Source organism: Streptomyces sp. NPDC107498, from assembly GCF_055582805.1.
In genome coordinates this window covers 1-113,844 of the sequence record NZ_JBVJPE010000020.1, presented here as the reverse complement: position 1 = coordinate 113,844, position 113,844 = coordinate 1, and the positions used below count along the sequence as shown (strand labels likewise).

Below are 113,844 nucleotides of genomic sequence, written 5' to 3'. Positions count from 1 at the left end.
AGACCTACGACCAGCTGATGGTCGACCGCAAGTCCGTCGGCGACGCCGCCAACTTCCTCATCGAGGGCTTCACCGCCTCCGTCGCCCAGCACGAGGGCGAGGTGCTCTACGTCGAGCTCCCGGCCGCCGTCGAGCTGACGATCAAGCACACCGACCCGGGCGTCCAGGGCGACCGCTCCACCGGTGGCACCAAGCCCGCCACCCTGGAGACCGGCCACGAGATCCAGGTCCCGCTCTTCGTCACCACCGGTGAGAAGGTCAAGGTCGACACCCGCACCAGCGACTACCTCGGCCGGGTGAACAAGTAACCGTGGCCGCTCGGAGCAAGGCCCGCAAGCGCGCCTTCCAGATCCTCTTCGAGGCGGACCAGCGCGGTGCCTCCGTCCAGGAGGTTCTCGCGGACCAGGTCCGGCTCGCGCGGTCGGACGACCGCCAGCCGCCGGTCAACGACTTCACCATGCAGCTGGTCGAGGGGTACGCGGCCCACGAGGCGCGGATCGACGATCTCATCGCGACCTACGCGGTGGACTGGGACCTCGACCGGATGCCCGTCGCCGACCGGAACATCGTGCGCCTCGGCGCGTACGAGCTGCTCTGGGAGGACGGCACGCCCGACGCGGTCGCGATCGACGAGGCGGTGCAGCTCGCCAAGGAGTTCTCCACCGACGAGTCCCCGACCTTCGTCAACGGCCTGCTGGGGCGCTTCAAGGACTTGAAGCCGCGCCTGCGCCGGGACGCGGACGTCTAGTCCCGCACGGCACGCGAAGGGGCCCGCAGCACGCGATGCTGCGGGCCCCTTCGCGCGGGCGGACGCCGACGGGGAAAAGCGTCGGGCCCGTGAACGTCGGATGACGTCCACGGGCCCGGCGGTACGTTTCTGCTGTGCCCTCGTAAGGGGTCAGTTCTCCTCGTGGGCGACCGCGCGGCGCGCGTCCGCGTCCAGGACGCCCCAGCTGATCAGCTGCTCGGTGAGGACGGAAGGGGACTGGTCGTAGATGACGGCGAGCGTGCGCAGGTCGTCCTGGCGGATCGACAGCACCTTGCCGTTGTAGTCGCCGCGCTGCGACTGGATCGTCGCCGCGTAGCGCTGGAGCGGGCCCGCCTTCTCCTGCGGGACGTGGGCCAGGCGCTCCAGGTCGAGGACCAGCTTCGGCGGCGGCTCGGCGGCGCCGCCCGGGGTCGTGCCCGGCAGGAGCTCCTGCACCGGCACCCCGTAGAAGTCCGCCAGCTCGGCAAGGCGCTGCACGGTCACCGCGCGGTCCCCGCGCTCGTACGAGCCGACCACGACCGCCTTCCAGCGGCCCTGGGACTTCTCCTCCACCCCGTGGAGGGAGAGACCCTGCTGGGTGCGGATGGCGCGGAGTTTGGCCCCGAGCTGCTTTGCGTATTCGCTGGACATAACGCTCCCGGACGCTGTGACGACATGCGGCTGCGCCGCGCGGCTGGTAACTCACTGTGAGGTTACGCAGCGTTACACCCACCCGTCAAGCCGAATGGTCCGTACCGGCCCCTCCCGGGGGACGGGGTCCGGAAGGACTTCGGGGGTGCGCGGGAACCGGTCTCCTTCCCCTGGTAGAGTGAACGGCGCAAATCCGACGTCCTTTAAGAGCCGTCCCGTGAGGCGGAGAAGGAGGTCCGTTCTCCATGGACACCCAGCAGCAGTACGGCGACGACGCGCGGCCCGTTCTCGAGGCCCCGGACATCGCGCGGGTCCTCACCCGCATCGCCCACGAGATCGTCGAGCGCGCCAAGGGCGCCGACGACGTGGTCCTCCTCGGCATTCCCACCCGCGGCGTCTTCCTCGCCGGCCGGCTCGCCGAGAAGCTCGAATCGATCACCGGCACCAAGATCCCGGTCGGTTCCCTCGACATCACCATGTACCGGGACGACCTGCGGATGAAGCCCGCCCGCGCCATCGGCCGCACCGAGATCCCCGGTGACGGCATCGACGGGCGCCTCGTCGTCCTCGTCGACGACGTCCTCTTCTCCGGCCGCACCATCCGCGCCGCCCTCGACGCCCTCGGCGACATCGGCCGCCCGCGCGCCGTCCAGCTCGCGGTCCTCGTCGACCGCGGCCACCGCGAGCTCCCGATCCGCGCCGACTACGTCGGAAAGAACCTCCCCACGTCGCTGCGGGAGACGGTCAAGGTCCAGCTCGCCGAGGAGGACGGTCGCGACACCGTCCTGCTCGGCAGCAAGCCCGCCTCCTAGCCGGACCGGCGCCCCCGACGGGCCCGGGGCACAGCCCTGCGCGCCCGCACGCCCTCACCCTCCCACCACGGAGACGAACACCGATGATGCGTCACCTCATCTCGGCCGCCGACCTCACCCGCGACGACGCCGTCCAGATCCTCGACACCGCCGAGGAGATGGCCCGGGTGGCCGACCGGCCCATCAAGAAACTGCCGACCCTGCGCGGCCGGACCGTCTGCAACCTCTTCTTCGAGGACTCCACCCGCACCCGGATCTCCTTCGAGGCCGCCGAGAAGCGCCTCTCCGCCGACGTGATCAACTTCGCGGCCAAGGGCTCCAGCGTCTCCAAGGGCGAGTCCCTCAAGGACACCGCGCAGACCCTGGAGGCCATGGGCGTCGACGCGGTCGTCATCCGGCACGGCGCCTCCGGCGCCCCGTACCGGCTCGCCACCTCCGGCTGGATCGACGCCCCCGTCATCAACGCCGGCGACGGCACCCACCAGCACCCCACCCAGGCCCTCCTCGACGCCTTCACCATGCGCCGCCGCCTCGTCGGCCGCGACGCCGGCCTCGGCCAGGACCTCGCCGGCAAGCGCATCACCCTCGTGGGCGACGTCCTGCACAGCCGGGTCGCCCGCTCCAACGTCGACCTGCTCCACACCCTCGGCGCCGAGGTCACCCTGGTGGCCCCGCCCACCCTGGTCCCCGTCGGCGTCGAGACCTGGCCCTGCGAGGTCTCGTACGAGCTCGACGGAGTGCTGCCGAAGTCCGACGCGGTGATGATGCTGCGTGTGCAGCGCGAGCGGATGAACGCCGCCTTCTTCCCGACCGAGCGCGAGTACTCGCGCCGCTACGGGCTCGACGGCGAGCGGATGGCGAAGATGCCCGAGCACGCCATCGTCATGCACCCCGGCCCCATGGTCCGCGGCATGGAGATCACCGCCGAGGTCGCCGACTCCGACCGCTGCACGGTCGTCGAGCAGGTCGCCAACGGCGTCTCGATCCGGATGGCCGTCCTCTACCTGCTGCTCGGGGGCAACGACTCCGCCGCCCCCGCCACCCCCGCCCGTACCGAGGAGAGCAAGTGACCACGAGCAAGACCCTGATCCGCGGTGCGAAGGTCCTCGGCGGCGACGTCCAGGACGTCCTCGTCGACGGCGACACCATCGCGGAGGTCGGCACCGGGCTCTCCGCCGAGGGCGCGACCGTGATCGAGGCCGACGGCCAGATCCTGCTGCCCGGCCTGGTCGACCTCCACACCCACCTGCGCGAGCCCGGCCGCGAGGACTCCGAGACCGTCCTCACCGGCACCCGCGCCGCCGCCTCGGGCGGCTACACCGCCGTCTTCGCCATGGCCAACACCCACCCGGTCGCCGACACCGCCGGCGTCGTCGAGCAGGTCTACCGGCTCGGCAAGGAGTCCGGCTACTGCGACGTCCAGCCCATCGGCGCCGTCACCGTCGGCCTGGAGGGCAAGAAGCTCGCCGAGCTCGGTGCCATGCACGACTCCGCCGCCGGCGTCACCGTCTTCTCCGACGACGGCAAGTGCGTCGACGACGCGGTGATCATGCGCCGCGCCCTGGAGTACGTGAAGGCCTTCGGCGGCGTCGTCGCCCAGCACGCCCAGGAGCCCCGCCTCACCGAGGGCGCCCAGATGAACGAGGGCGTCGTCTCCGCCGAGCTCGGCCTCGGCGGCTGGCCCGCCGTCGCCGAGGAGTCGATCATCGCCCGCGACGTCCTCCTCGCCGAGCACGTCGGCTCCCGCGTCCACATCTGCCACCTCTCCACCGCCGGCTCCGTCGAGATCGTCCGCTGGGCCAAGTCCCGCGGCATCGACGTCACCGCCGAGGTCACCCCGCACCACCTCCTCCTCACGGACGAGCTGGTCCGCTCGTACGACCCGGTCTACAAGGTCAACCCGCCGCTGCGCACCGAGAAGGACGTCCTCGCCCTGCGCGAGGCGCTGGCCGACGGCACGATCGACATCGTCGCCACCGACCACGCCCCGCACCCGCACGAGGACAAGGACTGCGAGTGGGCCGCGGCCGCCATGGGCATGGTCGGCCTGGAGACCGCCCTCTCCGTCGTCCAGCAGACGATGGTCGAGACCGGGCTCCTCGACTGGGCCGGCGTCGCCGACCGGATGTCCTTCGCGCCCGCCCGCATCGGACGGGCCGCGGGCCACGGCCGCCCCGTCTCGGCAGGTGAGCCCGCGAACCTGACGCTGGTCGATCCGGCTTACCGTGGTGTCGTGGACCCCGCGGACTTCGCCTCCCGCAGCCGCAACACCCCCTACGAGGGCCGCGAGCTGCCGGGACGCGTCACCCACACCTTCCTGCGGGGCCGGGCAACGGTCGTGGACGGGAAGCTGGCGTGACACCACTCATCGCAATCGCCGCAGAGGCCGCCGAGCAGAAGTCGGCGGAGGTGACCGACTGGGCCGGGCGGCTCGGCTGGGTCGCCGGGCTGCTGCTCTTCGTCGCCTTCGTGTACTGGCTCATGCGCCAGGGATGGAAGTGGCGCGGCAGCCTCCAGTCGGACCTGCCCGCGCTCCCCGCCGCGCCCCCGGCGCCCGGTGAGGCGAGACTGACCCTCAGCGGGCGCTACCACGGGTCCACGACCGCCGGGCAGTGGCTCGACCGGATCGTCGCCCACGGCCTCGGCACCCGCAGCCGCGTCGAGCTCACGCTCACCGACGCCGGGATCGAGGTCGTCCGCCCCGGGGCGAACGACTTCTTCGTACCGGCCGGGGCCCTGCGCGAGGCACGCCTCGACAAGGGCATCGCCGGCAAGGTCCTCGCCGAGGGCGGGCTCCTGATCGTCACCTGGGAGCACGGCGGCAAGCTGCTCGACTCCGGCTTCCGCTCCGACCGGGCGGCCGAGCACACCGCCTGGGTCGAGGCCCTCAACTCCATGAACGCCGTATCCACCACGACGGAAGGCATCGCACGATGACGACCTCCATCCAGGGAGTCGCCTCTCAGAGGCAGAAGGCTGCTCCCGCCGTACTCGTCCTGGAGGACGGCCGCATCTTCCGCGGCCGCGCCTACGGGGCCGTGGGGGAGACCTTCGGCGAGGCCGTGTTCTCCACCGGCATGACCGGCTACCAGGAGACCCTCACCGACCCGTCGTACCACCGGCAGGTCGTGGTCATGACGGCTCCCCACGTCGGCAACACCGGCGTCAACGACGAGGACCCCGAGTCCGGCCGCATCTGGGTCTCCGGCTACGTCGTCCGCGACCCCGCCCGCGTCTCGTCCAACTGGCGCTCCCGGCGCTCGCTGGACGAGGAGCTGCGCAGCCAGGGCGTCGTCGGCATCCAGGGCATCGACACCCGCGCCCTCACCCGCCACCTGCGCGAGAGCGGCGCCATGCGCGTCGGCATCTTCTCCGGCAGCGCGCTCGCCGACGAGGGCACCATGCTCGCCGAGGTCCGCCGCCAGCCCGAGATGAAGGGCGCGGACCTCTCCGCGGAGGTCGCCACCCAGGAGACGTACGTCGTCCCCGCGGTCGGCGAGAAGAAGTTCACCGTCGCCGCCGTCGACCTCGGCATCAAGGGCATGACCCCGCACCGGATGGCCGAGCGCGGCATCGAGGTCCACGTCCTCCCCGCCACCGCCACCGCCGAGGACGTCTACGCCGTGCGACCCGACGGCGTGTTCTTCTCCAACGGCCCGGGCGACCCGGCCACCGCCGACGGACCCGTCTCCGTCATGCAGGCCGTCCTGGAGCGCAAGACGCCCCTGTTCGGCATCTGCTTCGGCAACCAGATCCTCGGCCGCGCCCTCGGCTTCGGCACCTACAAGCTGAAGTACGGCCACCGCGGCATCAACCAGCCGGTCCAGGACCGCACCACCGGCAAGGTCGAGGTCACCGCGCACAACCACGGCTTCGCCGTCGACGCGCCCCTCGACGAGGTCTCCGAGACCCCCTTCGGGCGGGTCGAGGTCTCCCACGTCTGCCTGAACGACAACGTCGTGGAAGGCCTCCAGCTGCTCGACCAGCCGGCCTTCTCCGTCCAGTACCACCCCGAGGCGGCCGCGGGCCCGCACGACGCCGCGTACCTCTTCGACCGCTTCGTAACCCTGATGGAGGCCGAGCGTGCCTAAGCGCACCGATATCCAGTCCGTCCTGGTCATCGGCTCCGGCCCGATCGTCATCGGACAGGCCGCCGAGTTCGACTACTCCGGCACCCAGGCCTGCCGCATCCTCAAGGCCGAGGGCCTGCGGGTGATCCTGGTCAACTCCAACCCGGCCACGATCATGACCGACCCGGAGATCGCCGACGCCACCTACGTCGAGCCGATCACCCCCGAGTTCGTCGAGAAGATCATCGCCAAGGAGCGCCCCGACGCCCTCCTGCCCACCCTCGGCGGCCAGACCGCGCTCAACACCGCGATCTCCATGCACGAGCAGGGCGTCCTCGAGAAGTACGGCGTCGAGCTCATCGGCGCCAACGTCGAGGCCATCCACAAGGGCGAGGACCGCGACCTCTTCAAGGGCGTCGTCGAGGCCGTCAAGGCCAAGATCGGGTACGGCGAGTCCGCCCGCTCCGTCATCTGCCACTCCATGGACGACGTCCTCAAGGGCGTCGAGACGCTCGGCGGCTACCCCGTCGTCGTCCGCCCCTCCTTCACCATGGGCGGCGCCGGCTCCGGCTTCGCCCACGACGAGGAGGAGCTGCGCCGCATCGCCGGCCAGGGCCTGACGCTCTCCCCGACCACCGAGGTGCTCCTGGAGGAGTCCATCCTCGGCTGGAAGGAGTACGAGCTGGAGCTCATGCGCGACAAGAACGACAACGTCGTGGTCGTCTGCTCCATCGAGAACTTCGACCCGATGGGCGTCCACACCGGCGACTCGATCACCGTCGCCCCGGCGATGACGCTCACCGACCGCGAGTACCAGCGCCTGCGCGACATCGGCATCGCGATCATCCGCGAGGTCGGCGTCGACACCGGCGGCTGCAACATCCAGTTCGCGGTCAACCCGGACGACGGCCGGATCATCGTCATCGAGATGAACCCGCGCGTCTCCCGGTCCTCGGCGCTCGCCTCCAAGGCGACCGGCTTCCCGATCGCCAAGATCGCGGCCCGCCTCGCCGTCGGCTACACGCTGGACGAGATCCCGAACGACATCACGGAGAAGACCCCGGCGTCCTTCGAGCCCACGCTCGACTACGTCGTCGTCAAGGCCCCGCGCTTCGCCTTCGAGAAGTTCCCGCAGGCCGACTCCACCCTCACCACCACCATGAAGTCGGTCGGCGAGGCCATGGCCATCGGCCGCAACTTCACCGAGGCCCTCCAGAAGGCCCTGCGCTCCCTGGAGAAGAAGGGCTCGCAGTTCGCCTTCACCGGCGAGCCCGGCGACAAGGCCGAGCTGCTCCGCGAGTCGGTCCGTCCGACCGACGGCCGCATCAACACGGTCATGCAGGCCATCCGCGCCGGCGCCACCCCGCAGGAGGTCTTCGACGCCACGAAGATCGACCCGTGGTTCGTCGACCAGCTCTTCCTGATCAAGGAGATCGCCGACGACCTGGCCGCCGCCGAGAAGCTCGACCCCGAGCTGCTCGCCGAGGCCAAGCGGCACGGCTTCTCCGACGCCCAGATCGCCGAGATCCGCGGCCTGCGCGAGGATGTCGTCCGCGAGGTCCGCCACGCCCTCGGCGTCCGCCCGGTCTACAAGACGGTCGACACCTGTGCCGCCGAGTTCGCCGCCAAGACCCCGTACTTCTACTCGTCCTACGACGAGGAGTCCGAGGTCGCCCCGCGCGAGAAGCCCGCGGTGATCATCCTGGGCTCCGGCCCGAACCGCATCGGCCAGGGCATCGAGTTCGACTACTCCTGCGTCCACGCCTCCTTCGCCCTGAGCGAGGCCGGCTTCGAGACCGTGATGGTCAACTGCAACCCGGAGACCGTCTCGACGGACTACGACACCTCCGACCGCCTGTACTTCGAGCCGCTGACGCTGGAAGACGTGCTGGAGATCGTCCACGCCGAGACCCTCGCCGGCCCCGTCGCCGGCGTCGTCGTCCAGCTCGGCGGCCAGACCCCGCTGGGCCTGTCGCAGGCGCTCAAGGACAACGGCGTGCCGGTCGTCGGCACCTCCCCGGAGGCCATCCACGCCGCCGAGGACCGCGGAGCCTTCGGCCGCGTCCTCGCCGAGGCCGGACTCCCCGCGCCGAAGCACGGCACCGCGACCACCTTCGCCGGCGCCAAGGCCATCGCCGACGAGATCGGCTACCCCGTCCTCGTACGCCCCTCGTACGTGCTCGGCGGCCGCGGCATGGAGATCGTGTACGACGAGGCCCGCCTGGAGTCGTACATCGCCGAGTCCACCGAGATCAGCCCCACCCGGCCGGTCCTGGTCGACCGCTTCCTCGACGACGCCATCGAGATCGACGTCGACGCGCTCTACGACGGCGAGGAGCTCTACCTCGGCGGCGTCATGGAGCACATCGAGGAGGCCGGCATCCACTCCGGCGACTCGGCCTGCGCGCTGCCCCCGATCACCCTCGGCGGCTTCGACATCAAGCGCCTGCGCGCCTCCACCGAGGCCATCGCCAAGGGCGTCGGCGTCCGCGGACTGATCAACATCCAGTTCGCCATGGCCGGCGACATCCTGTACGTGCTGGAGGCGAACCCGCGCGCCTCCCGGACCGTCCCCTTCACCTCGAAGGCGACCGCCGTGCCGCTCGCGAAGGCCGCCGCCCGCATCTCGCTCGGCGCCACCATCGCCGAGCTGCGCGCCGAGGGCCTGCTGCCGAGGAACGGCGACGGCGGCACCCTGCCGCTCGACGCGCCGATCTCCGTCAAGGAGGCCGTGATGCCGTGGTCGCGCTTCCGCGACGTGCACGGCCGCGGCGTCGACACCGTCCTCGGCCCGGAGATGCGCTCCACCGGCGAGGTCATGGGCATCGACGCGGTCTTCGGCACGGCCTACGCCAAGTCGCAGGCCGGCGCCTACGGCCCGCTGCCCACCAAGGGCCGCGCGTTCATCTCGGTCGCCAACCGCGACAAGCGCTCGATGATCTTCCCGGCCCGCGAGCTCGTCGCCCACGGCTTCGAGCTGCTCGCCACCTCCGGCACCGCCGAGGTCCTCAAGCGCAACGGCATCAACGCCACGGTCGTCCGCAAGCTCAGCGAGGGCGAGGGCCCCAACGGCGAGAAGACCATCGTCCAGCTCATCCACGACGGCCAGGTCGACCTGATCGTCAACACCCCGTACGGCACCGGCGGCCGCCTCGACGGCTACGAGATCCGTACGGCCGCGGTGGCGCGCAGCGTCCCCTGCCTCACCACGGTCCAGGCGCTCGCCGCGGCCGTCCAGGGCATCGAGGCGCTGGGCCACGGCGACGTCGGCGTCCGCTCGCTCCAGGAGCACGCGGAGCACCTGACCGCGGCCCGCGACTAGCAGCCCGTACGAGGAGGGGGACACCGGCAGGACCTGCGGTGTCCCCCTCGTCATGACCTGGACTGGACCGACACATGTACAAGTTCTTCTTCAACCTGGTCTTCAAGCGCATGGACCCCGAGAAGGCCCACTACACGGCCTTCCGCTGGATCCGGCTCGCCGCCGGCACCCCGGTCCTGCGCACCTTCGTGGCCGCCGTCCTCGCGCCCCGGTACGAGGAACTGCGCACCGAGGCCCTGGGCCTCCGCATGCACGGCCCCTTCGGACTCGCCGCCGGCTTCGACAAGAACGCCGTCGCCATCGACGGCATGGCGATGCTCGGCTTCGACCACGTCGAGATCGGCACCGTCACCGGCGAGGCCCAGCCCGGCAACCCCAAGAAGCGCCTCTTCCGGCTCGTCCCGGACCGCGCCCTGATCAACCGCATGGGCTTCAACAACGAGGGCTCCGCCGCCGTCGCCGCCCGCCTGGCCGCCCGCAACCCCGTCTTCAGGACGGTCGTCGGCGTCAACATCGGCAAGACCAAGGTCGTCCCCGAGGCCGAGGCCGCCGCCGACTACGTGAAGTCCACCGAGCGCCTCGCCGCCCACGCCGACTACCTCGTCGTCAACGTCTCCTCCCCGAACACCCCCGGGCTGCGCAACCTCCAGGCCACCGAGTCCCTGCGCCCGCTGCTCACCGCCGTCCGCGAGGCCGCCGACCGCACGGTCACCGACCGCCGGGTCCCCCTCCTGGTCAAGATCGCCCCCGACCTGGCCGACGAGGACGTCGACGCGGTCGCCGACCTCGCCCTGGAACTCGGCCTCGACGGCATCATCGCCACCAACACCACCATCGCGCGCGAGGGCCTCGGCCTGAAGTCCGACCCCGCGCTGATCAAGGAGACCGGCGGCCTGTCCGGCGCGCCCGTCAAGGAGCGCTCCCTCGCCGTCCTGCGCCGCCTCCACGCGCGCGTGGGCGACCGGCTGGTCCTGGTGGGCGTCGGCGGGGTCGAGAACGCCGAGGACGCCTGGCAGCGCATCCTCGCCGGGGCCACCCTCGTCCAGGGCTACAGCGCCTTCGTCTACGAGGGCCCCTTCTACGCCCGCGCGATCCACAAGGGCCTCGCGGCGCGCCTCGCGGCCTCCCCGTACGCCACCCTCGCCGAGGCCGTCGGCGCCGACAACCGAAAGGCCGCGAAGTGACCCCCTCCTTCGGCACCCGCCTGCGCTCCGCCATGGACGAGCGCGGCCCGCTCTGCGTCGGCATCGACCCGCACGCCGCCCTGCTCGACTCCTGGGGCCTGACCGACGACATCGCCGGCCTGGAGCGCTTCGCCTTCACCGTCGTCGAGGCCCTCGCCGAGACCGTGGCCGTCTTCAAGCCGCAGTCCGCCTTCTTCGAGCGCTTCGGCTCGCGCGGCATCGCCGTCCTGGAGCGCGCCACCGCCGATCTGCGCGCGGCGGGCGGCCTGGTCGTCATGGACGCCAAGCGCGGCGACATCGGCTCCACCATGGCCGCGTACGCGGAGACCTTCCTGCGCAAGGACTCCCCGCTCTTCTCCGACGCGCTGACGGTCTCCCCGTACCTCGGCTACGGCGCCCTGAAGCCCGCCGTCGACCTGGCCCGGGAGTCCGGCGCCGGCCTCTTCGTGCTGGCCCTCACCTCCAACCCGGAGGGCGCCGAGGTCCAGCGGGCGGTCCGCGAGGACGGCCGCACCGTCGGCGCGACCATGCTCGCCCACCTCGCCGAGGAGAACGCGGGGGAGACCCCGATGGGCTCCTTCGGCGCGGTCGTCGGCGCCACCCTCGGCGACCTGTCCTCCTTCGACCTGGACATCAACGGGCCGCTCCTCGCCCCCGGCATCGGCGCCCAGGGCGCGACCCCCGCCGACCTCCCGGCCGTCTTCGGCGCGGCGGTCGGCAACGTCGTCCCGAACGTCAGCCGCGGGGTCCTGCGCAACGGTCCGGACACGGCCGCCCTGCGGGACTCGGCGCACCGCTACGCGGACGAGATCCGCGCCGCCGTCGCCGGCTGACGCGCCTCCCGGACAATCCGCAGGTCGGAGGGGCGGGGCCGGCCGGAGGTGAGCCGTCTCACCACTTGACGAAATCTTGGCTCAAAACCGGGTCGTTATGCCGGAAAAGTCCTGGTCGGTCGATGCTGACCAGGACTTTTCCGCTGTTCTCGCTGACTGGAGCGGTCTCGGCCGCTAGTCTCCGGGGCAGAGCAGGCGTTCAACGGCCACTCCGTTGAGCGTTGCTCCACTGGTGTGGGGCGTCCAGGTTCCTCACCGGTCCGTATCCGACAGATCGACATCCGAGGTGACGTAGGCGTGGCTCTTCCGCCCCTTACCCCTGAACAGCGCGCAGCCGCGCTCGAAAAGGCCGCCGCGGCTCGCCGGGAGCGGGCCGAGGTCAAGAATCGACTCAAGCACTCCGGCGCCTCCCTCCACGAGGTCATCAAGAGCGGCCAGGAGAACGACGTCATCGGCAAGATGAAGGTCTCCGCGCTGCTCGAGTCGCTGCCCGGCGTCGGCAAGGTCCGCGCCAAGCAGATCATGGAGCGTCTCGGCATCTCCGAGAGCCGTCGCGTCCGTGGTCTCGGCTCCAACCAGATCGCCTCCCTGGAGCGCGAGTTCGGCAGCACCGGCGCCTGATCGGGCGGCCGGTCCGGCCTCCGATCCGGGGCGTGCGTCCCGGGCATGCCGGTGAAGCTGGAATAATCGCTGCATGGCAGCAGAGGTACGTCCGCGGCTGACCGTGCTCTCCGGCCCCTCAGGGGTCGGCAAGAGCACGGTCGTCGCTCATATGCGCAAGGTCCACCCCGAGGTCTGGCTCTCGGTGTCGGCGACGACCCGGAAGCCCCGCCCCGGCGAGAAGCACGGCGTCCACTACTTCTTCGTCGCGGACGACGAGTTCGACAAGCTGATCGCCAACGGTGAGCTCCTCGAGTGGGCCGAGTTCGCGGGCAACCGCTACGGCACCCCGCGCGGCGCCGTCCTCGAGCGCCTCGGCGCCGGCGAGCCCGTGCTCCTGGAGATCGACCTCCAGGGCGCCCGCCAGGTGAAGGACTCCATGTCCGAGTCCCAGCTGGTCTTCCTGGCCCCGCCGAGCTGGGAGGAGCTGGTCCGCCGGCTCACCGGCCGCGGCACGGAGTCGCCCGAGGTCATCGAGCGCCGGCTCGAGGCCGCGAAGGTCGAGCTGGCCGCCGAGTCGGAGTTCGACACCACCCTCGTCAACACCTCCGTCGAGGACGTCGCACGCGAGCTGCTAACGTTGATGCACGTTGTCTGATCTTTTTTCCATCTTCGGAAGGTAGAGCGTGTCCTCTTCCATCACCGCGCCCGAGGGCATCATCAACCCGCCGATCGACGAGCTGCTCGAGGCCACCGACTCGAAGTACAGCCTCGTGATCTACGCGGCCAAGCGCGCGCGTCAGATCAACGCGTACTACTCCCAGCTCGGCGAGGGCCTGCTGGAGTACGTGGGTCCGCTCGTCGACACCCACGTCCACGAGAAGCCGCTCTCGATCGCCCTGCGCGAGATCAACGCGGGTCTGCTGACGTCCGAGGCCATCGAGGGCCCCGCGCAGTAAGCACGTAGCGCTTGTAACGCTTGTCACCACAGGCCCGGCGGAACATCCGCCGGGCCTGTGGTGTCTCATGGAGTCGTACGCATCCGAGTGCGGGGAGCAACAGTGAGCGTGGTGGCCGAGCCGAAGGTCGTCCTGGGCGTGAGCGGCGGCATCGCCGCCTACAAGGCGTGCGAGCTGCTGCGCCGGCTGACCGAGTCGGGCCACGACGTGCGCGTCGTGCCCACCGACTCCGCCCTCCACTTCGTCGGCGCCGCCACCTGGTCCGCGCTCTCCGGCAACCCGGTCTCCACCGAGGTGTGGGAGTCCGTCCACGAGGTCCCGCACGTGCGGATCGGCCAGGCCGCCGACCTCGTCGTCGTCGCCCCCGCCACCGCCGACATGCTCGCCAAGGCCGCCCACGGCCTCGCGGACGACCTGCTCACCAACACGCTGCTCACCGCGCGCTGTCCGGTCGTCTTCGCCCCCGCCATGCACACCGAGATGTGGGAGCACCCGGCGACCCAGGAGAACGTCGCCACCCTGCGCCGCCGCGGCGCCGTCGTCATCGAGCCCGCCGTCGGCCGCCTCACCGGCGTCGACACCGGCAAGGGCCGGCTCCCCGAGCCGGGGGAGATCTTCGAGGTCTGCCGCCGGATCCTCGCCCGCGGCACCGCGGCGCCCGACCTCGCCGGACGCCACGTCGTGGTCAGCGCGGGCGGCACCCGCGAACCCCTCGACCCCGTCCGCTACCTCGGCAACCGCTCCTCGGGGAAGCAGGGCTACGCCCTCGCGAAGGCCGCCGCCGCCCGGGGCGCCCGGGTCACCCTCGTCGAGGCGAACACCGGCATCGCCGACCCCGCCGGGGTCGACGTGGTCCACGTCGGCACCGCCGTCCAGCTCCGCGAGGCCGTCCTCAAGGCCGCCGCCGACGCCGACGCGGTCGTGATGGCCGCCGCCGTCGCCGACTTCCGCCCGGCCGCCTACGCCCCCGGGAAGATCAAGAAGACGGACGACGGGGGCGCGCCCACGATCGAACTCGTCCGCAACCCCGACGTCCTCGCCGAGCTGTCCGCCGACCGCGCCCTGCCCGGCCAGGTGGTCGTCGGTTTCGCCGCCGAGACCGACGACGTCCTCGCCAACGGGCGCGCGAAGCTCCGCCGCAAGGGCTGCGACCTCCTCGTCGTCAACGAGGTCGGGGAGCGGAAGACCTTCGGCTCCGAGGAGAACGAGGCCGTCGTCCTCGCGTCGGACGGCGCCGAGACCCCCGTGCCGTACGGGCCGAAGGAAGCGCTCGCCGAGACGGTCTGGGACCTGGTCCTGCCGCGGCTGCGCCCCGCGACCTGACGCATCCTGGCCGCCCTCGCGGCGGACCCCGGCACCGGCGCGCCCCCGCCCCGGGGGGCGCGAACCGGTCCCCGGGAGGCGCGAAACACCGCCTGACGAGTGATTTGCGCCCCACCCGGCTGGGCAGGTCTGCCTTGCCGGAGGCCGGTTCCGCCCGTCCAGCGGCATTCGCCAGGCGAGACACCTGGTCCATTGCCCGACCACGACCGATAGACTGTTCGTGGAACGTCGCGGGGCGCAGCCCCCTGCCGGTCCGCGTCACGAGTAGCCAGCAGCCGCTGCAACCCCAGGGAGCGTTGTGTCCCGTCGTCTGTTCACCTCGGAGTCCGTCACCGAGGGCCACCCCGACAAGATCGCTGACCAGATCAGCGACACCATTCTCGACGCGCTGCTGCGCGAGGACCCCACCTCGCGCGTCGCCGTCGAGACGCTGATCACCACGGGCCTGGTGCACGTCGCCGGTGAGGTGACCACCAAGGCGTGGGCGGACATCCCGACCCTCGTCCGGAACAAGATCCTCGAGATCGGTTACGACTCCTCGAAGAAGGGCTTCGACGGCGCCTCCTGCGGCGTGTCGGTGTCCATCGGATCCCAGTCCCCGGACATCGCCCAGGGCGTGGACACCGCGTACGAGAAGCGGGTCGAGGGCGACGAGGACGAGCTCGACAAGCAGGGCGCCGGCGACCAGGGCCTGATGTTCGGCTACGCGTCGGACGAGACCCCCGAGCTGATGCCGCTGCCGATCCACATCGCGCACCGGCTCTCCCGCCGCCTCACCGAAGTCCGCAAGAACGGGACCATCCCGTACCTGCGCCCCGACGGCAAGACCCAGGTCACCATCGAGTACGACGGCGACAAGGCCGTCCGCCTCGACACGGTCGTCGTCTCCTCGCAGCACGCCTCGGACATCGACCTCGAGTCGCTGCTCGCGCCCGACATCCGCGAGTTCGTCGTCGAGCACGTGCTGGCGCAGCTCGTCGAGGACGGCATCAAGCTCGACACCGAGGGCTACCGCCTGCTCGTGAACCCGACCGGCCGCTTCGAGATCGGCGGCCCGATGGGCGACGCCGGCCTCACCGGTCGCAAGATCATCATCGACACCTACGGCGGCATGGCCCGCCACGGCGGCGGCGCCTTCTCCGGCAAGGACCCGTCCAAGGTCGACCGCTCGGCCGCCTACGCCATGCGCTGGGTCGCCAAGAACGTCGTCGCCGCGGGCCTCGCCTCGCGCTGCGAGGTCCAGGTCGCCTACGCGATCGGCAAGGCCGAGCCCGTCGGCCTCTTCGTCGAGACCTTCGGCACCAACACCGTCGAGAACGAGAAGATCGAGAACGCCATCGCCGAGGTCTTCGACCTCCGCCCGGCCGCGATCATCCGCGACCTCGACCTGCTCCGCCCGATCTACTCCCAGACCGCCGCCTACGGCCACTTCGGCCGTGAGCTGCCGGACTTCACCTGGGAGCGCACGGACCGCGTGGACGCCCTGCGGCAGGCCACCGGCCTGTAGCCCGGACCACGGACGCCCGAAGCCCGGTACCCCCTCGCGGGGTGCCGGGCTTCGGCCATGTCCCGCTGTCGGTGACGTCTGGTAGGTATGGGGCTGTGAGCAGCGAGAACGAGAAGTCCGACGAGCACGAGCAGCTCGCGCTCATCCGGGAGACCGTCCGGAAGGCGAAGGTGCCGCGGGCCAAGCCGCGGACGTGGCGGGGGGCCGCGCTGGCCAAGGAGCTGCCGGTCGCGAGGGTCGTCGTGAACAAGGGGGCGCTCCACCTCGACCAGTTCTTCGACTACGCGGTCCCCGAGGAGCTGGACGGGGCCGCCCGGCCCGGGGTGCGGGTACGGGTGCGGTTCGGGGCGGGGGCCCACCAGGTCAAGAACGGGCGGCGCGAGGGCGGACGGCTCATCGACGGGTTCCTCGTCGAGCGGCGGGCCACCTCGGACTACTCCGGGCCGCTGGCCGCGCTCGCCGACGTCGTCTCGCCCGAGCCGGTGCTCGGACCCGAGCTGCTCGGCCTCGCCCGGGCCGTCGCCGACCGGTACGCGGGCAGCCTCGCCGACGTCCTCCAGCTCGCCGTGCCGCCGCGCAGCGCCAAGGCGGAGGGCCGGCCCTCGCCCGCGCCGCTGCCGCCGCCGGGTCCACCGGAGCCGGGCAGCTGGACGCGGTACGAGCAGGGGCCGGCGTTCCTGGACTCCCTCGCGTGCGGCGGGGCGCCCCGGGCCGTGTGGAACGCGCTGCCGGGGCCGTACTGGGCCCAGGAGATCGCCCGCGCCGTCGCCGCGACCCTCGCCTCCGGGCGGGGGGCGCTCGTCGTCGTCCCCGACGGACGGGCCGCGGGCCGGGTCGACGCGGCCCTGACCGAGGTCCTGGGGGAGGGGCGGCACGCGCTGCTCACCGCCGAGGCGGGCCCCGAGAAGCGGTACGCGCAGTGGCTCGCCGTCCGGCGCGGCGCCGTGCGGGCCGCCGTCGGCACCCGCGCGGCCATGTTCGCGCCCGTACGGGACCTCGGACTCGTCGTCATCTGGGACGACGGCGACGGCAGCCACAGCGAACCGCACGCCCCGCAGCCCCACGCCCGCGAGGTGCTGCTGCTGCGCGCCGCCCAGGACCGGTGCGCCTTCCTGCTCGGCTCGACCAGCTGCACCGTCGAGGCCGCGCAGCTCGTCGAGTCCGGCTGGGCGCGCCCGCTGGCCGCCGGCCGGGACCAGGTGCGGACCGCCGCGCCGCTGGTGCGGACCGTCGGCGACACCGACCTCGCCCGCGACGAGGCCGCGCGGGCCGCCCGACTGCCCACGCTCGCCTGGCAGGTGGTCCGGGAGGGGCTCAGGAGCGGGCCGGTGCTCGTCCAGGTCCCCCGCCGGGGCTACGTGCCGAGGCTGGCCTGCGAGCGCTGCCGCACGCCCGCCCGCTGCCGGCACTGCGCCGGGCCGCTGGAAGCCCCCGAGCAGCAGGAGCTGCGGTGCGGCTGGTGCGGTCTCGGCGCCCCCGACTGGCACTGCGCGGAGTGCGGCGCGACCCGGCTGCGGGCCCAGGTGGTCGGGGCCCGGCGGACCGCGGAGGAGCTCGGCCGGGCGTTCCCCGCCGTTCCCGTACGGACCTCCGGACGCGACCACGTCCTGGACAGCGTGCCCGGGCGCCCCGCGCTCGTCGTCTCCACTCCCGGAGCCGAGCCCGTCGCCGAGGGCGGCTACGCGGCCGCGCTGCTCCTCGACGGCTGGGCCATGCTCGGCCGGCCCGATCTGCGTGCGGGCGAGGAGGCGCTGCGCCGCTGGATCGACGCGGCCTCGCTGGTCCGGGGGCAGGCCGAGGGCGGCACCGTCGTCGTGGTCGCCGAACCGACCCTCCGGCCCGTCCAGGCCCTCGTCCGCTGGGACCCGGCCGGGCACGCCCGGCGGGAGCTGGCCGAGCGGGCCGAGCTGGGTTTCCCGCCGGTCTCCCGGATGGCCGCCGTGACCGGGCCGCCGGAGGTCGTCGAGGGCTTCCTGGCGTCGGCCGGGCTCCCCGCCGACGCCGAGGTCCTCGGGCCCGTGCCGCTGCCCGTCGTCCGCCCCGGCGGGCCCCGCAGACCCGGCGACCCGCCGCCGGGCGAGCAGTGGGACCGGGCCCTGGTCCGGGTCCCGCCGGGCAGCGGCGCGGCCCTCGCGACCTCGCTCAAGCAGGCCCGGGCCGGGCGCCTCGCGCGGGGCGGCGGGGATCCGGTGCGGATCCGCGTGGACCCGCCGGACATCGGTTGACGGGACGCCCCCGGAAACGCCACGGCCGCCCGTCCCCGGTGGGGCGGGCGGCCGTGCGGAGCTCGGCGGTCAGGCGTTGCGCGGGCCGGGGAAGGCCGACGGGCGCGGGTCCTCGCGGAGGGCGGAGCTGCCCGAGGTGGGCTGCGGCGGCATCGAACGGGCGGCGGGGACCGACGGGAGCGCGCGGGCCACGCCCGGCTCCACCGCGTGGTCCTGCTCCACGGCCGCACCCGGCTGGGGCGCGCGCCGGGCGCCGTAGCGGCGGTGGACGGCCTGCTTGGTGACGCCGAGGGCGGAACCCACCGCGTCCCAGGAGAACCCGAGCGAGCGGTCGAAGTCGACCGCCGCGGTCACCAGGGTCTCGACGCTGTCCCGCAGCTCCTGGGCGAGGCGTACGGTGGGGGCGGGCGCGCGCCCGTAGACGACGAAGCCCGTCGACGGGCCGGAGCGGCGAGGGCGGTAGACGTTGCCCAACTGGGCCGTGAGCGTGCGCAGTGCGTCCACCTGCCGCCGGACCCGCTCGATGTCCCGCACCAACAGGTGCAGACTTGCCCGGGCTTGGGCGTCGTGGGTTGCGTGGTCGGCCATGTGAAAGCCTCTCGAACCGGCGTTTAAGGGAGCGGGCCGCGGAGGGGGGAACAGCGGCCCGATTCGGTCAATCTCTCTTGACCAACGCGCCACCGGGAGTTGGGTCACGCTGCGGGGGCGTACACGCATATGCGCGGGGCGCTCGCCCTTCCGTACGCCCCCTCCGCCCCCCGGCCCTAGACTGGTGCGCTGCTCACAACGCCCCCGGAGAGACAGGCAGTCGCCACCCATGAAGCTCGTCTTCGCAGGCACCCCCGAGGTCGCCGTTCCCGCCCTGGACGCCCTGCTCGCCTCCGGGCGGCACGAGGTGGCCGCCGTGGTCACCCGGCCGGACGCCCCGGCGGGACGCGGCCGGCGGCTCGTCGCCAGCCCGGTGGCCCAGCGGGCGGAGGAGGCCGGGATCGAGGTCCTGAAGCCGGCCAGGCCGCGCGACGAGGAGTTCCTCGCCCGGCTGCGGGAGATCGCGCCGGACTGCTGCCCGGTCGTCGCGTACGGCGCGCTGCTGCCCAAGGTCGCGCTCGACGTCCCCGCCCGCGGCTGGGTCAACCTGCACTTCTCGCTGCTGCCCGCCTGGCGGGGCGCGGCGCCCGTCCAGCACTCCCTGATGGCCGGCGACCAGGTGACGGGCGCCTCCACCTTCCTCATCGAGGAGGGCCTCGACTCCGGGCCGGTCTACGGCGTCGTCACCGAGGACATCCGCCCGACCGACACCAGCGGCGACCTGCTCACCCGGCTCGCCTTCGCGGGCGCCGGACTGCTCGCCGCGACCATGGACGGCATCGAGGACGGCACGCTCCGGGCCGTCCCGCAGCCCGTCGAGGGCGTCACCCTCGCCCCGAAGATCCAGGTCGAGGACGCCCACGTCGACTTCGCCGCCCCCGCGCTCCGGGTGGACCGGGTGGTCCGCGGCTGCACCCCGGCCCCCGGCGCCTGGACCGTCTTCCGCGGCGAACGCCTCAAGCTGATCCAGGTCGCCCCCCTCCCGGACCGCACCGACCTCGCCCCGGGCGAGCTCGCGGTGGGCAAGAACAACGTGTACGCGGGCACCGGCTCGTACGGCGTGGAACTGCTCTGGGTCCAGCCCCAGGGCAAGAAGCCCATGAAGGCCGCCGACTGGGCCCGTGGCGTCCGGATCGCCCCCGGCGAGCGGCTCGGGGCGTAGGACGCGGGCGGCTCCGCGGGCGACGTAGGCTGGGAGCGTTCGACCCCTCATTTCGTCACGCGGAGCACCTTTGAGCGAGCAGGCACGTCGCCGTCCCCACAAGCCCTACCGGCGGCCCCAGAAGGACCCCGTCCGGATGCTCGCCTTCGAGGCGCTGAGGGCGGTGGACGAGCGGGACGCCTACGCGAACCTGGTGCTGCCGCCGCTGCTCAGGAAGGCCCGCGAGAAGGAGGGGCCCGAGAAGTTCGACGGGCGGGACGCGGCGCTCGCGACCGAGCTCGTCTACGGGACGCTGCGCAGGCAGGGCACGTACGACGCGATCATCGCGGCCTGCGTCGACCGGCCGCTGCGCGAGGTCGACCCGCCCGTGCTCGACGTCCTCTCGCTCGGCGCCCACCAGCTCCTGGGCACCCGGATCCCGACCCACGCCGCCGTCTCCGCCACGGTCGAGCTGGCCCGGGTGGTGCTCGGTGACGGACGCGCCAAGTTCGTGAACGCCGTGCTGCGGAAGATCTCGCAGCAGGACCTCGACGCCTGGGTGGAGCAGGTCGCCCCGCCGTACGACGAGGACGCCGAGGACCACCTCGCCGTCGTCCACTCGCACCCCCGCTGGGTCGTCTCCGCGCTGTGGGACGCCCTGGGCGGCGGCCGTGCCGGGATCGAGAGCCTGCTGGAGGCCGACAACGAGCGGCCCGAGGTCACCCTCGTCGCCCGGCCCGGCCGGGTCACCACCGAGGAGCTGGCCGCCACGGCCGAGACCGAGCCCGGCCGCTGGTCGCCGTACGCCCTGCGGATGGCCGAGGGCGGCGAGCCCGGCGCCATCGAGGCGGTCAAGGAGGGCCGGGCCGGCGTGCAGGACGAGGGCAGCCAGCTCGTCGCGATCGCCTTCGCCGGCGCGCCCCTGGAGGGCGGTGACACCCGCTGGCTCGACGGCTGCGCGGGACCCGGCGGCAAGGCCGCGCTGCTCGCCGCGCTCGCCTCCGAGCGGGGCGCGACGCTCCTCGCCTCCGAGAAGCAGCCGCACCGCGCCCGCCTCGTCGAGCGCGCCCTCGCCGGGAACCCCGGCCCGTACCAGGTGATCGCCGCCGACGGCACCCGTCCGCCGTGGCGCCCCGGCTCCTTCGACCGGGTCCTCATGGACGTGCCGTGCTCGGGCCTCGGCGCCCTGCGCCGCCGCCCCGAGGCCCGCTGGCGCCGCCGCCCCGAGGACCTGGACGGTTTCGGCCCGCTCCAGCGCGCCCTGCTCACCGAGGCGCTGAGCGCCGTGCGCGTCGGGGGCGTGGTGGGGTACGCGACCTGCTCGCCGCACCTCGCCGAGACCCGCGTGGTCGTCGACGACGTCCTCAAGAAGGTCGGCGGCGCCGAGCTGATCGACGCCCGCCCGCTGCTGCCCGGCGTCCCGGCGCTCGGCGACGGCCCTGACGTCCAGCTGTGGCCGCATCTGCACGGCACGGACGCCATGTACCTGGCGCTGCTGCGCCGGACCGCCTGAGTCCCGGCCGCCGGACCGCTCGGCCACCTGGCCGCAATCTCCCGGTCTGTACGGGTCCCGGACTCGTCGCTTCGTACCGAAATTGGTCTGGACCGGATCCGAAACCGCTCAGCGGCAAAGAAGTGCCCAAGAACGTGGGAGGCTTGGCTCATGGCGCAGATCAACCCCAGCATCCTGTCCGCGGACTTCGCCCGGCTCGCCGACGAGGCCGAGGCCGTCGGTGGCGCGGACTGGCTGCACGTCGACGTGATGGACAACCACTTCGTGCCCAACCTGACGCTGGGCGTCCCGATCGTGGAGTCGCTGGCCCGCGCGACGGACACCCCGCTCGACTGCCACCTGATGATCGAGGACCCCGACCGCTGGGCCCCGCAGTACGTGGAGGCGGGCGCCGGCTCGGTGACCTTCCACGTCGAGGCCGCCGCGGCACCGGTCCGGCTCGCCCGGGAGATCCGGGCCAAGGGCGCGCGCGCCTCGATGGCGCTCAAGCCGGCCACGCCCATCGAGCCGTACGAGGACCTGCTCCCCGAGCTCGACATGCTGCTCATCATGACCGTCGAGCCCGGCTTCGGCGGCCAGGCCTTCCTCGACATCATGCTCCCCAAGATCCGCCGCACCCGCGAGCTGATCTCCAAGCACGGCCTGGAGCTGTGGCTCCAGGTCGACGGCGGGGTCGCCGAGTCCACGATCGAGCGGTGCGCCGAGGCCGGCGCCGACGTCTTCGTCGCGGGTTCCGCGGTCTACGGAGCGGCGGACCCGGCCGCGGCCGTCGCCTCGCTCAGGGCCCGCGCGGAGACCGCGACCGCCTCCGCCGCGTGGGCGTGTGGCCACTGAGCCTCCGGCGGATGAACGCGGTCCGTCGGGCCGCCGACAGGACTGATCAAGGCTCGTCGGATCTGACAGGATGAACGGCGAGTCCAGAGTGTGAACGACATCGGTATGTGACTTCCGTACGTGAACAGCGGTACGTGAACAGCAGTGAGGAGATCGCGGTGGCGGGTATGTCGGCGGGACGGTCAGCCCTGCGGATGGGCCCCGCGGAGCTGGTGCAGGCGGCGGCCATGGCCCGCCGCTTCTACCTCGAGGGCAAGTCCAAGATCCAGATCGCCGAGGAGTTCGGCGTGAGCCGCTTCAAGGTGGCCCGGGTCCTGGAGACCGCCCTGGAGCGCGACCTCGTGCGGATCGAGATCCGCGTGCCGGCCGAGCTGGACGCCGAGCGCTCCGACGCGCTCCGCGCCCGCTACGGGCTCCGCCACGCCGTCGTCGTAGAGTCCCCGGCGGAGGGCGACGACGAGTCGCCCGACCCGGAGAACCTCGGCGAGGTCGCGGCCGACCTGCTCGGCGAACTCGTCGCCGAGGGCGACGTCCTCGGCCTGGCCTGGGGCCGCTCCACCATCCACATGGCGGCGGCCCTCGACCGGCTGCCGCCCTGCACGGTCGTCCAGCTCACCGGTGTGTACGACGCCGGGACCGCCGAGCGCGGCTCCGTCGAGGCCGTGCGGCGCGCCGCCCAGGTCTCCGGCGGCGAGGCCCACCCCATCTACGCGCCCATGCTGCTGCCCGACCCGGCGACCGCCGCCGCGCTGCGCAGCCAGACCGGCATCGCGCGGGCCTTCGAGTACTTCGACAAGGTCACCGTCGCCTGCGTCTCCATCGGCTCCTGGGAACCGGGCATCTCGACCGTCCACGACATGCTCTCCGACGCCGAGCGCGCCCACTACGCCTCGCTGGGCGTCGCCGCCGAGATGTCCGCGCACCTCTTCGACGCCGAGGGGCGCCGGGTCGGCCGCGACCTGGGCGAGCGCTGCATCACCGTCGAGGCGGACCGGCTGCGCCGGATCCCCGAGGTCGTGGCGATCGCCGGCGGCCAGCGCAAGGCCGCCGCGATCGGGGCGGTGCTCCGCTCCGGGCTCGTCACCAGCCTGGTCACCGACCGCGCCGCGGCGGACTACCTGCTCACCGAGTCCAGCCCGGGCACGCACCCGGCGCTCGACCGCAGGGACCCCGACGGCAACTGAGCGAGGCCGCACGGCGGCAGGGGCCGGAGCCGTCCCGCGACGATATGTTCGGGACATGCTGCTCCGGCCCCCGCGCGTGCTCCTCGCGCTCGTCCTCGCCGTCCTCCTGGCCGGCTGCTCCTCGGCGGGCGGCGGCGCCGCCGTGGACCGGGCCCCGACCCGTACGGCCGCGACCGCGTCCACCGGCACCTCGGGACTCCCCGCCGTACGGGTGTCGGAGCTGCCTCCCGAGGCGCGGCGGACGCTCGACCTCATCGCGCGCGGCGGCCCCTTCCCGTACGCCAAGGACGGCGCCGTCTTCTCGAACTTCGAGCGCGTCCTGCCCCGCCGTGAACGCGGGTACTACCACGAGTACACGGTGAGGACCCCCGGCGAGCACGACCGGGGCGCCCGGCGCGTCGTCACCGGGCGGAGCGGGGAGACGTACTACACGGACGACCACTACGAGACGTTCCGGGAGGTGGTCGCGGATGAGGATCGATGACGCCGTCGTCCTCGACCTGCACGGGGTCACCGACAAGGTCGCCTTCATGAACCGCTGCGTCCGCGCGCTCCCGCTGCCCGTCTGGTTCGGCCGCAACTGGGACGCCCTCGCCGATTCCCTCGCCGACATGCGCGAACCCATGGCGGTCGTCGTGACCGGCTGGCAGTCTTATGCCGAGGCCAGTCCCCACGACTGGGCCATCGCCCAGGAGGTCTTCTCGGCGGCGGCCCGGGCCAGCTCCGCCGGCCTCGCGGTCCTCCTCTCGCTCGGCCGTTCGGAGGATCCGACAGCACACCCTGCCCAAGGCTCGGACGATCCGCCCGCACCGCCCGCGCCACCCCGCGTGGGACAATGAACTACGTGCTTTTTCCCCTGGCTGAAATGCCTAGGGGCCGATCCGAACGACTGGGATGTCAGCACGTGCGTTTCCTCAATGACGTCAAGCCGCCCTACGACCTGACGTACGACGATGTGTTCATGGTGCCGAGCCGCTCGGCCGTCGGTTCCCGCCAGGCCGTGGACCTCTCCTCTCCGGACGGGACCGGGACGACGATCCCGCTCGTCGTGGCCAACATGACCGCCATCGCCGGTCGCCGGATGGCCGAGACGGTCGCCCGCCGCGGCGGCCTGGTCGTCATCCCGCAGGACATCCCGATCGAGGTCGTCACCGACGTCATCTCGTGGGTGAAGAGCCGCCACCACGTGCTGGACACCCCGATCGTCCTGGAGCCGCACCAGACCGTCGCCGACGCGCTCTCCCTGCTCCCGAAGCGGGCCCACGACGCCGGCGTCGTCGTCGACGAGCACCGCCGCCCGGTGGGCGTCGTCACCGACGCCGACCTCTCCGGCGTGGACCGCTTCACGCAGCTCTCCGAGGTCATGTCCAAGGACCTGCTGCTCCTGGACGCCGACATCGACCCGCGCGAGGCCTTCAACACCCTCGACGCCCACAACCGCCGCTACGCCCCGGCCGTGGACGCGGACGGCAAGCTCGTCGGCATCCTCACCCGCAAGGGCGCCCTGCGCGCGACCCTGTACTCCCCGGCCGTCGACGCCGAGGGCCGGCTCCGCGTCGCCGCCGCCGTCGGCATCAACGGCGACGTGGCCGGCAAGGCCAAGCAGCTGCTCGACGCGGGCGTCGACACGCTCGTCATCGACACCGCGCACGGCCACCAGGAGTCGATGATCAGCGCGATCCGCACCGTGCGGGCGCTCGACCCGCAGGTCCCGATCGTCGCGGGCAACATCGTCGCCGCCGAGGGCGTCAAGGACCTCATCGAGGCGGGCGCGGACATCATCAAGGTCGGTGTCGGCCCCGGCGCCATGTGCACCACCCGCATGATGACCGGCGTCGGCCGGCCGCAGTTCTCCGCCGTCCTGGAGTGCGCCGCCGAGGCGAAGAAGTACGGCAAGCACGTCTGGGCCGACGGCGGTGTCCGTCACCCGCGCGACGTCGCCATGGCGCTCGCCGCCGGCGCGTCCAACGTGATGATCGGCTCCTGGTTCGCCGGCACGTACGAGTCCCCGGGCGACCTCCAGCACGACGCCAAGGGCCGTGCCTACAAGGAGTCCTTCGGCATGGCCTCGGCCCGCGCCGTCCGGAACCGGACCTCCGACGAGTCCTCCTACGACCGCGCCCGCAAGGCGCTGTTCGAGGAGGGCATCTCCACCTCGCGCATGTTCCTCGACCCGCAGCGTCCGGGCGTCGAGGACCTGATCGACTCGATCATCGCGGGCGTCCGCTCCTCCTGCACCTACGCCGGTGCGGCGTCGCTCGCGGAGTTCGAGGAGAAGTCGGTGGTCGGCATCCAGTCGGCGGCGGGGTACGCCGAGGGCAAGCCGCTGCACGCCAGCTGGAGCTGAACGCCCACGCCGTAGTACGCCTCGGGCCCCGGGACCTCGCTCCCGGGGCCCGAGGCGTTTCCGTGGTGGGCCTCGCCCCGTCGCGTGGGCGGGGGAGGGGCCCCTCTCGGGAGCAGGGGCTCAGGGGGACGGGTCCAGGACGTCGCGCAGGGCCTCCGCCACCGCCCCCGCCATCCGGGCGTGCCCCGCGTCGTTCGGGTGGAGGCCGTCCGCCAGGTGTTCCGGGCCGAGGAGGGGGCGGCCGGGGAGGACGTGGAGGTGGCGGTCGCCCTCGGCGGCCAGGTCGTGCCCCGCGCGTTCCATGGCCCTGCGCAGCTCCGTGAGGGTGGCGCCGAGGGCGTTGCGGGTGTGCTCGGCCTCCGGGCGCAGGACCGGCGAGACGATGAGCAGCGGGGTCTCCGGGTGGCCCCGGCGGACCAGGCCGACGTAGGCGCGGACGGTCGCGTGGAGCCAGTCGGCGGTGGCGGGCGCCCGGGACCAGCAGTTGGTGCCGAAGGCGAGGGTGATGACCTCGCCCGGGAGCCGCGCCAGCTGCTCGGCGAGGGGCAGCTCGCCCCTGGCCCCGCCCGCGTACCCCAGGTTGACCGGGTCGAGGCCGAGGAGCCGTCCGGCCGTCGCGGGCCAGGAGTGCGCCGGGCGGGTCGAACACCAGCCCTCGGTGATCGAGTCGCCGTGGACGAGCCAGCGGGGCCGGGCCGGGGCGGGGGAGAGGGCGCCGCCGACGGCCCGCAGGGCGAGCGGCAGGGGCGCCTGGCCCTCCGGGAGGTGGACGGTGAACACACCGCCGCCCGGGGGCAGCGGGAGCCTGACGACGGCCTCGGGGGCCGGGGCGGCGCACGTCTCGCCGACGAGCCGCGTCCCCTGCCAGAGGGCGAAGCAGTGGCGCAGCGCGCGCAGGGGGTCGCCGGGCTCCGGGACGGTCGCCCGGTAGCGGAGCTCCACCGCGCGCGTGCCGGGCGCGGCCGTGAACTCGATCCGTACGCCGATGGGCAGCGCCGCCCGCTCGGCGATGTCCCACGGCAGCCGTGCGAGGTCCTCGGGATCGGCCCGCACGGGCCGGTCGCCGTCCAGCCAGGCCGTGCCGCGCAGGAACGGCACCGGGTCGAGCCAGTCCACCGGTGCCTCCGATCGCGGGGTCGTCAGGAGCTCGCAGCGTCGGTCATTCCCCATGAGGAGTCCATGCGCGCGCGGGGGCCGGTTCACACCCGGATGTGTCGATTCATGCGGGGGCGCGCAATGTTTGCCCGTCCGCGCCCGAAGAGCGCAATGATCATCCGGCACTGCGCAACAACCCTGCATTACGACTGCGAACCTTCTCCCCTTAGGCTCGTGCCTCGTACCAGGAGTGGCGGCGACCGCCTGCTCGGCGGTTTCCGTCCCCCCGTGGGCCTGCCCAGGCATGCCCGTGCACCGCCGCGGTCGCCTCCGTACCCACAGGCAGCGATAAGGAGCCTCCGCAGTGCTGGACCACGGCGCAGCCCCACCGGTCGTCGACACGACCACCCCGAAGACGTCCGCTCTCGGCGCGCTCGTCCGCCGCAAGCCGGTAGAACGCCTGGTCGACGAGGGCGGCCAGGGAGAGGGCGGCAGCCTTCGCCGCTCGCTCTCGATGTGGCAGCTGACCATGATCAGCATCGGCGCCACGCTCGGCACCGGCATCTTCGTCGTCCTCGGCGGCGCCGTCCCGAAGGCCGGCCCCGCCGTCACGATCGCCTTCGTCATCGCCGGTCTCACCGCCCTGTTCTCGGCTCTCTCGTATGCCGAGCTGGCCGGCTCCATACCGGTCGCCGGATCCTCGTACTCGTACGCGTACGCAACGATGGGCGAACTCGTCGCCTGGGTCTGCGGCTGGTGTCTGGTCCTGGAGTACGGCGTCTCCGTCGCCGCCGTGGCCGTCGGCTGGGGCGAGTACCTCAACGAGCTGCTCGACGGCACGATCGGCGTCACCATCCCCGACGTCCTGTCGTCGGCCCCCGGCGAGGGCGGCGTCATCAACCTGCCCGGTCTGATCGTCGTGCTGCTCGCCATGGTGTTCCTGCTCGGCGGCGCCCGCGAGTCCGCCGTCGTCAACACGATCATGGTCGTGGTGAAGATCGCCGCCCTCGTGCTCTTCTGCGCGATCGGCTTCATGGGCTTCAAGTCCGGCAACTACAAGGACTTCATGCCGCTCGGCATGACCGGCGTCGGTGCCGCGAGCGCCAGCCTGTTCTTCTCGTACATCGGTTTCGACGCCGCCTCCACGGCCGGCGAGGAGGCGAAGAACCCCAAGCGCGACCTGCCCCGCGCGATCATGCTCTCGCTGCTCATCGTCACCGTCCTCTACGTCCTGGTCGCCGCCGTCGCGGTCGGGGCGTGGAACTGGAAGGCGTTCGAGGGCTCCGAGGCCACGCTCGCGGCGATCATGAACGACGTCACCGGCCAGACCTTCTGGGGAACGATGCTCGCCGCCGGCGCGGTCATCTCCATCGCCAGCGTCGTCCTCACCGTGCTCTACGGCCAGACCCGCATCCTCTTCGCGATGTCCCGCGACGGCCTGGTCCCCAAGGTCTTCGGCAAGGTCAGCGGCAAGACCGGCACCCCGCGCGTCAACACGGTCATCGTCTCGCTCTTCTGCGCCGTCCTCGCGTCGGTCGTCCCGCTCTACAAGCTCGTCGACGCCACCAGCATCGGCACGCTCTTCGCCTTCGGCCTGGTCAACATCGCGGTCATCGTGCTCCGCTACACCCGCCCGGACATGCCGCGCACCTTCAAGGTGGCCCTCGGCCCGGTCTTCCCGATCCTCGGCCTGGGCTTCTGCGTGTACAACATGTTCGGCCTCGACGCCGTCACCTGGATGTACTTCGGCGGATGGATGGCCGCCGGGCTCGTGTTCTACTTCCTGTACGGCATCCGCCGCTCCCGACTGGCCACGGCCCCGGCCCTGGCAGAGGCTCCAGCAGAGAAGTGATCCACCCGTAGTGCGACTCAACGACCTCGACGAACGCATCGTCCACGCCCTCGCGGAGGACGCCCGCCGCAGCTACGCCGACATCGGCTCGCTCGTCGGACTCTCCGCACCCGCCGTGAAGCGGCGCGTGGACCGGCTCCGGGCCGAGGGGGCCATCACCGGCTTCACCGTCCGGGTGGACCCGGCGGCGCTCGGCTGGGAGACCGAGGGCTTCGTCGAGATCTACTGCCGCCACAACACCTCGCCGGACGACATCCGGCGGGGCCTGGAGCGGTACCCCGAGGTGGTGTCCGCGTCGACCGTCACCGGTGACGCGGACGCCGTCGTCCAGGTCTTCGCCTCGGACATGCGCCACTTCGAGCGCGTCCTGGAGCGCATCGCGGGCGAGCCCTTCGTGGAGCGGACCAAGTCCGTCCTGGTGCTCTCGCCGCTGCTGCGGCGCTTCTCCTCGGGCTCGCCGGCGTAGGGGGTGCGGCGGGGGCGGCGCGGGCCGTGGTTCCCGCACCGCCCCCTCACCCCGCCTACCCCCGTGGGGCGGTCTATTCGGTCGGGTATTCGATCTGCCAGGGCAGCACCTTGAAGTCGCCGGTGCCGGGCAGCACCTTCTCGAAGGGCGGCATGCTCTGGCACGGCGGCAGCTCGCCGGTCTGCCCCCGGGTCATCCAGCTGTAGCCGAGCCGGTCGTGCCGGCCGAGGTCGTGCACGGACACGCCGACCCGCTTGTTCCGGAACGCCTCCACGTCGGTCTCGGTGACGACCCCCGTCACCACCGCCACCTTCCCCCCGGTGACCAGGCAGTCGACCTTCGCCACCGCGTAGCCGCCCTTCCCGTCCTTGTAGTGGCTGAAGCGGAAGGTGCCGGTCGCCGACTCGGGATCCTTGTCGTCCTTCGCCGCCAGGTGCGCGTCGAAGCCGAAGGTGATGTCGTCCCCGGCCGGCCGGTACAGCTTGGCGGTGCCGGTCAGCGCGGCGGCCTCCCCGACGGTGGCGGCGGCCGGAGCGGGAGCGTCGTTCCCCGAGGCGACGGCGACACCCCCCGCCCCCAGCGTGAGCAGCACCGCGGCGGCTACGGCGACGATCTTCGTACGACGGTTCATCGTGGTCCCTTTCGGCAGGTCGTCCGGCAGGTCTTCCGGACGACCACCACTCTTCCGCCCGGGGTGCGCCGGGGCGTCGGGCCGCGGAAGGGTCCTCGTCTCCGCCGCGCGGCGGGGGAGCCGTACGACCCCGGTCGGAGCCGTGCGCAACGAATCGACGGGCCGCCCCCCGATCGCGCAACGGTTCGACGGTCGGTCCGCAACGCTGCCGCCTTGTCCCGATGGAGCGCGAAACCGTACCGTTTTTGACGTCTTCCCCCTGTACTTTCGACCGCCGAGGATCGCCGATGCCCGCGCTGCGCACCGCCCTGCTCCAGAGCTCCGGTGAGCTCGGTGACGTGGCCGCCAACCTCAAGATCCTCGACGAGGCCGCCGCCCGCGCCGCGGCCGCCGGCGCCGACCTGCTGCTCGCCCCCGAGCTCTTCCTGACCGGCTACGCCATCGGCGCCGACATCGCGCGCCTGGCCGAGCCGGTCGACGGCCCCTCCGCCCGCGCCGTCGCGGCCGTCGCCGTGCGCCACGGCCTGGCCGTCGGCTACGGCTACCCGGAGCGGGACACCGAGCGGCACGGCGTCGTGTACAACTCCGCGCAGCTCATCGGCGCCGACGGCGTCCCGCTGCTGCGGTACCGCAAGACCCACCTCTTCGGGGACTTCGAGCTGAAGTGGTTCACCCCCGGCGACAGCCCCGTCGCCCAGGCGGAGCTCGGCGGGCTCACCGTCGGCATGATGATCTGCTACGACGTGGAGTTCCCCGAGAACGTCCGGGCGCACGCGCTGGCCGGCACGGACCTCCTCCTCGTGCCGACCGCGCTCATGCACCCCGCCGAGGTCGTACCCCTCTCCGTGGTGCCGGTCCGTGCCTTCGAGAACCAGCTCTACCTCGCGTACGCCAACCGGACCGGACCCGAGGGCGACTTCGAGTTCGTCGGCCTCTCCACCCTGGCCGGCCCCGACGGCACCGCCCGGGTCCGCGCCGGACGCGGCGAGGAGCTCGTCCTCGGCGACGTCGACCCGGCCTTCCTCGCGGCCTCCCGCGCGGAGAACCCCTACCTGCGCGACCGGCGCCCGGGCCTCTACGGCTCCCTCGTCTGAGCCGCCGCCCCACCCCCTCCCCGCCTCCCCCCCCTTTTTTCCGTGCAAGGAGTCCGTACCCCATGACGTCCACGGTGCCCACGACCGCCGTCCCGCACAGCGACGGCCAGCCGCCGATCACCATGTTCGGTCCGGACTTCCCGTACGCCTACGACGACTTCCTGGCCCACCCGGCCGGGCTCGGCCAGATACCGGCCACCGAGCACGGCACCGAGGTCGCCGTCATCGGCGGCGGGCTCTCCGGCATCATCGCCGCGTACGAGCTGATGAAGATGGGCCTCAAGCCCGTCGTCTACGAGGCCGACCAGATCGGCGGCCGGCTGCGCACCGTCGGCTTCGAGGGCACCGGCACCGAGGACCTCACCGCGGAGATGGGCGCCATGCGCTTCCCGCCCTCCTCGACCGCGCTCCAGTACTACATCGACCTGGTCGGCCTGGAGACCAAGCCCTTCCCGAACCCGCTGGCCGAGTCGACCCCGTCGACCGTCGTCGACCTCAAGGGCGAGTCGCACTACGCCACCACCGTCGACGACCTCCCGCAGGTCTACCGCGACGTGATGAACGCGTGGAACGCCTGCCTGGACGAGGGCGCCGACTTCTCCGACATGAACCAGGCCATGCGCGAGCGCGACGTCCCGCGCATCCGCGAGATCTGGTCGAAGCTCGTCGAGAAGCTCGACAACCAGACCTTCTACGGCTTCCTCTGCGACTCCGAGGCCTTCAAGTCCTTCCGCCACCGCGAGATCTTCGGCCAGGTCGGCTTCGGCACCGGCGGCTGGGACACCGACTTCCCCAACTCCATCCTGGAGATCCTCCGCGTCGTCTACACCGAGGCCGACGACCACCACCGCGGCATCGTCGGCGGCTCGCAGCAGCTGCCGATGCGCCTGTGGGAGCGCGAGCCGGAGAAGATCGTCCACTGGGCGCCGGGCACCTCGCTCAGCTCCCTGCACGACGGCACCCCGAAGCCGGCCGTGACGCGGCTGAACCGGACGGCGGGCAACCGGATCACGGTCACCGACGCCTCCGGCGACATCCGCACCTTCCAGGCGGCGATCTTCACCGCGCAGTCCTGGATGCTGCTGTCCAAGATCGCCTGCGACGACTCGCTCTTCCCGATCGACCACTGGACGGCGATCGAGCGCACCCACTACATGGAGTCCTCGAAGCTCTTCGTGCCGGTGGACCGTCCCTTCTGGCTGGACAAGGACGAGGAGACCGGTCGGGACGTCATGTCGATGACGCTGACCGACCGCATGACCCGCGGCACCTACCTCCTCGACGAGGGCCCGGACAAGCCGGCCGTCATCTGCCTCTCGTACACCTGGTGCGACGACAGCCTGAAGTGGCTGCCGCTCTCGGCGAACGAGCGGATGGAGGTCATGCTGAAGTCGCTCGGCGAGATCTACCCGAAGGTCGACATCCGGAAGCACATCATCGGCAACCCGGTGACGGTCTCCTGGGAGAACGAGCCCTACTTCATGGGCGCCTTCAAGGCGAACCTGCCGGGCCACTACCGCTACCAGCGCCGCCTGTTCACGCACTTCATGCAGGACCGGCTGCCCGAGGACAAGCGGGGCATCTTCCTCGCCGGCGACGACATCTCCTGGACGGCCGGCTGGGCCGAGGGCGCGGTGCAGACGGCGCTCAACGCGGTCTGGGGCGTCATGCACCACTTCGGTGGTGCGACCGACGGCACCAACCCGGGTCCGGGCGACGTGTACGACGAGATCGCCCCGGTCGAACTGCCGGAGGACTGATCCCCGTCAGGGCCTGGTGAGGGGCGTGAGCAGCATCCGCCCCACCAGGCCCACCGACCGGTCGAGGCGCTCGGTGAACTCGCCCGCGAGCTCCGGCAGGCCGCGCAGCTGCCAGAGCGAGCGGGCGGCGAGCCAGGCGCCGTCCCTGGCCCGGTCCAGACTCCAGCAGCCGAGCAGATGCGTGAGCGGGTCCGCGACCTCCAGGAGGTCCGGGCCCGGCATCAGTTCCTCCCGGATGCGCTCCTCCAGGAGGACGAGGACGTCGCCGACCCGGTCGAACTCGTCCTCCAGGTCGGTCGGCGCGCACTCCAGGATCCGACAGGCGTCGACCACCGCGAGCGCCAGGTCGTGGCCGATGTGGGCGTTGATCCCGGCGAGCGCGAACTGCAGCGGCCGTACGCCGGGATGGCGCCGGTAGTGGAAGAGGGGCCGCCAGCAGGCCGGCGCGGCCCGGCCGCGGGCGGCGGCGTCGACCGCCGCGAGATAGCGCTCGGCGAACCGCACGTCGAGGGTCGCGGCGGCCCGCCGGTCGGCGAAGGCGCCCGCCTCGATGGCGTGGCCGATCTCCTCGGTGACCGTCAGATAGACCCGGTTGAAGACGGCGACCCCGTCGGCCGGATGCCAGGCCGAGCGGAGCGCCCGCATCCGGTCCACCACGGGGTCGACCGCGACGAACTGGCCGATGCGCGGTCCGGTCTGCTGCCCGATCTGCTGGGTCTGCGCCATGGGGGCAGGCTCCCAGCCGCCGGGCCCGGGAGGGGGCTCCTCGGGCCCGGCTTACCCAGAACGGGCGAATCACTCAGTTCTTCGACGCGCCGTCCGCGTCCGTCTCGTACGAGCTGGTGCCGGCGTCCAGGAGCGGCTCCTGCGTCTTGAGGTGGGCCGGGGCGAAGGCCCGCAGGACGTGGTAGCCGGTGATGACGACGATCGTGCCGAGCGCGATGCCGCCCAGTTCGAAGGTGTCGGTGAAGGTCAGCTTCACTCCGCCGACGCCGATGATGATGCCGGCGGCGGCCGGGACCAGGTTCAGCGGGTTGCGCAGGTCGACCCCGGCGTTGATCCAGATCTGGGCGCCGAGCAGGCCGATCATGCCGTAGAGGATCACGGTGATGCCGCCGAGGACGCCGCCGGGGATCGCGGCGACGACCGCGCCGAACTTGGGGCAGAGGCCGAAGAGCAGCGCGAAGCCGGCAGCGGCCCAGTAGGCGGCGGTCGAGTAGACCCGGGTCGCGGCCATGACGCCGATGTTCTCGGAGTACGTGGTGTTGGGCGGTCCGCCCACGCCGGTGGAGAGCATGGACGCGACGCCGTCGGCGGCGATCGCGGTGCCGAGCTGATCGTCCAGCGACGTGCCGGTCATCTCGCCGACGGCCTTGACGTGACCGGCGTTCTCCGCGACCAGTGCGATGACGACGGGCAGCGCGACCAGGATCGCGGACCACTCGAAGCTCGGGCCGTGCAGGGACGGCAGGCCGATCCAGTCGGCCTCGGAGACGCCGGAGAGGTCCAGCCGCCAGTGGTCGGTGACCTGGCCCCCCGGGGACATCGAGTGGATCTTTCCGAAGACGAGGTCGAAGATCCAGGAGACGCCGTAGCCGAAGAGCAGACCGAGGAAGATCGCGATCCGGGACCAGAAGCCGCGCAGACAGACCACGGCCAGACCGGTGAACAGCATCACGAGCAGGGCCGTCCACTGGTCCTGCGGCCAGTACGTCGACGCGGTGACCGGCGCCAGGTTGAAGCCGATCAGCATGACGACCGCGCCGGTCACGATCGGCGGCATCGCCGCGTGGATGATCCGCGCGCCGAACTTCCGGACGGCGAGACCGGCCAGGAAGAGCACCCCGCCGACGACGAAGACCGCGCCGGTGACGGTGGCGCTGGTGCCGCCCGAGGCCCGGATGGCGGCGGCGACGCCGACGAAGGAGAGCGAGCAGCCCAGGTAGGACGGGACGGTGCCGCGGGTCGCGAGCAGGAAGATCGCGGTGGCGACACCGGACATCATGATCGCGAGGTTCGGGTCGAGGCCCATGAGCACCGGGGCGACGAACGACGCGCCGAACATCGCGACGACGTGCTGGGCGCCGAGGCCGACCGTACGGGGCCAGGAGAGCCGCTCGTCCGGGCGGACGACGGCTCCCGGAGCGGGTGTTCTCCCGTCGCCGTGCAGGGTCCAGCGCACGCCGAGGTTCATGAGGTCGCTCCCGTTCTCCGGTTCCGGCGGCCGCGTCGGGACCGCAAAAGATCAGCCACATGGTATGCGCCGCCGCCGGACCGGGGATCTCGTCGGGACCCCGGGCTACCCCACCGGGCCGCCGCTCCTCGCGGGCGCGGGCGCCGCCGACGCCGCCTCCCGCCCCGCGGTCCTCAGCACGCCCGCGCCGAGCACCAGCCCCAGGGACAGCAGGGTGACCAGGCCGAAGGAGAGGACCAGGGAGGTCGCGTCGGCGATGCCGCCGATCGCCGAGGGGGCGATGAGGCCCGAGGTGTACGTGATGGTGGCGACGCCCGCGATGGCCTGGCTCGGGTTCGGGCCGCTGCGCCCGGCCGCGGCGAAGGCCAGCGGGACGACGACCGCGATCCCGAGCCCGATCAGACCGAACCCGGCCATGGCGACGGCGGCGTGCGGGGCGAGGACCACCAGGACCCCGCCGAGGGTGGCGACGGCGCCCCCGACCCGTACCGTGCGGACCGCTCCGAAGCGGTCCACCACCCGGTCGCCGACCAGCCGGGCCACCGCCATCGTCAGCGCGAAGGCGGTCGTGGAGGCGGCCGCGAGCCCCGCCGAGCTGCCCAGTTCGTCCCGGAGGTAGACGGCCGACCAGTCGAGGCTGGCGCCCTCGGCGAAGACCCCGCAGAAGCCGATGGCGCCGATGACCAGCGCGGACCTCGGCGGCAGCGAGAAGCGCGGCGGCGGCTCCTCCTCCGGGGTGCCGCGCACGTCGAGCACGCCCTGGCAGAGGACCAGGCCGAGCGCGGTGAGCACGAGGGCGGCGACCAGGTGGTGCAGCCGGGCGTCGCCGCCGAGGTGGGCGGCGACCGTACCGGCGGCGGAGCCGAGCAGGGCGCCGACGCTCCACATGCCGTGCAGGCTCGACATGATGGACCTGCCGAGCCGGTTCTCGGTCTCGACGCCGAGCGCGTTCATCGCCACGTCGGACATGCCGGCGGTCGCCCCGTACACGAGGAGCGCGCCGCACAGTCCCCAGATGTTCGGGGCCAGCGAGGGCAGCGCGAGCGAGAGGGTCCACAGGGCGAGCAGGCCGCGCAGCGCCGTGCGGGCACCGAAGCGGTGCGAGACGGCCCCGGCGAGCGGCATCGCGAGGGAGGCGCCGAGCGCGGGGAAGGCGAGCGCGAGCCCGAGCTGTCCGGCGCTCACGCCCGCGTGCTCCTGGATCCAGGGGATCCGGGTCGCGAAGCTGCCGGTGACCGAGCCGTGGACGCAGAAGACGGCGGCGACGGCGAAGCGCGCCCGCCGGAGACGATCGGTGCTGGTGACGGTCTCCGCCGCCATGGGCCCTCCCTGGGTCGTGGTGTGCCGGGGTGTGGGGGTGTGCCGGTGCGTACTGGTGCGCCGGTGTGTGCCGCGTAAACTATCAGGAACCCTGCCTGATAAATAGACCGCGGAAGGGGATCCCGCTCCCCGCGCGTCTGAGAGGATCACCGCATGGCCGCATCCCCGAGCACCGCACGGGCCATCAACGACCGGCTCGCCCTGCGACTGCTCCAGGACGAGGGCCCGTTGACGGCCGCTCAGCTCAAGACGCTCACCGGACTCTCCCGCCCGACCGTCGCCGACCTCGTCGAGCGGCTCCGGGGCTCCGGTCTCGTCCACGTCGTCGGCGAGGCCGGAGCCGAGCGCCGCGGCCCCAACGCCAAGCTGTACGGGATCGTGGCCGACCGCGCCCACCTCGCGGCCCTCGACGTCCGCACCCGCTCGGTCTCCGTCACCGTCGCCGACCTCCTCGGCGCCACGCTCGCCGAGGCCTCCGTCCCCGTCGGCGACGACAGCGGCACGGAACCCGCCGTCGAGAAGGCGGTCGCGCTCCTGGAGCGGACCGTGCGGGAGGCGGGCGCCGACCGGCTGCACAGCGTCGCCGTCGGCGCCCCCGGCCTCATCGACCCCGCCACCGGCGAACTGCGCGACTCCTCGGGGCTGCCCGCCTGGCACCGCCGGCTCGTCGGCGTCCTCCAGGAACGGCTGCCCGCCCACGTCCTCGTCGAGAACGAGACCAACCTCGCCGCCGTCGCCGAGCTCCGCGAGGGCGCGGCCCGCGACCGCGAGGACTTCGTCCTGCTCTGGCTCGGCCAGGGCGTCGGCGCCGCCGTCGTCCTCGACGGCCGGCTGCGCCGGGGAGCCTCCGGCGGCGCGGGGGAGATCGGCTTCCTGCCGGTCCCCGGCACCTCCGGACTCCCCTCGGCCACCGGCTGTGACGGCGGCTTCCACGAGCTGTCCTGCGCGGCCGCCGTCGGGGCCCTCGCCGCCGCCCACGGTCTCGACCCCGCCGACGCGCTCGGAGCGGACCACGGACCCTTCCTCGACGCCCTGGCCCGCCGCCTCGCCGTCGGCGCGGCCGCCGTCGTCTCCGTCCTGGACCCCGGATGCGTGGTCCTCGCCGGGGAGACCGGCCACGCGGGCGGCTCGGAGCTCGCCGCCCGCGTGGAGGCGGAACTCTCCACCCTCTCGCCGCTGCGCACGGAGGTCCGCCCGACCGCCCTCGGGGACGCCGCGGTCCTCCGCGGCGCCCTCCTCCGGGCGCGCGACGCGGCCCAGGACGAGTTGTTCCCGTAGGCCCGGGCGGGGAAGCGGGAACGCCGCCGCGCCGCGCCCCCGGGCGGCGAAGCGAAAACACCGCCGCGCCGCGCCCCGGACAGGGGAGCGCGGCGCGGTGGGCCCGGCGGCGGCAAGGGCCGTGAGTGTCCGCCGCCGGGGGTCGTCGGAGGGGCGTCGCAGGGGACGTCAGCAGGCGCCGAGGTCCTTCCAGACGCCCCAGTCGCCGGTCGTGCCCGGCTCCTCGTTCTGCGTCCACCACTGGGCCTTCCACTTCTTGCCCTTGTGGGAGACCTCGTTGCCCGCGTTGTAGACCGTGCCGGCCACGTACGCCGGAGCGGTGCAGCCCGTGGTGGGCGGCGTCGTCGGAGGCGTGGTCGGGGGAGTCGTCGGCGGGGTGGTGGGCGGCGTGGTCGGGGGAGTGGTGGGCGGGGTGGTGGTGCCCGGCTCCACGACCGTCGTGCCGCGCGCCAGGTCACCGGCGAGGGCGTACGTCGTGCCGTTGATGTTCACCGTCCAGTTGGAGGGGGTGGACACCGGCAGGTAGTAGTTGAACGCCAGGTCGATCGTGGCGCCCGGGGCCAGCGACTGCCAGGCCGGGAGCTTCAGGGAGACGCGGTGGAAGTCGCCCTTCAGACCGCCCGCGTTCGAGCCCGTGTGGTCGCTGCTGATGACCTTCGTGCCGAAGCCGGACTGGTCGGAGGCGTTGGCCGGGGCCGAGGTGCCGTAGTCGAACTGGAACTCGGTGCCGCCGGGCAGCGCCGTCGCCGTGTTGTTGGTGATCTTGATCTTCGGCGTGATCGGGTAGTTCGAGTCGCCCAGCTTGAACTCGGTGAACTGGGCGTCGATCTTCACGGCCTGGGTCGGCAGCGCCTTGTTGGACTTCTTCGCGCCGTACGGGGTGGCCGCCCTGAACTTGTCGTACATCAGCGAGGTGAGCGTCGAGCCCATCTCGTACTGGCCCTTGGTGGCGTTCCAGCCGTAGTCGCCGGCCATCTCCCAGACCATGGTGCCGCCGATGCCGCGGTCGACCACGTAGTCGGCCTTCGCGGCCACGGACTGCTCGTCCTCGGTGGAGAGGAAGACCTTCTTCTGCGCGTTCCACAGCCACGGCGCGACCAGGGTCGCGTCGTACTTGCGGGCGTAGGTGCCGGTCAGCGTGGTGTTCGCCGGGAAGCCGTACCGGGTGACGTAGTCGCCGACGATCCCCTTCTCCAGGTTCTTGGCGTGCCACATCGGGTTGGAGCCCGCGGGCGACTCGACACCGTTGGTGTCCTTGTCGTGCCAGAGGTTGTCGATGCCGGTGGCGCCGTCGCCGCACTTGGTCAGACCGGCGCCGGCCGGGCAGGTGGTCGCGGAGGCCCTGCCCCACAGGCCGTCGGTGCCGCCCTGCACGTTCTTGTGGCCGCGGGTGTAGTAGGGCAGGCCGATGTTGATCCGGCCGGCCGGCATGGAGCCGCGGAAGTAGTGGTACGCCCAGTCGGTGTTGAGGTAGCCGATGGAGCCGTACTGCGAGGAGCCGTAGACGTTGGCCGCGGCGAGCTCGCCGTCCTTGCCGTCGTCGAAGAGGGAGGCGTTGGGGCCGACGTACTCGTTCCAGGCGCCGTGCAGGTCGTAGGACATGATGTTGACGTAGTCCAGGTACTTCTGCATCTGGAAGGTCTCCATGCCGCGCAGCAGATAGCCGGAGGAGGGGGCGGCGACGGTCAGCAGGTAGTGCCTGCCGTCCGCGGCGCCCGCCGTGTCCAGCTTCTCGCGCAGGGACTTCATGAGGGCCGCGTAGCCCTGTACGAGTCCGGCGCGGCGCGCGTTGGCGAGCTGCCAGTCCAGCGGGTTGCCGGCGTCCTTCATCGTGGTCGGGTACTCGTAGTCGATGTCGACGCCGTTGAACCCGTACTTCCGGATGAAGTCGACGGCCGAGGTCGCGAAGGTGTCGATCCCGGCCTGGTTGACCGAACCGTCGGCGTTGGTCGCCATCGAGTAGAAGCCGCCCGAGTTCACCCGGTCGCCGTTGTCCGCGAAGTAGCCGCCGGTCTCCGCCCAGCCGCCGACCGAGATCAGCGTCTTGACGTTCGGGTGCTGCTTCTTGAACTTGTTGAGCAGGTTGAAGTGACCCTTGTAGGGGTACGCGGGGTCCATCTCGGCGCCGGCGACACCGGGCCAGGTCATCCCGGTGGCGGCGTTCTCCGGGCCGTCCGTGCCCACGGAGAGCTTGTTGTCGCCGCCGATGTGGCCGAAGGCGTAGTTGATGTGGGTGATCTTGTCCCACGGGATGTCCTTGGCCAGGTACGCGGGCTGGCCGTTCTTGCCGGTGCGCCAGCCGGTGAAGTAGCCGATGACCCGGCGCTGGTGGTCCGCGCCCATCTTCTCGCGGCCCTCGGTGTCGTAGACCGAGCAGTACGGGACGTCGACGCCCGGCGTCCTGTAGAGCCCGTCGGGGCGACAGGACTCGTTGTCGGCGGCGTACGAGACGCCGCCGGAGAGCGAGCTGAGCAGCAGTCCGGCGACGGCGGCACCGGACGCGAGCAGCGAGGCTCTCCTGGTCGTGGGGGACAGCACGATCGGTTCCTCCTGGGGCGGGGGAAAACACGCAACGAACAAGGGGGTGGTACGTGTTGGGCCCGTGGAGTGCGCACGCCGACGGGCCGTTACCTCGGAGGTGACACGGAGATTAAGAGGACTAGACCAGTGCGTCAATAGGTCTGGACCATATGGGCTCCGCGAGGGGTCTGTGAGCCAGCCCACAGGGTCCCGGCCTATCGCTCCCGGCGAGCCGTGGCACACTGGCCCTGTATCAGCAGCAGCGCACTCCGGGGTCGGTGTAATTCCGAACCGGCGGTATAGTCCGCGACCCGTCCGCAAGCCAGCGGCCGGTTGACCAGGTGAAATTCCTGGACCGACGGTGAAAGTCCGGATGGGAGGCAGTGCGCGGCGGGCGACCCCTTCCAGGGGTGCGTCGGCCGTACGTCCGCTGGTGGCCGCGTTCCGTCGGCGCACCCGCAGACCTCCGGCCGTATCGGCACACCCCGTGCGAAGCGTCGTACCCGCTCCCTGTCGTCATCGACAGGCCCCGGAGTCCGTGCCCGAAGAGGCAGGAGGACCCGGTGGACCGGCAGGCCGACATCACCGCCATGCGACGCGCCGTCGAGCTCGCCGCGCGCGCTCTCGGCGCCACCAGCCCCAACCCGGTCGTCGGGTGCGTCATCACCGACGCCTCCGGCCACCCGGTCGGCGAAGGCTTCCACCAGGGCGCCGGCGGCCCCCACGCCGAGGTCCACGCCCTGCGCGCGGCCGGCGTCCTGGCCCGCGGCGGCACCGCGTACGTCACCCTCGAACCCTGCGACCACACCGGCCGCACCGGCCCCTGCTCCCAGGCCCTGATCGAGGCCGGGATCAGCCGGGTCGTGTACGCGGTCGGCGACCCGAACCCGCAGGCCACGGGCGGAGCCGGCACCCTTCGCGCCGCCGGGGTCGAGGTCGAGCAGGGCCTCCTGGAGGACGAGGCCGAGTCCGGCAACATCGCCTGGCTCACCTCCGTCCGCCGCGGCCGCCCCTTCGTCCGCTGGAAGTACGCCGCCACCCTCGACGGCCGGATCGCCGCCGCCGACGGCACCTCCCGCTGGATCAGCTCCGCCGAGTCCCGCGCCGACGTCCACCGGCTGCGCGCCGAGGCCGACGCCGTCGTCGTCGGCTCCGGCACCGCCCGCGCCGACGACCCCCACCTGGCCGTACGGGGCGTCGCGGACACGGAGACGGCGGTCGTCCAGCCGCTGCGGGTCGTCGTCGACACCGAGGCGAGCGCCGTCAAGCCCGGCGCCCGGGTCCTCGACGGGGCCGGCCCCACCCTGATCGCGATCGCCGAGGACGCCGAGACCGTGCTCACGGACGTCGTACGGCTCCCCAGGGCCGAGCGCGGCCTCGCCGTCCCCGCCCTCCTGGACGCCCTCCACGCGCGCGGTGTCCGCTCGATCCTCCTCGAAGGCGGCCCCACCCTCGCGGCCGCCTTCCTCGCCGCGGGCGCCGTCGACCAGGTCGTCGGCTACCTCGCCCCGGTCCTCCTCGGCGCGGGCCCCACCGCCCTCGCCGACGCCGGAATCTCCACCCTCACCGAAGCGTTGCGGCTCGACATCACCGAGACCGCGCGCGTCGGATCCGACCTCCGCATCACCGCCACCCTCAAGGGAGCCTGACCGTGTTCACCGGAATCGTCGAAGAACTGGGCGAGGTCGTCGCCGTCGAACGGCTGGAGGACGCCTCCCGCTTCCGGCTGCGCGGCCCCCTGGTCACGGAAGGCGCCCGGCACGGCGACTCCATCGCCGTCAACGGTGTCTGTCTCACGGTCGTCGGGTCCGGCGACGGCGAGTTCACCGCCGACGTCATGGCCGAGACCCTCAAGCGGTCCAGCCTCGGCGCCCTCGAAGTCGGCTCCCGGGTCAACCTGGAGCGCCCCATGGCCGTCGGCGGACGCCTCGGCGGCCACATCGTCCAGGGCCACGTCGACGGCACCGGCACCCTCCTGGAGCGGACCCCGTCCGAGCACTGGGAACTGGTCAAGGTCGGCCTGCCCGCCCACCTCTCCCGGTACGTCGTCGAGAAGGGCTCGATCACGGTCGACGGCGTCAGCCTCACCGTCGTCGAGGTCGCCGACGACTGGTTCACCATCAGCCTCATCCCGACCACCCTCGACCTGACCACGCTCGGCATCAAGCAGTCCGGCGACCCGGTCAACCTCGAGGTGGACGTCATCGCCAAGTACGTCGAGCGGCTGCTCGGCACCGACGCCAAGGAGAACGAGAAGTGAACTGGCTCAACTCCGAGGCGTTCGCCGTCTTCGGCCAGCACATCATGTGGTCCGACATGATCGGCAACACGATCGGGCTCGTCGCCCTCGCGCTCGGCTGGCGCCGCTCGATCCTCACCTGGCCCGCCCAGCTCCTCTCCGGCGTCATCCTCGTCGGCGCCTACGCCTCCGCCCACCTCTCCGGCGGCGTCGGCAAGCAGCTCCTCGTCATCGGCGTCGCCGCCTGGGGCTGGTGGCAGTGGAACCGCGGCAGGCGGCAGGCCCAGGACGGCTCCATCGCCGTCCGCTTCGCCACCTGGAAGGAGCGCGGACTGCTCCTGGCGGGCGCGGTCCTCGGCACCCTCGCCGTCGGCGGCCTCTTCACCCTCTACCCGTCGCTCTCCTGGAGCCCCTGGGCCGACGCGTACATCTTCGTCGGCACCCTCGTCGCGATGATCGCCCAGGCCCGCGGCCTCGTCGAGTTCTGGTTCGCCTGGCTCCTCGTCGACCTCGTCGGCGTCCCGCTCGCCTTCGACAGCGGCCTCGCCTTCTCCGGCCTCGTCTACGTCGTCTACTTCGCCCTCGTCGTCTGGGGCATGCGCGACTGGTGGCTCCGGACGCGCACGACCTCCGCTCTGGAAGGAGCCACGGCATGAGCGCGCTTCCGATCTGGGACGCCACCGACCTGGCCCTCGACCCCGTCGAGCAGGCCGTCCGCGACATCGCCGCCGGCCGCCCCGTCGTCGTCGTCGACGACGAGGACCGCGAGAACGAGGGCGACCTCGTCATCGCCGCCGAGAAGGCCACCCCCGAGATCATCGCCTTCATGATGAGCGAGTGCCGCGGCCTGATCTGCGCCCCCATGGAGGACGAGGAGCTGCGGCGCCTCGAACTCCCGCAGATGGTCGAGCACAACACCGAGTCGATGCGCACGGCCTTCACCGTCTCCGTGGACGCGTCCCCCGCCCACGGCGTCACCACCGGCATCTCCGCCGCCGACCGCGCCACCACCCTGCGGATGCTGGCCTCCGGCCGCCACGAGCCCGGCGACTTCGTCCGCCCCGGCCACATCTTCCCGCTGCGCGCCAAGCCCGGCGGCGTCCTCGCCCGCAACGGACACACCGAGGCCGCCGTCGACCTCGCCCGCCTCGCGGGCCTCCGCCCGGCCGGAGCGATCGTCGAGATCGCCGGCGAGGACGGCGTGATGCTGCGCCTGCCCGAGCTCGTCCCCTTCGCCCGCAAGCACGGCCTGACGATCATCTCCATCGAGGACCTGATCGCCTACCGCCGCTCCGCCGAGCCGACCGTCCGGCGCGAGGCCGAGGTCCAGCTCCCCACCGCGCACGGCGAGTTCACCGCGTACGGCTACCGCTCCACCGTCGACGGCGTCGAGCACGTCGCCCTCGTCCACGGCGAGATCGGCGACGGCGAGGACGTCCTCGTCCGGGTCCACTCCGAGTGCCTGACCGGCGACATCTTCCAGTCGCTGCGCTGCGACTGCGGCCCCCAGCTGCAGGCCTCCATGGACCGGATCACCGAGGCCGGCCGCGGCGTCGTCGTCTACCTGCGCGGCCACGAGGGCCGCGGCATCGGCCTGCTGTCCAAGCTGCGGGCGTACGAGCTCCAGGAGCGCGGCCGCGACACCCTCGACGCCAACCTGGAGCTCGGACTGCCCGCCGACGCCCGCGACTACGCGGCCGGCGCGCAGATCCTCGGGGACCTCGGCGTCCGCAGCCTGCGCCTGCTGACCAACAACCCCGACAAGATCGACGCCCTCACCCGGCACGGCCTCCGGGTCGAGGGCAGGGAGCCCATGCCGGTCCAGGCCGGCGAGCACAACCTCCGCTACCTGCGCACCAAGCGGGACCGGATGGGGCACGACCTGCCCTGGCTGGACGGCTCCCCGGCCTCCACCTGCGGCAACCAGTAAGCACGTACGTACGACATCGGCTGATCGGCTAGGAGAGACATGAGCGGCAAGGGCGCACCCGTCCTCAGCGTGAAGAACTGCGGCGACCTCCGGGTCGCGGTGATCGCGGCGCAGTGGCACGAGAAGATCATGGACGGTCTCGTCGACGGCGCCCTGCGCGCCCTCGGCGAACTCGGCATCGAAGAGCCGACGCTGCTGCGCGTCCCCGGCAGCTTCGAGCTCCCGGTCGTGGCGAAGGTCCTCGCCGGGCGCGGCTACGATGCCATCGTGGCGCTCGGCGTCGTCATCCGCGGCGGAACGCCGCACTTCGAGTACGTGTGCCAGGGCGTCACCCACGGCCTCACCCAGGTCTCGATCGACACCGGCGTACCCGTCGGATTCGGCGTCCTCACCGTCGACAACGAGGAGCAGGCGCTCGACCGCGCCGGCCTCGAGGGGTCCTCCGAGGACAAGGGCCACGAAGCGGTCACCGCCGCCGTCGCCACGGCCACCACCCTGCGCACGGTCAGCGAGCCCTGGCGCTAGTGACGCGACCCTTACCCCGTACTCTTAGGACCATCATGGCGAACAAAACCTTCGAAGAGCTCTTCACCGAGCTCAAGCTCAAGGCGGAGACCGGCGACCCGGCCACCTCCCGCACCGCGGAACTGGTGGACAAGGGCGTCCATGCCATCGGCAAGAAGGTCGTCGAGGAGGCCGCCGAGGTCTGGATGGCCGCCGAGTACGAGGGCAAGGAAGCGGCCGCCGAGGAGATCTCGCAGCTGCTGTACCACGTCCAGGTGATGATGGTCGCCCGCGGGATCTCGCTCGACGACGTCTACGCCCACCTCTGAGCACCACCCGGAAAACCGGAAAAGCCGCACACCCTCCCCAGAACTCCCAGGCAAAGGAAGCCCACCCCATGCTGCGCATCGCCGTTCCCAACAAGGGTTCCCTCTCCGGACCTGCGTCGGCAATGCTCCATGAGGCCGGCTACCGCCAGCGCAAGGAGTCCAAGGAGCTCGTGGTCATCGACCCCGACAACGAGGTCGAGTTCTTCTACCTGCGGCCGAAGGACATCGCGATCTACGTCGCCTCCGGGAAGCTGGACATCGGCATCACCGGCCGTGACCTGCTCCTGGACTCCGGAGCCAGCGCCGAGGAGATCCTCCCGCTGAACTTCGGCCGCTCCACCTTCCGCTACGCCACCCGCCCCGGCACCGCCAACGGCCCCGAGGACTTCGGCGGCATGACGATCGCCACCTCCTACGAGGGCATCGTCGCCAAGCACCTCGCCGACCAGGGCATCGACGCCTCCGTCGTCCACCTGGACGGCGCCGTCGAGACCGCGATCCAGCTGGGCGTCGCCCAGGTCATCGCGGACGTCGTGGAGACCGGCACCAGCCTGCGCAACGCGGGCCTGGAGGTCATCGGCGAGCCGATCCTGACCTCCGAGGCCGTCGTCGTCCGCCGCCACGGCGCCTCGGACGACCACCCGCAGGTGCAGCAGTTCATGCGCCGCCTCCAGGGCGTCCTGGTCGCCCGCTCGTACGTGATGATGGACTACGACTGCCGGGCCGAGCACCTGGAGCAGGCCGTCGCCCTCACCCCGGGCCTGGAGTCGCCGACCGTCTCCCCGCTGCACAACGAGGGCTGGGTCGCCGTCCGCGCCATGGTCCCCGCCAAGGAGGCGCAGCGGATCATGGACGACCTGTACGAGATCGGCGCCCGCGCCATCCTCACCACCGCCATCCACGCCTGCCGCCTCTGACGACCGGCCCGCACGCCCCCAGGCACCGAGGAACCCGATGTCCCAGACCGCACCGCCCGCCCTCCCGGTCACCTTCCGTCCCGGGCGCACCCGGGCCGTCCTGCTGACCATGAGCGCCGCGATGTTCGTGGTCATCAGCGCCGTCGCGATGATGCTGGAGCGGCTGGGACCGGGGGAGCGCGCCAGCTTCTTCCTCACCGCCGCGCTGTTGTCCGGGGTCCTCGTCCTGCTGAGCCGCCCCAAGGTCGTCGCCGACGACGAGGGCGTCACCGTCGTCAACATCACCAGGACCCGGCGCCTCGCCTGGGCGGAGATCCTCAAGGTGAACCTCCGCCCCGGCGACCCCTGGGTCTTCCTCGACCTCAGCGACGGCACCAGCATGCCGGCGCTCGGCATCCAGCCCGGCATCGCCAAGGAATCGGCGATCCGCGACGCCCGCGCCCTGCGAGCCCTCGCGGAGAGCCACGGAACGGGCTCGGAAACCCTCTGAGACCCCGAGTGCGACCGGGGGAATCCCCGGTCCGTCCCCCATCCGGGGCCGACCCCCTGCCCCTCGGGGCGCCGACGTGATTACTCTGGAGACGGTGGTGCCGAGCGGCACCACCGTCTCGCGTGTGCAGGGCCGCTCCCGCGGCCCGCGAGACCTCCCTTCGACCCGAGGAGTGACTCCCTCCAGCAATGGACGGATCGTCCGGTAGTACCTGCGCCGCCCCCTCCCCGGAGGCGGCGGCATGATCGTCTCCCTGTTGCTGCTCTTCGCGGCCTTCCTCCTGATCCTCGCCAACGGCTTCTTCGTGGCCGCCGAGTTCGGCCTCGTGACCGTCGAGCGCGCCGAGGCCGAGCGGGCCGCGGCCGACGGCGACCGGCGTGCCCGCACCGTCGTCACCGCGCTGCGCGAGCTGTCCTTCCAGCTCTCCGGCACCCAGCTCGGCATCACGATTACCTCGCTGGTCGTCGGCATGCTCGCCGAGCCCGCGCTCGCCGGGCTGCTGCACGGGCCGCTCACCGCGACCGGACTGCCCGAAGGGGCCGTCTCCGGGATCTCGGTGGTGATCGGCATGCTGCTCGCCTCCGCCGTCCAGATGGTGGTCGGCGAGCTCGTCCCGAAGAACTGGGCGGTCTCCCGGCCGCTCCAGGTCGCCCGCTTCGTCGCCACCCCGCAGCGCCGCTTCTCGGCGCTGTTCCGGCCGGTGATCTCCCTGCTCAACCGGGTCGCCAACCGGCTGGTACGGCTCCTGGGCGTCGAGCCCACCGAGGAGCTGGACTCGGTCCGCACCCCCGGCGAGCTCGTCTCCCTGGCCCGGCACTCCGCCCGGGCCGGCGCGCTCGAACAGGACACCGCCGACCTCTTCGTACGGACCCTGACCCTCGGCGGCCTCACCGCCGAGCAGGTCATGACCCCGCGCGTGAAGGTGAGCGCCCTCCAGTGGGACGCCACCGCGGCCGACGTCCTCAACCTCACCCGGGCCACCGGCCTCTCGCGCTTCCCGGTCTACCGCGACCGCATCGACGAGATCGTCGGCATGGTCCACCTCAAGGACGCGCTCGCCGTCGCCCCGCACGCCCGCCTGCGCACCCCCGTCGGCCGGATCGCGGTCCCGCCGCTCCTCGTCCCCGAGACGCTGCCCGCCCAGACGCTCCTGGAGCGGCTGCGCCGGGAGCAGCCGATCGCGGTGGTCGTCGACGAGTACGGCGGCACGGCCGGCGTCGTCACCCTGGAGGACATCGTGGAGGAGCTCGTCGGAGAGGTCCGCGACGAGCACGACACCGCCGCCGACGGGCGGCCCGAGCTGGCCGCGGCACCCGCCGAGGACGGCCGTCCCGCCTGGGAGGCCGACGGCTCCTGCCGGGTCCACACCCTGCGCCGGATAGGCCTCGACGTGCCCGACGGGCCGTACGAGACCGTCGCCGGGCTCGTCGCCGACCTCCTCGGGCGCATCCCGGCCCCCGGGGACCGGGCCGAGCTGCCCGGCTGGCGGCTCTCGGTGCGCCAGGTGGACCGCTACCGCGCCGAGCGGGTACGGATCGTCAGGACGGCCCCCGACGCGGACGCGGTCGGGACGCCGGCCGGGGACCCGGCAGGGACCTCCGTCTCCGACGCGGGCCCGCTCGCCCCGGTCTCCGGCGCGGGCCGGACGGGGACGTCGGTCCCGGGTCCGGAGCCGGTCGGGGTCTCGGCCTCCGGGCCGGGCTCGGGCGCGGCGGACGCCGCTCCGGTCCCCGTTCCCGCGGAGGCGGGCCGATGAGCACCCTGCAACTCCTCTTCGCCGTCCTCCTGGTCCTCGCCAACGGCTTCTTCGTCGGGGCCGAGTTCGCCCTCGTCTCCGTCCGGCGCAGCCAGATCGAGCCGCTCGGGGGCGCCCGGGCCAAGCAGGTCCTGCACGGCCTGGAGAACCTGCCGCAGATGATGGCCGCCGCCCAGTTCGGCATCACCGTCTGCTCCCTGACGCTCGGCGCCGTCGCCGAGCCGACCGTCGCCCACCTCCTCGAACCGGTCTTCCACGCGGTCGGCGTCCCGGAGGGGCTGATCCATCCGCTCGGCTACGTCATCGCCCTCGCCGCGGTCGTCTTCCTCCACCTCGTCATCGGCGAGATGGTCCCGAAGAACCTGGCGATGGCTGACCCCGAGCGCACCGCCCTCTGGCTCGCCCCGGCCCTCGTCGGCTTCGCCCGGCTCTGCCGGCCGGTCACGGCCGCGCTCGGGGCCTGCGCCCGGCTGGTCCTGCGGGCGTTCGAGGTCGAGCCGAAGGACGAGGTGGAGGCGGTCTTCACCAGTGCCCAGCTCGGCCGGCTCGTGGAGGACGCGGGCCAGGCGGGGCTGCTCGACCCGGTCGAGCAGGAGCGCCTGGAGGACGCCCTCGAACTGGGCAGCCGCCCGGTGACGGACGTCCTCATCGCCCCCGCCTCCCTCGTCACGGTCCCGCCGTCGGTCACCCCGCGCGAGATCGAGGAGCTGACCGTCCGGACCGGGTACTCCCGCTTCCCGGTCCGCGCCGAGGGCCGGGCGACCTTCATGGGCTTCGTGCACGTGAAGGACGTCCTCGACCTGGAGGATCGGGAGCGGGCGGTGCCGCAGCGGCTGTGGCGCCCGATGGCGACGCTCCGCGCGGAGCTGCCGCTCGACGACGCCCTCACCGTGATGCGCCGCGCCGCCACCCACCTGGCGCAGGTCGCGGACGGCTCGGGCCGGGTCCTCGGCCTGGTCGCCCTGGAGGACGTCCTGGAGATGCTGGTGGGCGAGGTCCGCGACCCCGCCCACCGCGTCCAGCCGACCCCGGCGCGCACGGGCCGGTGACCGGGGTGCCGGGCCCAGGAGGCCCGGCACCCGGGGAGCTCGGCTCCTCGGAAACCGGGCGCCCCGGGGGCTCGGCTCTCTGGAAGCCCGGTGCCGCCGGGGCCTAGTACCCCGGCGGCTCCTGCTGCGGGCCGCGGTCGACCGGACCGCGGCCCGACAGGACCTCGCCGTACGCCTGCATGAGGTCGGCGAGCCGGAGGGTGGCGAGGTCCTCCCGGCTCAGGGTTCCCGGACATCCGGAGAGCCGCAGGTCCCGGTAGGCGCAGGACTTCTCGTACAGGGTGCGCAGGAAGCGGCCGTTGCCGAGCTCGTCGATCCAGCCCTGGTCGACGACGTGTCCGCTGATCGAGCGGAGCTCGTCGAGGGCCTCCTCGTCCCAGCCGTCCCCGTTGGCCGCCGCGAGGACCTCGCCGATGGCGGTGAGTTCCAGCGGGCGGTACGAGGGGAAGTCGACGCGGGTGGTGAACCGGGAGGACAGACCGGGGTTGGCGCTGAGCAGCCGGTCCATGCCCTCGGGGTAGCCGGCCAGGATGACCACGAGGTGGTCGCGGTTGTCCTCGGCCCGCTTCAGGAGCACCTGGAGGGCCTCGTCCCCGTAGGCGTCGCCCTTGCTGTAGCCGGTGTTGGAGAGCGCGTAGGCCTCGTCGACGAACAGCACGCCGCCGACCGCCGAGTCGATCAGCTCATTGGCCTTGACCGCGGTCTGGCCCAGGAACTCGCCGACCAGGTCGGCCCGTTGGGCCTCCACGAGGTGGTCGCCGCCGAGCAGCCCGAGGGCGTAGAAGACCCGCCCGAGGATGCGGGCGACCGTGGTCTTCCCGGTGCCCGAGGGGCCCGAGAAGACGAAGTGGCGCTTGGGGGGCTGCACCGGAAGGCCCTGCCCGGCCCGCAGCCGTGCCATCTCCAGCTGCGCCGAGAGCGCCTTGACCTGGCGCTTGACCGGTTCGAGCCCGACCATGCCCTCCAGCTCGGCCAGCGCCTCCGCGAGGAGTGCGGGATCGGTGGGCCCGGCCGGGAAGCGCGGCGGCGCCGACCGGCCGGGCAGCGGGGCCTTCTGCCGTACGGTCTCCGGCGGCGCGACGGGGGCGACCGGCGGCACCGGTTCGGGCGCGAGCCGCAGCCCGTCGCCGAGTCCGCCCGCCTCGGGCTCGGCGCCCGGCACGGTGTCCACCGCGTCCTGCCCGAGGCCCCCGCCGAGGGTGCCCGTCGCGACCGTCGCGAGCCCGGCCGGGTCGTCCACCCCGTCGTACCCCTCGAACCCGTCGTACTCGGCGATCGCCGCGAGCCGCGCCGCCGTGTCCATGAAGGCCGGGTCGATCCGGTGCACGGCCCGGTAGAGGGGGAGCGCGGCGGCGCTGCGCCCGGTGCCCTCGTGGGCGCGGGCCAGCCAGTAGCGCAGCTCCTTGCGCTGCGGCTGCTCGCTGCGGCACCGCATCAGCGAGGCCGAGAGGAGCGGCTCGGCCTGGCCGTACATCTCCAGGCGCACCCGGGCCATGCCGCCGAAGAGCCCGGCCTCGATGCCGAGCAGCGGGTCGTCGACGAGGGGCTCGGTGTGCCGGACGAGCTGGTCCCAGTCCTTGACGAGATAGGCGCGGCAGGCGTGCAGGAAGCGGACCTGCGGATCGGCGTCGACCGGGGGGAGGCCCGCGAGGGCCCGGTCGAGCTCCGGCACGTGGCGTCCGTCGAGCCAGTGGGAGGCGTGCGCGAGCAGCAGGTCGCGGGGGCTCTCCAGGACCGGTTGCACCCACCATCCCAGCCAGTACCAGGAGTTGAGGGTGCGACGGTACCGGGTCCGCTGTTCGCCGAAGCGCTCGCGGTTGCGGTACATGCGCAGCAGCGCGGTCGTGGTGTCGGCCCGGAGCGCGTGCAGCCCGAGCCAGGCGTCCGCCATCCCGGGGTCGATCCGTACCGCCGTCCGGAACTCGTCCTCCGCCTGCGGATACGCGCCCATCGTGTAGGCGTCGACTCCGCGCAGCCAGGCGAGCTCGGCCGGGGCCTGCGAGCCCTGCGTGCCGATGTCCATCGGGTCCCCCACAACCGTCATCGCATGGACGGGATTTGACCGCACCTGGGGGCATCGTACCTGCGCAGGGGGTGCGTGCTTAAGGAGAAGCGCATGATCCGCAAGCGGTGACCCTGGGTGAGCGTCAGGGGGCGCGGAGGGGGCGAAGGGGGCGCGAAAAAGACCCCGACAGGGCTTCTGCGGGCAGAACGAAGCCCCCGATCACGGGGGAACAACCGGGGGCTTCGTGTCCGCGGCGGCTCCGAAAAGCCGCACATTCAGAACGTAAGACCTGTACGCCCCGTCGGTCAAGCGAAGTTGAGGCACTTGCGGAAGCGGACCTCGGGCCCCTCAGATCACGGACGCGGAGCCGTCACCGTGCGTGACGATCTGGTGCGTGCCCGCTGTCACGGCGGGCCCGGGAAGCCAGTCGTACCCCTCCCGGCACTCCCGCACCAGGGCGTCGGCGAAGGGTCGGGAGGGGTCCTCGGCGAAATGGCGAGTCTCCGCCACGGTCCAACCGTCCCAGAAGGAGGCCTGCTCCGGACCGTCCCGCCGACGCCCGCGCGCCCAGGAATCCTCGGCACCGCGCTCCATCCACAGCAGCCGCGCCAGGAACGGCCGCACCACCCGCCGGCCGGCGCCGACGCCCTCGACGAGGACCACCGGGGCCGGGGGCAGCGCCCGCGCCTCCCCGAAGCGCCGCAGCCGCCAGTCGTAGGGCCGGTAGGAGGCGGCCCCGCCCCGGGAGAGCGGCTCCAGGACCTGCTCCCGCAGCCGGTCGGTCCACGCGAAGGGCTCCTCGTGCGTGGCGAGGTCGTCGAGGTGGAGGACGGGGGCGTCGCCGAGGGCGGCGGACAGACGGGCCGCCAGGGTGGACTTGCCGGAGCCCGCGTGGCCGTCGACCGCCACCATCCGGACCGGTCCGCAGGAGGGCGGCAGCCGGAGCAGCGCGCGCGCCGCGCGGTCGAGGGCGTTCATGGCCCCAGCGTAGGGGAGCGGGGGACCGCCGCAGGTCAGCGAGGTACCGCCGCCAGTGGTGAAGACCAATATTGGTGCGGCGACGCGAGCCGAAGTGCTGGCGGAGGCCCCGCGGGAGCCGGGATAGTGGGCCCGCGCAGCCCCGTCCCTCCACCGGTGCAGAGGCCGTACGCCCACGCCTCGGCACTTTCGTACGCCCACCGTTCTCGACTGGGGGTCACCGCCCATGACCAGCTCCACCCCACGCAGAACCGTCCTCGCCGCGGCGCTCGCGGCCGCTGCGGGAACGGCCGCCGCCGGCACCGCCACCGCCGCGGACCTCGCGACCGCGGGCCCGACGACCGCAGGCCCCGCCTGCGCCGCCGCCGACTGCGCGGCCGACGGCGCCGGGCGGGGCCACGCCCCCGCCGCCGGACTCGTCGACAACCGCTTCTGGTCCTCGTACACGGACTGGAGGTGCGGCGCGGCGACCGGCACGAAGGCGGTCGCCGGCCTCCGGCCCGGCCTGGTCCTCGACGCCCCCGCCGGGCGCGTCGACTACACCGACCCGCACACCGGCCGCACCTCCGCCTGGGAGTACGCGAGCTGGACCTCGCCCGTCCACACCCCGGCCGTGCCCGCCACCGAGGTCATCGCCTCCTGGAACGCCGCCACACCGCCCGGCACCTGGATCCAGGTCGAACTGTCCGGCACGTACTCCGACGCCACCGCCACCCCCTGGTACGTGCTCGGCCGCTGGGCCTCCGGCGACGGCGACATCCGCCGCACCTCGGTGGACGACCAGACCGACGGCAGGAGCACCGTCTGGACCGACACCTTCGCGATCGACGACGCCGCGAGCGGCCTGCGGCTGCGCTCGTACCGGCTGCGCCTCACCCTCCACCGCACCCCCGGGACCGACCTCACCCCGACCGTCCGGCGGATCGGCGCCATGGCCTCGGACATCCCGGACCGCTTCACCGTCCCGGCCTCCGCGCCGGGCCTCGACCACGAGCTCGCCGTCCCGCGCTACTCCCAGAACACCCACGTCGGCCAGTACCCCGAGTACGACAACGGCGGCGAGGCCTGGTGCAGCCCGACCTCCTCCCAGATGATCGTCGAGTACTGGGGACGGCGGCCCACGGCCGAGCAGCTGGCCTGGGTGAACCCGTCCTTCGCCGACCCGCAGGTCTGCCACGCCGCCCGCTTCACCTACGACCACCAGTACCAGGGCTGCGGCAACTGGCCCTTCAACGCCGCCTACGCGGCCACCTACCCCGACATGAACGCCGTGGTCACCCGGCTGCGCTCGCTCACGGAACTCGAATCCCTGGTCCGCGTCGGCATCCCGGCCATCACGTCCCAGTCCTTCCGCAAGGAGGAGCTGACCGGAGCCGGCTACGGCACCTCGGGCCACCTGATGACCGTCATCGGCTTCACGGCGGACGGCGACGTCATCGCCAACGACCCCGCCTCCCCCACCAACGAGGCCGTCCGCCGGGTCTACCGGCGGCACGAGTGGGAGAACATCTGGCTCCGCACCAAGCGGTACAACGCGAGCGGGAAAGTGGTGTCCGGCACAGGCGGGGTCTGCTACCTCTACTTCCCCGACCGGCCCCCGGCCGCCCAGCGCAAGGCGCTGGAGGCCCTCGGCATCGGCTGAGGCGGCTCGGTGGCCCCGGGGGACGTGACCGACGTCTCTACCCCCGGGCCGCCCCCGTGGCGCAAGGTGGTCGGCATGACCTCCACCACCCTCCCCCGCCTCCTCCTCCGCGCACGGACGGGCGGCCCCCGCGAGGACGGCCCCAAGATCCTGGAGCACGTCCTCGGCTGGACCCTGGTCCTCCTGCTCGCCGTCCTCGTCACCCGGGCGGGCCTCATGTGAGGCGGTCACGGCCCCCGGGCGTCCGCGGGGTCCCGTGGGCACGGCAGCCGTGTGCATTCCCGGCGTCCGTGTGATGCTCCGGGGCGGAGCGGGCATACTCCCCGCGATCTCGGCACTCCGCGCGCGCCCGCGCGCCCGGCAGGGAGGAGCGTCCGGCCGTGACCGACAGCACCGCGGACGGTGTGGAGCGCCGACTGCCCACCGACGAGGCCCGGGAACTGCTCTCCCTGGTGCGCGACATCGCCCGGCGTGAGATCGCCCCGCACGCCGCCGAGGAGGAGGCCGCCGGCCGCTTCCCGCGCGAGCTGTTCGCGCTGCTCTCCCGCTCCGGGCTGCTCGGACTGCCGTACGACCCCGAGTACGGCGGGGGCGGTCAGCCGTACGAGGTCTACCTCCAGGTCCTGGAGGAGCTCGCCGCCGCCCGGCTCACCGTCGGCCTCGGAGTGAGCGTCCACACCCTGTCCTGCCACGCGCTCGCGGGCCACGGCACCGACGGGCAGCGGGCCGCGCACCTGCCCGCGATGCTGGGCGGCGGCCTCCTCGGCGCGTACTGCCTCTCCGAGCCCTCCGCCGGATCGGACGCGGCGGCCCTGCGGACCCGTGCGGTCCGGGACGGTGAGGCCTGGGTCGTCGACGGCACCAAGGCCTGGATCACCCACGGCGGGATCGCGGACTTCTACACGGTCATGGCCCGCACCGGCGGGCCGGGCGCGCGGGGCGTCACCGCCTTCCTGGTCCCGGGGGACGCGCCGGGGCTGAGCGCCGCCCCTCCCGAGCGGAAGATGGGCATGAAGGGCTCTCCCACCGCGCAGCTCCACCTCGACGGGGTGCGGATCGCCGACGACCGGCGGCTGGGCGGAGAAGGGCAGGGCTTCGCGATCGCCCTGGACGCCCTGGACTCGGGGCGGCTCGGCATCGCCGCCTGCGCCGTGGGGCTGGCCCAGGCGGCCCTGGACGAGGCCGTGGCGTACGCGCGGGAGCGCCGCCAGTTCGGCCGGCCGATCGCGGACTTCCAGGGGCTCCGCTTCCTGCTGGCCGACATGGCGACCCGGATCGAGGCGGGCCGGGCGCTGTACCTGGAGGCGGCGCGGCTCCGGGACGAGGGGCGGCCCTTCGGCCTGCGCGCGGCGATGGCCAAGCTCTTCTGCACGGACGCCGCCATGCGGGTCACGACGGACGCGGTGCAGGTGCTCGGCGGCTACGGCTACACGGCGGACTTCCCCGTGGAGCGGTATCTGCGCGAGGCGAAGATGCTCCAGATCGTCGAGGGGACCAATCAGATCCAGCGCGTGGTCATCGCCCGCCACCTGGTCGGACCAGAGTCCCGCTGACGCGCACGGTGCGGTCCGCCCAGACCGGTCCGGCGGCGAGCCTGGCCCACTCCTGGTCGCGGTGGCCGGGCAGGGTGCGGCCCTGGCTGGCCCAGAGGGAGAGCACGTCCCGGTAGATGGGCGGGTCGGCGGGGACGGGGGGCTTCACCTGTGCCTGTCCCCGCGTCGGTACGGGGGCGGGGGTGGGCGCGGGGATCTGGGCCGGCATGGGCACGGAGACCGGGGCGGGCACGGGGGCCTGCGCGGGTGCCGGGAAGGGCGCCGGGGCCGGTGCGGGCTCCGTCGGCGGCAACTGAGGAACCGATTCTTCACCGCGCGGCTCGGCCTGTCGGTGCCGACCGTAACCGCTGGGAGTGGTGTACAGCGTGGTCATGCCCGGACCAACGCGCCCCGGCGGCCGGGGTCACCGCCGAGCGGATTCGAGCGGCAGTTCGCCCGGTACCCGGTGCACGACTCTGGCCCCCCGGAAGTGAGCTGACGTACCGTCAGGTCCCATTCGCCGCTCAGGAGGTCAGCCGTGGACGACGACCGGCCCGTCGCGCTCGACGAATACCCCGTGCACCAGGCACCGCTCTCGATGAAGCACCACGTCAGCGGCGACCGGAACGCCTACGACCGGTGCATCTTCCACGTCTTCGACCACGCGGGCCGGGCCCTGCTCGTCGCCGGCCTCGGCGTCTACCCCAACACCGGGGTCGTCGACGCCTACGCCACCCTGCGCACCGGAGACCGGCTGCACGCCGTCCGCGCCTCCGACGCCCTCGGCGACGACCGGATGAACCTCTCCGTCGGCCCGCTGGCCATCACCGTCGACACACCCCTCAAGCGCCTCTCCCTGCACTGCGCGGCCGACCCCGACGACCCCGACGGGCTCTCCTTCGACCTCACCTGGACCGGCGACTTCCCCGCCGTCTGGGAACCCCACCACACCCAGCGCCACGGCGGCCGGCTCACCCTCGAAGGCCGCCGCTTCGTCCAGGCCGGACACTGCGCGGGCACCATCAGGGCGGGCGGCGAGGAGTTCGCCGTCACGGCGGGGGAGTGGACCGGTACCCGCGACCGCAGCTGGGGCGTCCGCCCCCTCCCCGGCGAGGAGCCCGGCCGCGCCGCCGAGTTCCGCCCCGAGGGCTTCCACTGGCTCTGGATCCCGATGCGCTTCGAGGACCGCTTCCTCATGGTCGTCGCCCAGGAGGACGCCGACGGCTACCGCACCCTCAACGAGGCCCTGCTCGTGCGCGAGGGCCGTCGCGACGTGCAGCTCGGCTGGCCCCGCACCGAGATCACGTACCGCCCCGGCACCCGCCACCCCGAGCGGGCCGCCGTCCACCTCACCGACCCGGCCGGAAAGCCGCTGGAGATCGGCGTCGAGATCCTCGCCTCCTCGCCGCTCGCCGTCGGCGCCGGCTATCCGCCCGCCACCGACTGGCAGCACGGATCCTGGCGGGGGCGCGGCTGGACCGACCGCCGCGTCTACGACCTCTCCGACCCCGCCGCCCACCCCGTGGCCGCCTACGGCGTCACCGACCACGCCGCCCGCTTCACCCTCGACGGCCGCACCGGTCACGGCATCTTCGAGCACGGCTCCTTCGGCCGTCACGATCCCAGCGGCTTCGCCGACCACACCTCGACGGCTTCCTGAGGAGGCTCACGTGGCAGCGCCCCGCCCCCGCACCACCACCCGCGACCCCGAGGAGCTCGGCCGGCGGCTCACCGCCTGGCTGGACCGGCACCTGCCCGGAGCCGGGGTCACCGGCCTCACCGTCCCCGGCTCCAACGGCATGTCCAGCGAGACCCTGCTCTTCGACCTCGACCACCCGGACGCCCCCGTGCGCGGCTGCGCCCTGCGGCTCGCCGCCGACCCCGCCGCGTACACCGTCTTCCCCGTCTACGACATGGCGCGCCAGCACCGGGTGATGCGCCTCGTCGGCGCGCACACCGACGTCCCCGTGCCGCGCGTGCTCTGGCTGGAGGAGGACCCGGAACCGCTCGGCGCCCCCTTCTTCGTGATGGCCCGCGCCGAGGGCCGCGTCCCGCCGGACGTCATGCCCTACACGTACGAGGGGAACTGGCTGCACGCCGCCACGGACGCCGAGCGCGACCGCCTGGAGGCCGGGACCGTCTCCGTACTGGCCAGGCTGCACGACCGGTTCCCCGCGGAGGAGGCCGAGTTCCTGCTGCCCGAAGGCGCCGGGAGCCCGCTGCGCCGGCACGTCGACGCCCAACGCGCCTACTACGCGTGGGTCGTGGAGGGCCTCGCGCCCTCGCCGCTCATCGAGTCGGCCTTCGCCCGGCTGGAGGAGCTCTGGCCGGCCGACGAGGGGCCCGCCGTCCTCTGCTGGGGCGACGCCCGCATCGGGAACATCGTCTACGACGGGTTCACGCCCGCCGCCGTCCTCGACTGGGAGATGGCGGCGTACGCCCCCCGCGAGGTCGACCTCGGCTGGACCGTCTATCTGCACCGCTTCTTCCAGGACCTGACCGTCGGCTTCGGCCAGCCCGGGCTGCCGGGGTTCCTGCGGCGCGACGCGGTCGAGCGGCGGTACGCGGAACTGACCGGCCACACCCCGCGCGACATGGAGTTCCACACGCTCTACGCGGCGCTGCGGCACGCGATCGTGATGCTCAGGATCGCGTACCGCCAGGCCCACTTCGGCGAGGTCGAGGTGCCCGGTGACCCGGACGGCCTGATCCTGCACCGCGCCACGCTCGCGGCGATGGTGCGGGGAGGCTACTGGTAGTCGACCGGCTCAGGCCGCGCGCCGCATCTGCGGCACCCGGATCGGACGCGAGCCCGGACCGCCGACGTGCGAGAAGGGCTGCGTGCGCCAGTCGAGTCCCTGGGGGAGCGTCAGGAGCAGTGCGGTGTCCTGCTCCTGGACCCCCAGGACGTCGTCGGCGGGGCGGGCGTCGGCGGCCGAGAGGCCCGTGCCCGGGCAGACCGTCAGGACGAAGGGGTTCCACGGCGTCGGGCAGAGCGCGTGCTCCGGCAGCGCGTCCTCGTCCGCGAGCAGCGCGATGGGCTGCACGCACTCCGGGCAGACGACCCGGAACATCTCAAAGGTGTCGTACGCGTCGAGCTCGTCGGACGTGTCGACCGATTCAACAGGCTCCTGCATTGGGAATCTCCCCCTCGGCTGGGTCGGCCGGATCCGTACGGCCTCGACCACAGCAAGCACTTCCCATGCAGAACTCCGCATAACCGTGAGGCGACGCTCCGGGCCGGACGCAAACCTGTGGCGTTCGTCACATGCCCGTCGCAGGTGCCCCGTGACGCCCCATAGCGCCCCATACGGGTCGCCCCCGGCCGTGCCCCCGCCCGCGCGGAGCAATAGGGTCACCGCATGGAGGAGCTGGATCGTCAGATCGTGGAGTTGCTCGTCAAGGACGGGCGCATGAGCTACACCGACCTGGGCAAGGCCACGGGCCTGTCCACGTCGGCGGTGCATCAGCGCGTCCGCCGACTGGAGCAGCGCGGTGTCATCCGCGGCTACGCCGCCGTCGTCGACCCGGAGGCCGTGGGCCTGCCGCTCACCGCGTTCATCTCGGTCAAACCCTTCGACCCCAGCGCCCCCGACGACACCCCCGACCGGCTCGCCGACATCCCGGAGATCGAGGCCTGCCACAGCGTGGCGGGCGACGAGAACTACATCCTCAAGGTCCGCGTCGCCACCCCGCTGGAGCTGGAGCACCTGCTCACCCGCATCCGCTCCCAGGCCGGGGTCTCCAGCCGCACGACCGTCGTCCTGTCCACCCCGTACGAGGCCAGGCCGCCGCGCATCTGACGCCCGGGGCCGCCGTTCGGGCCCTCCGGGGGGCCTGCCGGACGAACCGGGTCCCGGCAGGTCCTAGCCTGGTGCCATGAGCGAGTCCATGCCTCCTGCGTCCGTCGGCGAACACCGCACCGTGCTGCTGCGCGGCGGAGAAGTCCACAGCCCCGCCGACCCCTTCGCCACCGCCATGGTGGTGGAGCGCGGTCACGTCGCCTGGGTGGGCTCGGAGGGTGCCGCCGACGCCTTCGCGTCCGGCGTGGACGAGGTCGTCGACCTGGAGGGCGCGCTCGTCACCCCGGCGTTCGTCGACGCGCACGTGCACACCACCGCCACCGGGTTCGCCCTCACGGGGCTCGACCTGTCCTCCGCCGCCTCCCTCGCCGAGGCCGCGGACCTGGTCCGGGCGCACGCCGCCGCCCGCCCCGAGGACCGCATCCTCATCGGCCACGGCTGGGACGCCTCCCGCTGGCCCGAGCGCCGCCCGCTCACCCGCGCCGAGCTCGACGGGCTCACCGGCGGACGCCCGCTCTACCTGACCCGGATCGACGTCCACTCGGCCGTCGTCACGACCGCCCTCCTCGACCTCGTGCCCGGCGTCCGGGACCTGGACGGCTTCCACGACGGGCAGCGCCCGCTCACCGGCGACGCCCACCACGCCGTGCGCGCGGCCGCCTTCGCCGCCGTCTCCCCGCTCCAGCGCACCGAGGCGCAGCGCGCCGCCCGGCTGCGGGCCGCCTCCCTCGGCATCGGCACCCTGCACGAGTGCGGCGGCCCGCGGATCTCCTCCGAGGAGGACTTCACCGGGCTCCTGGACCTCGCGCGCGAGGAGGCCGGGCCCCGGGTCGTGGGCTACTGGGCCGACCTCGACGTCGAGCGGGCGAGGGCCCTGGGCGCCCTCGGTGCGGCCGGCGACCTGTTCGCCGACGGTTCCCTCGGCTCCCACACGGCCTGCCTCCACGAGCCCTACGCCGACCGCGCGGGGCACAGCGGCTCGGCCCACCTGGACGCGGCCGCCATCGCCCTGCACGTCGTCGCCTGCACCGAGACGGGCCTCCAGGCCGGTTTCCACGCCATCGGGGACGCGGCGGTGACCGCGGTCGTCGAGGGCGTCAGGGCCGCCGCCGAGAAGCTCGGCCCGGCCCGGATCCGCGCCGCCCGGCACCGCGTCGAGCACGTCGAGATGCTCACCCCCGAGACGATCGCCGCCTTCGCCGAGCTGGGCCTCACCGCCTCGGTCCAGCCCGCCTTCGACGCCCTCTGGGGCGGCGAGGAGGGCATGTACGCCGACCGGCTCGGCGCCGAGCGGGCCCGCACCCTCAACCCGTACGCCGCGCTGCTGCGCGCCGGGGTGCCGTTGGCCTTCGGCTCCGACAGCCCGGTCACCCCGCTCGACCCGTGGGGCGCCGTCCGGGCCGCCGCCTTCCACCGGACCCCCGAGCACCGGATCTCCGCCCGGGCCGCCTTCACCGCCCACACCCGGGGCGGCTGGCGGGCCGTGGGCCGGGACGACGCCGGGACGCTGGTCCCCGGCGCCCCCGCCGACTACGCGGTCTGGCGCACCGAGGAGCTCGTCGTCCAGGCGCCCGACGACCGGGTCGCCCGCTGGTCCACCGACCCGCGCTCCGGGACGCCCGGTCTGCCCGATCTGTCGCCCGGTGTCGACCTTCCCGTCTGTCTGCGGACGGTGGTGCACGGCCAGACGGTGTTCGTACGGCCGAACGACTGATATGGGGGCATTTCGGACCCGTACCGCCGTCCCGCACGCTTGTCCCCGACCTGCGGATTCTCCCCTCCGGCCTGGCCTTTCCAGGGGGCTCCGCAGGTCAAGTCGGTATTGACAGTCGCCCGCCAGGGGCGGGTAGGTTCACCGCGTCCACCACAGGACGTCCGACCGGACCGCACCCCACGCCGTAGCCGAACGCCGCCCGCGCCTCGGCCGCGAGGGAAGGTTCCTCCGGCGGAAGGTGCGACCCGGGTGGGGCCCGGACGTTCAGTAGACAACGGCTCTCGGTCGACCCGCAGCCAGCGGATCCCAGGTCGGACCGAAGGACGCCGGGCCCCGCACCGCACGTCACCCGTCCCGCTCGACCCGCCGCGCCGGAGCACTCCGAGGACCTCGCTATGGTGGGGATCCGCGTATGTATCCGAAGGGGCAGTAGTGAACGACGGTGGCCAGAGGCGTTACGGCCCGCTCGGCAAGGCCTTGGTGATCATTCCGACCTACAACGAGGCGGAGAACATCAAGCCGATCGTCGCGCGGGTGCGGGAGGCCGTACCCGAGGCGCACGTTCTCGTCGCCGACGACAACAGCCCCGACGGCACGGGCAAGTTCGCGGACGAGATCGCGTCCGACGACGACCACGTGCACGTCCTGCACCGCAAGGGCAAGGAGGGGCTCGGCGCCGCCTACCTCGCCGGTTTCCGGTGGGGCATCGAGCACGGCTACGACGTCCTCGTCGAGATGGACGCCGACGGCTCCCACCAGCCCGAGGAGCTCCCGCGCCTGCTCACCGCCCTCAAGGGCGCGGACCTGGTCCTCGGCTCCCGCTGGGTGCCGGGCGGCCGGATCGTGAACTGGCCGAAGTCCCGCGAGTTCATCTCCCGGGGCGGCAGCCTCTACTCGCGCGTGATGCTCGACGTGCCGATCCGTGACGTCACCGGCGGCTACCGGGCCTTCCGCAAGGAGACCCTGGAGGGCCTGGGCCTGGACGACGTGGCCTCGGCGGGCTACTGCTTCCAGGTCGACCTGGCCCGCCGCGCGGTCGCCGCCGGCTTCCACGTCGTCGAGGTCCCGATCACCTTCGTCGAGCGCGAGGTCGGCGACTCGAAGATGAGCCGCAACATCGTCGTCGAGGCGCTGTGGCGGGTCACCGGCTGGGGCCTGACGGCGCGGGCGGAGAAGGTCGGCAGGCTGCTGGGCCGCAAGCCCTCCTGACGTCCGCACTGATCCCTTCCTTACGACGTTCCGGCGGGGCGCCAGGCACACTGGGGTCCATGACGACCGGCGCACCGCCTCCCCTCGCACCCAAGCGCTCACGCGCGCGTACGTTTCTTCCGCTCGGCGTCGCCGCCTGGCTGGTCCTGGAGATCTGGCTGCTCACGGTGGTGGCGGACGCGGCGGGCGGACCGGCCGTCCTCGCCCTGCTCGTCGGCGGCGCCGTGCTCGGCGCCGCCGTCGTCAAGCGGGCGGGCCGACGCGCCTTCCGCAACCTCACCTCGACCTTCCAGCAGGCCCAGGCGGCCGCGCGGAGCGGCGTGGCACCCTCGCCCGCCGACCGGGCCGGGTCGGACGACCGCAACGGCTTCCTGATGCTCGGCGGGCTGCTCCTGATGATCCCCGGCCTCCTCTCGGACGCCGCCGGGCTGCTCCTGCTGATCCCGCAGGTCCGCTCGTTCCTCGGACGGTACGCCGAGAAGGCCGTGGAGCGCCGGATGGCCGCCCCCTCCCTCGGCGGCCTCCAGGACGCCTTCCAGCAGGCCCGCATCCACCGGCCGGACGGGAAGGTGGTCCAGGGCGAGGTCGTCCGCGAGGGCGCTCCCCAGGGGCCCGGTCGCCCCGAGGAGCCCCGCCCGCCCCTGACGCCCTGACCGGACCCCCTCGGGGGCACGGCGACGCCGCGGGGCCCGGTACACACATCGTGTACCGGGCCCCGCGGCGTCGTGTTGCTGCGGCGGTCCGCTAGGCGGACTTGCGGCTGTCGCGCGGATGCACCGCGATGTTCATGGCGCCGGAGCGCAGAACGGCCAGCCTTTCGGCGAGGACCTCCTCCAGCTCCTCGCGGGTACGCCGCTCCATGAGCATGTCCCAGTGCGTACGCGCAGGCTTGCCCTTCTTCTCCTCGGGTCCGTCCCCGTCCACCAGGAGTGCCTGGATTCCGCAGACCTTGCACTCCCACTCCGGCGGAATCTCCGCCTCGACCGAGAAGGGCATCTCAAAACGATGTCCCTTCTCGCATGCGTACTCCACCGCCTGGCGCGGGGCCAGATCGATGCCGCGGTCGGTCTCGTAGCTCGTCACCACGAGGCGCGTGCCGCGAAGAGCTCGCTCACTCATGAATCGTGCCTCCCGGGCTTGTCGCCCACAGGACAGGTGTCGCTGTCGTCGTTATCCGGTCAACGTCCGGTCGGCGGTAAAGATTCCCGTGCCGGGTCATGCGTCGCCCGTCGTGCCGCCCCTTGTTGTACCCACCAGTGCCCGTTTTGTCACATCCGACGGCAGATGTGACCCGGTGTCTTCACCAAAGCAGCACGCAGTAACGGTCCGCCTGGCAGGCCAAACGCGTACACTACCGCCCTTTCATCGCCACGTCTAAATACGCTCGGGTATCGGGTTCCCCGCGGCCTCCACCGCACGCCTGACCGGGACCCGGGCGAGCAGCGCGAAGCCGACGGCGAAGAAGATCACCAGGGAGATGATGGCATCCCGGTAGCTTCCGGTCAGCTGATACGCGAGACCGAACACGAGCGGACCCAGCCAACTGAGCCCCCGGTCGCTCATCTCGTACGCCGAGAAGTACTCCGCCTCCTTGCCGCGCGGCACCAGGTGCGAGAACAGCGAGCGCGACAGGGCCTGGCTGCCGCCCAGGACCAGCCCGATCGCGGCCGCCAGACAGAAGAAGAGGACCGGCGAGCCGGCCGGCAGGAAGTACCCCGCCGCCAGGATCAGCGTCCAGACCGCCAGCGAGGCCAGAATCGTCCGCTTGGCGCCGTGCGACCGGGCGAGTCGCCCCATCCCGAGGGCGCCCGCCACCGCGAGCACCTGGACGAGCAGGACCGCCGTGATGAGCGTCGTCTGGTCGAGGTCCAGCTCCTCCGAGCCGTAGACCGAGGCCTGCGAGATCACCGTCTGCACGCCGTCGTTGTAGACGAGGTACGCGAGGAGGAAGGAGAGCGTCAGCGGATGCCGGCGCATGTCCCTCAGCGTGGCCCGCAGCTGGCTCCAGCTGCCGCCGACCGAGCCCCCGCCGGGCCGTCCGGCCCCCTCCGGGCGGACCCGCCGGTCGCGCAGCCGGCGCAGCGGCACCACCGTGAAGGCGCCCCACCACACCCCGGCCGAGGCCAGGCAGATCCGGACCGCCTCGCCCTCCGTGAGCCCGAAGGAGTCGTGCCCCGAGTAGAGGACCAGGTTCAGGGCGAGGACCAGCGCGCCGGACGTGTAGCCGAAGGCCCAGCCGCGCGAGGAGACCGCGTCCCGCTCGTCCGGCTCCGCGATCTGCGGCAGGTAGGCGTTGTAGAGCACCATCGAGATCGACAGCGAGGCGTTCGCCACGATCAGCAGGAACGTGCCGAGGAGGTAGCGCTCGCCCGCCAGGAAGAACATCCCCGCCGTCGCCGCCGCCCCCAGGTACGCCGACGCCGCGAGCAGCGGCTTCTTCCGGCCCGTGCGGTCCGCCGCCGCGCCCACCACCGGCATCGCCAGGACCGCGACCACGATCGAGGCGGACACGGCGTACGCGAAGAGCGAGCCCGCCCGCACCGGGACGCCCAGCGGGTGCACGAACCCCTCGGCGTCGGCCGCCACCCGGGCCACCGAGGTCAGGTAGGGGCCGAGGAACACGGTGAGCACGCTCGTCGAGTAGACCGAGCACGCGAAGTCGTAGAAGTACCAGCCCCGCTGCTCGCGCCGCCGTTCGGCGGGACCGGCGGCGTACTCCTCCGGCTCGGTGGTGTCAGCGGTCACGGCCGCGTCCTCCTCGTTCGTCCCCCTGGCCGGGGCGCGGCTCAGGCCCACGCTCCCCGGTCGGTGAGCACGCCGCGCAGCGTCTCCAGGTGATCGGTCATGATGCCATCGACACCCAGGTCGAGGAGAGAGTTCATCCGGGCCGGATCGTTCACCGTCCACACGTGGACCTGGAGCCCGCGCGCGTGCGCCTCCCGCACGAACCGGCGGTCGACCACCGGGACCCCGGCCTGGCGCTCCGGGACCTGCGCCGCCACCACCCCGGCCCGCACCGCCGCCGGGATCCCCCAGGAGCGCAGCCGCAGCCCGACCACCCCGCGCACCCCGTACGAGGTGGCCAGCGCGGGCCCGGCCGTCCGCTGGGCCCGCGCCACCCGGGCCTCGTCGAAGGAGCCCACGCAGATCCGGTCCCAGGCCTTCTTCCTGCGGATCAGGTCGATCAGCGGGTAGAGGGCCGACTCCGCCTTGAGGTCCACGTTCCAGCGGGCCTCGGGGAACTCCTCCAGGAGGTCGGCGAAGAGCGGCAGCGGCTCCGTGCCGGCCACGCGGGCCTCCCGCACCGCGGCCCACGGCAGGTCGCGGATCCGGCCCGAGGCGTCCGTCACCCGGTCGAGGGTCGCGTCGTGGAACGCGACGAGCACCCCGTCGGACGTCGTGTGCACATCGGTCTCGAAGTAGCGGTAGCCCGCCGCGGCGGCCCGGCGGAAGGCGGCCGCGGTGTTCTCCAGGCCGTTCGCCGTGCCGCCGCGATGGGCGAACGCGAGGGGGGAGGGGTGGTCGAGGTAGGGGTGGCGTACGCGAGTCACGGCCGCAGTATGGCGCCTTCCGGTGTCCCGGCGGCGACCGAGGAGGGGACGGGGCCCGGCTCGGGAGTGAGGGCGACGCTGCCGGGGACGGATCCGGGGGCGGACGCCGGGCCGGCGGGGACGGGTCCGGGGGTGTGCGGTGTGCCGGCGGGGGCGGGCTCGGGGGCGGGCGCCGCACCGGCGGGGTCCGGCTCCGGGAGGGCGAACCGGCGCAGGAAGAACTGGGCGAGCGGTCCGATCGCGAGCGCGTACAGGACCGTGCCGACGCCGACCGAGCCGCCGAGCAGGAAGCCGGTGGCGACCACCACGACCTCGATCGCCGTCCGCACCAGCCGGATGGAACGGCCGGTGAGCCGGTGCAGACCGGTCATCAGGCCGTCGCGCGGACCGGGCCCGAACCGCGCCGCGATGTACAGACCGGTGGCGACGCCGTTGAGGACGATGCCGAGCGCGAGCAGCGGCACCTGCCCGACCAGGCCGTGGACGTCCGGGACCAGGGTCAGGGTGCCGTCCATCGCCAGACCGACCACGAACACGTTGGAGACCGTGCCGAGCCCCGGCCGCTGCCGGATCGGGAGCCACAGCAGCAGCACCACCGCGCCGACGGCGATCGACACCACGCCGATGGTCAGCCCGGTCTTCTCGGCGAGGCCCTGGTGCAGGACGTTCCAGGGCTCCAGGCCGAGCCCGCTGCGCACGAGCAGCGCCGAGCTGACCCCGTACAGGGTCAGTCCGACGTACAGCTGGACGAGCCGACGGGTGAGGTGCCGGCCGCGGAGGCCGGAGGCGATGGACAAGGGACTGCCCCCAAGGTGGTGGTAGTGGACTGACTCATGACACTCTGTGGCGGGAGATCGGATGTCAACCATGGCCAATTCGAGGAAGGTGGACTGATTTCCATGGCTCAGTGGACTTCAGCGGTCGGACCGGCCCAGCTCGCCCGGCAACTCCAGGCGCAGCAGCCCCGGCCCGCCGGGCCCGGCACCCGCAAGCCGCCCGCCTACCGCGCCCTGGCCGACGGCATCCGGCTGCTCGTCCTGGAGGGCCGCGTCCCGGTCGCCGCCCGCCTGCCCGCCGAGCGGGAACTCGCCCTCGCGCTCACCGTCAGCCGCACCACGGTCGCCGCGGCCTACGAGGCGCTGCGCACCGAGGGCTTCCTGGAGTCGCGGCGCGGCGCCGGCAGCTGGACCGCCGTGCCCGCCGGGAACCCGCTGCCCGCACGCGGCCTCGAACCGCTCCCCCCCGAGGCCCTCGGCTCGATGATCGACCTCGGCTGCGCGGCGCTGCCCGCGCCCGAGCCCTGGCTCACCCGGGGCGTCCAGGGCGCCCTGGAGGAGCTGCCGCCCTACGCCCACACGCACGGGGACTACCCGGCCGGGCTGCCCGCCCTGCGGCAGATGCTCGCCGACCGGTACACCGCGCGCGGGATCCCCACCATGCCCGAGCAGATCATGGTCACGACCGGCGCCATGGGCGCCATCGACGCCATCTGCCACCTCTTCGCCGGGCGGGGGGAACGGATCGCCGTCGAGTCGCCCTCGTACGCCAACATCCTCCAGCTGATGCGCTCGGCCGGCGCCCGGCTCGTGCCCGTCGCCATGGCCGAGGGCCTCGGCAGCTGGGACCTGAGCCGCTGGCGGCAGGTGCTGCGGGACGCGGCGCCCCGGCTCGCGTACGTCGTCGCCGACTTCCACAACCCGACCGGCGCGCTCGCCGACGAGGACCAGCGGCGGCAGCTCGTCGAGGCGGCCCGCTCGGCCGGCACGGTCCTCGTCGTCGACGAGACCATGGCCGAGCTGCACCTGGACGAGGACCTGGAGATGCCCCGGCCGGTCTGCGCCTTCGACCCGGCGGGCGCCACCGTCCTCACCGTCGGCTCGGCCAGCAAGGCCTTCTGGGCGGGCATGCGCATCGGCTGGGTCCGGGCCGCGCCCGACGTCATCCGCTCCCTGGTGGCCGCGCGCGCGTACGCCGACCTCGGCACCCCCGTCCTGGAGCAGCTCGGCGTGAACTGGCTCATGCGGACCGGTGGTTGGGAGGAGGCCGTGGGCCTGCGCCGCGAGCAGGCCCGGGAGAACCGGGACGCGCTCGTCGCCGCCGTCCGCCGGGAGCTCCCGGAGTGGGAGTTCGCGGTCCCGCGCGGCGGTCTGACCCTCTGGGTCCGCACCGGCGGCCTGTCCGGCTCGCGGCTCGCCGAGGCGGGGGAGCGGGTCGGCGTCCGGGTGCCCTCCGGCCCCCGCTTCGGCGTCGACGGCGCCTTCGAGGGATTCGTCCGACTGCCCTTCACGGTCGGCGGCCCGGTCGCCGACGAGGCGGCCGCCCGGCTGGCCGCCGCGGCCCGCCTGGTCGAGTCCGGCGCCGGCAGCGGGGGAGCGGAGCCGCCCAGGTCGTTCGTGGCGTAGCCGTGGCGGTTCGCCCGTCCGTGTTCCGCCTGTACGCATGCCTGTCCGTACGAGGGCCCCACGCGTGCGCGTGGGGCCCTCGTACGGATGCGTGATCCGTGTTCCCTCAGCCCTCCGCCGGGACGGGCGCGTGGAACGGGGCCGGGCCGGAGTCCGGTTCGGCGCGGGGCGCCGGCGCCGGTTCGGGCGCCGAGCCGGGGACCGTCTCGACCGCGGCGGCCGAGACCGCGACCGTGTCCTGCACCGCGACCACGGCGGGCGCGGGGGTGGCGGGGGCCGTGGCCTTGACCGTGACGGCGTCCTGCGCCGTGGCCGGGGCGGGGGTCCTGACCGTGAGCGTGTCCTGGGGCGTGGCCGGGGCGGGGGACTTGACCGTGGTCACGGGCGCGGCCGGGGCGGTGACCGCGGGCGGGTCCGCGGGCGCGGCCGGGGCCGGGGTCGCGCGGCGCTCCGGGAGCAGGTCCAGGACGGCCTGCCGCTGCGCCTCGCTCGTCGCGTCGTCGTACGGGTCGGGCGTCGCCGGCACCTGGAGCCGCAGGACCGGACCGGTGCCCAGGCGCGCGTAGCCGCGGCCCGCCGGGACCTCGGGCGTCGGCGTGGTGTGCGGCCGGGCGCCGAGGACGGCCGCGATCTGCTCCGGGGCGGCGGGGCCGAGGACGACCCGGGCGCGGGTGTGGGTCCGTACCGCCTCGCTCAGCGTCTCCGTGCTGTCGAACTGCTCGGCCACCACCACCGTGACCTGCGCCGTGCGCCCGTGCCGCAGCGGCACCTCGAGCAGCTCCTGCGGGTCGGGGCGACCGTCGGCGGCGGCCAGGTGGCCCAGGACGCTCGGCCGGTCGAGCAGGATCCACAGCGGACGGCGGGTGTCCTCGGGCGCGGTCTGCCCGGCCTGCCGGGCCCGGTTCGCGGCGATCAGCCGCCGCTCCGTCTCGTGCGCCGCCCACTCCAGGGCGCCGAGGGCCCCGGAGAGCCCGCACTCGACGGCGAGGACGCCGGCGCGGCCGGTCAGGCAGGCGTACTCGCCGGTGCCGCCGCCCTCGACGATCAGCACGTCCCCGTGGGGGAGGGACTGGAGCGCGATCGAGCGCAGCAGGGAGGTGGTGCCGCTGCCGGGCTGCCCGACGGCGAGCAGGTGCGGCTCGGTGGAGCGGGGGCCGGTGCGCCAGACGACGGCCGGCGCGTCCTCCGTGCCGTCCGCCGAGACGACCGGCACGGTCCGCTGCACGGCGTCGGCGTCGGTGAACCCGAGGACGGTCTCGCCCGGCACCGTGACGAAGCGCTGGGCGGCGATGGTGGTGGGCAGGGCGGGCAGCACGCTCATGACGAGCCGGTTGCCCTCCTCGTCCCAGTCGAAGCGGTACTCGCGGCCGCGCCCCGACTTAGCGTGCAGCAGCTGCTCGATGCGGGCGCGGGCGGCCGGTTCGCCGTCGGTGAAGTACGGGGGGTACGCGATCTTCAGCCGGGTCAGCCGTCCGTCCTCGTCGAAGGCGTGCTCCTCGAAGGCGCCGCTCCACTCGCCGCCGTGGGCGAACAGCGGCGCAGGGTCCTCCGGTACGGAGAAGTACGGCACGAGCGCCTCGTACAGGCCCTTGAGCCGGGCGATCTCCGCGTCGTCGGGCCCGGTCCTCACGACCGGGCGCTCCCGGCCCAGCCAGGCGGCCACGGCCATGAGCAGGACGAGGGCGAGGAGCGGCCCGTAGGGCATGAGGGCGACGACCGTGACGCAGGCCGCGACCAGGAGCAGCGTGGGACCACGCCGCTCCTTCGGGGTCGCGGCCCACCTGGCGCGCGCGGTCGCGGCCAGCTTCCGCAGACCGCGGGAGACCGTGATCAGCGGATGGAGCACGTCGGTGGCGCTGTCGGCGGCCGTGCGCGCGATCTCTCGACTGCGAGCGATCTGTGCGCTGCCGCTGCTCAGAATGCGGGGGAGTGGTCGCCGGGCCACGAAGTACTCCTGAATCGGTGGAAGGGACTGGAGGGCGTCAGAACTTGATCCCGCCCAGGAGGCCGGCGAGGCTCTGGCCACCCGCCGTGATGCTCGGGGCGATGGCGGTGCCCGCGAGGTAGAAGCCGAACAGCGAGCTGACGAGGGCGTGCGAGGCCTTCATCCCGTCCTTCTTGAAGAACAGGAAGCAGATGATGCCGAGCAGGACCACGCCTGAGATGGACAGGATCATTGGTGTTCTCCTGGTTGAGGGGACAGTCACCATGAGTTCTTCCAGATTCACAGCAAGTATCTATGTGATTAAAGGTGCATTGGGGTGAAAAACGGGTGATTTCACTTGACCGGCGTACGCCGGACGCCTCACCGGGTGGCGAAACGCCCGGCGTGCGCTAGGGGCCCCGGGGGCGGGATGACGTGATCTTTGCCTCGGTCGGGCGCGGTCATGTCGCCGGACGGGCAGTACCCTGTCGATTCACTCGTACGGCCGCGCTCGCCGTGCGCAGGCCGGCAACGCAGCAGAGAGGCGGTTCCACCCGATGAGCGAGACTCCGGACCCCGAGGTCGTCGAGCTGGCGTCGAAGGTCTTCGACCTCGCGCGCACGGGTGACGCCGACGCCCTCGCCGCCTACGTCGACGCGGGCGTCCCCGCGAACCTCACCAACGACAGGGGCGACACCCTCGTCATGCTCGCCGCCTACCACGGCCACGCCGCCGCGGTCACCGCCCTCCTCGAGCGCGGCGCCGAGGCCGACCGCGCCAACGACCGCGGTCAGACCCCGCTCGCCGGCGCCGTCTTCAAGGGCGAGGACGCCGTGATCCGCGCCCTCCTCGCCGCCGGCGCGAATCCGGAGGCAGGGACTCCGTCCGCGCTCGACACCGCCCGCATGTTCGGCAAGGACGAACTCCTGGAGCTCTTCGGAGCCAGGTGAACGACGGTTGAACCCCAGGTGGGAGCAGCGTCGTAAATGTGGTCGCGGTGGCGAAATGGGTGGGTCATCATGACGTCGGGCCCGGCAAAACGGGCCACCGACGAGAGGCTGAGGAAGATGGTCACTGGCAGGCGAACGACGACGACGGGCGGCCCCGAATGTTGCCGCACGGCCTAGGCGTACGGGCGATGTACCGCCCGACCGGGCTCCCCCCGGTATCCCCCGGTCGTGTCGACAGCTTGATGTGAGGCGTCTTCCCATGTTCGATCCAGTCATAGCGCCGAGCGGCACCCTGCTCGGCCTGCTGCAGCGGGGCCGCGGCGACGGCACCCTGCACGCGCTCGCCGCGCCACGTGCCGAGGCCCTCGCGGCCCTCAACCACTGCGTTCTCGACGACCCCCGCCACGACTGGCAGGTCGAGAACCGCTCCCTCTACTACGCCCGTCTCTACCTGGACCTCCACGGAGGCCTCGACGAGATCGAGGCGCACCTCCTGGGTGCCGAGGACCACCTCGACACCGAGGAGTCCAGGACCGGGCTCGCGCTCGCCGTCCTCGGGCACCTCGCCTCCTACGGACGCCAGGACGCCCTGCTGCTGCTCCGGCGGTACGCGGCGACCGGCACGAACTGGGCCTGGGCCCTGGACGAGCTGGCCCTCCGCGACGACGACGCCGGACTCCGCGCGCTCGCCCTGCCCGTGCTGGCCCGCTTCCCGGCCGACGCGGACGGCGACGCCGAGCTCGCGCGCACCGTCCGCGACGCCTTCGAGCCCCGCCCCTGGCGGCTGTGGGCCGAGGACCCGCGCGAGGCCGTCGGCGCCCGCGTCAGGGCCGCCCGGGAACAGGGCTCCTTCGACCGCTGGCAGCGCCAGATGCGCCCCGCCGGGCCCCGCCCCGGCTGGAGCGTCCGGGCCGTCCTCGACTGGGCGCAGGAGGGGTACGAGCGCGGAGCCGTCCTCTACGGACCCGCCGCCCGCTGCCTGACCGCCGTCGCCGGCCCCGAGGACCGGCCCGAGGTCCTCGCCGCCGCCCGGCACGGCGCGACGGGAGCCCGGGGCGCCGCCCTGCACCACCTCGCCGAGTCACGGGACCCCGCCGTCCTCGACCTCGTCGAGGCCGCCGCCGACGGCGACTCCCGCGAGGTCGCCGACGCCGCCGTCGCCGCCTACCGGCGGATGTGCGGCGAGGACGCCGTCGCCCGTGCCCGTGCCTGGGTCCGGCGCACCGACGCCCTCGGAACGGCCGCCGCCGAGATCCTCGCCTGCCGGGGCACCGCCCGGGACGCCGGCCTCGTGCTCGGCTCCCTGCGCGACGCCGTGCGCTCCGCGGGCCCCGACGCCCCCGAGCTCGCCCGCCTCGTCGACGGCGCCGGACGCCTCGGCATCGCCTGCGCGGCACCCGTGCTGCGCCACGTCTACCGCGAGACGACCTCCTCCCGGCTGCGCGGCCACGCGGCCCGCGCCCTCGCCGCCACCGACCCCACCTTCGCGACCGGCTTCGCCGTCGAATGCCTCTGGGACTGCGAGGAGACCACCCGCGAGGTCGCCGCCCAGCACGCCGAGACCGGTGACGTGCGCGTGGCCGAACGATTGCGGCGCCTCGCCGCCGACCCGGCCGAAGAGGTCGAGGTCCAGACGGCGGTGCGCAACCGGATAGGGCCGGACCTCCAGGTCTGACCCCGGCTCCGGGGCGACGACAGGTCCGACCACCCCTCCCGGCCCGACCTCGCGCACCCGAGCCACCCGCCACCCGGCCCCCGGGGCGGCGCGGCCCGCGGCGGACAACCCGCCGACCGCGGCCCCGCCCCGGAGGCCGACGTCTCCCCCCCGGCCCAGGGGCCGGCGTCTCCCCGGCCCGGAGACCGGCGTCTCCCCCGGCCCGCCCCCTCGGGGAGCGCCCCGGAGGAAACGCTCATGGGACGTTCCCTCCCCGTCCAGATCCACGTCGGCGGGGGCACGCCGAACACGACGACAACACCCGTATGCGTGTCGTCATCGTCACCGAGTCCTTCCCTCCCGACGTCAACGGTGTGGCGCACTGCGCCCTGCAGACCGCGCGCCACCTCGCCCGGCGGGGCCACGCCCCGCTCGTCATCGCCCCCGCCGTCGCCGACCCGGCCGCGGACGCCGACGCCCCCTGCGCCGTCGTCCGGGTGCCCTCCCTCCCCCTGCCCGGCTATCCGCAGGTACGGGTCGCCCTGCCCAGCCGCCGGGTCGCCGCGGCCATCGCCGCCCACCGCGCCGACCTCGTCCACCTCGCCGGACCGTTCGTCCTCGGGGTGCGGGGGATGACCGTCGCCGCCCGGCTCGGCCTACCCGCCGTCGCCGTCTACCAGACCGACCTCGCCGGCTACGCGCGCACGTACGTCGGGACCGGCGAAGGCGCCGCCTGGCGCCGCCTCCGCGCCGTGCACGGCGCGGCCGACCGCACCCTCGCCCCCTCCTCGGCCGCCGTGCGCGCCCTGGAGGCCCACGGCATCGACCGCATCCGGCTCTGGGGACGCGGAGTGGACACCGTCCGCTTCCGCCCCGGACTGCGCGACACCGCCCTGCGCCGGGAGCTCGCCCCCGAGGGGGAGCTCCTCGTCGGCTACGTGGGCCGCCTCGCGCCCGAGAAGCGGGTGGACCTGCTCGCCGGCGCCTGTGCCCTGCCCGGGGTCCGGGTCGTGGTCGTCGGGGACGGGCCGAGCGGGTCCGCCCTGCGCGCCGCCCTGCCGGGTGCCCGGTTCCTGGGCCGCCGCACCGGCGCCGACCTCGCCCGGGTCTTCGCCTCGCTCGACGTGTTCGCCCACACCGGGCCGTACGAGACGTTCTGCCAGACCGTCCAGGAGGCCATGGCGAGCGGGGTCCCCGTCGTCGCCCCGGCCGCCGGCGGGCCCCTGGACCTGGTCGACCACGGCCGCACGGGGCTGCTCGTCCCCCCGGGCGACCCGCACGCGCTGCGCGGGGCCGTCGCCGCGCTGGCCGCCGCGCCCGGGACGCGCACCGCCTTCGGACTGGCCGGACGGGCCGCCGTCGCGGGACGCACCTGGGAGGCGCTCGGCGACGAACTGATCGGCCACTACCTGGAGGTGCTGCGCGAGCGGACGGCGGTGGCGGCATGAGCGGCACCCGTGCGGGAGGCCCCGCCGGCGACGCCCGCACGGGCCGGGGCGCCGGTCGCGACGGACTCCGGATCGTGCGGCTCGCGAACTTCGTGACGCCCACCTCGGGCGGCCTCCGCACCGCCCTCGACCAGCTCGGCCGCGGCTACCTGGCCGCCGGTCACGAGTCCGTCCTCGTCGTCCCCGGCGAGGTCGCGAGCGACCGCCGCACCGAGCAGGGCCGGGTGGTCACGCTCCCGGGCCCCGTCCTGCCCGGCACCGGCGGCTACCGGGTCCTCGCCGACCGGCGCCGGGTCGGCCGGCTCCTCGACGAACTCGCCCCCGACCGGATCGAGGTCTCGGACCGCACCACACTGCGGTGGACGGGGGAGTGGGCGCGACGCGCGCGCGTGCCGTCGGTCATGGTCTCCCACGAGACCGCGGACGGGGTGCTGCGCACCTGGGGCGTGCCGCCCGTGCTCGCGGCCGACGCGGCGGACCGGCTCAACCGCCGCACCGCCTGGGCCTTCGCGCGGATCGTGTGCACGACGGAGTGGGCGGAGCGCGAGTTCGTACGGATCGGGGCCCGCAACGTCGTACGGGCTCCGCTCGGCGTGGACCTGGACCGCTGCCGGCCCGGCCGCCGCAGCACCGTGCTGCGCGCCCGGCACGCGGGCGGGGAGCGGGTGCTGCTCCTGCTGTGCTCGCGCCTCTCGGTCGAGAAACGACCGGGCACGGCCCTGGACGCCCTGGAGGGGCTGCGGGCCTCGGGGATCGCGGGGACGCTCGTGGTCGCGGGCGACGGGCCGCTGCGGGGCACCCTGGAACGGCGGGCGCGCGAGCGGCGGCTCCCGGTGCGGTTCCTCGGGCACGTGGCCGACCGGGAGGCGCTGGCGGACCTCCAGGCGGCCGCCGACGTGTGCCTGGCCCCGGGGCCCGCGGAGACGTTCGGCCTCTCCGCCCTGGAGGCCCTGGCCTGCGGGACCCCCGTCGTGGTCAGCGCCTCCTCCGCCCTGCCCGAGGTCGTGGGCACGGCGGGGGTGGCCGCCGCCGACACGCCGGGTGCCTTCGCCGACGGGGTGCGGAGCCTCCTCGCGGTCCCGGAGGGAGTCCGCCGCCGGGCCGCACGCACGCGTGCGGAGCTCTTCTCCTGGGACCGCGCCGTCACCGCCTTCCTCCACGCCCACGACGCCCTCCCGGCGGTCCGGCCGCTCCTTCCCGAGGAGGTCCGCCGATGACACCGGGAACGGCACGGGCGGGAACGGCCACGGCCACCGGGCCGACCACGGCGGAACCCGCGCCGCTCGCGCCCGCCGCGCCGGGCGTCCTGGAGGCCGCGGCGCTCGCCGTGGAGCCCGTCCCGACCACCGCGGAGCCCGCGCCGGCCGCCGCGTCCGATACCGCCGATGCCCGGGGCGGAGCTGTCCGGGACGGCGCCGTCCGGGGCGAGCCGCGACCTGCTCCCGCAGCTCCTCCTGCTCGCCGGCGCCGAACTGCGCCACTGGGCCGACGGCTCCGGCACGACACCCCTCGACGCGCGGACGACGCCCTCACGCCCGCGCTCGCGGCCACAATGGGGAGATGAGCGGGCGCTGGGAGTTCTGGATCGACCGGGGCGGCACCTTCACCGACGTCGTCGGGCGACGGCCCGACGGCCGGCTCGTCAGCCGCAAGGTCCTCTCCCACGACCCCGCCCGCCGACAGGACGCGGCCGTCGCCGGCATCCGCCTCCTCCTCGGCCTGGGACCCGACGAACCCGTCCCCGCCGACCGCGTCGCCGTCGTCAAGATGGGCACCACCGTCGCCACCAACGCCCTCCTGGAGCGGCGCGGCGAGCCGACCGTGCTCCTGATCACCGAGGGCTTCCGCGACGCGCTCCGCATCGCCTACCAGAACCGGCCCCGGCTCTTCGACCGGCACATCGTGCTGCCCGAGGCGGTGTACGCGCGCGTGATCGAGGTCCCCGAGCGGGTCGACGCCCGCGGCCGTGTCGTCCGTCCGCCGGACGAGGCCGCCGTCGCCGGAGCGCTCGCCGCCGCGCACCGCGACGGCTTCCGCTCGGCCGCCGTCGTCCTGCTGCACGGCTACCGGCACCCCGAGCACGAGGCCCGGGTCGCGGCGGCGGCCCGCGCCGCCGGCTTCACCCAGATCAGCTGCTCGCACGAGGTCAGCCCGCTCATCAAGCTCGTCCCGCGCGGGGACACCACCGTCGTCGACGCCTACCTCTCGCCGATCCTGCGCCGGTACGTCGACGAGGTCGCCCGCGAACTCGCCGGAATCCGCCTCATGTTCATGCAGTCCAACGGAGGTCTCCGCGAGGCGGCCCACTTCCGCGGCAAGGACGCCGTCCTGTCGGGTCCGGCGGGCGGCGTCGTCGGCATGGCCCGTACGTCGGAGCAGGCGGGACACGACCGCGTCATCGGCTTCGACATGGGCGGCACCTCCACCGACGTGTCGCACTACGCGGGCTCCTTCGAGCGCGAACTCGGCACGCAGGTCGCCGGGGTGCGGATGCGGGCGCCCATGATGAGCATCCACACCGTCGCGGCGGGCGGCGGCTCCGTCCTCCACTACGACGGACGCCGCTACCGGGTCGGCCCCGACTCGGCCGGCGCCGTCCCCGGACCCGCCTGCTACCGCCGCGGCGGCCCCCTGACGGTCACCGACGCCAACGTCATGCTCGGGCGCGTCCAGCCCGACCACTTCCCCGCCGTCTTCGGCGAGACCGGCGACCGGCCGCTCGACGCGGAGGTCGTACGGGAGCGGTTCACCGCCCTCGCCGAGGAGGTCGGCGGCGGCCGCACCCCCGAGGAGGTCGCCGCCGGCTTCCTGGAGATCGCCGTCCTCGACATGGCCAACGCCGTCAAGAAGATCTCCGTGGAGCGCGGCCACGACGTCACCCGGTACGCCCTCACCAGCTTCGGCGGCGCCGGCGGCCAGCACGCCTGCGCCGTCGCCGACGCCCTGGGCGTCGACACCGTCCTCGTCCCCCCGCTGGCCGGAGTGCTCTCGGCGTACGGGATCGGACTCGCCGACGCCACCGCCATGCGGGAGCGGTCCGTCGAGGCCGAGCTCGACGCCGTCGGCACCCACGAGCACGTGACCGCCCTCTGCGCCGAACTCGCCGCCCGCACCCGCGAGGAGCTCCGCGCCGACGGACTGCCGGACGGGGCGATCACCACGCACGCACGCGTGCTCCTGCGGTACGCGGGCACGGACGCGGGCCTCCCCGTCGACCTCGCGCCGCCCGACGAGCTGAGAACCGCGTTCACGGACGTCCACCGGGCGCGCTACGCCTTCACCCTGGACCGGCCGCTCGTCGTCGAGGCCGTCACCGTCGAGGCCGTCGGGAACGCGGGCCCGCACGGGCCCGCCCCCGTCGACACCGCCGAGCGGAGCGGCCCCCTCGTCCCCGTGGCCACCGTCCGGATGCACAGCGCCGGCGCGCTCTACGACGCCCCGCTCCACCGGCGCGAGGACCTGCGTCCGGGCGACGGCGTCGACGGGCCCGCGATCCTCGCCGAGGCCGACGCCACGACCGTCGTCGACACCGGCTGGCGGGCCACCGCGACCGACGGAGGCCACCTCCTGCTGCGCCGCGTCGTCCCCCGCCCCGCGCGCGTGGCCGCCGGCACGGACGTGGACCCCGCCCTCCTGGAGGTCTTCAACAACCTCTTCGTGTCCATCGCCGAGCAGATGGGCGTCCGCCTGGAGAACACCGCGCAGTCGGTCAACATCAAGGAACGCCTCGACTTCTCCTGCGCCCTCTTCGACGCCGAGGGCAACCTGATCGCCAACGCCCCCCACATCCCCGTCCACCTCGGCTCCATGGGGGAGTCCATCAAGGAGGTGCTCCGCCGGCGCGGGGACGACCTGCGCCCCGGCGACGCCTACGCGATCAACGACCCGTACCACGGCGGCACCCACCTTCCCGACGTCACCGTCGTGACCCCGGTGTTCGACGACACGGGGGACGAACTCCGCTTCCTCGTCGCCTCCCGCGGCCACCACGCCGAGATCGGCGGCATCACCCCCGGCTCCATGCCCGCCTTCAGCCGGACCGTCGACGAGGAGGGCGTCCTCTTCGACGACTGGCTGCTGGTGCGCGACGGACGCCTCCGCGAGACCGAGACCCGCGCCCTGCTCACCGGCGCCCGGCACCCCTCCCGCGACCCGGACACCAACCTCGCCGACCTGCGCGCCCAGATCGCCGCCAACGAGAAGGGCATCGAGGAACTGCGCCGCACGGTCGAGGAGTTCGGACTCGACGTCGTCCGGGCCTACATGCGGCACGTCCGCGCCAACGCCGAGGAGTCCGTACGGCGCATCGTCGCCCGCCTGGACGACGGCGCGTACCGCTACGAGACCGACGGGGGCGCGGTGATCCGGGTCGCCGTCCGGATCGACCGCGAACGGCGCTCCGCCCTCGTCGACTTCACCGGCACCTCCGCGCAGCTGCCCGGGAACGCCAACGCGCCCACCGCCGTCGTCACGGCCGCCGTCCTGTACGTCTTCCGCACCCTGGTCGACGAGGACATCCCGCTCAACAGCGGCTGCCTGGCGCCCCTGGAGGTCCGCGTCCCGCCCGGCTCCATGCTCGCGCCCGTCCACCCGGCGGCCACCGTCGCCGGGAACGTCGAGACCTCCCAGGCCGTGACGGGCGCGCTCTACGCGGCCCTCGGCGTCCAGGCCGAGGGCTCCGGCACCATGAACAACGTCACCTTCGGCAACGCGCGCGTGCAGTACTACGAGACCGTCGCGAGCGGCTCGGGCGCGGGCGACGGCTTCGACGGCGCCGACGCCGTCCAGACCCACATGACCAACTCCCGGCTCACGGACCCCGAGATCCTGGAGTGGCGCCATCCCGTCCGGGTCGACGCCTTCGCGGTGCGGGAGGGCAGCGGCGGGCGCGGCCGGTGGCACGGCGGCCACGGCGTGGAGCGGCGGCTGCGCTTCCTGGAGCCGATGACGGTGGCCCTCCTCACCGGCCACCGCAGGGTCCCGCCGTACGGGATGGCGGGCGGAGAGCCGGGTGCCCTCGGCGAGAACCTCGTGGAACGCGCCGACGGCACCGTCGAGCACCTCGCAGGCGCCGCCACCACGGAGGTGGGCCCCGACGACGTCCTGGTCCTGCGCACTCCCGGCGGCGGGGGCTACGGGCCGCCCCCCTGAGCCGCGCCCGCCCCCGTGACCCTCACCGCACCGGCACGAACCGCACCGGCGTCCCCGGGACCGCCTGGGCCGCCGCGCCCAGGTCGGCCTCCCGCACCACCGCGACCACCGGATAGCCCCCGGTCGTCGGATGGTCCGCCAGGAACACCACCGGGCGCCCGTCCGGCGGCACCTGCACCGCGCCCAGGACCATGCCCTCGCTCGGCAGTTCGCCCGGCAGGGCCCGCTCCAGTGCCGGGCCCTCCAGCCGCAGCCCGATCCGGTTGCTCGCCGGCGACACCCGGTACGCGCGCGTGGAGAGGGTCCGGAGCGCGTCGGCGGTGAACCAGTCGTCGCGGGGACCGAGCCGGACGCGCAGGACGAGCTCCGCCGCCGGGCCCGGCCACGGCGGGGCGTCGACCGGCCCCCGTACGCCCGTGTCCGCCCCCAGCGGCAGCACCGCCCCCTCCGCGAGCGGCGCCGGGCCGAGGCCCGACAGCAGGTCGGCGGAGCGGCTGCCGAGCACCGGCGCGACGGCGACCCCGCCGCCGAACGCCACGTACGAACGCAGTCCGCGCACGGCCGCGCCGACCTCCAGGAGCGACCCGGCGCCGACCCGGACCGTCGTCCCCCAGGCGGCCGGGCGGCCGTCCACCCGGACCGGGCACGGCGCGCCGCCCACCGCCACGGTCACCGCGCACCGGGGCCGCAGCGCACACCCGCTGACGGTCGTCTCCAGGACCGCCGCGCCCTCCGCGTTGCCGACGAGCCGGTTGACGAGGCGCCCGGCCGCCGGGTCGAGGGCACCCGACCGGGGCACGCCGAGATGCGCGTACCCGGTGCGCCCCAGGTCCTGGACGGTGGTCAGCGCCCCGGCCCGGACCACGACGACGGTCCGGTCGCTCATCGCCCGCCCCCCGCCGTGAACCGGACCCGGGTGCCGGGCGCGAGCAGCGCGGCCGGGTCCCGCCCGGCGTCCCACAGCACCGCGTCCGTGGCGCCGATCAGCTGCCAGCCGCCGGGGGAGGAGCGCGGGTACACCCCCGTGTACGGGCCGGCCAGGGCGACCGACCCGGCCGGGACGGCCGTCCTCGGCGTGGCCCGGCGGGGCACCTCGTACCGCTCGCCGAGCCCCGTCAGATAGCCGAAGCCGGGCGCGAACCCGCAGAAGGCGACCCGGAACTCGGCCGCCGTGTGGATCCGCACCGCCGCCTCCACGGAGACCCCCCAGAGCGCGGCGACCTCCGCCAGGTCGGGCCCGTCGTAGCGCACCGGCACCTCGACGACCTCGCCCACGCGCGCGTGGAGCGGCGCCGGCTCCCAGCCGGTCAGCTCGGCCGCGAGCCGCTCCGGGTCGTCCACCCCGTCGAGGAGCACCGTCCGCGCCGCCGGCACCACCTCCCGTACGGCGGGCAGCGCACCGGCCGCCCGCCGCCGCAGCAGCTCGGCGTGGAAGGCCCCGGCCGCGTCGCCGTCCGCCAGCTCCACCAGGAGGGCCCGCTCGCCCGCCCTCAGCACCCTCACGCGAAGGCCTCCACGCGCACGCCGGAGGCTTCGAGCCGCTCCCGGACCCGCCGGGCGAGGTCCACCGCGCCCGGGGTGTCCCCGTGCAGACAGAGCGACCGGGCCCGCACGGCGACGGAGCTCCCGCAGTGCGCCGTGACGACCCCGAACCGGGCCATGGACACCGCCCGTTCGACGACCTCGTCCGGATCCGTGACGACGGCTCCCTCCTGTCCGCGTGGCAGCAGGGAGCCGTCCGCCCGGTAGGCCCGGTCGCCGAAGGCCTCGGCGACGACCGGGAGCCCGGCCGCCGCGGCGGCCCCGTGCAGCCGGGACCCCGGCAGGCCGAGGACCGGCAGCGTCCGGTCCGCGAGCAGCACGCCGTCGACGACCGCCGCCGCCTGCTCCTCGTCCCGGACCACCCGGTTGTAGAGCGCGCCGTGCGGCTTCACGTACGAGACCCGCGAGCCCGCGGCCCGGGCGAAGACCTCCAGGGCGCCGATCTGGTACGCCACCTCGGCGGCCAGCTCCGCCGCGGGGACGTCCATCGCCCGCCGCCCGAAGCCGGCCAGGTCGCGGTAGGACACCTGGGCCCCGATCCGCACCCCGCGGGCCGCGGCGAGCTCGCAGACCCGCCGCATGGTGACCGCGTCCCCGGCGTGGAAGCCGCAGGCCACGTTGGCGCTGGTGACGACGGACAGGAGCCGTTCGTCGTCGGTCAGCGTCCAGCGGCCGAAGCCCTCGCCGAGATCGGCGTTGAGGTCGATCGGGACCCGGGTCATGCGGTGCTTCCTCCGAACGCGTCCGTTTCGTCGGGCCGTTCGCCCCGGGAGCGCCGCCAGGTCCGTGTCGTGCCCGTCTGCACCTCGCAGGAGGAGGGGCATGCCGAGGAACCGCGCGGTGCCGTCAAGGTAGAGGATTGTTCAACGATCCGACAAGACGCGTGTTGTCGCTTCCCCGCTTCTGCGGTTGACTCGGCCGCGTCCCGCGGTCCACCCGGCGGCGGACGACGGAAGGGCGGGGCGTTGTGGACGGGAGTGCCGTGGACGTGAGCGGGGCCGGCGGGCTGACGGACGACCGCGTGCTGCTCGGCCGCACGAGCACGGCCGAGCGGGTCGCGGACATCCTGCGCACCCGCATCGCGGAGGGCCACTTCCCACCGGGCTCCCGACTCTCCGAGGAGAGCATCGGCGGCGCCCTCGGGGTGTCCCGCAACACACTCCGCGAGGCCTTCCGGCTCCTCACCCACGAGCGCCTGCTCGTCCACGAGCTCAACCGGGGCGTCTTCGTCCGCGTCCTCGCCGTGGGCGACGTGGAGGACATCTACCGCACCCGGCGGCTCGTCGAGTGCGCCGTCGTACGGGGCCTGGGACAGCCGCCGTTCGCCGTCGAAGCCCTCGCCGCCGCCGTCGCCGAGGGCGAGACCGCGGCCCGCGCCGACGACTGGACGGGCGTCTCCACGGCCAACATCCACTTCCACCGCGAACTCGTCGCCCTCGCCGGCAGCGCCCGCACCGACGATCTGATGCGCGGCGTCCTCGCCGAACTCCGCCTCGTCTTCCACGTCGTCGACGACCCGCGCGCCCTGCACGAGCCCTACCTCCGGAGGAACCGGGAGATTCTGGACGCCCTGCGCGCCGGTGAACGGGCCTCGGCGGAGCGGCTCCTCGCCCGCTACCTCGACGACTCCCGCACCCGGGTCGCCGCCGCCTACGCCCGGGCCGTCGACGGTCCGACGGGCCCCGCCGACTGACGGCGGAGCCCGTACGGGGCCGTCGGAAGGGCCGGTCGTATCTGCGCCGTTTCGACCGTTGTCAGGGTGAGGACCTAATCTGTGCACCGTGACTTCGCCTGCCTCGACGGACCTCGCTCCGCCCCAGCTCAGCGCGGGGCCGCGCCCCGCGCAGGGTCCGGCCGCCGACGAAGGGCTCGCGCGGCGGCTCCGCGCGCTCGCGTGCACCGCCCCGCTGCACGACCTCGACGCCCGCAAGGCGAACCTGGCCGGCGAGTACACGGTCTACGCGATGGCCGAGGTGGCCCTCGCCGCGATCGACCTCATCACGCTGAACATGGACTTCGACACCGGCGCCGACCACGAGCAGATCGTCGCCCGCCTGCTGCCCCGCGTCGCCGCCCAGGCGCCCACCCGCCCCGCCGCCGAGCACGAGCGCGTCGCCCGCTGGGTCCTGGAGAACCTGATCAACGTCGGCAGCGTCGACCGCGGCTTCCGCGCCGTCTACGGCACCTTCGGCACCGACGGGGTCTACGTCCGCCGGGACTACGACTTCAAGCTCATCGAAGAGGTCCCGGGCTACGGCGGCGGGGTCTACCTCCGCACCACCGACGAAGCGGTCAACGTCCTCGTCGGAGCCCTCGACACCGACGTCACCAGCGCCCAGATCGCCGCCGAGGTGAAGCTGGAGGTCCTCATCAACCGGGGCCGCCTGGCCGACGCCCAGCTCGCCGCCGAGCAGGCGCGCTACCGGACCGTGCAGTACGCCGAGACCCTCCGCAAGACCCTGGAGGCCACCCGGCGCAACGTCCGCGCCGTCGACTGGCTCCACACCGTCCCCGACATGATCGCCGAGGCGCTCGACCACGTGGCCGACCGCTACCGCCACGAGAACGCCATCCTCACCAACATCCGCAGGGCCCGCGACGAGGCCGAGGCCACGAACGACGCGAGGACCGCGGAGCACAAGCGGCGCGCCGCCGAACTCGTCGACATAGTCAAGGACTGCATCCGCCGGCACACCCAGCTCCAGTCCCGCCTCCTCGAAGCCGGGCCCCTCTTCCGCGCCGAGCAGGACCGGCAGGCCTTCGCCGCCCCCACCGCGTACACCGGACTCGACCTGTACGGTCAGCTGGTCGCCCCCGTCCTGCCGCTCCCCGTCGAGCAGGCCACCCGCGTCACCGACGCCTTCTTCGCCCACGGCACCGGACTGCGCACCCCCGCCTCCGTCCGCGTCGGCGACCTCGTCGACCTGCTCCTCACCCCGCCCGTCGAGCGCGAGCACCTCGGCGCGGAGATGCCCGAGCCGGACCTCATCGCCACCCCCGACGACTCCCGCTTCAGCGAGGAGCAGCTCGCGAGCGCCATGCGCCTGCTCGACCTGGAGCACGACGCCCCGCGCCGCCTCTCCGGGCTGCTCGCCGAGGCCCGCCGCCTCGACCCCGACCTTCCGTACCTCGTCGCCCTCCTCGCCGTCCACGCGGCGAGCCCCCCGGTCGGCACCGCCTACCGCCAGGGCGAGGAGCGCCTCCTCTTCGCCGTCGACGACGGCACCCCGCTCGACGACCCCGAGTTCGGCGGCGCCGACCTCGTCGTCGGCACGGCGATGCTCGACGCGGCCGGCATGGCCGCGGACCGCACGGAGGCCTCGTGACCGTCGTCCCCCCGGCCCCCGCCACCGACCCGGCCCTCCCCGACGCGCCGACCCCCACCGACGGCCCCGCTCCGGTGCCGGAGACCGGGTCCGCGGGCGAGCCGCTGCCGGATCCCGAGCCGGAGACCGAGCCCGTGCGTGAGTCGGAGCCTGTGCCCGTGCCCGACCCTGAGCCCGGGCCCGTACGTGAGTCGGAGCCCGTGCCCGACCCTGAGCCCGGGCCCGTGCGTGAGTCGGAGCCCGTGCCCGACCCTGAGCCCGGGCCCGTACGTGAGTCGGAGCCCGTGCCCGAGCCCGTACGCGAGGCCGTGCCCGACCCTGAGCCCGAGCCCGTACGCGAGCCGGAGCCCGAGGCCGTGCCCGGGCCCGGGCACGACCGGGAGGCGCCCGCGGCCGCCGGGCGGCCGCGGTTCGGGACCGTGTCGGTGCCGGAACCGGCCCGGACCCCGCCCGCGCGACGCCGGGACCTGCCGTCGGTGCGCGCCGTGCGGCTCACGGACGCACCGCCCGCGCCCGCCGACCGCCCCGGCCCCGCCGCCGCACCGGCGGCCGTCACCCCCGTCCCGCTGCCCGTGCCCCGACCCGCCCCCCGCGCCGTACCGACCGAGAGCCGTACCGAGGAGCCCCAGCCGTGAGCGAAACCCACGCCGAGTACACCGACGCGTGGAGCGAGCAGGAGCCCCCGCAGCCCCCGGCCGCGTCCACCGCCCCCGCCGTCACCCCCGCGGACGCCGCCGACGCCGCCCGGCTCGTCTCCTTCGGCCTCCAGCCCAAGCTGCTCCCGGCCCGCGACGCCGAGTACACCGAGCTCCTGCGCCGCTACCGCGAGGACCCCGCCTTCGCGCGCCTCGCCGACGCCGTCGCCACCGGCCTCGGACTCGTCGTCCTGGAGGTGTCCCCGCGCGCCGGCATGGCCGTCACCGCGGGCGAGGACTCCGTCTTCGCCGTCCGCATGGGCGACTACGCCCGCCGCGCCTCCACGGACTCCGCCGACCGCTTCCTGCACGGCCTCGCCCACCTCGCGGTCGCCGCCATGGCCTTCCCCCGGCCCGAGGACCTCGCCGACGACGCCTACATCGGCCGGCTCACGGTCAACGGCGTCGACGCCTTCGTGCGCCAGGCCTGCCTGCGCCTCGAACAGCGCGCCGAGGAGCAGGGCGAGAACACCGACCCGGCCTCCGACGCCCCCGGCCTGGAGGCCGCCTGGCGGACCTACGCCCGCCGCAGCGCCACCGGAGCCACCAAGGACGCCCGCCGCCTCGCCGGTTCCACCACCGGCATCGTCGGCAAGGCCGCAGCCTTCCTCACCGACTCCGGCTTCCTCCAGCGCACCGGCGACGAGGGCGGCGGCTCCTACCGCACCACCGCCCGCTACCAGCTCCAGGTCCGCGACATGGCCGGCTCCGCCGCCATGGCCGAGCTCCTCGACCTCGGCGTCGTCCCCGTCAGCGACGGCTCCGCGACCCTCCTGCCGCCGCCCGAGGGCGACGACCTGGAACTCGCCGCCGACGCGGGCCTGCCGTTCCATGCGTGACCACCCCGCGTGACCTCCCCGCGCATCCGACCTTCCTGAGCACGACGAGCACGAGAGTCCCTCGCCATGTACGAGCTGTCCCGGGTCCGCCTCTACTCCATCGGTCCCGCCGGTGCGCGCTACGCCGACACCGTTCTGGACCTGCGCGGAGTCGGCGCACCCGTGCCCCACCCCGCCCCCGCCCAGGCGGAGTTCTTCGAGGAGGAGCCGGCCGGCCCGCCGCGCCGTCCGGCCCCCGCGGGCGTGCTCTTCCTGGAGAACGGCGGCGGCAAGTCCGTCCTCCTCAAGCTGATCTTCTCGGTCATGCTCCCCGGTCACCGCAACACCCTCGGCGGCGCCAGCTCCGGCGTGCTGCGCAAGTTCCTCCTGGCCGACGACTGCGGCCACGTGGCCCTGGAGTGGCAGCACACCCTCACCGGCGAACTCGTCGTCGTCGGCAAGGCCAGCGAGTGGCGCGGCCGCCAGGTCTCGAACGACCCGAGGAAGTTCGCCGAGGCCTGGTACTCCTTCCGCCCCGGCCCCGGACTCAGCCTGGACAACCTCCCCGTCGCCGAGGCGACCTCCGTCCGCCCGTCCGTCGAGGGCGCCTCCGGCGCCACCGGCCGCCGCCGCACCATGAAGGGCTTCCGCGACGCGCTCACCGAGGCCGGGAAGGCGTACCCGCACCTGGAGGTGGTCTGGGAGGAGATCCACGACCGCTGGAACGAGCACCTCGGCGACCTCGGCCTCGACCCCGAACTCTTCCGCTACCAGCGCGAGATGAACGCCGACGAGGGCGAGGCCGCCGGCCTCTTCGCGGTCAAGAAGGACTCCGACTTCACCGACCTGCTGCTGCGCGCCGTCACCGACACCCGTGACACCGACGGCCTCGCGGACCTCGTCGGCGGCTTCGGCAACAAGCTCGGCCGCCGCGCCGAACTGACCGCCGAGCGCGACTTCACGGCCGGCTCCGTCGACCTCCTCGGCCGGATCGTCGAGGCCGCCGGGACCCGCGCCCACGCGCGCGAGGTCCACGCGGGCGCCGAGCGCCGCACCCGCACGCTCGCCCGCCGGCTCTCCGCCCGCGCCGCCGAGGAGCGCGCCCGCGCCGCCGAACTCGCCCAGCAGGTCACCTCGGCCGGGCACGCCGTGGCCGAGGCCGAGACGGCCAGGAGCCGCAGCTCCCTCATCGCCGCCGAACTCGCCTACCGGCACGCCTCCCTGGCGCTGACCGCCGCCGAGAAGGGCGCCGCCGCCCAGCGCCGCGAACTCACCGACGCCCGCACCCTGCACTCCGCCTGGCAGGCGGCCGAGGCCGTGCTCCGGCACCGGGCCGCCGGCGACCGCTCCGCGCGCGTGGCCGCCGCCATCCGCGAGGCCGAGCGCGACGCCGCCCCCGCCCTGGCCGCCCGCGCCGAGGCCGCCGCCGACCTCGTACGGGCCCTCGCCGCCGCCGCCGAGGAGGGCGAGCGCCACGCGGCCGAGGAGGAGGAACGCTCCACCGCCCTCCAGGACGCGGGCGAGACCGCCCACCGGGACGCCACCGCCGCCGCCACCGAGGCCCAGCGGGCCCGCAGCGAGGCCGGCCACCTGCGCCAGCGGCTCGCCGAGGTCGAACAGGAGACCGCCGAGGCCGTCCGGGCCGGCTGGCTCGACGACACCGCCCCGGACGCCGACCCGGCCCGCGCCGCCCTCGCCGCGAGCGACGCCGAGAAGACGACCGTCGCCGCCTGGGACACGGCCCGCGAGGCCGCCCGCACCGCGGCCGAACGCGCGCGTGAGACCGCCGGCGCCGAATCCCGCGCCGAACTCGCCGCCGCCCGCGCCGCGGACGCCGCCGAGGCCGCCGGGAACGCCTACGACGCGGAGCGCCGCGCCGCCGAGGCCCTCGCCTCCGAGGAGCGCCTCGCCGAACTCCTGAGCCTGCCCTCCTCCGGGTCCCCCCTCCCGGGCCAGCGCGCCGCCGGCCCCGAAGCCGGGGCTCCCGAGGAGGACGAGGGCTCGGGGACCGCGCCCCAGGGACCGCTCACCGTCACCGAGTTCGACCGGTACGCCGACGAGCTGCGCGGCCTGCTCGACCAGGCCGTCGCCTCCGCCGAGAGCCGGCTCTTCGAGCTGCGCACCGCCGCCGCCGACGACTCCCGCATCCTCGGCGCCCTCGGCGACGGCGGCCTGCTGCCGCCCGGCCCCGACGTCCTCGCCACCGTCGAGTACCTCGGCGAGCACGGCATCCCCGCCCTCCCCGGCTGGCGCTACCTCGCCCAGGCCGTCGACCCGGCCGACCACGCGCGCGTGCTCGCCGCCCGCCCCGAGCTCGTCGACGGCGTCGTGATCACCGACCCCGTCTCGTACGGGCGCGCCCGCGAGGTCCTCGGCACCGCCGCCCTGCTGCCCCGCTCCGCCGTCGCCGTCGGCACCGCCGCCGCCCTCCTCGCCCCCGTGCCCGCGAGGGAGCCGGCCGGGGACAGCGGCGTTTTCCTCGTGCCGCCGAACCCGGCCATGCACGACGAGCACGCGGCCGACGAGGAGCGGCACGCGCTGCGCGCCCGCGCCGCCGCCCGCGACGAGGAGATCCGCACCCTCGCCGCCCGCCTCGCCGGCGACCGCGCCCTCGCGTCCCGGATCGGCGCCTGGCGCGCCGACTGCCCCTTCGGGATGCTCGCCGAGCTCGCGTCCGTCGCCACGACCGCCCGCGAGACCGCCGAGGCCGCGGCCGCCGCCCTCGACGAAGCCCGCGCGGCCCGTACGGAGGCCGACGAGACCGCCGCGGAGGCCGCCCGGCTCCGGGACGAGCGACAGGAGGCCGCCCAGCGGGCCCGCCGGGTCGCCGACGCGCTCGCGGGCCTCGCGTTCCGGCTGCGCGAGCGGTCCGCCTGGCAGGCGAAGCTCCGCGAGCTCGCCGACGAGGCCACCGAGGCCGAGGCCCGCGCCCAGACCTGCCTGGAGCGCGCGCGTGCCGCCGACGAGGACCGCCGCGCGGCCCAGCGCGCCGCCGACGACGCCCACCGCACCGCCCGCGCCCTGCGGGCCGAACGCGCCGAGATCGCCGGCGCCCCCGACACCCTCCCCGAGGTGGACCCGGCCGCCCCCCGCGCGGCGCTCCCCACCCTCCGCGAGGCCTACCGGGCCGCGTCCCAGCTGTACGAGAAGGTCGGCGTCGGCGCCGACCTGCGCGCCGAGCAGGCCCGCGCCGAGAGCGACGAGTCCGCCGCCCTCGCCGAGCTCGACCGCCTCACCAACAAGGTCCGCACCCGCGCCGAACAGCTCCTGGAGTCCACCGACGGCGCCGACGGCCCCTCCCGGCAGGCGGCCGTCGCCCGCGCCGAGGCCCTGGTCCAGATGCTGGAGACCCGTGCCTCGGAGGCGAGCGAGAAGCTCGGCCGGCTCCGCGGCGAGGCCGAGCGCCTGGCCCCCGAGGACGGCGGGGCGCACACCGAGCTGCCCGAGGAACTGGTGCCCGCCGACGCCGAGCGGGCCCAGGCGCTGCTCCGTACCGCGACCGCCGAACTCGCCTCCCGCACCGACGCCCTGGAGGCGGCACGGGCCGCCCATGCCGGACTGCTCCGGGACCACAGGACCGCCGAGGACGCGGCCGGCGGCTTCGACGAGACGGCGGCCCTGCTGCGCGACCTGCTCCGCGACCACGCGGACGAGGAGCGGGAGGAGACCGAGCCGTACCCGGGCAGCCTGGAGGAGGCCCGCACGACGGCCGGCGAGGCGCGTCGCGCCCTGCGCGCCTGCACCGCCGAGCTGTCCGCCGCCGACGCGGCCGTCCGCGAGGCGAGCGACATCCTCGTCCGGCACGCCAACTCCACCCGCTACGAGCAGGTCCGCACCCCCGCCCGCCAGCAGATCCGCGAACTGCCGGCGTCCGCGCTGCCCGAGCACGCCGCCAAGTGGGCCGAGGCCTTCGCGCCCCGGCTGCGGGTCCTCACCGACGAGCTGGAGCAGCTGGAGCGCAACCGGGACTCGATCGTGGACCGGCTGCGGGGCCTCGTGGAGTCCTCGCTCGCGACGCTCCGCTCCGCCCAGCGGCTCTCCCGGCTCCCCGAGGGCCTCGGGGAGTGGTCGGGCCAGGAGTTCCTGCGGATCCGCTTCGAGGAGCCCGACCAGGCCACGCTCGCCGAGCGGCTCGGCGAGGTCGTCGACGAGGCGACCCGCGCGGCGGTGAGGAAGAACTCCGATCTGCGGCGCGACGGGATGTCCCTGCTGCTCCGGGGCGTCCAGGCGGCGCTCGAACCCAAGGGCGTCTCGGTCGAGATCCTCAAGCCGGACGCGGTGCTGCGCGCCGAGCGGGTCCCCGTCGGGCAGATGGGCGACGTCTTCTCCGGCGGCCAGCTGCTCACCGCGGCCATCGCCCTGTACTGCACGATGGCGGCGCTCCGCTCCAACGACCGGGGCCGCGACAAGCACCGGCACGCGGGCACGCTGTTCCTCGACAATCCGATCGGCCGTGCCAACGCCACGTACCTCCTGGAGCTCCAGCGGGCCGTGTCGGACGCGCTGGGCGTCCAGCTGCTCTACACGACGGGCCTGTTCGACACGACCGCGCTCGCCGAGTTCCCGCTGGTGATCCGGCTGCGCAACGACGCGGACCTGCGGGCCGGCCTGAAGTACATCAGCGTGGAGGAGCACCTGCGCCCCGGGCTGCCGCAGCCGACCGCGGAGGGGGAGACGATCCACGGCGAGATCACGGCGACGCGGATGTTCCGCCGCCACCAGCCCGACGACACGACTGCGACGGTCGAGGTGTAGGCCCGGGTCCCGGTTCGGACGACGGTGAGCGGCCCACCCCCTTCGAAGGGGGTGGGCCGCTCACCGTCGTCCGAACCGTTTCGGCGCCCTTCACGCCGCTTCGGACAGCGGCGCCGTCTCCGTCCGGCCCGCGTCGCGCCGCGCCCGTACGGGCGGACGGGCCGTGCTGCTCGGCTCCGACACCACGCCGTTGCGCTGGCGCCACACCTGGCGGGTGATCCAGACGTCGAGAACGCTCCAGGTGGCCACGACCGTCGACACCACCGCGGTGATCGTCACCGGAAACGCCAGCCACGCGCCCGCGACCGTACAGAAGAAGGCCACCACGGCCTGGATGAGCGTCACCGACGTGATCATCACGGCCCGCACGGCGGCGTTGCGCACCGGATCGGGCATCCGCCGTCGGCCCCGCTCCTCCTCCACCCACAACTGCCGCGCCGACCGCGCCTCGTGTTCCATTGTCCCGTCACTCCCCACCACTGAACGACTTCAGGGTCGGGTGCCCGTCTTGAGCGCCTTTACACGGACAGAGCCCTCCCCGTTCCTATTGACGCACGTGAGAGGGAAAAGGTTTCGCCCGGTCGAGGGGAAACAAGATCCACGCACCGACGGAACGGACAGTTCCAGCCATCCGTGCAGGCCGGAGAAATGGCACGCCATCAGGTGTCCTACGCCACAGTGGTCGATCCCAACTCCAGCGATACCAGGACATCTCATGATCACGGCTCACTCGACAGGCTGAAAATCGCTCGGACATGCCTTCGGGGTGGCCGTGATGCAGTAGTAGGCTCACGCCGCCGTTTGTTGAAATTCAAGGTTGACGCCGCGTGTTGACGCCGGTGGTCACGAACGTGAAGGGCCTCCGTGGCGCAACGGAGGCCGAGCTGGGGGAGGCCATGCGCTTTCGCGGGAAGACCATCCGCAGGAAGATCGTGGCGTTGCTGCTCGTACCGCTCGTCTCCCTCACCGGCCTGTGGGGTTTCGCCACGGTCCTGACCGGCCGCGAGGCCGACCAGCTCCTCGACGTCGGCTACATCGTCGACAAGGTCGGCTACCCCCTGGAGGACACCGCCCGGGTCATCCAGATCGAACGCCGGCAGTCGCTCATCTACCTCGCCGACCCCCGTGGCTCCAACGCCCTCGCCTCCCTGCGCGAGACCCGCCGCGCCACCGACCGGCAGATCGCCCGCATCCGCGCCAACGCCGCCGACTCCGGCGTGCGCGAGGAGATGCGGCCCGTCACCACCCAACGGCTCAACTCCCTCCTCGACGCGCTCGACGGCCTCGCCTCGCTGCGCCGCTCCGTCGAGGACCGCGGCATCGGCCGCATGCAGGCCCTCGAGTTCTACAACCGGCTCGTCGACCCCTGCTACAGCTTCCTCATCACCCTCCACGCCCTCGAGAACGTGGAGATGGACAAGCAGGGCCGCGCCCTCGTCGGCGTCACGCGCGCGCGGGAGCTGCTCTCCCGCGAGGACGCCCTCGTCCTCTCCGCGCTCGTCGCGGACCGCGTCACCGCCGAGGAGATACGCGCGATATCCGACCTCGTCGCCAACCGCGAGCAGTTCTACGAGGTCAACCTCGAACTCCTGCCCGCCGCCGAGCGCGAGCGCTTCGAGAAGTACTGGCGCAGCCCCGACACCCTGCCGCTGCGCACCGCCGAGAACGCGATCGTCGAAGAGGGCCCCACCGGCAAGCCCCGCGCCATCACCGCCGCGCGCTGGCAGGACCAGGTCGGCCCCGTCCTCGACGACCTCGCCCGCGAGAACACCGCCGCGGGCGACCGCTACCAGGACCGCGTCCGGCCCGCCGCGTACAGCGTCCTCCTCAAGGTCGGCGTCGCCGGCGTCCTCGGCTTCCTCGCCCTGCTCGCCTCGATCTTCATCTCCGTCCGCGTCGGCCGCGAACTCGTCCGCGACCTGCGCCGCCTGCAGAAGGAGGCCCAGGAGGTCTCCGGCGTCCGGCTGCCCAGCGTCATGCGCCGTCTCGCCGCCGGCGAGCAGGTCGACGTCGGGACCGAGGTGCCCCACCTGCGGTACGGGGAGGACGAGGTCGGCCAGGTCGGCCAGGCCCTCAACACCCTCCAGCGCGCCGCCGTCGAGGCCGCCGTCAAGCAGGCGGAACTGCGCCGCGGCGTCTCCGAGGTGTTCGTCAACCTCGCCCGCCGCAACCAGGTCCTGCTCCACCGCCAGCTGACCCTCCTCGACACCATGGAGCGGCGCACGGAGGACACCGACGAGCTGGCCGACCTCTTCCGCCTCGACCACCTCACCACCCGCATGCGCCGGCACGCCGAGGGCCTCGTCATCCTGTCCGGCGCCGCCCCCTCCCGCCAGTGGCGCAAGCCCGTCCAACTCATGGACGTGGTCCGCGCCGCCGTCGCCGAGGTCGAGGACTACGAGCGGATCGAGGTGCGCCGCCTGCCCCGCCTCGGCGTGGGCGGCCCCGCCGTCGCGGACCTCACCCACCTCATCGCCGAACTCCTCGAGAACGCCACGGTGTACTCGCCCCCGCACACCGCCGTCCAGGTCCTCGGCGAGCGGGTCGCCAACGGCTTCACCCTGGAGATCCACGACCGCGGCCTCGGCATGAACCCCGACGCCCTGCTCGACGCCAACCTCCGGCTCGCCGAGACCCCCGAGTTCGAGCTCTCGGACACCGACCGGCTCGGCCTCTTCGTCGTCAGCCGGCTCGCCCAGCGCCAGAACGTCCGGGTCTCGCTCCAGACCTCCCCGTACGGCGGGACCACCGCGGTCGTCTTCATCCCGGCCGCGCTGCTCACCGACGCGCCCGAGACCCAGGGAGCCGGGTTCCGGCTCGACCGCAAGACCCTGGAGCGGCCGGGGCGGACCGACGACGCCCCGGCCGGCGGCGCCCTGCCCACCCGCAGGCCGGCCCTCACGAAGGTCCCCGACGTGACCGAGGCGCCCGGACCGCTGGACGGCCCCGTCGAGCTGGAGGCACCGCTCGGCACCGAGGACCTCGACGTCCTCCTCGACCGGTCCGCGGACCTCCTCGACAGCGACAGCGAGCGCGGCGGCCTCTTCCGGCCCCGGCGCCGCACCGGGCTCGCGCCCGCCGGCGAGCAGCACGAGCAGGCCCCGGACCGGACGACGGGCCGCGGCGAGCAGGACGCGTCCGCCGACGGCACGCCCCTCGGGCCCGTGCGGCTGCCGCGCCGCCGCACCCCGACGCTCGTCGTGGACCACGGCCGCCGCCTCGACGGGCCGGACGGCGCCCACGCCCAGCCGGACCGCGCGCACCCGCAGCCGGGCCGCACCCACGCCCAGGCCGACCGCGCCCAGCCGCAGCCGGACCGCGCGCATCCGCAGGAGCACCGGACGGACCTCCCGCAGGACGACCGGCGCGGAGCCCGGGCCGGCGACGGGCCGGGGCACCCGCACGGAGGCCGGCCGGGGCACCCGCACGGCGACGGGCGGGGCACCCTGCCGGGGCCGGGCGCCGGTCCCGTCCTCGTCCCCGTGCCGCCGGAAGGACCCGTACCGCCGGAGGGGCCCGTGCCGCCGGAGGGCCCGGAGCCGTTCGGCGGCCTGCCCCGCCGCGTCCGCCAGGCCAGCCTCGCGCCCCAGCTGCGCGAGGCCGAGGGCCCGGCCGACCGGGGGAGGGGAACCCGCGCCGGTGCCCGTACGGGCACCGCGGCGCGGTCCGAGGGGCCCGACTCCTTCGAGCGCGACGCCGAGGAGGTGCGCGCCCGCATGGCCGCCATGCAGCGCGGCTGGCAGCGCGGCAGGCGGGACACCACAGAGCCGGACGACCCGACAGCACCAGGAACGACACCCGAGGGGGACGGTCGATGACCGCACCGAACGCCGCAGCACCCAGCACGACCTCCGGACACGGACACGGAAACGGCGAGCTGAACTGGCTCCTCGACGAGCTCGTCCAGCGCGTCGGCTCCATCCGCAAGGCCCTGGTGCTCTCCAGCGACGGACTTCCCACCGGTGCCTCCCAGGAGCTGACCCGGGAGGACGGCGAGCACCTCGCCGCCGTGGCCTCCGGCTTCCACAGCCTCGCCAAGGGCGTCGGCCGCCACTTCGAGGCCGGCAAGGTCCGCCAGACGGTCGTCGAGCTGGAGGACGCCTTCCTCTTCGTCACCGCCGCCGGCGACGGCAGCTGCCTCGCGGTGCTCGCGGACGCCGACTCGGACGTCGGCCAGGTCGCCTACGAGATGACGCTGATGGTGAAGCGGGTCGGGGCCCACCTCACGACGGCTCCCCGGACCGGCCTGCCCTCGGGAGGGTGAGTGGGACGACATGAGTGACGAAGCCGAGCGCAGCCGGCGGGAAGGGGGCCAGACCCCCGGCCCCCACCACTGGTTCGACGACGAGGCCGGGCCGGTGGTCCGTCCGTACGCGATGACCCGCGGCCGGACGAGCGCCGCCACCCGCCACCGGCTCGACCTGATCGCGGTGGTCGTTCCCGAGCCCGCCGCCGACGATCCCGGCCGGGACCAGACGCTCTCCCCGGAACACGTGGAGATCGTCGAACGCTGCTCCGAGCAGCCCCAGTCGATCGCCGAGCTCGCCGCCGGACTCGACCTCCCCGTCGGGGTGGTGCGGGTCCTCGTCGGCGACCTCGTCGAGGACGAACTCGTCCATGTGACCCGCCCCGTTCCGCCGGCCGAGCTGCCGGACGTGAGCATCCTTCGCGAGGTGATCAATGGCCTTCGGGCGCTCTAGCCGCAAGAAGCCCTTCGTCGAACCGGTGACCCTGAAGATCCTCGTCGCGGGCGGGTTCGGGGTCGGCAAGACGACGCTGGTGGGCGCGGTCAGCGAGATCAGGCCCCTGCGGACCGAGGAGGTCCTCACCGAGGCGGGGCGGCCCGTCGACGACCTGCACGGCGTCGAGTCCAAGACGACCACCACGGTCGCCATGGACTTCGGCCGGATCACGCTCCGCGAGGACCTCGTCCTCTATCTCTTCGGCACCCCGGGGCAGGACCGCTTCTGGTTCCTGTGGGACGAGCTGGCCCAGGGAGCCCTGGGCGCGGTCGTCCTCGCGGACACCCGCCGCCTGGAGGACAGCTTCGCCGCCATCGACTACTTCGAGCGGCGCGGCATCCCGTTCACGGTGGCCGTCAACTGCTTCGAGGGCGCCCAGCGGTTCCCGGCGGAGAGCGTGCGCGGCGCGCTCGACCTGGACCCCGAGGTGGAGCTGCTGATGTGCGACGCCCGGGACCGCGAGTCCGTGAAGGACGTCCTCGTGGCGGTCGTCCAGCACGCCCTGGTCCTCGCGGACCGGACTCCTTCGACCGCGACGACCTGAGGGCACGGCCTGACGACACGACGGCGGTGGCACGACGGTGCCGGCGCGGCGGTGGCGGGGCACGGCCTGACGGCATGGCGGTGGCGGGGCACGGCGGTGCTCAGCGCACCGCCACCACCGCCGAACCGTGCCCGAAGAGGCCCTGGTTCGCGGTGATCCCGGCGCTCGCCCCCGGCACCTGCCGGTCGCCCGCCGTGCCGCGCAGCTGCCAGGTCAGCTCGCAGACCTGCGCGATCGCCTGGGCGGGCACCGCCTCCCCGAAGGAGCCGAGACCGCCGCTGGTGTTGACCGGCAGGCGCCCGCCGAGGGCCGTGGCGCCCTCCCGCAGCAGCTTGGCGCCCTCGCCCCGCGGGCAGAGCCCGATGTCCTCGTACCACTCCAGTTCCAGGGCGGTGGACAGGTCGTACACCTCCGCGAGGGACAGGTCCTCGGGCCCGAGCCCCGCCTCCTCGTAGGCCGCGCGGGCGATCGAGGCGCGGAAGGCGTGCGGGGCGGGGGAGACGGCCGCCGCCGAGTCGGTCGCGATGTCGGGCAGGTCGAGCACCGCCCTGGGATACGTGGGGGAGACGGTGGACACCGCCCGGATCCGGACCGGGTCGGGGCGCCCGTGCCGGCGTGCGAACTCCATGCCCGACAGGACGAGCGCGGCGCCGCCGTCCGAGGTGGCGCAGATGTCGAGGAGCCGCAGCGGATCGGCGACGACGGGGGAGGCCGCGACCTCCTCGGCGGACACCCGCCCGCGGTAGCGGGCCAGCGGGTTGAGCGCGCCGGCCGCCGCGTTCTTCACCTTCACGCGGGCGAAGTCCTCGATCGTGTCGCCGTACAGCGCCATCCTGCGGCGCGCGTAGAGCGCGAAGTACGCCGGGTTGGTCGCCCCGAGCACCCGGAACCGCAGCCAGTCCGGGTCGCCGGGCCGCTCGCCGCCGGCCGGGGCGAGGAACCCCTTCGGCGTCGAGTCCGCCCCGACGACCAGGACCACGTCCGCGAGCCCCGCCAGGATCTGGGCCCGGGCGGTGCCGATGGCCTGGGCGCCCGAGGCGCAGGCGGCGTACACGCTGGTGACCCGCGCCCCCTGCCAGCCGAGGGCCTGCGCGAAGGTCGCCCCCGCCACGTACCCCGGGTATCCGCACCGCATGGTGTCGGCGCCGACGACCGAACCGATGTCGGACCACCGCAGACCGGCGTCGGCGAGCGCGGCGCGGGCGGCGGCCGTCCCGTACGAGACGAAGCTCCGTCCCCATTTGCCCCAGGGGTGCATCCCGGCACCGAGCACGGCGATGTCGTTCACGACCGCTCCTCCTGATCCGCCGTGGTGACCGGCCGCCAGTTCCAGGTGGTCCAGGTGTGCCGCTCGTCCTCGTTCAGGACGCCCGGCACCACCTCGACCTCGGTCCCGACGGCGAGGTCGGCCGTCGTCACGCCGGGCGCCGCCTGCCCGAGGACCACCATCGCCTCGGCCGCGAGCTCGACGGCGACGAGGGCGTACGGCTCCCAGGGCGCCTCCGGGTCGGAGACGTACGGGGCGGGCGGGCGGTACCGGCCGTCGGTGTACGACCAGACCCGGCCGCGCGGCGAGAGCGGGACCTCGGTCAGCTCGCCGCCGCCCGGGCAGCCGGGGTTGCGGCACCGGTCGTCCTCGCGCGGGAAGAAGACCGACGCGCAGGCCGTGCAGCGGGTGCCGAGCAGCCGGAACTCCGCCTCCGGCACGGTGTCGTCGGTGAACCACCCGGCCACCACCGGTCTGCGCGTCCGTGCCATCGGGGCCTCCCGTCATCTGACGAAGCGTCAGAAGTATGTCACGGGCGGTCGGAGCCGAGAAGGGCGCGGTGTCCGGCCACCGACCTCCGCGCCACGGGGAAGTCGAAGAACGTGTCCGGGAACGGCTCCGGCTCGAAGGTGAAGTGCCACCACTCCTCGGGCAGGTTCACGAACCCCTGCTCGGCGAGCGCGCCCCCCAACAGCTGCCGGTTGGCCCGCTGCGCGCCCCGGATCCGCGGGTCGTCGGTGTGCGAGCGCGTGTCGAAGCAGTCGTACCCGGTCCCCATGTCCACCGAGTTGTCCGGGAACCGCTCCGCCCGCGGCGCCCAGCACTCCACCAGCTCCTCACCCGGCACGTACGCGCGCGTGGGCGCCGCCGGCAGCCGCACGATCGTGAGGTCCACCGTCGACCCCCGGCTGTGGCCGGACTTCTCCGCGATGTAACCGTCCGCGAACAGCCTCGACTTGTCGACGAGCGGATAGAACTCCTTCTTCATCCGCTCGTCCTCCAGGTCCTTCGCCCAGCGCACGAAGTGGTCCACGGCCCGCTGCGGCCGGTAGCAGTCGTACACCTTCAGCGTGTACCCCCGGGCGAGCAGCCGGAGCTGCGCGCGGTGCAGCGCCTCGGCCGCCGGACGGGTCAGGATGCACAGCGGCTGCCGGTAGCCGTCCACCGGCCCGCCGACGAAGTTGTGCTCGGTCGTGTAGCGCATCTCCTGGAGGATCGTCCGGTCCACGGAGCGCAGGGACACGAACTCCCGTGGCGCCTCGGGCTCCGGTGGCGCCTCGGGCTCCGGTGGCGCCTCGGGCTCCGGCGTGGCCGAAGCCGGGGCCGGGGGAGCGGGCGCGGCGGTTCCGACGGTGGTCCCGGTGACGGCGAGCACCCCGGCCGCGGCCGTGACGGCGAGGGTGCGAAGAACGGTTGCGAGTCCTGTCATGCGCACCGTCTACCAGTTCCGGCAGCGCCGGGAAAGGGCGGTCGCGTACGGTCGGGTCGTGAAGGACACCCACTGCTCCGCCTGCGGCGCCGCCCACCTCCCCGACGCCGGCTGGCCCCGCACCTGCCCGGCCTGCGGCCACACCGCCTACCGCAACCCGCTGCCCGTCGCCGTCGCCCTCCTCCCCGTCACCGACGGGCCGGGAACCGGCCTCGTGGTCGTCACCCGCACCATCGAACCCGCGCGCGGCCGGGTCGCGCTGCCCGGCGGCTTCATCGACCACGGCGAGGACTGGCGCGCCGCCGTCGCCCGCGAACTGCGCGAGGAGACCGGCATCCCCGCCTCGGCCGAGGAGGTCCGCCTCGCCGACGCGCTGAGCTCCCCGGCCGGCCACCTCCTCCTCTTCGGCCTCCTCCCGCCCCGCCCGGCCGCACAGCTCCCGCCGTCGGTCCCGACGGACGAGACGAGCGGCCACCACGTGCTCACGGCGCCCGAGGAGTTGGCCTTTCCGCTGCACACGGAAGCGGTGCGGAAGTGGTTCGGCGGGGCTTACGGGTGACCGGCGGCGGGTGCTGGACCCGTTTGACCGGATCCGCCGGACTGGATTCCGCCTACCGGATCCACCCCCTCACAACCCCCGCACCACCACCGGCAGCCCCGGCTCCTCCACCCCGTCGTCCGTGACGCGCTCCACCACCACCCGGCCGTCCACGAGCCGCGACTGGTACCGCTCGATCGAGGCCGGCTCCCAGCCGTCCCCGGTGTCCCGCACGACGAGCCCGCCACCGGCCCGCCCCGCGGCGGGCGCCCACACCTCCAGGACGAGCCCGTCCCCCTCGCCCCGCACGGGCAGCACGGCGCCCGCCCGGGCCAGGACCGGCACCCGGGAGAGCGGTGCGTCGAGCAGCACCTGCCCCGGACCCTCGTACGCCCGCCCCGTCGCCGTGTCGTACCACCGCCCGCGCGGCAGCCTCACCGCCCGCCGGCCCGCGCCCCGCGTCAGCACCGGTGCCACGAGCAGCGCGTCGCCGAGCAGGAACGCGTCCTCGCAGTCGCGCAGCGCCCGGTCCTCGGGCGTCCCCCACCACACCGGCCGGACGTACGGCGCGCCCGTCATCCGGGCCAGCCGGGCCAGCGTCATGAAGTACGGCCGCAGCCGCTCCCGTTCGGCCAGCGCCACGCGCGCGTGCTCCAGGACCTCGGGGCCGAACTCCCACGGTTCCCGCCGCCCCGCGTCGATCGCCGCGTGCGTGCGGAAGAAGGGAAGCCACGCGCCCAACTGGTACCAGCGCAGGAACAGTTCCGGTGAGGGACTGCCGTCGAAACCGCCCACGTCCGGCCCCGAGTACGGAACCCCGCACAGCCCCAGCCCCAGGACGAGGGCGAGCGAGGCCCGCAGCCCCGGCCACCCCGTCGACACGTCGCCCGACCACGTGCCCCCGTACCGCTGCATGCCCGCCCAGCCGGAGCGCGAGAAGAGGAAGGGCCGCTCGTCGGGGCGCAGCCGGCGCAGCCCCTCGTACCCGGCCCGGGCCATCGAGAGCCCGTACACGTTGTGCGCCTCCCGGTGGTCGCCGCCCCGGCCCTCCAACGCGTGCCGCGTCGAGCGGGGCAGCGTCGGGTCGCCGAAGGGGACGAAGGACACCGGCTCGTTCATGTCGTGCCACACCCCCGCGAAGCCCTGCCGGAGGCGCTCCTCGTACAGGCCGCCCCACCACTCCCGTACCGCGGGATCCGTGAAGTCCGGATAGGCGCACTCGCCGGGCCACACCACCCCGCGCGCCTCCTGGCCGCGCGCGTCCTTGAGGAAGGCGTCCGCCGCCGCGCCGCCGTCGTACACCGGGTCGCCGGGTTCGGCCTTCACCGCCGGGTCCACGATCGACACCAGGCGCACGCCCTGCTCCCGCAGCTCCTGCGCGAGCCCCGGCAGGTCCGGGAACCGCTCCCGGTCGACCGTGAAGACCCGGTGTCCGTCGTAGTGATCGATGTCCAGGTGCAGGGCGGACAGCGGCAGCCCCCGCTCCCGGTACCCGGCCACCACCCGCCGCACCTCCCGCGCGCTGCCGAAGCCCCAGCGCGCGTGCTGCGGCCCGAGCGCCCAGGACGGCGGAAGCGCGGGAGCGCCGGTCAGCGCCGCCCAGCCGTGCAGGACGCGCGCGGGGGTGCCGACGACCACCCAGCAGCGCAGCGGCCCGCCCGTCATCCGCACCTCACTGGTCCCCGGCCGGTCGTGCCCGGAACCGGCCCCCTCCTCGCCCTCGGCCAGGGTGACCCGGCCGTCCCAGGAGTTGTCGTGGAACGCCAGGTGCGTACCGGCGTCCGAGACCACGAACTGGACGGGCATGGTCAGGTAGAGCGGGTCGTCCCCCTGGTCGAAACCCCGCTGGGGATCGGTGTTCCACAGCCGGTACGAGCCGTCCCGCAGGCGCGGCCCCGCCGCCCGTCCGCCGAGCCCGAAGAACCGGGCGTCGGCCGGCACCTCGCTGCGCTGCACCCACCGCGCGTCCCCCGACGCCCCCGGCCCGGCACCCCCGCCCGCACCCGACGCGGGGCCCTCGCCCGTCACGGGCTCCCACCAGCGCGGCGGCAGGTCCCGGCGGAGCAGCACCCCGCCCGGGGTCCGGAGCTCCACCGCCCCGTGCCGGGAGACCGTCACCGTCACCCGCTCCGACACGATCCGCCACCCGCCGTCGGTGTCCGGTTCGAGGGAGGCCCGCGGATCCGCGTCGGGCGCCTCGCCCGCCAGGGCGTACGAGGGAAGCGGGCCCGCCCCGTCCCACCCCCAGAACACCGTGCCGCCCGAGGACACGCGGATCCGGAGCGAGGACCGGGCGAACCGGACGGTTCCTCCGCCCGGAGCCGGCTCCGCCTGCACCGCGAGCCCCGGCACCCTGGCCCGCTCCGCCCCCCTGGGCGGCAGCCCCCACACGTCCGTACGGCGCTGCCGCCACGCCGACCACACCGCACGCAAGCCCTGCACCGAACCGAACACCTTCATCGAACGCACCAGTTCACGACCGTCCATGCAGCTCACCCTGCCACTCGCCGGAGCACGAACCGGTTCCGTTCAGCTGCCGTTCACCCGTGGTGGGAGCACATGTTCAACTGCCCGACCATGGGCGGGCAGACCTGGTGCGATCGACGATCACATGGCATCGTCCTGTCAGCCGCGTCACGCGCACACCCCAGCACGTGCGCGAGACACACGCAGACCCGCGTACAGCCAGGGAGCCGCCCCAAATGACATCAGCAGCGCCGACCGAGCCGCTCTGGCAGCCGGACGAGGAACGCATCGCCACGGCCGCCGTCACCCGCTTCCAGGCCTGGGCCGCTGAGCACCACGGCGCCCCGGCGGAGGGCGGGTACCCGGCGCTCCACCGCTGGTCGGTCGAGGACCTCGAGGCCTTCTGGCAGGCCGTCGTCGAATGGTTCGACCTCCGCTTCTCCACCCCGCACGAGCGGGTCCTCGGCGACCGCTCCATGCCCGGCGCCGACTGGTTCCCCGGAGCCACCCTCAACTACGCCGAGCACGCCCTGCGTGCCGCCGACGAACGACCCCATGACACGGCCCTGCTCCATGTGGACGAGACACATGAGCCCACGCCGACCACCTGGGGCGAACTCCGCCGCCAGGTCGGCTCCCTCGCCGCCGAGCTCCGCGCCCTCGGGGTGAACCCCGGCGACCGCGTCAGCGGCTACCTGCCCAACGTCCCGCAGTCCGTCGTCGCCCTCCTCGCCACCGCCGCCGTCGGCGCCGTGTGGACCTCCTGCGCCCCCGACTTCGGCGCCCGCAGCGTCCTCGACCGCTTCCAGCAGGTCGAGCCGGTCGTCCTCTTCACCGTCGACGGCTACCGTTACGGCGGCAAGGAGCACGACCGCCGCGACACCGTCGCCGAGCTGCGCGCCGAGCTGCCCACCCTCCGCGCCGTCGTCCACATCCCGCTCCTCGGCACCCCGGCCCCCGAAGGCACCCTCGCCTGGTCCGACCTGGTCGCCGGGGACGTCGAGCCGGTCTACGAGCAGGTGCCGTTCGCGCACCCGCTGTGGGTCCTGTACTCCTCGGGCACGACCGGCCTGCCGAAGGCGATCGTGCAGTCCCAGGGCGGCATCCTGGTCGAGCACGTCAAGCAGCTGGGCCTGCACTGCGACCTCGGCCCCGAGGACGTGTTCTTCTGGTACACCTCCACCGGCTGGATGATGTGGAACTTCCTCGTCTCCGGCCTCCTCACCGGTACGACCGTCGTCCTGTACGACGGAAGTCCCGGCTACCCCGACACCGCCGCCCAGTGGCGGGTCGCCGAACGCACCCGCGCCACCCTCTACGGCACCTCCGCCGCGTACGTGATGGCCTGCGCCAAGGCGGAGGTCCACCCCGGCCGGGACTTCGACCTCTCCGCCGTGAAGTGCGTCGCCACCACCGGTTCCCCGCTGCCCCCCGACGGCTTCCGCTGGCTCCACGAGGAGGTCCGCGAGAACCTGTGGATCGCCTCCGTCAGCGGCGGCACGGACGTCTGCTCCTGCTTCGCGGGCGCCGTCCCCACGCTGCCCGTCCACATCGGCGAACTCCAGGCCGCGGGGCTCGGCACCGACCTGCAGTCCTGGGACCCCTCCGGCAAGCCCCTGATCGGCGAGGTCGGCGAGCTCGTCGTCACCAACCCCATGCCGTCCATGCCGATCCACTTCTGGAACGACCCCGACGGCAGCCGCTACCGCGACAGCTACTTCGAGATGTTCCCGGGCGTCTGGCGCCACGGCGACTGGATCACGATCACGGACCGGGGCTCGGTCGTCATCCACGGCCGCTCGGACTCCACCCTGAACCGCCAGGGCGTCCGGATGGGAAGCGCCGACATCTACGAGGCCGTCGAGCGACTCCCCGAGATCCGCGAGTCCCTGGTCATCGGCCTGGAGGAACCGGACGGCGGATACTGGATGCCGCTCTTCGTGCACCTCGTGGACGGCGCCACCCTGGACGAGGAGCTGATCGACCGCATCAAGCGGACGATCCGCAGCGAACTCTCCCCGCGCCACGTGCCCGACGAGATCATCGAGGTCCCGGGCGTCCCGCACACCCTCACGGGCAAGCGCATCGAGGTCCCGGTCAAGCGCCTCCTCCAGGGCACCCCCCTGGCGAAGGCCGTCAACGCCGGTTCGGTCGACGACCTCGACCTCCTGCACTTCTACGAGACCCTCGCGGCCGACCGCCGAGGCTGAACACACGGCAGGGGCCCGCCGATCCGACCGGACCGGCGGGCCCCTGCCCTTTTCCGGTCAGCCCTTCGGCAGCTCGCCGCGCGCGGGGGCGGCCGCCTTGGCGAGCACGGCCGAGACCCCGAGGACCGTCCCGGCCCGCCCGGCCGACGTGTCCTCGGTGAGGACCGTGCGCTCACCGAGGAACGCCGACGTCGTCCGGTCGAAGACCCACTGGGTCTGCTCACCGCGGGAGGCCCGGGCCACGGCGACGCCCTCGCGACCGGCCGCGTCCTTCGCGGACGGCAGCACGGTCACCCCGGGGATCCGCGCCGCCGCCCCGTACAGCGCGGCGGTGACCTCCGGCGGGGCCCAGGTCTCGGTGAGCAGGGTCCCGATCGCGGTGAACGCCCGCTGATCGGCGTCGCCCCCGTCCGCGCGCGTCTGGTCCCGGATCAGGCGCAGCAGCGCCGCCGGGTCCGTGGGGAGGGTCGCCACGTACGCGTGCGTCGGGTTCGTGACGGACGGGGGCGCCGCCTCCAAGGTGGTCTTCCGGGGGGTCGCGCCGGGACCGTCCAGCTCGTACACCGGTCCCGCGGCGCCGAGTTCCGTGTCGGCGGCGCCGGGCTCGCGCAGCAGACCGGGCCGGCTGCCGTCGACGGAGAGCCACACCTCCCGCTGGTGCGCGGGCGGCAGCGCGGCGGGACCGCCGGCCGCGTCGCGCCCCGCGTGGGCGACGAGGCTCTTGACGTAGACGTACCCACCGGGCCGGGCGTCCGGCGCGGGAGCGGCGGCCGCGGCGAGCGCGGCACCGGACAGGAACCGCACGGCCTCGGGCGAGGCGGGCCGCCCGGCCGAGACGCGGCCCGGGGAACCGGTCGACCCGTCCCGGGGGGCGAGCACGGCGACGCCGGCGACGACCGCGCAGGCGGCCATCGGCGCGGCGATCCAGCCGAGCCTGAACCCCTGGCGCGGCCGGCGCGCACGCACCGGACGGGCGGTCACGCCGGCCCCGTCGGCCAGGGCGGTCCGCAGGACGACCTGCCTGAGGTGCTGGTTCCGCTCCGCCGTCGGATCGGGCACCGGAGGCGGGGGCAGCAGCTCGGTGAGCTCGGCACGCAGGAGCTCGTCCGCGTCGGCGCGCGGCGGGCGGGGGGCGAAGGCGTTCATGCCTGGTTCTCCGAGGTGGGTCGGGGCGCGAGGGCCGGGCGGACGGTCGAGCGGACGGAGGGGGAGCCGGGTGCGGCGAGGGGCTGGGACACGGCGCCGGACGAGGACGCCGGCACCGCGCGGTGCCCGGGCGCGACGCCCGGCGAGGGCACGGCCCCCGGCACGGACGCGGGCACCGCCAAGGCGCCGGGCACGGAGCCCGCCGACGACGCCGGCACCGCGGGAGGCCCGGGCACCGCAGAAGGTCCGGGCACTCCGGGCACTCCGGAGGCTCCGGGCACCGCGACGGATCCGCGTGTGCCCTCGGCGGCGAAGCGCGCCCCGTCCGCCCCGCCCGGGGCGTCACCGGCGGCGGGCCGCCCGGCCGAGCGGACCGCGGCAGCGGCGGACCGGTCCCGGCGCCGCGCCGCGCGCAGTTCGGCATCGGCGAGCCTCCGCAGCCGTTCACGGGCCCGGGACAGCCGGGAGCGGACGGTGCCGACCGGGATGCCAAGCGCCTCCCCGGCCGCGGCGTAGTCCAGCCCCGCCCACACCACGAGCGTGAAGACCTCGCGCTCGCGCCGTTTGAGCCCGCCGAGCGCGGCACGGGCGGCGCGGATCTGCTCACCGTCCGTCATCCGGGCGAGGACGTCGTCGGTGAAGTCCGGCAGGACGCCGCGCTCGGGGATCCTGGCGAGCGCGGCGTCCCGCCTGCGCGCCTCGCGGGCCGCGCCGCGCATGATGTTGGTCGCGATGCCGAGCAGCCACGGCCGCAGGCTGCCGCCGTCGGCGTGCACCTTCCCCCGACAGCGCCAGGCCTCCAGGAACGCGGAGGACACGACGTCCTCCGCGGCCGCCCGGTCCCCGCACACCCGATAGGCGTAGTGGTACAGCACACGCGCGTGCTCGTCGTACGCCTCGCCGAGCGCCGCGGGGTCCCCGGCGCGGAAACGATCTCTCATAGGTGATTCCACATCTCGTACTGGGCGCTGGTTCGACGGGGTTCCCGTGACCTGGACCACAGGACCGCCCCCACCGCCTGCCTGCCGATGTGGCCCAGGTCACGGGAACGCCCCGCCCGCCGCGAGCAGTGCTGGGCATGAACGATTCCTCGGCACACAGCCGCACGTCCGACGGCACCTCCGGACCCCGCACCCCCGGCCGCCGCACCGTCCTGCGCTCCCTGGCCCTCGCCGGAGTCCTCGCGGGCACGACCCTCCCCGCCCTGCCCCCGACCGCCGCGGTGGCGTCCGGCGCCCCCGAGACGTACACGCTGACGATCCGGCACCTCGACCGCGCGGGCCACGCCACCGGCGGCTACCGCACCCACGTGACCGGCGTCTCGGGCCCGGGCGCGCAGGAGGAGGCCTCTCCCCACGACGAGTCCGGAACGGTCACCGTGCGCCTGCCCAAGGGGCGCTACCTGCTCGACTCCACGCTGTACGGCCCCGATCCGGCCACCGGGACGGACTGGGTCGTCCAGCCCCGTCTGGACCTGAACGGCGACACGACCGTCACCGTCGACGCCCGGACGACCGCCCCGGTGGACGTCCGTCCGCCGGAGTCGGGGGCGCGCCGCCTGCACGGCATCGGGTTCGTCGAGGTCACCCACGAGGGGACCACCCGTTCGGCGAACATCATGACGGCCCGCGAGGGCCTGCGCGTGGCCCACCTCGGCCCTGCGTCCGAACCGGGCTCGGTCAAGGAGTGGTTCGACACCTACTGGTCCGGCGCCCGCGCCGATTACGCGCTCGGCTACACCTTCACCTCCGACCGCGCCCTGACCGGCCTCGTCCGGCACCCGGCGGCCGACGGGCTGGCCACCATGAAGATCCGGGGAGCCGCCCCCGGGGGCGCCGGCGGCACCGGGTCCGTCTCCGTCCAGCCCGGCGCGGGCCCCACCGTCGGCCTCGCCCAGTCCCTTCGTCTCCCCGCCACCGCGACCGTCCTCGTCACCCCGGAGCGCGGTCTCTGGGACGTCACCTTCACGGGCCCGGCCGCCCCCGGGACACCGCCCAACCGTTACGAGGCGAACGGAATCGCGGTCCACGCGGGCGTGACCACCACCCACACCTTCGACAACGCCGTCTTCGGCCCCGCCCCCGACACCGGGCCCGGCGCCCGACCGGCCGCCGTCCGGAACGGCGACAGGATCGCGCTCGACCTCCCGCTGCTCGCGGACGGGGACGGCCACGCCCCGAGCGCACCGCGCTTCCTCACCGCGACCACCACGCTCCACCGCGACGGCGTCCTGATCGGCACCCGCCGGGGCGAGCCCGGCCGCGCCGAGTTCACCACCACCCCCGGGGCGGCCTCGTACCGGCTGACCGCCTCGGCGACGCGAGGGGACGGCACGGCGGCCGGCGGACGCGTCACCGCCTCCTGGACCTTCACCTCGGCCGCCACCGCCCGCCCGACGGCCCTCCCCCTCAGCACCGTCCGCTTCGCCCCCGACCTCGCCCTGGACGGCACCGCCCCGGCGGGAACCCGGCTCCGCGTCCCGGTCGCCCTTCAGGGCGCGGCCACCGAAACCGGCGTCCGCTCCCTGACGGTGTCGACGTCCGTCGACGACGGCGCCACCTGGACCCGGGTCCCGGTCCACGACGGCCGGGCGGAATTCCGCACCCCCGGCCCGGGCAGGTCCGTCTCGCTCCGCGCCGAACTCACCGACGCCCGGGGCAACACCCTCACCCAGACCCAGCACGACGCCTTCCGCATCCGCTGAACCGACACCGACCGGACGCTCCGGGGAGGGCCGACGCCTTCCCCGGAGCGTCCGCGCGTCACGGACACGGCGCCGGCCGACGCACCGTCACCCGCCGTACGTCGCCTGCGCGTCCCCCAGGACCTCGGCGAAGTCCGCCGCGAGGCGCGGAGCGTCCGCGGCCGAGAGCCTGGCCGTCGTGATCCGCACGGCCGGCGGGGCCGCGATGCGGAACCGCGTCCCGGCGGCGACCCACCAGCCCTGCGTCCGCAGTCCGTTCACCACCGCCGACTCGTCCCGCACGGGCACCCACACGTTCAGGCCGCTCGCCCCGAACGCACGGATCCGGTGCGCGCCGAGCGCGCCGATCAGCGCCGCGCGCCGCTCCGCGTACGCCTCCTCGCCCGCCGCCACCAGATCCCGTACGGCCTCGTCGGCGAGGAGGCCGGCCACCGTCTCCTGCAGGACGTGACTGACCCAGCCCGAGGTCATCACCATCCGCCGGTCGTGCCGCGCCAGCGTCACCGCGTCGCACGCGACCCCGGACCAGCGCAGGTCGATGCCGAGGTGCTTCGACACGGTCCGCACCTGCGCCCACCTGTCGAGCCCCGCCGCCGCGAGCGTGTACGCCGCGGCCCCGCCGACCTCCGCGTTGTGATCGTCCTCGACGACGAGCACCTCGGGGAACTCCCGGAGCACCGCCACCAGTTCGTCCCTCCGCGCGCGCGTGAAGAACGCCCCCGTCGGACACTGCCCCCGTGGACTGCACACCACCGCGCGCACCCCGCCGCGCAGCGCGGCCCGCAGCGACTCCGGTACGAGCCCCTCGCCGTCCACGGCCACCGGGACCGCCCGCAGCCCCAACGCGGGCACCAGGTCGAGCACGTGGTGGAACCCGGGATCCTCCACCGCCACCGCGTCCCCGGGTCGCAGCTCCGTCGAAAGGAGCCGCGCGATGCAGTCCAGGGCGCCGTGCGCGAACGTCACGTGCTCCGCCGGCACCCCGTCCCGCTCGAACCACGTCCGGGTCAGGACCTCCAGACGCGCGAGCCGGGGCGCGGCGCGATGGGAGCCGTACACCGGGGCGACGGCGGCCGGGGGCCGCAGTACGGGGAGGAAGGCCGGGTCCGGAAACCCTGCGGACAGGTCCACCAGACCGGGCGGTACGCGCGGGGGCCGCCGCGAGACCGCCGAGGGCACCTCGGCCACCACCGTCCCGCCCCGGCCCCGGGTGACGATCAGCCCCCGCTGCCGCAGCTCCTTGTAGGCCGTGGCGACGGTCCCCGGACTCACCCCCAGCTCGTCGGCGAGCCGCCGCACCGGGGGGAGGGCGTCGCCCGGAGCGAGCCCGCCCTCGGACACGCCCCGCTCCACGGACGCGGCAATCCCCTTGGCCGTCGCCCCTTCGATCGCATATTGTGCTGCCACGTAATCAAGTATGTATCAATACAAAGAAATCGGCAAGGGGGACCCATGAGCCGCAGCACCGTCCGACCCGCCCGACCGCCCCTCAAGGAACGCATCCCCGGCGGTACCGACGGCCGCCGCATGCTCCTCATCGGCTTCATCGACAAGTGCGGCACCGGACTCTGGTCCACGGCCACGGCCCTCTACTTCACCTACGTCACCGGCCTCGGCCTCGGCCAGGTCGGCCTGCTCATCGCCCTCTCCGGCGCGGCGGGCATCGCGGGCGCCCCCCTCGGCGGCCGCCTCGCGGACCGCTTCCCCCTCGTCCGCGTCATCATCTGCACCCAACTCCTCCGTGCCGCCGCCCTCCTCGCCCTCCTCACCACCGACGACTACGCGCTGCTCGTCCTCTTCTCCGCGGCCGGCGCCCTCCCCGACCGCGCCACCAACGTCCTCACCAAGCTCTACGCGGCCCGCGTCGCCGGCCCCGACCGCATCCGCTACCAGGCCGTCAACCGCACCACCTCCAACATCGGCTGGACCCTCGGCGGCCTCGGCGCAGCCGCCGCACTCGCCGTCGGCTCCACCACCGCCTTCCAGCTCCTGCTCGTCGGCGACGCTCTGTCCTACCTCCTGATGGCCGCCCTCACCCTCCGCTGCGCCGAACCCCCCACCCCCACCGCCTCCCGCGTCGCCGCCGCCTCCACCGACCCGGCCCCCGCCACCAAGCCCTCCAACCCCTGGCGCGACCGCGGCTTCCTCGCCTTCACCACCGGTGACGCCGTCTTCTTCCTCCACGACTCGATCCTCCAAGTCGCCCTGCCGCTCTGGATCGTCCACGCCACCGACGCCCCCGTCGGCCTCGCCCCGCTCCTGATGGTGGCCAACAGCGCCCTGGTCGTGCTCTTCCAGGTCCCCCTCTCCCGCTTCGGCACCACCACCGACGCCGCCCGCCGCCTGCTCGGCCCCCTCGCCGGCCTCTTCGCCGTCGCCACCCTCGCCCTCGCCGTCTCCGCCCTGGGTGGCCGCACCCTCGCGATCGCCGCCCTCGTCACGGCCGCCGTCGCCCTCACCTTCGCCGAGATGATCCACACCATCGCCTCCTGGGAGATCTCCGTCGCCCTCGCCCCCGACGACGCCCAGGGCGCCTACCTCGGAGTCCACGGCCTCGCCCAGTCCACCCAGCGCTTCGCCGGCCCCCTCCTCATGACCGGCCTCGTCTCCGCGGGCCCCCTGGCCTGGCCCCTCCTCGGCGCCGTCCTGGTCGCCACCACCGCCGCCCAGAACCACTTCGTCCGCCGGCGCCTCACCGGTCCGTCACTGTCAGTGGCGAAGGTTACGGTGAGTGAACACTGATCGGAGCGTCACCAGGGGGAGACATGACCCGCACCGCCACCACCACCGCACGACTCCGCCGCGCCCTGCGCCGCGAAGTCCCCAGCACCGTCGGACTCCTCGCCGACGAACAGGACTTCGCCGCCATGCGCCGGTACCGGACCTTCGCCTTCGACGACCACGCCACCTACCTCCGGCAGGTCGAGGCCCTCCTCAAAACCCTCTCGACCCGAGGCGGCCACACCACCGTCACCCTCTTCGACCCCGAGGAGTACGCGGCCTGGTGCGCCGAGACCGGCACCGACCCCGACCACCCCGCGAGCCGCAGCCGGTTCACCGCCCACCTCGCCGCCACCGGCGCCCACGTCACCTACACCGGCCAGCCCCTCACCACCCTCCTCCCCGAGCTCGTCGACACCGCCGTCCGCCAGGCCACCTGGGAGTACGCCACCACCGTCCTCGCCACCGCCGGAGACTGCGCCACCTGCGGCAAGGACATCGGCAAAGCCGCCTACGAGCGGGCGGGCCGACTGCTCCTACGACTCCTCGAAGCCGCGGGACCGGGCATCCACCACCTCGTCTGCAGCGTCCAGGCCGCCGACGACCAACTCCTCGCCGTCCTCCACGCCCACGGCCCCGCACCCTCCGGGGACGCCACAGGACCGGAGTTCACCGCCGTGCTCGCCACCGGCATCGCCCTCGCGTCACCCGGCGGAATCGTCCTGCGCACCACCACGCCCGACGCCCCCGACCGGCTCCACGGCTGGCGCCTCACCGACGGCACCCTCACCCCGCTCACCGAGGCCGAGGTCTTCGCCGCCTACTGCACCGACGCCCGCACCGGCGAGCCCCTCTCCCCGGAACCGGGCGTCGAGTACCGCGCCGGCCTTCCCCTCGCCCCCGACCCCGACGACGACTGGCCCGCCCACCACTGACCCCACCCACGACGAAGGGGCTCCCCGCCACCACCAGGTGACGGAAAGCCCCTTCGTCGAGCACCTCGGGAGATCACTCCCCGGACAGCACCGCCTGCGCGGCGAGCCGCGCCTCGTGCGCCGTGTCCGCGGCCCGCGCCGCGGCCGCGGCCCGCTCGCACTGCGCCAGCGTGTACTTGGCGAGCGTCGCCCGCACGTACGGGATCGACGCCGCACCCATGGACAGGGAGGTGACCCCCAGACCCGTCAGCACACACGCGAGCAGCGGATCCGAAGCGGCCTCACCACAGACACCACAGCTCTTGCCCTCGGCCTTGGCCGCCTCGGCGGACAGCGCCACCAGGTCGAGCAGCGCCGGCTGCCACGGGTCCTGGAGCCGGGACACCGCACCGACCTGACGGTCGGCCGCGAAGGTGTACTGCGCGAGGTCGTTGGTCCCCAGCGACAGGAACTCGACCTCCTGGAGGATCGAGCGCGCCCGCAGCGCGGCCGAGGGAATCTCGACCATCGCACCGAACTTCGCCCGCAGCCCCGCCTCACGGCACGCGTCGGCGAACGCCTTCGCGTCCGTACGGTCGGCCACCATCGGAGCCATGACCTCGAGGTACACCGGCAGCCCCTCGGCCGCCTTCGCCAGCGCGGTCAACTGCGTCCGCAGCACCTCCGGATGGTCGAGCAGCGACCGCAGCCCCCGCACACCGAGCGCCGGGTTCGGCTCGTCCGCCGGCGTCAGGAAGTCCAGCGGCTTGTCGGCGCCCGCGTCGAGCACCCGCACGACCACACGACCCTCGGGGAACGCCTCGAGGACCTGGCGGTACGCCTCGACCTGCTTCTCCTCGGACGGCGCCTTCTCGCTGTCGTCCAGGAAGAGGAACTCCGTACGGAACAGACCGACGCCCTCGGCGCCGGCCTCCACCGCCGCGGGCACGTCCGCCGGACCGCCGACGTTGGCCAGCAGCGGCACCTTGTGACCGTCGGAGGTCGCGCCCGGGCCGCTGGACGTGGCCAGCGCGGCCTTGCGCTCGGCGGCCGCCTTCGTCAGCTCCGCCTTCTTCTCCTCGCTCGGCTCCACGAAGATCTCACCGGTGGAACCGTCGACCGCGATGAGCGTGCCCTCGGCCAGCTCACCCGCGCCCGGCAGCGCCACGATGGCCGGCACGCCCAGCGCCCGCGCGAGGATCGCGCTGTGGCTGGTCGGCCCGCCCTCCTCCGTCACGAACCCGAGCACGAGCGTCGGGTCGAGCAGCGCCGTGTCGGCGGGCGCCAGGTCCCGGGCGATCAGCACGTACGGCTCGTCGCTGTCCGGCACGCCCGGCATCGGCACGCCGAGCAGCCGCGCGACGATCCGGTTCCGCACGTCGTCCAGGTCCGCGACCCGGCCCGCCATGTACTCGCCGGCACCCGCGAGCAGCTCGCGGTAGTGCGAGAAGGCGTCGTAGATGCCGCGCTCGGCCGTGCTGCCGACCGCGATCCGGCGGTCGACGTCGGCGATGAGCTCCGGGTCCTGGGCGATCATCGCCTGGGCCTCCAGCACCGCCTGGGCCTCGCCACCGGCCAGGTTGCCCCGGGCGATCAGGTCCGCGGCCACGGCCTCCACGGCCTGACGGGCGCGCCCCTGTTCGCGCTCCGCCTCGTCCGGGGGGACCTGCTTGGCGGGCGGCTCCAGTACGGCCGTACCCATGTGCCGGACCTCGCCGATCGCCACTCCGTGGCTGACGCCGACGCCTCGCAGCGTTGTCTCCATCTCACCCGTCTCCGATTGAGCGGCGGACCCGGCCGCCGCGTTGAATGTCGAACTCACGGTCGTCACGAGGACGGACCGGCTCAGTGCCAGCCGAAGAGCACGTCTTCGGCCTTCACGTCGCCGTCCTCGACGACCTCGGAGAGCGAGTCCGCGGTGGCCTCCAGAGCCACGACGGGACAGATCGGGGACTTGCCGGCGGCCTCGACCCCGGCGGGGTTCCACCGGACGACGGCCTGCCCGCGCGTCACCCGGTCGCCCTTGCCGACGAGCAGCTCGAAGCCCTGCCCGTTGAGCTGGACGGTGTCGATGCCGAGGTGCGTCAGCACGCCGTGTCCTTCGTCGTCGACGACGACGAAGGCGTGCGGGTGCAGGGAGACGATGACCCCGTCGACGGGGGAGACGGCCTCGGAGGGCTCACGTACGGGATCGATGGCGGTACCGGGACCGACCATCGCACCGGAGAAGACCGGGTCGGGAACTGCGGCGAGACCGATGGCGCGTCCAGCAAGCGGCGACGTCACGGTTGTCATGGGAAGCCTCCCAAGGGCGGAGATCGTGTGGCGCCGTCACTGCCTGTCCTGGACGGCGCATACTGTTCTGAAGCGTATGTCATGGGAAGTCCCGGTTCCGCACGAGACGTACCAATTGTGCGGAGCTAGGGACTACCGGAACGATTTGCCTCTACTGACGGTGGGATGTACTGTCGTACTCCTGCCTGACCCCAACGCGGCCTTGAGTCGCGGGTCGGCAGCACCTATCAAGCCAGATCCTAACCCCAGTGGTCTACACCTCTGCGTGCTCGCAGGGGACGTGGTCAGGGGGACCGAGAAAGCCTGGTAATGTTCAACCCCGCCGGGAACGGAAAGCGCGAATAGCGAATTTCGACTCCGGCAGCCCGCTCCAGCGGGTGGCAGAAACGGAAATCGGGTCTGCTAAGCTGGAAACGAAGGAAGCGCCCGGAGGGCCCGGAGATCGGGACCGAAGGAAGCGTCCGCACCTTGAGAACTCAACAGCGTGCCAAAAATCAACGCCAG

The 113,844-nt window shown here is 73.9% G+C and carries 98 protein-coding genes and 1 riboswitch (1 of these 99 only partly in view); of the genes, 67 read left to right on the top strand and 31 right to left on the bottom strand.

Features of this window, described 5'->3' with window-relative positions; genetic code table 11:
- Positions 1 to 308: the 3' portion of an elongation factor P gene (efp, locus tag ACZ66Z_RS29240; RefSeq protein ID WP_469938353.1), read on the top strand. The gene continues 259 nt to the left of window position 1, outside the view; only the last 308 of its 567 coding nucleotides appear in the window; the start codon falls outside the window, past its left edge; the stop codon is at positions 306 to 308.
- 2 nt (positions 309 to 310) lie between these two features.
- Positions 311 to 748 carry a transcription antitermination factor NusB gene (nusB, locus tag ACZ66Z_RS29235; protein WP_469938352.1) on the top strand — a complete coding sequence of 146 codons (438 nt, stop codon included), beginning with the start codon at positions 311 to 313 and terminating at the stop codon, positions 746 to 748.
- Between the two features lie 150 nt (positions 749 to 898).
- Here nusB and bldD read toward each other — a convergent pair whose 3' ends face one another.
- On the bottom strand, positions 899 to 1,399 hold the full coding sequence (gene bldD / locus ACZ66Z_RS29230) for a transcriptional regulator BldD (protein ID WP_015032294.1): 501 nt from the start codon (positions 1,397 to 1,399) through the stop codon (positions 899 to 901).
- 245 nt (positions 1,400 to 1,644) lie between these two features.
- Here bldD and pyrR point away from each other — a divergent pair, with 245 nt between their 5' ends.
- From pyrR to ACZ66Z_RS29160, 14 genes are all read left to right on the top strand, one after another.
- Positions 1,645 to 2,211, top strand: a complete 567-nt coding sequence (gene pyrR, locus ACZ66Z_RS29225; RefSeq protein WP_469938351.1) for a bifunctional pyr operon transcriptional regulator/uracil phosphoribosyltransferase PyrR — start codon at positions 1,645 to 1,647, stop codon at positions 2,209 to 2,211.
- 83 nt (positions 2,212 to 2,294) lie between these two features.
- On the top strand, positions 2,295 to 3,281 hold the full coding sequence (locus tag ACZ66Z_RS29220) for an aspartate carbamoyltransferase catalytic subunit (RefSeq protein WP_469938350.1): 987 nt from the start codon (positions 2,295 to 2,297) through the stop codon (positions 3,279 to 3,281).
- Positions 3,278 to 4,570, top strand: coding sequence for a dihydroorotase (locus tag ACZ66Z_RS29215; protein WP_469938349.1), 1,293 nt, complete (start codon positions 3,278 to 3,280; stop codon positions 4,568 to 4,570). Before ACZ66Z_RS29220 ends, ACZ66Z_RS29215 begins: the two co-directional genes overlap by 4 nt.
- Entirely contained in the window at positions 4,567 to 5,148 is a 582-nt protein-coding gene (locus ACZ66Z_RS29210; protein WP_469938348.1) for a PH-like domain-containing protein, read from the top strand. The genes ACZ66Z_RS29215 and ACZ66Z_RS29210 overlap by 4 nt, the downstream gene beginning before the upstream one ends.
- Positions 5,145 to 6,302, top strand: a complete 1,158-nt coding sequence (carA, locus tag ACZ66Z_RS29205; RefSeq protein ID WP_469938347.1) for a glutamine-hydrolyzing carbamoyl-phosphate synthase small subunit — start codon at positions 5,145 to 5,147, stop codon at positions 6,300 to 6,302. Before ACZ66Z_RS29210 ends, carA begins: the two co-directional genes overlap by 4 nt.
- Entirely contained in the window at positions 6,295 to 9,603 is a 3,309-nt protein-coding gene (gene carB / locus ACZ66Z_RS29200) for a carbamoyl-phosphate synthase large subunit (RefSeq protein WP_469938346.1), read from the top strand. The genes carA and carB overlap by 8 nt, the downstream gene beginning before the upstream one ends.
- A gap of 74 nt (positions 9,604 to 9,677) precedes the next feature.
- Positions 9,678 to 10,787: a quinone-dependent dihydroorotate dehydrogenase gene (locus ACZ66Z_RS29195; RefSeq protein WP_469938345.1), complete on the top strand. Its 1,110-nt coding sequence runs from the start codon at positions 9,678 to 9,680 to the stop codon at positions 10,785 to 10,787.
- Complete coding sequence (gene pyrF, locus ACZ66Z_RS29190) at positions 10,784 to 11,620, top strand: orotidine-5'-phosphate decarboxylase (protein WP_469938344.1); 837 nt, start codon at positions 10,784 to 10,786, stop codon at positions 11,618 to 11,620. The genes ACZ66Z_RS29195 and pyrF overlap by 4 nt, the downstream gene beginning before the upstream one ends.
- Before the next feature lie 297 nt (positions 11,621 to 11,917).
- Positions 11,918 to 12,241, top strand: a complete 324-nt coding sequence (locus tag ACZ66Z_RS29185) for an integration host factor (RefSeq protein WP_030693098.1) — start codon at positions 11,918 to 11,920, stop codon at positions 12,239 to 12,241.
- A 73-nt stretch (positions 12,242 to 12,314) separates the two neighbouring features.
- Positions 12,315 to 12,878, top strand: coding sequence for a guanylate kinase (gene gmk / locus ACZ66Z_RS29180; protein WP_469938343.1), 564 nt, complete (start codon positions 12,315 to 12,317; stop codon positions 12,876 to 12,878).
- 28 nt (positions 12,879 to 12,906) lie between these two features.
- Positions 12,907 to 13,179, top strand: coding sequence for a DNA-directed RNA polymerase subunit omega (gene rpoZ / locus ACZ66Z_RS29175; RefSeq protein WP_005319902.1), 273 nt, complete (start codon positions 12,907 to 12,909; stop codon positions 13,177 to 13,179).
- Positions 13,180 to 13,290: 111 nt separating this feature from the next.
- Positions 13,291 to 14,502 carry a bifunctional phosphopantothenoylcysteine decarboxylase/phosphopantothenate--cysteine ligase CoaBC gene (coaBC, locus tag ACZ66Z_RS29170; RefSeq protein ID WP_469938342.1) on the top strand — a complete coding sequence of 404 codons (1,212 nt, stop codon included), beginning with the start codon at positions 13,291 to 13,293 and terminating at the stop codon, positions 14,500 to 14,502.
- Between the two features lie 298 nt (positions 14,503 to 14,800).
- Positions 14,801 to 16,009 carry a methionine adenosyltransferase gene (metK, locus tag ACZ66Z_RS29165; protein ID WP_469938341.1) on the top strand — a complete coding sequence of 403 codons (1,209 nt, stop codon included), beginning with the start codon at positions 14,801 to 14,803 and terminating at the stop codon, positions 16,007 to 16,009.
- 95 nt (positions 16,010 to 16,104) lie between these two features.
- Complete coding sequence (locus ACZ66Z_RS29160) at positions 16,105 to 18,234, top strand: primosomal protein N' (RefSeq protein ID WP_469938340.1); 2,130 nt, start codon at positions 16,105 to 16,107, stop codon at positions 18,232 to 18,234.
- A 69-nt stretch (positions 18,235 to 18,303) separates the two neighbouring features.
- On the opposite strand, the gene ACZ66Z_RS29155 is transcribed toward ACZ66Z_RS29160, so the two are convergent.
- Positions 18,304 to 18,822, bottom strand: coding sequence for a hypothetical protein (locus ACZ66Z_RS29155; RefSeq protein WP_469938339.1), 519 nt, complete (start codon positions 18,820 to 18,822; stop codon positions 18,304 to 18,306).
- 229 nt (positions 18,823 to 19,051) lie between these two features.
- On the opposite strand from ACZ66Z_RS29155, the gene fmt reads away from it, so the two are divergent.
- From fmt to ACZ66Z_RS29120, 7 genes are all read left to right on the top strand, one after another.
- Positions 19,052 to 19,984 carry a methionyl-tRNA formyltransferase gene (gene fmt / locus ACZ66Z_RS29150; protein WP_469938338.1) on the top strand — a complete coding sequence of 311 codons (933 nt, stop codon included), beginning with the start codon at positions 19,052 to 19,054 and terminating at the stop codon, positions 19,982 to 19,984.
- 70 nt (positions 19,985 to 20,054) lie between these two features.
- A complete protein-coding gene (locus ACZ66Z_RS29145; RefSeq protein ID WP_469938337.1) occupies positions 20,055 to 21,476 on the top strand; it encodes an RsmB/NOP family class I SAM-dependent RNA methyltransferase in 1,422 nt (473 codons plus the stop codon).
- A 150-nt stretch (positions 21,477 to 21,626) separates the two neighbouring features.
- A complete protein-coding gene (gene rpe, locus ACZ66Z_RS29140; RefSeq protein WP_469938336.1) occupies positions 21,627 to 22,310 on the top strand; it encodes a ribulose-phosphate 3-epimerase in 684 nt (227 codons plus the stop codon).
- A gap of 167 nt (positions 22,311 to 22,477) precedes the next feature.
- A complete protein-coding gene (locus ACZ66Z_RS29135) occupies positions 22,478 to 23,494 on the top strand; it encodes a sugar-binding transcriptional regulator (protein WP_469938385.1) in 1,017 nt (338 codons plus the stop codon).
- 55 nt (positions 23,495 to 23,549) lie between these two features.
- Positions 23,550 to 23,978, top strand: coding sequence for a guanyl-specific ribonuclease (locus ACZ66Z_RS29130; RefSeq protein ID WP_469938335.1), 429 nt, complete (start codon positions 23,550 to 23,552; stop codon positions 23,976 to 23,978).
- On the top strand, positions 23,965 to 24,333 hold the full coding sequence (locus ACZ66Z_RS29125; protein WP_469938334.1) for a barstar family protein: 369 nt from the start codon (positions 23,965 to 23,967) through the stop codon (positions 24,331 to 24,333). Before ACZ66Z_RS29130 ends, ACZ66Z_RS29125 begins: the two co-directional genes overlap by 14 nt.
- Positions 24,334 to 24,398: 65 nt before the next feature.
- Entirely contained in the window at positions 24,399 to 25,841 is a 1,443-nt protein-coding gene (locus ACZ66Z_RS29120; protein ID WP_469938333.1) for a GuaB1 family IMP dehydrogenase-related protein, read from the top strand.
- A 120-nt stretch (positions 25,842 to 25,961) separates the two neighbouring features.
- On the opposite strand, the gene ACZ66Z_RS29115 is transcribed toward ACZ66Z_RS29120, so the two are convergent.
- Positions 25,962 to 27,011 (bottom strand): GDSL-type esterase/lipase family protein, encoded by a 1,050-nt coding sequence (locus ACZ66Z_RS29115; protein WP_469938332.1) that lies wholly within the window; start codon positions 27,009 to 27,011, stop codon positions 25,962 to 25,964.
- A gap of 289 nt (positions 27,012 to 27,300) precedes the next feature.
- Here ACZ66Z_RS29115 and ACZ66Z_RS29110 point away from each other — a divergent pair, with 289 nt between their 5' ends.
- Together ACZ66Z_RS29110 and ACZ66Z_RS29105 are read left to right on the top strand one after the other, a co-directional pair.
- Positions 27,301 to 28,788: an amino acid permease gene (locus ACZ66Z_RS29110; protein ID WP_469938331.1), complete on the top strand. Its 1,488-nt coding sequence runs from the start codon at positions 27,301 to 27,303 to the stop codon at positions 28,786 to 28,788.
- 10 nt (positions 28,789 to 28,798) lie between these two features.
- Complete coding sequence (locus ACZ66Z_RS29105; RefSeq protein ID WP_015032260.1) at positions 28,799 to 29,254, top strand: Lrp/AsnC family transcriptional regulator; 456 nt, start codon at positions 28,799 to 28,801, stop codon at positions 29,252 to 29,254.
- Between the two features lie 73 nt (positions 29,255 to 29,327).
- Here ACZ66Z_RS29105 and ACZ66Z_RS29100 read toward each other — a convergent pair whose 3' ends face one another.
- Positions 29,328 to 29,885 (bottom strand): Repetin, encoded by a 558-nt coding sequence (locus tag ACZ66Z_RS29100; protein WP_469938330.1) that lies wholly within the window; start codon positions 29,883 to 29,885, stop codon positions 29,328 to 29,330.
- A 287-nt stretch (positions 29,886 to 30,172) separates the two neighbouring features.
- Here ACZ66Z_RS29100 and ACZ66Z_RS29095 point away from each other — a divergent pair, with 287 nt between their 5' ends.
- Positions 30,173 to 30,979, top strand: coding sequence for a carbon-nitrogen hydrolase family protein (locus ACZ66Z_RS29095; RefSeq protein WP_469938329.1), 807 nt, complete (start codon positions 30,173 to 30,175; stop codon positions 30,977 to 30,979).
- 62 nt (positions 30,980 to 31,041) lie between these two features.
- Entirely contained in the window at positions 31,042 to 32,739 is a 1,698-nt protein-coding gene (locus tag ACZ66Z_RS29090) for a flavin monoamine oxidase family protein (RefSeq protein WP_469938328.1), read from the top strand.
- A gap of 6 nt (positions 32,740 to 32,745) precedes the next feature.
- On the opposite strand, the gene ACZ66Z_RS29085 is transcribed toward ACZ66Z_RS29090, so the two are convergent.
- From ACZ66Z_RS29085 to ACZ66Z_RS29075, 3 genes are all read right to left on the bottom strand, one after another.
- A complete protein-coding gene (locus ACZ66Z_RS29085; RefSeq protein WP_469938327.1) occupies positions 32,746 to 33,465 on the bottom strand; it encodes a DUF5995 family protein in 720 nt (239 codons plus the stop codon).
- A 73-nt stretch (positions 33,466 to 33,538) separates the two neighbouring features.
- Positions 33,539 to 34,933 carry a uracil-xanthine permease family protein gene (locus ACZ66Z_RS29080; RefSeq protein WP_469938326.1) on the bottom strand — a complete coding sequence of 465 codons (1,395 nt, stop codon included), beginning with the start codon at positions 34,931 to 34,933 and terminating at the stop codon, positions 33,539 to 33,541.
- A 105-nt stretch (positions 34,934 to 35,038) separates the two neighbouring features.
- Complete coding sequence (locus ACZ66Z_RS29075; protein WP_469938325.1) at positions 35,039 to 36,253, bottom strand: MFS transporter; 1,215 nt, start codon at positions 36,251 to 36,253, stop codon at positions 35,039 to 35,041.
- A 153-nt stretch (positions 36,254 to 36,406) separates the two neighbouring features.
- Between ACZ66Z_RS29075 and ACZ66Z_RS29070 the strand changes: the two genes are divergently transcribed.
- On the top strand, positions 36,407 to 37,531 hold the full coding sequence (locus ACZ66Z_RS29070) for an ROK family transcriptional regulator (RefSeq protein ID WP_469938324.1): 1,125 nt from the start codon (positions 36,407 to 36,409) through the stop codon (positions 37,529 to 37,531).
- Between the two features lie 168 nt (positions 37,532 to 37,699).
- Here the strand turns inward: ACZ66Z_RS29070 and ACZ66Z_RS29065 are convergent, their stop codons facing one another.
- The gene (locus ACZ66Z_RS29065; RefSeq protein WP_469938323.1) at positions 37,700 to 40,069 is read right to left on the bottom strand and encodes a chitinase C-terminal domain-containing protein; all 2,370 of its coding nucleotides are present in this window, start codon (positions 40,067 to 40,069) and stop codon (positions 37,700 to 37,702) included.
- 242 nt (positions 40,070 to 40,311) lie between these two features.
- A riboswitch (FMN riboswitch) is annotated at positions 40,312 to 40,442 on the top strand.
- A 199-nt stretch (positions 40,443 to 40,641) separates the two neighbouring features.
- Between ACZ66Z_RS29065 and ribD the strand changes: the two genes are divergently transcribed.
- The 10 genes from ribD to ACZ66Z_RS29015 all read left to right on the top strand — a co-directional run bounded on the left by ribD (position 40,642) and on the right by ACZ66Z_RS29015 (position 49,265).
- Positions 40,642 to 41,700 (top strand): bifunctional diaminohydroxyphosphoribosylaminopyrimidine deaminase/5-amino-6-(5-phosphoribosylamino)uracil reductase RibD, encoded by a 1,059-nt coding sequence (ribD, locus tag ACZ66Z_RS29060; protein ID WP_469938384.1) that lies wholly within the window; start codon positions 40,642 to 40,644, stop codon positions 41,698 to 41,700.
- 2 nt (positions 41,701 to 41,702) lie between these two features.
- Entirely contained in the window at positions 41,703 to 42,311 is a 609-nt protein-coding gene (locus ACZ66Z_RS29055) for a riboflavin synthase (RefSeq protein ID WP_469938322.1), read from the top strand.
- A 44-nt stretch (positions 42,312 to 42,355) separates the two neighbouring features.
- A complete protein-coding gene (locus tag ACZ66Z_RS29050) occupies positions 42,356 to 42,946 on the top strand; it encodes a nicotinamide mononucleotide transporter family protein (RefSeq protein WP_469938383.1) in 591 nt (196 codons plus the stop codon).
- Positions 42,943 to 44,220 carry a bifunctional 3,4-dihydroxy-2-butanone-4-phosphate synthase/GTP cyclohydrolase II gene (locus tag ACZ66Z_RS29045; protein ID WP_469938321.1) on the top strand — a complete coding sequence of 426 codons (1,278 nt, stop codon included), beginning with the start codon at positions 42,943 to 42,945 and terminating at the stop codon, positions 44,218 to 44,220. Before ACZ66Z_RS29050 ends, ACZ66Z_RS29045 begins: the two co-directional genes overlap by 4 nt.
- A 39-nt stretch (positions 44,221 to 44,259) precedes the next feature.
- Positions 44,260 to 44,745 carry a 6,7-dimethyl-8-ribityllumazine synthase gene (gene ribH / locus ACZ66Z_RS29040; RefSeq protein ID WP_382548142.1) on the top strand — a complete coding sequence of 162 codons (486 nt, stop codon included), beginning with the start codon at positions 44,260 to 44,262 and terminating at the stop codon, positions 44,743 to 44,745.
- A 35-nt stretch (positions 44,746 to 44,780) separates the two neighbouring features.
- Complete coding sequence (locus tag ACZ66Z_RS29035) at positions 44,781 to 45,053, top strand: phosphoribosyl-ATP diphosphatase (RefSeq protein WP_267042520.1); 273 nt, start codon at positions 44,781 to 44,783, stop codon at positions 45,051 to 45,053.
- Positions 45,054 to 45,121: 68 nt separating this feature from the next.
- Positions 45,122 to 45,970 (top strand): ATP phosphoribosyltransferase, encoded by an 849-nt coding sequence (hisG, locus tag ACZ66Z_RS29030; protein ID WP_469938320.1) that lies wholly within the window; start codon positions 45,122 to 45,124, stop codon positions 45,968 to 45,970.
- A 37-nt stretch (positions 45,971 to 46,007) separates the two neighbouring features.
- On the top strand, positions 46,008 to 46,460 hold the full coding sequence (locus ACZ66Z_RS29025) for a PH domain-containing protein (RefSeq protein WP_469938319.1): 453 nt from the start codon (positions 46,008 to 46,010) through the stop codon (positions 46,458 to 46,460).
- A 241-nt stretch (positions 46,461 to 46,701) separates the two neighbouring features.
- Complete coding sequence (locus tag ACZ66Z_RS29020; RefSeq protein ID WP_469938318.1) at positions 46,702 to 48,216, top strand: hemolysin family protein; 1,515 nt, start codon at positions 46,702 to 46,704, stop codon at positions 48,214 to 48,216.
- Complete coding sequence (locus ACZ66Z_RS29015) at positions 48,213 to 49,265, top strand: hemolysin family protein (protein WP_469938317.1); 1,053 nt, start codon at positions 48,213 to 48,215, stop codon at positions 49,263 to 49,265. Before ACZ66Z_RS29020 ends, ACZ66Z_RS29015 begins: the two co-directional genes overlap by 4 nt.
- 103 nt (positions 49,266 to 49,368) lie before the next feature.
- On the opposite strand, the gene ACZ66Z_RS29010 is transcribed toward ACZ66Z_RS29015, so the two are convergent.
- The gene (locus ACZ66Z_RS29010; RefSeq protein ID WP_469938382.1) at positions 49,369 to 51,288 is read right to left on the bottom strand and encodes an AAA family ATPase; all 1,920 of its coding nucleotides are present in this window, start codon (positions 51,286 to 51,288) and stop codon (positions 49,369 to 49,371) included.
- Positions 51,289 to 51,618: 330 nt separating this feature from the next.
- A complete protein-coding gene (locus tag ACZ66Z_RS29005; RefSeq protein ID WP_469938316.1) occupies positions 51,619 to 52,248 on the bottom strand; it encodes a uridine kinase family protein in 630 nt (209 codons plus the stop codon).
- A gap of 226 nt (positions 52,249 to 52,474) precedes the next feature.
- Between ACZ66Z_RS29005 and ACZ66Z_RS29000 the strand changes: the two genes are divergently transcribed.
- The 3 genes from ACZ66Z_RS29000 (at position 52,475) to ACZ66Z_RS28990 (ending at position 55,443) form a co-directional block, all read left to right on the top strand.
- Positions 52,475 to 53,890 (top strand): peptidase C39 family protein, encoded by a 1,416-nt coding sequence (locus ACZ66Z_RS29000; RefSeq protein WP_469938315.1) that lies wholly within the window; start codon positions 52,475 to 52,477, stop codon positions 53,888 to 53,890.
- 75 nt (positions 53,891 to 53,965) lie between these two features.
- Complete coding sequence (locus ACZ66Z_RS28995) at positions 53,966 to 54,112, top strand: SCO1431 family membrane protein (protein WP_469938314.1); 147 nt, start codon at positions 53,966 to 53,968, stop codon at positions 54,110 to 54,112.
- Between the two features lie 158 nt (positions 54,113 to 54,270).
- On the top strand, positions 54,271 to 55,443 hold the full coding sequence (locus ACZ66Z_RS28990) for an acyl-CoA dehydrogenase family protein (RefSeq protein WP_469938313.1): 1,173 nt from the start codon (positions 54,271 to 54,273) through the stop codon (positions 55,441 to 55,443).
- On the opposite strand, the gene ACZ66Z_RS28985 is transcribed toward ACZ66Z_RS28990, so the two are convergent.
- Positions 55,406 to 55,816: a hypothetical protein gene (locus ACZ66Z_RS28985; RefSeq protein WP_469938312.1), complete on the bottom strand. Its 411-nt coding sequence runs from the start codon at positions 55,814 to 55,816 to the stop codon at positions 55,406 to 55,408. The two genes, ACZ66Z_RS28990 and ACZ66Z_RS28985, sit on opposite strands and share 38 nt — an antisense overlap.
- Before the next feature lie 204 nt (positions 55,817 to 56,020).
- Here ACZ66Z_RS28985 and ACZ66Z_RS28980 point away from each other — a divergent pair, with 204 nt between their 5' ends.
- Positions 56,021 to 57,082: an Rv3169 family protein gene (locus ACZ66Z_RS28980; RefSeq protein ID WP_469938381.1), complete on the top strand. Its 1,062-nt coding sequence runs from the start codon at positions 56,021 to 56,023 to the stop codon at positions 57,080 to 57,082.
- 10 nt (positions 57,083 to 57,092) lie between these two features.
- Positions 57,093 to 58,181 (top strand): phosphotransferase family protein, encoded by a 1,089-nt coding sequence (locus ACZ66Z_RS28975; RefSeq protein WP_469938311.1) that lies wholly within the window; start codon positions 57,093 to 57,095, stop codon positions 58,179 to 58,181.
- A gap of 9 nt (positions 58,182 to 58,190) precedes the next feature.
- Here ACZ66Z_RS28975 and ACZ66Z_RS28970 read toward each other — a convergent pair whose 3' ends face one another.
- Positions 58,191 to 58,559 carry a hypothetical protein gene (locus ACZ66Z_RS28970; protein ID WP_469938310.1) on the bottom strand — a complete coding sequence of 123 codons (369 nt, stop codon included), beginning with the start codon at positions 58,557 to 58,559 and terminating at the stop codon, positions 58,191 to 58,193.
- Between the two features lie 225 nt (positions 58,560 to 58,784).
- Between ACZ66Z_RS28970 and ACZ66Z_RS28965 the strand changes: the two genes are divergently transcribed.
- The 4 genes from ACZ66Z_RS28965 to fxsA all read left to right on the top strand — a co-directional run bounded on the left by ACZ66Z_RS28965 (position 58,785) and on the right by fxsA (position 62,801).
- A complete protein-coding gene (locus tag ACZ66Z_RS28965) occupies positions 58,785 to 59,225 on the top strand; it encodes an Lrp/AsnC family transcriptional regulator (protein WP_030691308.1) in 441 nt (146 codons plus the stop codon).
- A gap of 76 nt (positions 59,226 to 59,301) precedes the next feature.
- Positions 59,302 to 60,939, top strand: a complete 1,638-nt coding sequence (locus ACZ66Z_RS28960; RefSeq protein WP_469938309.1) for an amidohydrolase — start codon at positions 59,302 to 59,304, stop codon at positions 60,937 to 60,939.
- 432 nt (positions 60,940 to 61,371) lie between these two features.
- Positions 61,372 to 62,148 (top strand): polyprenol monophosphomannose synthase, encoded by a 777-nt coding sequence (locus tag ACZ66Z_RS28955; protein WP_469938308.1) that lies wholly within the window; start codon positions 61,372 to 61,374, stop codon positions 62,146 to 62,148.
- Positions 62,149 to 62,207: 59 nt separating this feature from the next.
- On the top strand, positions 62,208 to 62,801 hold the full coding sequence (fxsA, locus tag ACZ66Z_RS28950) for an FxsA family membrane protein (protein ID WP_469938307.1): 594 nt from the start codon (positions 62,208 to 62,210) through the stop codon (positions 62,799 to 62,801).
- Positions 62,802 to 62,892: 91 nt separating this feature from the next.
- On the opposite strand, the gene ACZ66Z_RS28945 is transcribed toward fxsA, so the two are convergent.
- The 4 genes from ACZ66Z_RS28945 to yczE form a co-directional block, all read right to left on the bottom strand.
- Complete coding sequence (locus ACZ66Z_RS28945; RefSeq protein WP_015032218.1) at positions 62,893 to 63,267, bottom strand: RNA polymerase-binding protein RbpA; 375 nt, start codon at positions 63,265 to 63,267, stop codon at positions 62,893 to 62,895.
- A gap of 255 nt (positions 63,268 to 63,522) precedes the next feature.
- A complete protein-coding gene (locus ACZ66Z_RS28940; protein WP_469938306.1) occupies positions 63,523 to 64,893 on the bottom strand; it encodes an MFS transporter in 1,371 nt (456 codons plus the stop codon).
- A gap of 41 nt (positions 64,894 to 64,934) precedes the next feature.
- Positions 64,935 to 65,699, bottom strand: a complete 765-nt coding sequence (locus ACZ66Z_RS28935; RefSeq protein ID WP_469938305.1) for a glycerophosphodiester phosphodiesterase family protein — start codon at positions 65,697 to 65,699, stop codon at positions 64,935 to 64,937.
- Positions 65,696 to 66,496: a membrane protein YczE gene (gene yczE, locus ACZ66Z_RS28930; protein ID WP_469938304.1), complete on the bottom strand. Its 801-nt coding sequence runs from the start codon at positions 66,494 to 66,496 to the stop codon at positions 65,696 to 65,698. The genes ACZ66Z_RS28935 and yczE overlap by 4 nt, the downstream gene beginning before the upstream one ends.
- Positions 66,497 to 66,598: 102 nt before the next feature.
- On the opposite strand from yczE, the gene ACZ66Z_RS28925 reads away from it, so the two are divergent.
- Positions 66,599 to 68,101, top strand: a complete 1,503-nt coding sequence (locus ACZ66Z_RS28925) for an SCO1417 family PLP biosynthesis transcription factor (RefSeq protein ID WP_469938303.1) — start codon at positions 66,599 to 66,601, stop codon at positions 68,099 to 68,101.
- 106 nt (positions 68,102 to 68,207) lie between these two features.
- Here the strand turns inward: ACZ66Z_RS28925 and ACZ66Z_RS28920 are convergent, their stop codons facing one another.
- Together ACZ66Z_RS28920 and ACZ66Z_RS28915 are read right to left on the bottom strand one after the other, a co-directional pair.
- The gene (locus ACZ66Z_RS28920) at positions 68,208 to 70,046 is read right to left on the bottom strand and encodes a hypothetical protein (RefSeq protein WP_469938302.1); all 1,839 of its coding nucleotides are present in this window, start codon (positions 70,044 to 70,046) and stop codon (positions 68,208 to 68,210) included.
- A gap of 37 nt (positions 70,047 to 70,083) precedes the next feature.
- Complete coding sequence (locus tag ACZ66Z_RS28915; protein ID WP_030691317.1) at positions 70,084 to 70,278, bottom strand: hypothetical protein; 195 nt, start codon at positions 70,276 to 70,278, stop codon at positions 70,084 to 70,086.
- Between the two features lie 304 nt (positions 70,279 to 70,582).
- Here ACZ66Z_RS28915 and ACZ66Z_RS28910 point away from each other — a divergent pair, with 304 nt between their 5' ends.
- From ACZ66Z_RS28910 to ACZ66Z_RS28890, 5 genes are all read left to right on the top strand, one after another.
- Positions 70,583 to 70,975, top strand: coding sequence for an ankyrin repeat domain-containing protein (locus ACZ66Z_RS28910; RefSeq protein ID WP_469938301.1), 393 nt, complete (start codon positions 70,583 to 70,585; stop codon positions 70,973 to 70,975).
- 259 nt (positions 70,976 to 71,234) lie between these two features.
- On the top strand, positions 71,235 to 72,650 hold the full coding sequence (locus ACZ66Z_RS28905; protein ID WP_469938300.1) for a HEAT repeat domain-containing protein: 1,416 nt from the start codon (positions 71,235 to 71,237) through the stop codon (positions 72,648 to 72,650).
- 305 nt (positions 72,651 to 72,955) lie between these two features.
- Positions 72,956 to 74,077 (top strand): glycosyltransferase family 4 protein, encoded by a 1,122-nt coding sequence (locus ACZ66Z_RS28900; protein ID WP_469938299.1) that lies wholly within the window; start codon positions 72,956 to 72,958, stop codon positions 74,075 to 74,077.
- Positions 74,074 to 75,294 (top strand): glycosyltransferase, encoded by a 1,221-nt coding sequence (locus tag ACZ66Z_RS28895; protein WP_469938298.1) that lies wholly within the window; start codon positions 74,074 to 74,076, stop codon positions 75,292 to 75,294. The genes ACZ66Z_RS28900 and ACZ66Z_RS28895 overlap by 4 nt, the downstream gene beginning before the upstream one ends.
- 343 nt (positions 75,295 to 75,637) lie before the next feature.
- Positions 75,638 to 79,228: a hydantoinase B/oxoprolinase family protein gene (locus ACZ66Z_RS28890; RefSeq protein ID WP_469938297.1), complete on the top strand. Its 3,591-nt coding sequence runs from the start codon at positions 75,638 to 75,640 to the stop codon at positions 79,226 to 79,228.
- Positions 79,229 to 79,250: 22 nt separating this feature from the next.
- Here ACZ66Z_RS28890 and ACZ66Z_RS28885 read toward each other — a convergent pair whose 3' ends face one another.
- Genes ACZ66Z_RS28885 through ACZ66Z_RS28875 form a run of 3 tightly spaced genes read right to left on the bottom strand, consistent with a single transcriptional unit; the run spans position 79,251 to position 81,492 of the window.
- A complete protein-coding gene (locus ACZ66Z_RS28885) occupies positions 79,251 to 80,114 on the bottom strand; it encodes a 5-oxoprolinase subunit C family protein (protein ID WP_469938296.1) in 864 nt (287 codons plus the stop codon).
- Positions 80,111 to 80,731 carry a 5-oxoprolinase subunit B family protein gene (locus ACZ66Z_RS28880; protein ID WP_469938295.1) on the bottom strand — a complete coding sequence of 207 codons (621 nt, stop codon included), beginning with the start codon at positions 80,729 to 80,731 and terminating at the stop codon, positions 80,111 to 80,113. The genes ACZ66Z_RS28885 and ACZ66Z_RS28880 overlap by 4 nt, the downstream gene beginning before the upstream one ends.
- Positions 80,728 to 81,492, bottom strand: coding sequence for a LamB/YcsF family protein (locus ACZ66Z_RS28875; protein ID WP_469938294.1), 765 nt, complete (start codon positions 81,490 to 81,492; stop codon positions 80,728 to 80,730). The genes ACZ66Z_RS28880 and ACZ66Z_RS28875 overlap by 4 nt, the downstream gene beginning before the upstream one ends.
- Positions 81,493 to 81,752: 260 nt before the next feature.
- On the opposite strand from ACZ66Z_RS28875, the gene ACZ66Z_RS28870 reads away from it, so the two are divergent.
- From ACZ66Z_RS28870 to ACZ66Z_RS28850, 5 genes are all read left to right on the top strand, one after another.
- Positions 81,753 to 82,463: a GntR family transcriptional regulator gene (locus tag ACZ66Z_RS28870; RefSeq protein WP_469938293.1), complete on the top strand. Its 711-nt coding sequence runs from the start codon at positions 81,753 to 81,755 to the stop codon at positions 82,461 to 82,463.
- A gap of 88 nt (positions 82,464 to 82,551) precedes the next feature.
- A complete protein-coding gene (locus ACZ66Z_RS28865; RefSeq protein ID WP_469938292.1) occupies positions 82,552 to 84,096 on the top strand; it encodes a hypothetical protein in 1,545 nt (514 codons plus the stop codon).
- 284 nt (positions 84,097 to 84,380) lie between these two features.
- Positions 84,381 to 84,731, top strand: a complete 351-nt coding sequence (locus ACZ66Z_RS28860; RefSeq protein ID WP_469938291.1) for a hypothetical protein — start codon at positions 84,381 to 84,383, stop codon at positions 84,729 to 84,731.
- Entirely contained in the window at positions 84,728 to 85,630 is a 903-nt protein-coding gene (locus tag ACZ66Z_RS28855) for a hypothetical protein (protein WP_469938290.1), read from the top strand. The genes ACZ66Z_RS28860 and ACZ66Z_RS28855 overlap by 4 nt, the downstream gene beginning before the upstream one ends.
- 66 nt (positions 85,631 to 85,696) lie before the next feature.
- Positions 85,697 to 90,364: a hypothetical protein gene (locus tag ACZ66Z_RS28850; protein WP_469938289.1), complete on the top strand. Its 4,668-nt coding sequence runs from the start codon at positions 85,697 to 85,699 to the stop codon at positions 90,362 to 90,364.
- A 90-nt stretch (positions 90,365 to 90,454) separates the two neighbouring features.
- Here the strand turns inward: ACZ66Z_RS28850 and ACZ66Z_RS28845 are convergent, their stop codons facing one another.
- Positions 90,455 to 90,823 (bottom strand): hypothetical protein, encoded by a 369-nt coding sequence (locus tag ACZ66Z_RS28845; protein WP_469938288.1) that lies wholly within the window; start codon positions 90,821 to 90,823, stop codon positions 90,455 to 90,457.
- 437 nt (positions 90,824 to 91,260) lie between these two features.
- Here ACZ66Z_RS28845 and ACZ66Z_RS28840 point away from each other — a divergent pair, with 437 nt between their 5' ends.
- From ACZ66Z_RS28840 to ACZ66Z_RS28825, 4 genes are read left to right on the top strand one after another with little or no spacing between them, the layout of a single operon-like run.
- Positions 91,261 to 94,182 (top strand): sensor histidine kinase, encoded by a 2,922-nt coding sequence (locus ACZ66Z_RS28840; RefSeq protein WP_469938380.1) that lies wholly within the window; start codon positions 91,261 to 91,263, stop codon positions 94,180 to 94,182.
- The gene (locus ACZ66Z_RS28835; protein WP_189804304.1) at positions 94,179 to 94,628 is read left to right on the top strand and encodes a roadblock/LC7 domain-containing protein; all 450 of its coding nucleotides are present in this window, start codon (positions 94,179 to 94,181) and stop codon (positions 94,626 to 94,628) included. Before ACZ66Z_RS28840 ends, ACZ66Z_RS28835 begins: the two co-directional genes overlap by 4 nt.
- Positions 94,629 to 94,638: 10 nt before the next feature.
- Positions 94,639 to 95,064: a DUF742 domain-containing protein gene (locus ACZ66Z_RS28830; RefSeq protein ID WP_469938287.1), complete on the top strand. Its 426-nt coding sequence runs from the start codon at positions 94,639 to 94,641 to the stop codon at positions 95,062 to 95,064.
- Positions 95,045 to 95,650, top strand: coding sequence for a GTP-binding protein (locus tag ACZ66Z_RS28825; protein ID WP_469938286.1), 606 nt, complete (start codon positions 95,045 to 95,047; stop codon positions 95,648 to 95,650). The genes ACZ66Z_RS28830 and ACZ66Z_RS28825 overlap by 20 nt, the downstream gene beginning before the upstream one ends.
- Positions 95,651 to 95,750: 100 nt before the next feature.
- Here ACZ66Z_RS28825 and ACZ66Z_RS28820 read toward each other — a convergent pair whose 3' ends face one another.
- From ACZ66Z_RS28820 to ACZ66Z_RS28810, 3 genes are read right to left on the bottom strand one after another with little or no spacing between them, the layout of a single operon-like run.
- A complete protein-coding gene (locus tag ACZ66Z_RS28820; protein WP_469938379.1) occupies positions 95,751 to 96,908 on the bottom strand; it encodes a lipid-transfer protein in 1,158 nt (385 codons plus the stop codon).
- A 26-nt stretch (positions 96,909 to 96,934) separates the two neighbouring features.
- Positions 96,935 to 97,408 carry a Zn-ribbon domain-containing OB-fold protein gene (locus ACZ66Z_RS28815; protein WP_469938285.1) on the bottom strand — a complete coding sequence of 158 codons (474 nt, stop codon included), beginning with the start codon at positions 97,406 to 97,408 and terminating at the stop codon, positions 96,935 to 96,937.
- 38 nt (positions 97,409 to 97,446) lie between these two features.
- The gene (locus ACZ66Z_RS28810) at positions 97,447 to 98,346 is read right to left on the bottom strand and encodes a M15 family metallopeptidase (RefSeq protein ID WP_469938284.1); all 900 of its coding nucleotides are present in this window, start codon (positions 98,344 to 98,346) and stop codon (positions 97,447 to 97,449) included.
- Between ACZ66Z_RS28810 and ACZ66Z_RS28805 the strand changes: the two genes are divergently transcribed.
- Positions 98,345 to 98,905, top strand: coding sequence for an NUDIX domain-containing protein (locus ACZ66Z_RS28805; RefSeq protein ID WP_469938283.1), 561 nt, complete (start codon positions 98,345 to 98,347; stop codon positions 98,903 to 98,905). The two genes, ACZ66Z_RS28810 and ACZ66Z_RS28805, sit on opposite strands and share 2 nt — an antisense overlap.
- A gap of 69 nt (positions 98,906 to 98,974) precedes the next feature.
- Here ACZ66Z_RS28805 and ACZ66Z_RS28800 read toward each other — a convergent pair whose 3' ends face one another.
- Complete coding sequence (locus ACZ66Z_RS28800) at positions 98,975 to 101,371, bottom strand: glycoside hydrolase family 31 protein (RefSeq protein ID WP_469938282.1); 2,397 nt, start codon at positions 101,369 to 101,371, stop codon at positions 98,975 to 98,977.
- 215 nt (positions 101,372 to 101,586) lie between these two features.
- Here ACZ66Z_RS28800 and ACZ66Z_RS28795 point away from each other — a divergent pair, with 215 nt between their 5' ends.
- Complete coding sequence (locus tag ACZ66Z_RS28795) at positions 101,587 to 103,560, top strand: acetoacetate--CoA ligase (RefSeq protein WP_469938281.1); 1,974 nt, start codon at positions 101,587 to 101,589, stop codon at positions 103,558 to 103,560.
- 57 nt (positions 103,561 to 103,617) lie between these two features.
- Here ACZ66Z_RS28795 and ACZ66Z_RS28790 read toward each other — a convergent pair whose 3' ends face one another.
- Positions 103,618 to 104,706, bottom strand: coding sequence for a CU044_5270 family protein (locus tag ACZ66Z_RS28790; RefSeq protein ID WP_469938280.1), 1,089 nt, complete (start codon positions 104,704 to 104,706; stop codon positions 103,618 to 103,620).
- The gene (locus tag ACZ66Z_RS28785; protein ID WP_469938279.1) at positions 104,703 to 105,647 is read right to left on the bottom strand and encodes an RNA polymerase sigma factor; all 945 of its coding nucleotides are present in this window, start codon (positions 105,645 to 105,647) and stop codon (positions 104,703 to 104,705) included. The genes ACZ66Z_RS28790 and ACZ66Z_RS28785 overlap by 4 nt, the downstream gene beginning before the upstream one ends.
- A gap of 137 nt (positions 105,648 to 105,784) precedes the next feature.
- Between ACZ66Z_RS28785 and ACZ66Z_RS28780 the strand changes: the two genes are divergently transcribed.
- Positions 105,785 to 107,410 carry a serine protease gene (locus ACZ66Z_RS28780; RefSeq protein WP_469938278.1) on the top strand — a complete coding sequence of 542 codons (1,626 nt, stop codon included), beginning with the start codon at positions 105,785 to 105,787 and terminating at the stop codon, positions 107,408 to 107,410.
- A gap of 87 nt (positions 107,411 to 107,497) precedes the next feature.
- Here the strand turns inward: ACZ66Z_RS28780 and ACZ66Z_RS28775 are convergent, their stop codons facing one another.
- The gene (locus ACZ66Z_RS28775; RefSeq protein WP_469938277.1) at positions 107,498 to 108,817 is read right to left on the bottom strand and encodes an aminotransferase class I/II-fold pyridoxal phosphate-dependent enzyme; all 1,320 of its coding nucleotides are present in this window, start codon (positions 108,815 to 108,817) and stop codon (positions 107,498 to 107,500) included.
- Positions 108,818 to 108,862: 45 nt separating this feature from the next.
- Between ACZ66Z_RS28775 and ACZ66Z_RS28770 the strand changes: the two genes are divergently transcribed.
- Together ACZ66Z_RS28770 and ACZ66Z_RS28765 are read left to right on the top strand one after the other, a co-directional pair.
- Positions 108,863 to 110,152: an MFS transporter gene (locus ACZ66Z_RS28770; RefSeq protein ID WP_469938276.1), complete on the top strand. Its 1,290-nt coding sequence runs from the start codon at positions 108,863 to 108,865 to the stop codon at positions 110,150 to 110,152.
- Positions 110,153 to 110,175: 23 nt separating this feature from the next.
- Positions 110,176 to 111,066 carry a hypothetical protein gene (locus ACZ66Z_RS28765; protein WP_469938275.1) on the top strand — a complete coding sequence of 297 codons (891 nt, stop codon included), beginning with the start codon at positions 110,176 to 110,178 and terminating at the stop codon, positions 111,064 to 111,066.
- 73 nt (positions 111,067 to 111,139) lie between these two features.
- Here ACZ66Z_RS28765 and ptsP read toward each other — a convergent pair whose 3' ends face one another.
- Both ptsP and ACZ66Z_RS28755 read right to left on the bottom strand, forming a co-directional pair.
- Positions 111,140 to 112,810, bottom strand: a complete 1,671-nt coding sequence (ptsP, locus tag ACZ66Z_RS28760) for a phosphoenolpyruvate--protein phosphotransferase (RefSeq protein ID WP_469938274.1) — start codon at positions 112,808 to 112,810, stop codon at positions 111,140 to 111,142.
- Between the two features lie 80 nt (positions 112,811 to 112,890).
- The gene (locus ACZ66Z_RS28755; RefSeq protein WP_469938273.1) at positions 112,891 to 113,340 is read right to left on the bottom strand and encodes a PTS sugar transporter subunit IIA; all 450 of its coding nucleotides are present in this window, start codon (positions 113,338 to 113,340) and stop codon (positions 112,891 to 112,893) included.
- Positions 113,341 to 113,844 lie beyond the last annotated feature (504 nt).

Coding starts and splice junctions, on each gene's coding strand:
- ACZ66Z_RS28995 (WP_469938314.1), top strand. CDS start 53,966: ATGACCTCCACCACCCTCCCCCGCCTCCTCCTCCGCGCACGGACGGGC.
- rpe (WP_469938336.1), top strand. CDS start 21,627: ATGGCGCAGATCAACCCCAGCATCCTGTCCGCGGACTTCGCCCGGCTC.
- ACZ66Z_RS29020 (WP_469938318.1), top strand. CDS start 46,702: ATGATCGTCTCCCTGTTGCTGCTCTTCGCGGCCTTCCTCCTGATCCTC.
- ACZ66Z_RS28900 (WP_469938299.1), top strand. CDS start 72,956: ATGCGTGTCGTCATCGTCACCGAGTCCTTCCCTCCCGACGTCAACGGT.
- ACZ66Z_RS28790 (WP_469938280.1), bottom strand. CDS start 104,706: ATGAACGCCTTCGCCCCCCGCCCGCCGCGCGCCGACGCGGACGAGCTC.
- hisG (WP_469938320.1), top strand. CDS start 45,122: ATGCTGCGCATCGCCGTTCCCAACAAGGGTTCCCTCTCCGGACCTGCG.
- ACZ66Z_RS28960 (WP_469938309.1), top strand. CDS start 59,302: ATGAGCGAGTCCATGCCTCCTGCGTCCGTCGGCGAACACCGCACCGTG.
- ACZ66Z_RS28915 (WP_030691317.1), bottom strand. CDS start 70,278: ATGATCCTGTCCATCTCAGGCGTGGTCCTGCTCGGCATCATCTGCTTC.
- ACZ66Z_RS28810 (WP_469938284.1), bottom strand. CDS start 98,346: ATGACAGGACTCGCAACCGTTCTTCGCACCCTCGCCGTCACGGCCGCG.
- ACZ66Z_RS28825 (WP_469938286.1), top strand. CDS start 95,045: ATGGCCTTCGGGCGCTCTAGCCGCAAGAAGCCCTTCGTCGAACCGGTG.
- ACZ66Z_RS28765 (WP_469938275.1), top strand. CDS start 110,176: ATGACCCGCACCGCCACCACCACCGCACGACTCCGCCGCGCCCTGCGC.
- ACZ66Z_RS28805 (WP_469938283.1), top strand. CDS start 98,345: ATGCGCACCGTCTACCAGTTCCGGCAGCGCCGGGAAAGGGCGGTCGCG.
- ACZ66Z_RS28800 (WP_469938282.1), bottom strand. CDS start 101,371: ATGGACGGTCGTGAACTGGTGCGTTCGATGAAGGTGTTCGGTTCGGTG.
- ACZ66Z_RS28970 (WP_469938310.1), bottom strand. CDS start 58,559: ATGCAGGAGCCTGTTGAATCGGTCGACACGTCCGACGAGCTCGACGCG.
- ACZ66Z_RS28885 (WP_469938296.1), bottom strand. CDS start 80,114: ATGAGCGACCGGACCGTCGTCGTGGTCCGGGCCGGGGCGCTGACCACC.
- fmt (WP_469938338.1), top strand. CDS start 19,052: ATGAAGCTCGTCTTCGCAGGCACCCCCGAGGTCGCCGTTCCCGCCCTG.
- ACZ66Z_RS28755 (WP_469938273.1), bottom strand. CDS start 113,340: ATGACAACCGTGACGTCGCCGCTTGCTGGACGCGCCATCGGTCTCGCC.
- pyrR (WP_469938351.1), top strand. CDS start 1,645: ATGGACACCCAGCAGCAGTACGGCGACGACGCGCGGCCCGTTCTCGAG.
- ACZ66Z_RS28845 (WP_469938288.1), bottom strand. CDS start 90,823: ATGGAACACGAGGCGCGGTCGGCGCGGCAGTTGTGGGTGGAGGAGGAG.
- ACZ66Z_RS29085 (WP_469938327.1), bottom strand. CDS start 33,465: ATGGCGCAGACCCAGCAGATCGGGCAGCAGACCGGACCGCGCATCGGC.
- ACZ66Z_RS29045 (WP_469938321.1), top strand. CDS start 42,943: ATGAGCGCGCTTCCGATCTGGGACGCCACCGACCTGGCCCTCGACCCC.
- ribD (WP_469938384.1), top strand. CDS start 40,642: ATGCGACGCGCCGTCGAGCTCGCCGCGCGCGCTCTCGGCGCCACCAGC.
- ACZ66Z_RS29010 (WP_469938382.1), bottom strand. CDS start 51,288: ATGGACATCGGCACGCAGGGCTCGCAGGCCCCGGCCGAGCTCGCCTGG.
- ACZ66Z_RS28895 (WP_469938298.1), top strand. CDS start 74,074: ATGAGCGGCACCCGTGCGGGAGGCCCCGCCGGCGACGCCCGCACGGGC.
- ACZ66Z_RS28980 (WP_469938381.1), top strand. CDS start 56,021: ATGAAGCACCACGTCAGCGGCGACCGGAACGCCTACGACCGGTGCATC.
- ACZ66Z_RS28985 (WP_469938312.1), bottom strand. CDS start 55,816: ATGACCACGCTGTACACCACTCCCAGCGGTTACGGTCGGCACCGACAG.
- gmk (WP_469938343.1), top strand. CDS start 12,315: ATGGCAGCAGAGGTACGTCCGCGGCTGACCGTGCTCTCCGGCCCCTCA.
- ACZ66Z_RS29080 (WP_469938326.1), bottom strand. CDS start 34,933: ATGAACCTCGGCGTGCGCTGGACCCTGCACGGCGACGGGAGAACACCC.
- ACZ66Z_RS29005 (WP_469938316.1), bottom strand. CDS start 52,248: ATGAACGCCCTCGACCGCGCGGCGCGCGCGCTGCTCCGGCTGCCGCCC.
- ACZ66Z_RS28840 (WP_469938380.1), top strand. CDS start 91,261: ATGCGCTTTCGCGGGAAGACCATCCGCAGGAAGATCGTGGCGTTGCTG.
- ACZ66Z_RS29155 (WP_469938339.1), bottom strand. CDS start 18,822: ATGGCCGACCACGCAACCCACGACGCCCAAGCCCGGGCAAGTCTGCAC.
- carA (WP_469938347.1), top strand. CDS start 5,145: ATGACGACCTCCATCCAGGGAGTCGCCTCTCAGAGGCAGAAGGCTGCT.
- ptsP (WP_469938274.1), bottom strand. CDS start 112,810: ATGGAGACAACGCTGCGAGGCGTCGGCGTCAGCCACGGAGTGGCGATC.
- ACZ66Z_RS29115 (WP_469938332.1), bottom strand. CDS start 27,011: ATGGGGAATGACCGACGCTGCGAGCTCCTGACGACCCCGCGATCGGAG.
- ACZ66Z_RS29130 (WP_469938335.1), top strand. CDS start 23,550: ATGCTGCTCCGGCCCCCGCGCGTGCTCCTCGCGCTCGTCCTCGCCGTC.
- ACZ66Z_RS28785 (WP_469938279.1), bottom strand. CDS start 105,647: ATGAGAGATCGTTTCCGCGCCGGGGACCCCGCGGCGCTCGGCGAGGCG.
- ACZ66Z_RS29220 (WP_469938350.1), top strand. CDS start 2,295: ATGATGCGTCACCTCATCTCGGCCGCCGACCTCACCCGCGACGACGCC.
- ACZ66Z_RS28925 (WP_469938303.1), top strand. CDS start 66,599: ATGGCTCAGTGGACTTCAGCGGTCGGACCGGCCCAGCTCGCCCGGCAA.
- ACZ66Z_RS28780 (WP_469938278.1), top strand. CDS start 105,785: ATGAACGATTCCTCGGCACACAGCCGCACGTCCGACGGCACCTCCGGA.
- ACZ66Z_RS29100 (WP_469938330.1), bottom strand. CDS start 29,885: ATGAACCGTCGTACGAAGATCGTCGCCGTAGCCGCCGCGGTGCTGCTC.
- ACZ66Z_RS29000 (WP_469938315.1), top strand. CDS start 52,475: ATGACCAGCTCCACCCCACGCAGAACCGTCCTCGCCGCGGCGCTCGCG.
- ACZ66Z_RS29050 (WP_469938383.1), top strand. CDS start 42,356: ATGTGGTCCGACATGATCGGCAACACGATCGGGCTCGTCGCCCTCGCG.
- ACZ66Z_RS29035 (WP_267042520.1), top strand. CDS start 44,781: ATGGCGAACAAAACCTTCGAAGAGCTCTTCACCGAGCTCAAGCTCAAG.
- fxsA (WP_469938307.1), top strand. CDS start 62,208: ATGACGACCGGCGCACCGCCTCCCCTCGCACCCAAGCGCTCACGCGCG.
- bldD (WP_015032294.1), bottom strand. CDS start 1,399: ATGTCCAGCGAATACGCAAAGCAGCTCGGGGCCAAACTCCGCGCCATC.
- ACZ66Z_RS28890 (WP_469938297.1), top strand. CDS start 75,638: ATGAGCGGGCGCTGGGAGTTCTGGATCGACCGGGGCGGCACCTTCACC.
- ACZ66Z_RS28850 (WP_469938289.1), top strand. CDS start 85,697: ATGTACGAGCTGTCCCGGGTCCGCCTCTACTCCATCGGTCCCGCCGGT.
- ACZ66Z_RS28770 (WP_469938276.1), top strand. CDS start 108,863: ATGAGCCGCAGCACCGTCCGACCCGCCCGACCGCCCCTCAAGGAACGC.
- ACZ66Z_RS28820 (WP_469938379.1), bottom strand. CDS start 96,908: ATGCACCCCTGGGGCAAATGGGGACGGAGCTTCGTCTCGTACGGGACG.
- ACZ66Z_RS29195 (WP_469938345.1), top strand. CDS start 9,678: ATGTACAAGTTCTTCTTCAACCTGGTCTTCAAGCGCATGGACCCCGAG.
- ACZ66Z_RS28835 (WP_189804304.1), top strand. CDS start 94,179: ATGACCGCACCGAACGCCGCAGCACCCAGCACGACCTCCGGACACGGA.
- ACZ66Z_RS29090 (WP_469938328.1), top strand. CDS start 31,042: ATGACGTCCACGGTGCCCACGACCGCCGTCCCGCACAGCGACGGCCAG.
- ACZ66Z_RS29125 (WP_469938334.1), top strand. CDS start 23,965: ATGAGGATCGATGACGCCGTCGTCCTCGACCTGCACGGGGTCACCGAC.
- ACZ66Z_RS28965 (WP_030691308.1), top strand. CDS start 58,785: ATGGAGGAGCTGGATCGTCAGATCGTGGAGTTGCTCGTCAAGGACGGG.
- ACZ66Z_RS28815 (WP_469938285.1), bottom strand. CDS start 97,408: ATGGCACGGACGCGCAGACCGGTGGTGGCCGGGTGGTTCACCGACGAC.
- ACZ66Z_RS28795 (WP_469938281.1), top strand. CDS start 101,587: ATGACATCAGCAGCGCCGACCGAGCCGCTCTGGCAGCCGGACGAGGAA.
- ACZ66Z_RS29070 (WP_469938324.1), top strand. CDS start 36,407: ATGGCCGCATCCCCGAGCACCGCACGGGCCATCAACGACCGGCTCGCC.
- ribH (WP_382548142.1), top strand. CDS start 44,260: ATGAGCGGCAAGGGCGCACCCGTCCTCAGCGTGAAGAACTGCGGCGAC.
- ACZ66Z_RS29135 (WP_469938385.1), top strand. CDS start 22,478: ATGTCGGCGGGACGGTCAGCCCTGCGGATGGGCCCCGCGGAGCTGGTG.
- ACZ66Z_RS29075 (WP_469938325.1), bottom strand. CDS start 36,253: ATGGCGGCGGAGACCGTCACCAGCACCGATCGTCTCCGGCGGGCGCGC.
- ACZ66Z_RS28905 (WP_469938300.1), top strand. CDS start 71,235: ATGTTCGATCCAGTCATAGCGCCGAGCGGCACCCTGCTCGGCCTGCTG.
- ACZ66Z_RS29025 (WP_469938319.1), top strand. CDS start 46,008: ATGTCCCAGACCGCACCGCCCGCCCTCCCGGTCACCTTCCGTCCCGGG.
- ACZ66Z_RS28875 (WP_469938294.1), bottom strand. CDS start 81,492: ATGACCCGGGTCCCGATCGACCTCAACGCCGATCTCGGCGAGGGCTTC.
- ACZ66Z_RS28910 (WP_469938301.1), top strand. CDS start 70,583: ATGAGCGAGACTCCGGACCCCGAGGTCGTCGAGCTGGCGTCGAAGGTC.
- ACZ66Z_RS29015 (WP_469938317.1), top strand. CDS start 48,213: ATGAGCACCCTGCAACTCCTCTTCGCCGTCCTCCTGGTCCTCGCCAAC.
- ACZ66Z_RS28830 (WP_469938287.1), top strand. CDS start 94,639: ATGAGTGACGAAGCCGAGCGCAGCCGGCGGGAAGGGGGCCAGACCCCC.
- ACZ66Z_RS29095 (WP_469938329.1), top strand. CDS start 30,173: ATGCCCGCGCTGCGCACCGCCCTGCTCCAGAGCTCCGGTGAGCTCGGT.
- ACZ66Z_RS28945 (WP_015032218.1), bottom strand. CDS start 63,267: ATGAGTGAGCGAGCTCTTCGCGGCACGCGCCTCGTGGTGACGAGCTAC.